The following is a 115,343-nucleotide window of genomic DNA, read 5'->3' on the forward strand; positions in this document are numbered from 1 at the left end:
TTTCGTGCAATCCGTTCGCAAAACGGTATGATTCAGCAGGGAATTCATACAGAACAATCATAAATTATCCGGGTGAGGCCGGAGGAACAAAATATCTTTAGAATTAATAAAAAAATTAAGGATTTAGGTGGTTGTATATCATAGAAATGGGTAATTACTTCTATATTGTGTTATAGGATTAAATCTATTTAGTATATTTAAACTAATTTGGACCGATTGAAGATGAATTGGAATTATTTATACAAGCCATTGGCAATTTTAGCTAAGGGTCCTCACGATTTAACATAAAAAAATCCCAGAAAACGACACACTTTTCATGTAAGATCTTGTATAATGTTATTGCGGAGAACGGTTTCATCGATTCTTTCAGATCCTTTCATGTAAAGGGTCCAGTAAAGGGTAAACCTGCCGAAAGACAGGGGCACAAAGTCTCGGATCTAAAGTAGAAATACTATGATGGCCGGACTGCCTGGGGACGCGAAAATTCTAGGAGGAGATTTCTTGGATAAGTCCAACCAGGGGAATGACGAACTGCAGGCAGTTGATCTGGATTTAGAATGGGTGCATTTGCTAATGTCTGCTAAGCAGGCTGGCATCCAGGCGGACGAGATTCGGCGTTTTTTTAGTGAAAAAGCACTCCAGGCGATGTAGGGCATTCAGCATTGTACGGATACATACAGAAGAGGGCACAGCGGTGTACACGCTGTGCCCTCTTCTGTTGGAATTTACATGTTGTTTCGGGGTCCCCGCAAAGTACCTGAGTAATCATCGAAGCTGCTGCCTCACTTTGTGGGGGTATTTCAGTTATCCTTCTGCTCCAGCCGCCATTTCTGATAATCAAGAAACTCCTTGAATTCACGTTTGCTTATACCAGAGGCCATCGCATCCTGTACCAGCCTGAACCATTCTCCATCAAGAACCGGTTCTGCAGTTTCTGCAACTCCGCCATACAGTAATACGTGAATGGATACTTGAAGTGCATCGGCGATTTTTTCGATAAATTGAATGGAGGGGTTGGATTGGATATTCCGCTCAACATTACTTAAGTATGATTTCGCCACGTCAGCCTTATCCGCAAGCTCGGATAAAGAATAACCCTTCTCCAGACGGAGCCTATGGATGCGGCTTCCCATGTTATCTGACACGATTACAACGCCCTCCGTACTTTTTGTTATCAGTATAACAAAAATTCGCAAAACCGACAAAAATCATTGTTCCTGACGGAAGCTGGCGGCAGTGGAGAGACAAAACGGCATATCCAGCCCGGATGAGGGAGGATATGCCGTTTTGTGTATATAGTTTAATAGCCTTATTTGGCTTCTCCCAAACCTTGCGTAGCATTGAATGTCCAGTTCAGCGCCAAGCCGTCACCCTGGAAGATATTCTGATCCTGTGTATTGTCAACGAATTCGAAAGCAATCTTGAAGGTTTTGGTTTGGGTAGCGGCGATGCCTCCCGGCAGTACACCCGCCGTTACGAGATCATAGCTGGATGTGTTCTTCAGATCCTTCAAGGAGATTTCGGACAGCACATGGCCGGTAAGCGGCCCGCTGGTGTAAGAACTGTCGAGAAGTTTGATTTTGAAGTGATCTCCAAGATCCTGGCCGGCATTATCTCCCTTCGCATCAGTTACGGTGTAGCTGGTAGCCAACGTGAGGAGCTTGATATCCAGAGTGCCGTCATTGGACAAGGTGAACGTGCGTACGGTGTAATCACCCGGTTTCAGATTGGTCAGGGCAACAGGTGTATTGAAGGAAGAGCCGAGCTTCAGCGTACCTGCCGCGAAGGTTGCCGTGCTGGTTGCTGTGGAGCTGAAGTAAGCGAAGGTGCCCCCTCCGATTAAAGACAATCCCAGTGCTGCCGATGCTACGCCAAGACCCAATGTTTTTTTGATACCCATAATTAATTTCCTCCTCGAGTATATTATGTTTTTTAAAGATCAGAGAACAGGAATGCGTGACAGGGCAGATTATTTGAGGGCGCCTTTTTCCTGATTGGCATCGAAGTTCAGGGTAAGGGCCAGCGTATCGCCTTGATAGTAGTTTTGCGGCTGGAAGGTTTCCTTGAAGGCAAACTGTACGCTCAGCTTATCTGAGGTGCCTGCCTTGATGCCCCCATTCTCTACACCAAAGATTCCGCCGAGAATTCCCTTAGCTACAAGATCCGGACTTTGCTGCTCAAGGTCGGCCAGTGAAATAACCAGGACAGGCGAAGTAACTTTATCCTTGTTAATAAGGAAGGTTACAATAATATCGTCTTTGAGATTATGGGAGCTGTTATCCCCCAGGGCATCTGTAATGACAGATGAGGTGCGCAGAACAACTTTGGGAATATTGAGGGTCCCGTCATTTTTCAATTTAAAGTCTCTTTTGATTGTATCTCCCGGCTTAAGATTGGTGAGATTGACAATAACGGAGGGGTCCGAATTCAGTAATAAAGTTCCGTTGTTAAAAGAAGCTGCAGTGGTGGAAGTGCTGCTGAAGTAAGCGAAGGTTCCTCCGCCGACCAGGGTTAATCCGAGTGCTGCCGATACAACGCCGAGACCTAATGTTTTTTTAACGTTCATTTGTTCATCCCTTTCTCATCGTTCTTTTATTGTCTTTGCCTGTCTTCCGGGAAAATTTATTGTTGCTCCGCGTTTCGTAAACGGGAGAGGACAATCAAGTTTATTGCACAATGTCTGGAAGGGTATCCGTTCCGCCGGTCACCGCTGTCCCTGCATTCTTCTTCTCCAGTGCCGCAACGGCTTTCCAGGAGGAATACAGTGCGTAGAGCAGCAGGAGCAGCCCGGGGATAATCATCAGCATTACACTTCCGGCTTTGGAGACTGCGAAATTCATGGCATATCCTACATAAGGGACGGTGACGCCGGTATATTGGCCTACCACATTTGTCGAGCTGACCGCTGAGGTATCGGCTGCATCGTTATTGTCCCCTTTGGTGGTATAGCTGGCCTCGCCTATGGCACTGTTTATTGAAGCATCGACCACACGGTGTGTAATCAGGAGGTTATCGGGATTCATGAATGTAATCACATCGCCTTTTTGAAAACGGGTCATATCCCCGCCCGGCTTAATCGCTACAATAGATCCGGTCTGGATGCCCGGCTCCATGGAACCGGATAACACCGTCTTGATCTGATAGCCAAAGAAGGAAGGTTCGCCTCCGGAAGCTTTAGAGATGACTACTGCTGTTACCAGCACCAGGAAAATCATAAATATCAGTGTGGACAATGTGGTGCTGATTATCTTTTTGATGCGCATATTATTCCCCGCCTTTGCTGATATCAGATTGTGGAGCAGGTGTAGCTGTAGGTATAGCTGTAGCTGTAGCTGTAGCTGTTGGCTGCGCGGTATCTGTACCGCTATCCGGGAGCTCCGCAGTTGGTTCTGCCGCTGGAGTCGCCTCCGGAAGAGGGGATTCCGGTGCCGGTGTGGCAGGCGGAGCAGTAACCTCTGCATCCGGTGAGGGTGCAGGAGCCGGCTTTTCACCCTCAGGAGCTTCTATAGCAGGTTCTTCGATGGTCTTATCTTCTCCAGGAATGCTGGTTGCGGGCGGATTATTCTTAGTGTCTTCCTGCTCCAGTTTCAGAGCTTCGGCTTCTTCCTGCTTTTGCTTCTCCAGCGCGAGCCGTTCCGCTTCTTCAGCCTTGGCTTTCTCCTCCAGCGCCGCCTTCGCTTCAGCAATGTGTACCTGCTGTTCCTGCAGCGTGGTGATTGTGGACGATAGGTTGTCTCTGGAGGCTGTTAATTCTGCACTTAACTGATCGTAGCTTGACTGTAAGGCGGATGATACATTGGGGTCTGCATTGTAGGCTCTGGCCATGAATGAGAAAATCGGTTCCTCGGCAGGGAAGCCGAAGCTTTCTTGCCGGAGAAGTACCCGGTCAGGATTACCGGTCGGCAGCGAGCCGCCTAAATCATGAATCGTATTCAGATAATGCACAATGCCCGTTAATGTATCCGTCAGGGATTCCGACAGCACCCCGCTTTGATGGAGACCTTCCTGTAGCTGTTCGAAGAACTGGGCGTCACGGATTTCCAGGCAATTAGGTTCGAGATTTACCATATATCCTCCGAGTTGATGCAGAATGGCTGCTGCACTGCCAATTTCCTGCAGAATTTGCTGCCAGATACCTGCATTGAAGCTCAGCTGTGTATCCAGTGCGTTAACTGTATCGCTTGCCAGCCGGATTTGTTCTGAGATCTCACTGGAGACCTGATCCAGTTCCTCCGCTGACAGTTCTTCAGAGATCGGGGGAGTGGTATAGTTTCCGCTCGGAATGTGGCTGCCAAGAGAGGATTTCAGTTCGATAATTGTTCGGACATGTCCGCTGAACTCTGACAGCAGCTGTTCAATCTGACCCGGGAATACGGAGCAGAGCCCGATAGAGGTGATCTGTTCCTGCGAAGTGTTGTACTCTCCGTAAGTACTGCCAATCTGATTGGATGTATACATTATAAGGACAGATACAGCCATACCGGATTGCAGGATCCGAAGACCGAGTTTCGTGTATTTCCGTTTACGCCGTTTGGCGGATCTGGGGTACAAAGGTAGGCCCCCCTCTCATGGCTTACTGATTAATATTCGTTATATTCGTTCTTTATTAAGAACGTTTTCGTAATGAAATCATACACTGCGGACCCATGAAAAGAAAAATGTCAATTTCAGCGAATTGTTCGCAATAAAGCACGAATACATCTAATTATCTTTAGTTTACTTGACTTATCGCTGTTTTTCACGAATGTTCTTTATTGAGAACGAAAAAAGGTTATGCTATCCGCATGACAAATACGGATGGCATAACCTTTCCATTTGTAGTGAAGTCCACTCCTTAAGGAAGCTTCTCTCCGCGTGAGCTGACGTACAGCTATAAGCTATAACTTTTAGAATCCGGTATGGTATTTTTTGTCACTGGAGGAGCGGTGTTTCGTGCCTTCCTTATCCTTCTCCTCCTGCTTCTCGAGGGTCAGATCCTCAACCGGAATCGGATCTACATTCTGTTCGCTTTCGTCAAGGTCGAATAAGCTTGGCTTGTCCGTGGGGTATTGCTCGGGATGGTCACGTTCGTCTCTTATCGGCTTCTTGTCGTCACTATGGCTCATCTTAAGTTCACTTCCCTTTCGGAATATTTGCAGGGCAAGGATGGGGAATGTGCTAGAGAATCCTCCTGAGCCTTGCCGGCAGTTTGCTCCCTAATAAACACAATACGGGCTTATTAAACACAGGGACTTGTAATAAACCGCAGGTTCCGGTGTGAACAGGCTTTGGAAATGAAAAGGAGGACTGCCCCGGCTGCCTGTAACGGCGGCGGAACAATCCTCCTGAAATTCTATATTTATTACGGAATGATCGGGCTGCCTTTGTCACTCAGCCTGCGGGCGGCCACATCCTCATAGAGCCGCTTCAGCCATTTCAGCTCTGTCAGGCTATGCTCATACCGGCCGTACATCAGATGCAGCGCCGAGCGGGGCACAACGGAGATATGCTCCTCGTATACCTGGTAGGCGAAGTTAACCTGGTGCTCCGCTTCGCGGATGCGTTCCTCCAGCAGCTTCTCTACCTTCTCCTGGTCAATATAGCGCGAGAGTGCCAAGGCCATGTACAGCGGATGATACAGGGGATCGTTCTTCTTGATCTGCTGCAGAATGAGCTGTTCCATTAATTCCTTGCCTTTATCCGTAATCCGGTAGATCGTTTTATCCGGCCGGTCTGCGCTGTGGATGACCTCTACAGCTTCAATATGCCCGCCCTCTGCCAGCTTGTCGACAGCATAATACAAGGAGCCCATCTGCAGCTTAATGATCTGGTCCATCGTGCGTTCCTTCATGACGAGTGTAATTTCATAAGGATGCATATCCCGTTCCAGCAGCAGCCCCAGAATCAGCAGCTTCATGGACATGATGCTTACCTCTGCCCGGAAGCTGGAGCAGGTTGGGATTCCTTAGGCTGAATGCTCAGGCGGTCTCTAGGCATCAGCAGAACAAAGACAACGGCAAGCACCGCTGGCACGATAGCCCACATGAAGGTATGTGCGATCGAGGTAGACAGTGAATTTGTGATCTTCTCCAGCACCGGTGCCGGAATCTGTGCACGGGCCTCAGGGGTCAGCGCAGAACGCGGATCTCCGAAGGAAGAGGCCTGGCCGCCGTCTCCGAAGGCCGTACTAAGCTCCGAAGTGAAGCTGTTGCGCTGGATAATACCGAAGATGGTAATCCCCAGCGTCATCCCGAGCGAGCGCAGGAAGGTGCTGGTGGAGGTAGCTGAGCCGCGCTGGCGCATATCGAAATGGTGAATGGATGACATGCTGAGTACGGAGAAGGAGAACCCTACCCCGAAGCCGGTCAGCGCCATGAACGCATTCAGCAGCAGACGGGAAGTATCCGGTGTCAATGTGCTGAGTGAGAAGATCCCGGCAACGAAACACACTGCGGACAGCAGCATGATGTTGCGGAAGCTCGTCTTGGTGGTGAGCAGACCGCCGGACTGGCTGCCGATTACCGTACCAATCATCATCGGCATCAGGATCAGTCCGGAGTTGGTGGCGGAGCCGCCGTATACCCCCTGGACATAGATCGGAATGTATACCGTAGCTACGATAAACGCCGAGCCGTAGAACAAGCCGAGCAGACTGCTGGTGGCAAACAGGCGCCCCCGGAACATGTTGAACGAGATGACCGGCTCTGCCGCATTCTGCTCAATGAAGATGAAGGCAATCAGGAATACGGTGAAGCCGGCGAACAGTCCGAGAATCGTTGCTGAATCCCAGGCATACTGGTTGCCGCCAAGCTCAAGCGCGAACATCAGGCAGATAATTCCTGCCACCAATGTGAAGGCGCCGCCCCAGTCAATCCGCTGTTTCGCATGGGAGACGGATTCCTTGTAGGACGTCATAATCAGGAAGAAGGAGACGATACCAATCGGCACATTAATATAGAAAATCCAGTTCCAGCCGACGTAATCAGTGATATAAGCGCCCAGCAGAGGGCCGATTACGCTCGAGATCCCGAAGACAGCACCGAATAATCCGGTGAGCTTGCCTCTTTTTTGCGGCGGGAAAATATCAAATACAATCGTGAAGGCGATCGGCATCAGCGCACCGCCGCCAATCCCTTGGATCGCCCGGTAGATACTGAGCTGTGTGATGCTGGCCGCCGTTCCGCACAGGGCGGAGCCGATCAGGAACACGATGAGTCCGAAGATGAAGAAGCGCTTGCGCCCGTACATATCGGACAATTTGCCGAAGATGGGGGTTCCGGCCATAACCATGACCATATAAGCAGAGGTTACCCAGACGATTTTATCAAGTCCCCCGAGATCGGAGACGATGGTGCCCATAGCTGAGGCCACAATCGTATTATCCATGGCAGACATCAGGATACCGAGCAGCAGGCCGGCAACGACGAGCTTAAGATTGCTTTCTTTAGTATGCATTTACAGACTCCTTTACGTTCATTATTCAATGGCAAATCTCATTATATTCAAATTTGAATAGGGTGGCAATCCTTTTTTCAAAATTTAGTAATGCTGTGGACGCAAATAAGCCGCCCTTGTACGACAAGAACGGCAGGACTTCTATCTATGGTGTTCCCTCACAGGCGGACTTTTACCCGCAGCGGGGCCGCAGGTTTCTTCCTACATGGCCTCATCGCTTGAACACAGCTCCCGGGCCTCAATATATCCGATGAACAGCTCAGTCAGCTCCGGGTCAAACTGGCTTCCCGCGCAGGCCCGCAGCTCCACAATAGCTTCCGCGAACGATTTGGTCGGCTGGTACGGACGCTCCGTGGTCATGGCATCGAACGAGTCGATAATGGTCAGCATCCGGCATAGCCGGGGAATCTCTTCTCCTTTGAAGCCGTACGGATACCCTTTGCCGTCATACCGTTCGTGATGCAACTCGATATAAGGGGCGAGATCCTTGTATTTATCGTTGGTAAGCGCCATCTCTTTGCCCCAGGTGACATGCTATTTGACCATCTCCCATTCCTCCGGAGCGAGCTTATCCTTCTTGTTAAGTATGCCCCAGGGAATCTCCAGCTTGCCGATATCGTGGATCAGTGCGCCGAGCGTGAACTGCCGTTTGGTAAGATTGTCCAGTTCCAGCAGCTCACTGATGTCCATGGCATAGCGGAATACGCGTTTGGAATGCTTGAAGGTCTCCAGATCCTTGTACATAAAAAGATTAAGCTGCTGTTCAATATCGCGCACATCCTGGCTGAAATCTATGTCACGCTCCAAGAGAGACTGGTTGCCGTAGACATGGACCATGTTCTTGCCTTGTTTTTTGGCATAGTACAGCGCCTGATCGGCATGATCGACCAGCTCTGACTTGAAGTGGACATCGGGCCGGTATCCGGCTACGCCTGCGGAGAAAGCTAGACAGCCTTGCGGGAAGATCTCGCTGCCTTCAAAGATAGAATTGTTGAGCGTTTTGCGCAGCTTTTCGATGAATTGCTTGGCCGTCACGGTATCGTAGCCCGGCATAAGCAGGGTGAATTCTTCACCGCCATATCTGGAGACAATAATATCGGTGGACCCGGTTTCCTTCTTCAGCAGTTCAGCCAGAAAAACAATCAGCCCGTCCCCCTTAAGATGGCCAAAGTGATCGTTGTATTTCTTGAAATCATCAATATCAATCATGGCCAGGGAGAGTGCGCTGCCGCCCGTCTGCGATCTGCGCATTTCTTCTTCAAGCGCCGCTTCAAAATAGCTGTGGTTAAACAGACCGGTACGCTGATCGCGGTTGGCCCGTTCTTCAATGTCACGGTACATGCTGAACAGCCGTTTGAAGGAATAGGAGATCAATACACTGAGGCCCAGGAATAAGGCCAGGCCGGTAATTCCGTTGTAAAAAAGCAGAACGGTCAGCACCAGGGAGAGCACCAGCGTGCACAGATAGGCCAGTATGGCGTCTGTCAGCATTGCTTTGAGTGTATTGTAGAGATTCTCATGGAAAATTATGTAGTAGAAGAAACCGACAAGCAGCAGGTTCAGGATGAAATAAACAGCCATGGCGCCGATGTATGCTGCCAGATGGCTGCTGAGAAGCGGCCCCTGCCGGCCCCCGAACCACGAGAAGATAAAGGCTGCGGAAGTGATCATGATACAGTACACGGCGAAATTATTGAGATGCTTCCAGAGTGGAGTGCTTCCCCATTCGATGAATAGCAGTACGATGGAGCTGAGCAGGAGAACCAGAAGGGCGGACGGGACGCCGAAGATAAAGATACAGGCCAGATAGATGGAAGAATCCAGTGACAGCCCGTTCCCCTGCGGAGGCAACTGGAAGGTGAAGACGGTAAGGAGGACGGCCGCGCCTGACATGGCGGTAACCCAGCCCCAATCGGATGTGGAGAGTTGAAGAATTTGCGGTCCCGTTTGAAAAATAAACAAGCCCAGCCCTGCGAGGCATATGATAAAGGAGTACAAATAGCTCCTGCGGCGATGCATCTGGCTGATGATTGATTTGAGCACTGCTCCTCCTCCATTCGCGTAGTTGTAAATGTTTTATTCTAGGAGATTCGCGTTTCTACCAAGAATCTCCTGCTAAATCATGACAAATCGGCATGGGTTACAGGACAAATGGGGAAAGCTGCGATGAAGCCTTGACATACCCGTGGGGGGTATATTATATTGGTACTTGAGGAGGCTGATTCCTGTGTCAACAAATGAGAAGGAGCATGCCGGGCATGACTGCGGCGAGGATTGCCATTCTTCTGCATCCGGTGTCCGCAAGAGCCATCATTCCCCGGAATTCAAGAGTGGACTGACCACCCGGCTTAACCGGATTGAGGGACAGATCCGCGGCGTCAAAGGTATGATTGAACGGGATACCTACTGTGATGATGTGCTTAATCAGCTGGCGGCGGTGCAGGCGGCACTGAACAGTGTCGGCAAGCTGCTGCTTGAAGGCCATATGAAGAGCTGCATTATCGAGCGGATCGAAGCCGGCGAGCATGAGGTTATCGATGAGCTGCTGATTACGGTGAATAAGCTGATGAAATAGAGATTGGGCCTGGGGAGTTTGAATGGAGAAGGCCTAATTATTGATGGAGGTCGTAACTGCGGTGAATGTTTGAACTTTCGGCCGCTGTTGTCCCCGGATTTCTTTGATTTAAACCGCTATTTGCGGTAGAAATCCGTGGACAAAGGCGGTCGCTGGCGCTCCTACAGTTTCAAAATTCCCCTCCGTTACTTTCATCTGGGATTATTTTTTCTCAAGATCAAACTCTGCAGGCAATGCGGGGAGCCGTCAAACCAAGCATTCGCTGGCAATTAAGCGGATGCTAACCAAATTAAGCATATGCTTTCGAGGCTGATCAGGAGGCGTATGCTATTTAAACCAATAGGAGGGTAATCAAATGTCGAACGTAACATTGAATGTAGAAGGAATGTCTTGTGGTCATTGTGTAAGTGCTGTAGAGAAAGCTGTGAGCGGCGTTGGGGCTGCGGCGAAGGTAGATCTTCCGGCAAAGACGGTAGCGGTTGAATTTGACGAGAACACAGTAAGCCTGGATGCAATCAAGGCAGCTATCGAGGATCAGGGCTACGACGTAGTTTAAGTGAAGGATTGTAATGTAAGGGCTTGGAGCCGGGAACCCTAGAGCAATAGGGCCGGGCGCCAATGCCTTTTCTTTTAAAGATAAATATACCCCTTGGGGGTATGAGGAGGTGCGTGAATCATGGAAAAGAGTGCAGAACCGGTGCAGCAGCAGGCTACGCTGCAGATTACCGGGATGACCTGCTCCGCTTGTGCGGCGCGGATCGAGAAGGGATTGTCCCGCATGGAGGGGGTATCCCGGGCGAATGTCAATCTGGCGCTGGAGCAGGCAACGGTGGGATTTGATCCTAAGGTCGCAGGCGTGCCGCAGATTGAGGAGAAGATCCGTTCGCTTGGCTATGATACGCTGAAGGAATCGGCGGATTTCGATATTACGGGCATGACCTGTGCGGCATGCTCGGCTAGAATTGAGAAGGTGCTGGGACGGATGCCCGGGATTGCCGCAGTGAATGTGAATCTGGCGCTGGAGACAGCACATGTGGAATATTCGCCGGGGAATATCAGTACAGCTGAGATTATGGATAAGGTGAGCAGCATCGGCTACAAGGCAGCGCTGAAGCAGGACCGCAAGGATATCGCCAGCCAGCGCGGAGAAGAAATCACGCACAAACGGAACAAGTGGATAATCTCTGCTATATTGTCACTGCCGCTGCTCTGGGCCATGGCGGGCCATTTCTCTTTCACTTCCTGGATCTGGACACCGGAGCTGCTGATGAATCCCTGGTTCCAGCTCGTGCTGGCGACTCCCGTGCAGTTCCTGATCGGCTGGCAGTTCTATGTCAGTGCCTACAAAGCGCTGAAGAACGGCAGTGCCAATATGGATGTGCTGGTGGTGCTGGGCACTTCGGCAGCCTATTTCTACAGCTTGTATCTGACGATTGATTCTCTGAAGATGAGCGGGATGAACCATACCGTGGATATGTATTACGAGACGAGCGCAATTCTGATTACGCTGATTCTTGTAGGCAAATGGTTCGAGGCATTGGCCAAGGGGCGTTCTTCAGACGCGATACGCAGCCTGATGGGGCTGCAGGCCAAGACCGCGCTGGTGCTGCGTGACGGGGTTGAGTTGAGCATTCCTGTGGAGGATGTCGTTATCGGAGATCTCGTGCTGGTGAAGCCGGGAACCAAGGTGCCTGTAGACGGTGAAGTGGTCGAGGGGCTGTCCTCCGTCGATGAATCCATGCTGACTGGCGAGAGTATGCCGGTGGAGAAGAAGCCGGGTGACTCGGTTATAGGAGCCACTCTGAACAAAAACGGCATGCTGCGGATCAAAGCCCGCAAGGTCGGCCGGGATACGGCGCTGGCGCAGATTATTCGAGTGGTAGAAGAGGCGCAGGGCTCGAAGGCACCGATTCAGCGGATCGCCGATGTGATTTCCGGGATCTTTGTACCGATTGTCGTCGGGATTGCTGCTGTAACCTTTGTAATCTGGTATATCTGGGGCGCACCCGGGCAGTTCGCCGATGCGCTGGAGAAAGCCATCGCGGTGCTCGTGATCGCCTGCCCGTGTGCACTGGGACTGGCGACACCGACTTCCATAATGGCGGGGTCCGGCCGGGCAGCCGAGTTCGGCATCCTGTTCAAGGGCGGGGAGCATCTGGAAGCTGCACAGGGCATTAAGGTTGTTGTAGTGGATAAGACCGGAACCGTGACCAACGGCAAGCCGGTGCTGACCGACATTGTAACCAGTACCGGCATTGTTGCACAGGGCAAGGTGCTTGCCGAGAACCGGCTGCTGTCGATTACAGCGGCAGCGGAGAAGCTCTCAGAGCATCCGCTGGCGGATGCCATTGTAGCGGGCGCGCAGAGCAGAAGCATTGAGCTTCCGCCTGCCGGGCAGTTCGAGGCTGTGCCGGGCCGCGGCGTATCTGCCGTAGTGGCCGGCCAGAAGGTAAGCGTGGGCACACGGCGGATGATGGAGGAGAGCGGCCTTGATATCGGGCCGTGGACAGCAATCATGACCCGGCTTGAGCATGAAGGCAAAACAGCGATGCTGGTAGCTGTTGACGGGGAGATTGCCGGTGTCGTAGCGGTGGCGGATACAATTAAGGAAACCTCGCGCGCGGCGGTATCCAGACTGCACGAGATGGGCATCGAGGTTGTTATGATCACAGGGGATAACAAGATTACGGCCCAGGCCATTGCTGAGCAGGCCGGTATTCGCACGGTGCTGGCAGAGGTGCTGCCGGAGGGCAAGGCAGCTGAGATCCGCAGGCTGCAGAGCGGCGGAGTCAAGGTTGCCATGGTTGGCGACGGCATCAACGATGCGCCGGCACTGGCAACGGCAGACACCGGTATGGCCATCGGCACCGGCACGGATGTGGCGATGGAGGCGGCGGATATTACGCTCATGCGCGGCGATCTGATGAGCATTCCCGATGCCATTCTGATGAGCCGCAAGACGATGCGCAATATCAAGCAGAATTTGTTCTGGGCGCTTGCCTACAATACGATCGGCATACCGATTGCCGCCCTGGGCTTCCTGGCTCCGTGGCTGGCCGGTGCAGCAATGGCCTTCAGCTCTGTATCCGTTGTGCTGAACGCGCTGCGGCTGCAGCGGGTCAAGCTGTAATGTTCACTGCTTCTGCTGCAGACGGAGCGATCCGGACTTGAGTGCCGATAACCGGCTGAGCGCCGATAACCAAAGAACCGCCGGAGCGTTAATGCCCGCGGTTCTTTGTGTCGCCGCCGAAAGCGGAACAAGGGAAGAAATGAGGGGCATTAGTGCCCTTGATTCCGCCGAAAATGTTCCAAAGGAGGAAATGAGGGGCATTAGTGCCCTTGATTACCGAAAATGTTCCAAAGGAGGAAATGAGGGGCATTAGTGCCCTTGATTCTACCTAAAATGTGCCAAATGAGGAAATGAGGGGCATTAGTGCCCTTGATTCCGCCGAAAATGTTCCAAAGGAGGAAATGAGGGGCATTAGTGCCCTTGATTCCGCCGCAAATGTTCCAAAGGAGGAAATGAGGGGCATTAGTGCCCTTGATTCTACCTAAAATGTGCCAAAGGAGGAAATGAGGGGCATTAGTGCCCTTAATTCCGCCGGAAATGTGCCAAAGGAGGAAATGAGGGGCATTAGCGGTGCGACCCCCTTATCCCGGAGTCCTCCGTATAAAATCGGTACTTGTCGTAGCCTTGCTCTTTATTTCGCTTTTTCTCTCGGCCAGAAGAAGCAGGACTGGTCTTCTAGGGTCAGCACCCACTCCGCAAAGGTAGCTGGCGGCATGTTGCGAAGACTCGTATGCATTCTGCGGTTATTGTAAAAGTCCATGTACCGGTCCACGGCTTCATAGGCCTCTTCGAACGTGTCGAAGGCCTCTTTGCGGAACAAATCCCGATCGATATTGCTGTGGAACGATTCAATAAAAGCATTTAAATCCGGCGTTCGAGGCGGAATGCGTTCATGGGTCATCTCCCAGCTTTCACACATGTCGCCAAACAGATGGCTGATGAACTGGGGGCCGTTGTCGGTGCGGATCACCGGACGTGCGCTGTCAGGGGCGCAGTGTTGCTCCATGGCGCGTCCCAGCGTCTGGCAGGCGTGCTTGGCCTCACACGACGATCCTCGGTGATACCCGACGATAACCCGGGTAAACACATCGATAATGCTCAGGACGAAGAAATGCCGGTCCCGGCCCGCCACATACCCGTATTTAATGTCCATCTGCCAGAGCTGGCCCGCTCCGGTAATGACTCGGTTCTCCGGCAGCTTCCGGGGATGCTTAAAGCGCTTCTGACGCTGGGGCTGCAGGATCTCCAGCGCCTGACACAGCCGGTAGCTTTTCTTGTGGTTGAGCCTCAGCCCGTGCTGGTTCCACAAGCACTTGGCCAGCAGTTTGTACCCGTACACGTGCTCTTCTCCAGCGACCAGTTCCAGGAGCATTTCCTGGATCTGCTCGTCGCTAATCTTCTCTCCCGACTCGGTCAGGGAGTAGCCGGGTAGGGGTCTTCCACGCCCCTGGGGGACGGCCTGTGCCTCCTGCTTCTTGCGTTTCTTACGGTCGTAGTACGTAGACTCTGCTAGCCCCACGAGACGGAGCACCAAGGCTGCGGTATTCCCCTGCTTAATGAACATATCGGCTACCTCGATTTTTTCGGATAAGCAGGGGTTGGCTTTTTTAGCAGTTCACGCAGAATCTCAATCTCTAACTCCTTTTCACCGAGCATCTTGACGGCCTTCTCATATTTCTGCTCGACGTCCAGCAGGCGCTTCCGTTCCTCCACCTGGTCCTGGGGATACGGATGATCTTGCTCCCCATGGGCTTCCCGGTAATCCCTCACCCACTGATTCACCGTTGATGGAGTCACCCCATACTTTCGGGCAACCACCGCCGCCTTAATGCCAGACAACACCTCTTGCGCTGCCTTCTCTCTTGTTCCTGTTAAGTGTCCCATTCCGTTCATCCTCCTCCTGTATCTAGTCTACATTTTTGTGGGGGAGGACTCCAACTTCTTTAGGGGGCTGTGGAGTTAGTGCCCTTGATTCTACCTAAAATGTGCCAAAGTAGGAAATGAGGGGCATTAGTGCCCTTGATTCCGCCGAAAATGTGCCAAGGGAGGAAATGAGGGGCATTAGTGCCCTTGATTCCGCCGAAAGTAAGCTAAAGGGTAATTGGACCCAATGTATGCGAAAAATCGAATACAATTTGCTTCCGCGAAGCTAACCGGGCCCAATGTATGCGAAAAATCGAACACAATCGAGCAATGTGCCTCCCCAGAAGTAGTCAGAATAGAGCAATGTGGAACAGCACACCACATGCTTACACAGACTCGCTCCGGCCGGCAACCTGCACGCCAGGCTTGCTCCGGCCCAGCCGGTTGGTGCCGATTACCCCGACTATGATCAGAAGCGATCCGATCCAGTGGTACACTGTAATCTCTTCCCCGAGGAAGAACGCTCCGGCTGCAATGGAGACGATGGTGGAGAGATTGGTGAACACGCTCATGAGCGAAGCTTCGATTTTGGACAAGATATAAGTTGAAGTCAGGGTAGTGACCAGTGAGGCTATGACTCCCAGATACACAGCAGACAGGATAAAGGTGCCGCTCCCCAGCGGACTTAGGAATTCGCTGAAGGTTCCGTTGGCTGCATGTCCGGTGAGTGAAATGATCAGGAAGGTTGCGAAGCCGATCCCCATCATGAGGTAGCTGAGTTCAGCGGGGCTGAAGTGCCTGGAGAGTGACCGGGCCAGCACGCTGTATCCGGCAAACGCGAGACAAGTCAGGAACAACAGCGCAATCCCGGTCATATTGGACAGCTGAATACTGCTTCCCTTCATGACGAAGATAAACACAACGCCAAATACGGACAGGAAAACACATAGTTTTTGCAGCAGAGTGGTCTTCTCCTTCAAGAAAATAGAGGCGATGATCATCGTCACGACCGGAGTGAACGAATAGAGAATTCCACCCTCGGCAGAGGTGGCATGCTGAAGTCCGAATACCTGAAGGGTGAAGAATCCCAGCGGATACATCGCAGCCAGCAGCAGTGCCCGGCCAACCGGCTTGCCGTGGTAGGAGATTTTGACCCAGCCGAAGGCGACCGGGACCGACATCACAACAAACGAAGCGGCGAAACGGTAGGTTAGTGTATCGAGCGGTCCGGCATGGCCGAGAGCCACCTTGGTGAACAGGAATGAGAATCCGATAATGACCGCATTGAGTACGGCAAAGCTATAGGCCAGCTTGAGTCCTTGCTGCTGCATAGGTACATCTCCTTTGTGTGAGTAAGACTGGATGCTGTAAACATCGTAAGTGTTACTTTAAAATTAAAGGGAATTCCGCAGCAGAACAATACCGGCTTTCGGCCACTGTACCGGTACAGTGCATTGTTTCCTGTATAAGGAGTGAAGGATAATAGAGGTATCATGAATAGCAGGCTGTGGAATGAAGGCGATGGGAGGCGGGGCAGCGTGAAAAAGTATCATTCGGTTGTATCGGAGATAGAGAAGCGGATGAAGGAAGGACAGTACCGTCCTGGGGAAAAGCTGCCTTCCGTGCGCAGTGCCGCAGCTTTCTACGGCTGCAGTGTCAGCACCATTCTGCGGGCCTACGGGGAGCTGGAGAGAACACATGCCATATATTCGATTCCGCAGAGCGGCTATTATATGGTGGAGAAGACGGAAGAACCCGGACCTGCCGGGGGCAGCGGAACAATCGACTTCGCTTCGGCATCGCCCGATCTGAACGTATTTCCGTATCTGGATTTCCAGCATTGCCTTAACAAGGCGATTGACCAGTACAAATATAACCTGTTTACTTACGGGGATGCGCAGGGACTGGATTCGCTGCGCCGCACGCTCGTGTCTCATCTAGCGGAGTATCAGGTTTTTGCCAAGGCAGAGCGGATTATCATTACTTCGGGAATCCAGCAGGCACTGGAGATTCTGGCCAGAATGCCGTTCCCCGGCGGCAGGATGGAGATCCTCGTTGAACAGCCGGGATATGATATTTATCTGCGGTATTTGGAGGCGGAGGGACTGCCTGTAAGCGGGATTGGCCGCTCCGCAGCCGGCATTAACCTGCGGGAGCTGGAGGAGCGGTTCGCAAGCGGCAAGTATAAATTATTCTATACCATGCCCAGGTATCATAATCCGCTCGGAACATCATACAGCACAGCGGAGCGGCAGGCGATTGCCAGACTGGCCGGCAAATACGATGTGTATATTGTTGAGGATGATTACATGGCAGATCTGGGTGCCGGACGGCAATTTGATCCTGTATACGCGTATGACCAGACTTCACATGTGATTTATTTGAAAAGCTTCTCCAAAATCATCTTCCCCGGCCTCAGGCTGGGGGCGGTTGTGCTGCCGGAGCCGCTTCTGGAGACGTTCCGCGCCTATAAAGGATACACGGATACCTCCCTGTTATCCCAGGCAGCACTTGAGGTATACATCAAGAACGGCATGTATGAGCACCACAGGCACAAAATAAAAGCGATGTACGCCAAAAGAATCCAGGCGGTGTATGAGGCGCTCCGGGAGCACAATACGGAAGGTCTGATTGAGGCCTCTGCGGACAGCTCCGGCATCTATATGCAATTCAAATTGCCGGTAACCGTGAATCTGGAACGGCTGGTCAAACGGCTGGGAGAGCGGAAGATCAGCGTCGTTCCCGGTAATGGATTCTATTTACCTTATTACCGGGACCGGGACAAGTTCATACGCATCAGTATTTCCCGCGCCGGGCTGGACCAGATTGATGAGGGAATCAAGGCCATAGTCCAGGAGGTGAAGCGGGGGAGCGGATGGTAGCGCGAAGGCCCTCATGTTGTCTGGATGCTAAATTGTGTTCATAATATTCCTATATAACTGTGAAGAGAGGCGGCCTACTATGAAATCTGTGAATGAAACTCTTGAGCTGTTGAACCGTCATACCTCCGTCCGCCAGTTTCAGGACAAGCCGGTCAGTGACGAGCTGCTCGCTGCCATTATCGGGGCGGGCCAGATGGCCTCGACCTCCAGCAATGTGCAGGCTTATAGCGTAATTGCCGTAACGGAGCCTGCACTTAAAGCGCAGCTGTCCGCCTTATCCGGCAATCAGGCGTATATCGAGCAGTGCCCGGTCTTCCTGGTCTGGTGCGCCGACCTGTACCGGCTGCGTGAGGCGGCGGCTCCCCATCTACAGGGGGCGCCATCCTATGAGGACAGTACCGAGAATCTGATCGTTGCCACCGTTGATGTTGCGCTCGCCGCGCAGAATGCTGCGGTTGCCGCAGAATCGCTCGGTCTGGGCATCGTGTATATCGGCGGCGTCCGTAATAATATTGCCGCGCTGTCGGAGCTGCTGGGCTTGCCGGAGCTGGTCTATCCGGTATTCGGCATGTGCCTAGGTTATCCCGCTGCTGTGAATGGAGTGCGGCCGCGTCTACCGCTGCAGGCTGTGCTGCATCATAATAGTTATGATGCCGAAGCCGCATTGCAGCAGGCCGGGGTGTATGACGGGATCTCACGCGATTATATGCGCGAGCGGACCGGCGGCCAGAGTGAGGCCTCGTGGTCGGAGATCATGGCGAAGCGCCAGGCCCAGCCGTCAAGAATGCATATGAAGGAATTCCTGCTGGGCAAAGGGTTCATGCAGAGATAACACGTTAAAGTGTGTAACTGAAGCTATATGGATAACAGCAAGAAGCCTTCCCCCTTAAAGAAAGGGCGAAGGCTTCTTGCTGTTTACAGGATTCAGCCCGCTCTAAGACGGATTGCCGTACCACTTATATGTCATCACTGACTTGGCGGGCACATTTATGATAAACGACTGGCTGCCCCATTGTATCTTGACGTTCTTGGCCGAGGTCTGCGGATTATAAGCGACAACTACCTTGGAGCCGTCAGGATTCTTGAACGCCACATTCTTCAGGTCATTGCTGGTATTGGTCTGGATGCGGTAAGCACCCGGAACGACAAATTTGCTGAAGTGGCCCAGCAGATAATATTGCTTGGTATAAGTGACATTGTTCTCCGGATTGCTGTTTGAATTGTCGGAGTTCTGAATGGTGACCATGCCCCGGTTGGTGTTGTAGGCGGACAGCAGAGCAGGACCGTCCTTCTGATCAAGTGCGGCGTTCCAGAGAATAACCGATTTGGACCAGTTACGTGTAATATTGATGAATTCAGTAATCATGTTGTCGAAGCCCTGGCTTGTGCCGTTCTGCGGATCATTCCAGGTGCCGAACCCGCCTTCTGTGAACCAGATGTCTTTATCGGGATGGGCAGTATGCATGGAGGTCATCTGCGAACCGTCGCCGCTGTCGTAGTGATGGAAGGCGCTGCCGGCGATATAGCTTGCTTTGCCGGAGTTTTTCAAGTTCTGAACGACCGTATTGGGGAAGCCCCAGTTCAGATAATTATGGTCAAAAGCAATGATCTTGGTATTGATCCCGGCATTCTGCAAGGTTGGGCCCAGATAGTCTCCGATGAAGCCGGTCTCATCCTGTTCATTCATGCCCATCGAGGGGTAAGCCCCGGTTTCATACATAGGCTCGTTCTGTACGGTGACAGCATAAATGGGAATCCCCTGGGCCTGGTAGGCCTGGATGTATTTTTTGAAATAATCGGCGTAGGTCTGATAGTACTCAGCTTTGAGCTTGCCGCCGTTCAGGGTGCCGGAATACTTCATCCAGGCCGGGGCGCTCCACGGTGAAGCAAATACCTTGATGCCGGGATTCTTGGCAATTGCCGCTTTGACCATTGGAACGATATAAGGCAGATCACGGCTAATCGTGAACTGGCCGAGTGAGGTGTCCCCAGCCGTGTCATCATACGTGTAAGCCGACCAGGTGAAGTCGGAGCTGCCCATCGGCTGCCGCAGCACGCTTAAGCCAATCCCTGTGTTACCAAACAGCTTCTCCATCACCTCCGCACGCTTAGCAGCATTCAGTTTGTAATTGAGCAGCCAGGCGGAGGAGTCGGTCAGGGAAACGCCGAATCCGTCCATTTGCTGATAGGTGGTGCCTTCGTTAACGGTAATTGTATAATCGCTGCTTCCGGTGCCTGAACTGAAGCTCTTATCCCCGATGCGGGTCAAGCGGGCACCAGTGCTTAATCCGACAGCCGGCTCCGTATTCGGATCTGAGGTCTATATCCATACCTCTGCCGTTTCCCCTGCAGCCGAAACCGGTTGCGGCGCAATGCCTCCGCTGCCCGCTAGCAGCGTGGCGATCAGCGCTGCCAGTCCAATTCTTTTGATCATACCTTAAACTCCTCTCGATTATGCAGAATTGTAATCGCTTACTTTTATGGCAGGATTATCTTAATCCAATCGTCCATAAAAATCAATAATTTCCTCAAAAAGTTATTTATCCGGGTGACAGTTGTCACCTTGAACGAATGACAGTCCATACTGATGTTCATTTTCGGCCTACTGTACTATAGAAATATAGCCATAGGGCATATGGATACGGAGGGATACAGAATGGATCATGTGATCGAAATGAAGAATGTCAGCAGAAGCTTCCAGGATAAAAAAGCGGTAGACAGCGTCAGCTTCACCATTAACAGAGGTTCTATTACAGCAGTGCTCGGGCCCAACGGAGCAGGCAAAACAACTACACTATCTATACTTCTAGGGCTGCTTGAGCCCGCGGAAGGAAGTGTGAAGGTATTCGGTCTTCCGCCCAAAGACGCCAGGGTCCGGGAGCGGACGGGAGCGATGCTGCAGGAGGTGAGTGTGATGGACCGGCTGAAGGTCCGGGAGATTCTGTCCCTGATCCGCAGCTATTATCCGCGGCCGATGGAGATGGAGGTGCTGCTTCAGGCCACGGGGCTTGCCCCGGCCGATCTGAACCGCTACGCCGAGAAGCTCTCCGGCGGGCAGAAGCGCAGTCTCAGCTTCGCGCTGGCGCTGGCGGGTAACCCTGATCTGCTGTTTTTTGACGAACCGACGGTAGGGCTCGATACTACCGCGCGGCGCCATTTCTGGGAGAAGGTCCGGGGACTGGCTGAGCAAGGCAAGACGATTCTGTTCACCACCCACTATCTGCAGGAGGCGGAGGACACCGCAGACCGGATTCTGCTGTTCAGCCGCGGCGCCCTTGTGGCAGATGGCAGCCCGGAGGAGATTAAGGCCAGGATCGTGAGTAAGTCAGTATCCTTCCTGCCGCTCGGCGATCCGGCGGTGCTGCGCGGACAGCTGCTGGAGCTGCCTGAGGTTGAAGCCTGCTACGAGAAGAACGGACGGCTGCATGTAACGACGGAGAATACGGATGAGGCGCTGCGGGCTATTTTTACAGGCGGACTGGCGGTGAAGGATGTTGTGATTGATCAAGGGAAGCTGGATGAAGCGTTCGAGCAGTTGACTATGAGCCAGGAGGCGGCGGTATGCTGATAAAACAAATGATGGCCCAGTGCAAAGCGGAGCTGCTGCGGATTATCCGCAATCCCTATTACGTGTTCTGGTCGCTGCTAATGCCGATTATGTTCTATTTCATCTTCACAAGAGTGGTCAATACAGGGACAGACGATACGCAGGAGTGGCAGGCGCATTACCTGATGTCGATGGCCGCCTTCAGCGTGATGGGCTCGGCGATCATGACCCTCGGCATCCGGCTGGTGCAGGAGCGGACCCAGGGCTGGAATACGTTCATCCGCATTACCCCGCTGCCGGGTACTGTTTATTTTCTGGGTAAAATGTTTGGTCAGATGGTGATGCATCTGTTCTCGGTGCTGTGTATTTTCGCTGCGGGATATCTGATCAACGGGGTGTCGCTGACTGCAGGACAATGGCTGCTTAGCGGCCTGTGGCTGCTCGCAGGCTCGCTGCCTTTTCTGGCGCTGGGGACAATTATTGGCTCAATGAAGCGGGTGGATACGGCGAGCGGGGTGAGCAATGTGCTCTATATGGCGCTGGCGGTGGCCGGAGGGATGTGGATGCCTCTGGATATTATGCCGGATGCAATGCAGCGGATCGGCCGCTGGCTGCCTTCCTATAATTACGGAGACGGTGCCTGGGAGATTGTGGGCGGAGGGGTTCCGCAGTGGAATTCCGTGCTGCTATTGCTCGGATACCTGGCAGTTTTTATGCTATTATCGGTCTATATCCGAAAAAAACAGGAAGCGGTGTAATGTACAATGGCTCTTAAGCAGTTCCGGTTATTTCCGCGCAGGTTTGGTTACTACCCTTTTATCTGGCTGATCTATCTGGTATTCCCGATCTTAAATCTTCAGGGCTATAGCGGATACAAATTACTGGGGGGATATGCGCTGGTGGTGATTTTCACGGTCACCTACCGTCAACTCTACTGGACAGAGGGCAAGACCTACTCGGCCTGGCTGGGACTGCAAATGCTGCTGATCGCAGTGTTATGTATAGTGTACAGCCCTTTCAATTTCTATATGGGCTTCTTCACAAGCAATTTTGTCGGCTGGTATACCGATCTGCGCAGGTTCAAACGGGCCTTTGCTGTGTTCACGATGATGGTTGTCGGTCTGGCACTGCTGTCTTTTAGCAAAATGTACGGTACAGAATGGCTATTCCTGTTTCCCTTTGTCATGATGATGCTGATTACTCCTTTTGGCATCCGCTCCATGAACCGCCGGCGGATGCTGGAGAAGGAGCTGGACCAGGCGAATGAGGTCATCAGGGAGATGGTCAAACGCGAGGAGCGGATGCGTATCGCCCGTGATCTGCACGACACGATGGGGCATACGTTGTCGCTGATTACGCTGAAAAGCCAGCTGGTCGAGAAGCTGGCCGTCAAGAATCCCGAACGGGCGCAGGCGGAAGCGCGGGAGATCCAGCGCACTTCACGTGCTGCGCTGCGGCAGGTGCGGGAGCTGGTCTCGGAGATGCGCGCAGTCTCTGTGGCCGAAGAACTGGCGGAGGCCGGGGAGATGCTGCGCAGCGCGGAGATTGGGCTTGAAGTGGACGGAGATGCAGCGCTCCCGGGCGTATCAGACCTGACGCAGAATATTCTCAGCCTCTGCATCAAGGAAGCCGTCACCAATATTGTGAAGCATAGCGGTGCAGACCTGTGCCGGATTGGCATTGAGATGACGGCTGGAGAGGTACGGATTACGGTGGAGGATAACGGAGTTGGAGTCGGGCTGCAGGACGGGCGAGCTGAGGGAGCAGCGCACCGCCGGGACGGCAACGGAATGAAAGGGATGGCCGAGCGGTTGGCCCTGATTGACGGTTCTCTGACCTTGGGCCCGGGAACGGGCAGTGGCATAGGAACAGGAACTGGGACAGGAACATTGTTAACTGTGGTGACGCCAAGAATAGTTAAGGATAGAAAGGACGGGGAAACGGCATGATCAGCATCGTAATTGCCGAGGATCAGCGGCTGCTGCGCGGAGCGATGGCTTCACTGCTCGATTTGGAGGATGATATCGAGGTTGCCGGGGAAGCCGGAGACGGGGCAGAGGCACTGGCCCTGATTGAACGCCTTCAGCCGGATGTATGTCTGATGGATATTGAGATGCCGCTGATGAGCGGTCTGGAGGTTGCGGAGATCCTGAAATCGCGGGGCTGTGCCACCAAAATCATCATCCTGACGACCTTCGCCCGCCCCGGTTATTTCGAGCGGGGCGTGAAGGCCGGGATTCAGGGCTACCTGCTGAAGGATGAGCCGGTGGACAAGCTGGCGGAGGCGATCCGCCGGGTGATGGGCGGGCACCGGGAGGTGTCCCCCGAGCTGGTCTTCGGCAGCCTGCGGGAAGAGAACCCGCTGTCGGACCGGGAGCGGGAGATTCTGAAGCTGGCCGGCGCGGGCCGGAGTGCCGGGGAGATCGCCTCGGCGCTGCATCTATCCTACGGCACCGTCCGCAATTACATCTCGGAGATTCTCGGCAAGCTGGAAGTGAAGAGCCGGATTGAGGCGGTGCGGCTGGCTGAGGAGAAGGGCTGGATGTAGGGCGGGTACTTGATGAATTGAGCTTCTTAAGCTCACATGGAATAGGCATTATGTTGTACGAAGTGCAACTCTGTTCACCGTTAATAGGGTGTTTGAGAGAATTGTTGTACGGAATACAGCAATTCTCCCGCTATGCCGCTTGGAGAAGGAGAAATGCTGCCTTTTGTACAACAATCTTGAATCAGGGGCCGGGATAAGGAGGGGAATGTTGTATTTAGTGCAGGATTTCTCCGGAATTCCGGAAAATGCGCCCCCCACCGCAAACGGCAGGTTCATCGTGAAATGTGAATAGCTAGGTTCAGCATATATGGGCCGAATAGCGGCGACTCCGTCAAAGGCTCTTGGCCTGCTCCTCGCGCATCCACACCGAGAGCTGGCGCTTAAGCTGCAGGAACTCTGGTGCATCGGTGATTTCATCGCGGCGCGGACGCGGGAACGGTACATCGACGGTGTGCAGGACGGAGCCGGGACGTCCGGAGAAGACATAGATGCGGCTGGAGAGCAGCAGCGCTTCTTCGATGTTGTGGGTGATGAACAGCACGGAGCGGCGGTTCTCTTCCCACAGCTCCAGCAGCCAGCGCTGCATCTGCTCGCGCGTCAGCGCATCGAGTGCGCTGAACGGCTCGTCCAGCAGCATCAGCTCCTGCGGAGCGAGCATGGCCCGCAGGAAGGCGGCCCGCTGCTGCATGCCGCCGGACAGCATATGCGGATAAGCGCGCTCGAATCCGCCCAGGCCGACCTTGGCCAGCCAGTGGCGCGCGGCTTCGCGGGCCTGCGGCTGAGGCGCGCCCTGCAGCTCGGCGCCGAGCAGGACGTTGTCCTCTATGCTCCGCCACGGGAACAGCGCGGGCTGCTGCGGCATATAGCTGATCTTGCCGCGCTGCCCGGTAACCGGGACGCCGTCCATGCTGACGGTTCCGGCATCCGGCAGCGTCAGGCCGCCGATAATATGGAACAGGGTGCTTTTGCCGCAGCCGGAAGGGCCGACAATGGAGACGAATTCCTGCGGCGCTACCGTCAGCGACACCTGATCCAGCACATGCGTCTCCCGGCGGCGGTGCGTGAACGACTTGGAGACGCTGCTGACTTCAAGCGCAGGCGGTGCGCTTTTGGCCTCGTCAAGGCTGCTGCCGGGGACGTCCTTCTTGAGCTGTACGGTATTCGTGAGTGGAGACACTTCGGTCAGCTCCTTCTGTATAGAAATCTTTGTACTTAAGCTTTATCTCTAACGTTCTCAGTATAGCGGTGTGTTGTTACCCTATGCGCGTTAAGCTTCCTTGCGCGGCTTCCAGCGCACGAGCCACCGCTCCAGCAGGGCAATCAGCGCGAACAGCACCAGACTCAGCAGCACAATAATGACAATGGCCACGAACATCCGGTCCGTGCGGTAAGAGGCCTTTTGCAGCAGCATATAATAGCCGATCCCTTTGTCCGCGCCGATCCACTCGGCAACCACTGCGCCCATGACAGCATAGGTCGCGGAGATTTTGAGCCCTGAGAACAGGGAGGGCAGGGAGCCGGGAAGCTCCAGCTTGGTGAAGATCTGCCAGTTGCTTGCGCCGGCCATTTTCATATAGTTCAACATTACCCGGTCGCTTTGCGCCAGCCCGCCCATGGCCGCTACAGCAACTGGGAAGAAGCAGACGAGGGTGATCAGGACGATTTTGGGCAGCAGGCCGAAGCCGAACCAGATAATCAGCAGCGGTCCAAGGGCAATGGAGGGCACATTCTGGCTGAGGATCAGCAGCGGATAGAGTGCTCTTTTGAGCCAGGGCAGCAGATGGAGCAGCAGGGCGACAATGAGGCCGATGCCGGTGCCGACCGGGAAGCCGATCAGGGTCAGGCGCAGCGTTGCGGCCGTATGCGCCCAGATCCCGGAGGCGTTGCCGCGTGATTCACGCGCGATATCGGACGGGCTCGGCAGCTGCCAGGCCGGGATATGGAACACCGATACCGCAATTTGCCATGCGCCCAGAAAAAAGATGACCGCCACAAGGGGCGGCCAGATTTGTCTCCAGGTGCTTCTCACGGCCGGTATTTCTCCGTCAGCTTGTCCATGCTAATACCGCTGGGATTATGGGCGATCTTGATCTGGGAGATCACGCTCGGGCTGCCGGAGGCAATCAGTGCCTCATGCATCTGACGTACAACTTCCAGCAGCTCCGTGAGCTCGCCTTCCATGGTAGTATCAAGCGGATTCACCTGGTGCTTGACCCCCGACTTCTGAATTACCTCAATCGCAGTGTCCACGTAAGGGATCGAATCCTCATTGTTTGGAGTCTTGGGAATTACCTGAATGCTAAGCAGTGTATTAGCCATTTATTATTCATTCCTCTCATGTAAGTTAGGGTCAGTATTATTCCACCCGGTGTTTACTGGCCTTCCGGCAAAAATTCATTCGTAAATGTACTTGCGGCATCCAGCGGTTTGTCCAGCAGCTTCAGGCCGTACATCCACTCTGCGTAATTCTGCCAGATTTCAAGCTTCTGCTCCCCCCAGCGGGCGGCATCGTCCTTGTATTTCGGGCTGAGCCATTTCTGGCTGGCCAGCACCAGCTCGGGATCAAGATCAGGCACTGCATCGGACAGGACTGTGGCCGCCTCTTCCGGATGATCGATCGCGTATTGATATCCTTTCGACGTAGCTTTGAGGAAAGCCTTCACCACTTCCGGATGCTCGGCAATTTCCTTCTCACTGGTGGTCAGCACCGGTGTGTAGTAATCCAGCTGCGGCGCATAATCCTTCAGGTACAGCATATCCAGCGGCTCGCCGCGCAGTTCGGCTTCGATCCCGGTCCAGGCGTAGAAGATCCAGGCAAAGTCGATATCGCGTTTCACCGCAGTGAAGAAGTCGGATTCACCAATGTTTACCAGCTTCACTTTTTTGACATCTCCGCCTTCCGGATCCATGATCGCTTTCATGGCCGCTTCTTCCGCAGGAGAGCCCCAGCCTCCGTAGGTTTTGCCTTCGAAGTCTTTCGGCGTCTTAATATTGCGGTCCTTCGGAGCGGCAAAGCCGGAGGTATTATGCTGAATGATAGCGGCGATAGATACGAGCGGCACATCCTGCAGGCGGGCCAGGGTGAGCGCCTCCTGTGCACTGATGCCAAACTGGGCTTCACCGGAAGTAACCATCGTGTCAGACCCGGCAGCGCCAGGCTGCACAATCTCTACATCCAGACCTTCCTCAGCGTAATACCCCAGCTCCTTGGCGGCATACAGGCCGGTGTGATTCGTGTTCGGCGTCCAGTCCAGCGCAATCTTAACCGGGGTAAGCTCTATAGGCGCGTCGGTGGTACTGGCGGCTGCGGTTGCTTCAGGTGTAGCGGTGCTGCTCCCGGCGGCAGGTGTGCTGCCTCCGGCATTTCCTGCGTTACTGTTTCCGCCCCCGCATCCGGCTATCGCAATAACCAGCATAGAGCTGAGCAGCAGCGGTAATACTTTTTTGACTCCCATTTCTCTTCTCTCTCCTTCCAGCAATCCCTAGTCTTCCAAAATTCAGAGTAACCCATACCAAAAAGCGCCCCGGAGACCGGGACGCCAGTTACTTGCGCAAGGTGAGCTCAACTTCAGGCCTATGAAGGGGCTCGGGGTTGAATGAAGATTCCTACGCTGGCATTATCCAGATCAGGTATAAGGGTCAGTATCTTGTGGGATACAATCTCAGCCGGCCAATTCCAGCACCCCTGGTTCTATGAAGTTCACGGGTATTGCTATGTTCTTACGGTGTATTATAGACGCCAGCTTCCTGGTTGTCCAGCCTCCCCCTCAATCCCTATCATAGAACCGCTTCTTACGGCGGCTGCGTATTCCGTTCCACACCTCTCTCAGCGTCAGGCCCAGACTGACTGCGATCCCGGAGAAGGTGAGGAACAGCGCCAGGTACTCAAACGCAGAGTACTCCAGCATTTTGCTCCAATCGATCGGTGCCTTCAAGTCCTCAATGACCTGATTCATCCCGTAAATCCCGCTTATTACCGTAAATACAGTCAGGACCATCAGCAGCGTATCCCGGCGTTTGGCCTGGAATTTATCCTGATACTGGAACAGGTCATTCAAGGTCATCTTCACTTCATCGAACAGGGCGTCGTTGCCGTAAACCTTGCGCAGCTGGAAGAAGATCTCCCGTCCCTGCGACTGCGAAATCAGCTCCAGAAAGTAGAACTTGGCCGAGAACTTATTAATCAGGAAGATCAGATTCTCGATCTCGTCATAATCGTGGTTGATGCGCAGCCGGGAATGCAGATTGGCCAGCTTCAGCAGCACGATTTTATGAAAAACACTCAGCAGAAGCCCATAATAATACTCCCCGTACATCTGGTTAATCAACGGGGTGGCGATGTCAGATTCGGCCCGGCTCAGGCAGCAGAAGGTCTGCTCATTGGTCATATAATAGGTGTCCGGCCCCCAGCGGCTGTAGCAATGTTCAGAGGTGTACTGCTCGATATATTCGGGATCGCTGGCACTGGTATAAGGCTTGCCCTCCATACTCAGCCCATCCAGCTGGGAGGCACGGTAGCGCAGCAGGGTACTGATCTCCTCCGATTCTTCTTCGCGGTTGAAGCCGTAGAAAGCCTGCACCAGCATCCGTTCGTCCACGAAAAAAGGCAAGGTCTCGAAATACGCGCCATCGATCTCCGCAGGGTCGAGAAACGGCTCCAGCCCGGCAATCAGATTCTTGAATACGAAATCCTCCACCTGGCCGAAAGACTTCTTATGACAATGGATAAAGGACTGCTTATCCTGGTAGGATACGTCCTCCAGTGTACGGAAGCGGTCGGCGAATTCCAGCGCAGTGCTGAAGGAGAGATGCTCTTCTTCAATAGCCGTTCTTATGGTCAGGAAGCCCAAATCAAACGGACAGAGGAACACATCCGTGGACAGCACGCGGAAATTTACGGATTGAAACGGCATTTCAAGCTGGCACTGCAGATTGTTCACCCGGGAAAAGCGGCGGAAGGAATCAGCATCCTTCTCACGCGGAAAGAGGACATGAGCGGCGAACGGCAGGTAGCTGCGCTCCATTCTCTCATGGGAGACGCAGTAGCCCTCCCCGTAATAGGCATGCTCAAGATCCTTGTTATCGAGAAAAAAACGCGTAAACCCGTCCTGCTGCAGACGCTGGGCCAGTTCTTGGTCCTGTCCGGCCTTGAGGGAGAAGGGGAAAATGAATTGCAGCAATGCAGTATGCAGCAGCGGTTCAGGTCTGTCGGAGTGCAGCTCAGCCATATAGGGATTCCGTCCTTATTCACAGGATATTGATCTCTTGCTATATTACCCGATTTTCCAGGCAGCCACGCTAAGCAGGAATAATACGGCGGCAAAAGCGGCCAGAAGCCCTGAGGTCTGGGCCACCTGCATATGGTCCATGGACCAGCCGGTCAGCAGCGGCAGCACCGCGCCGCCGATTCCGCCCGAGGCGATCATGATGCTTGGCGTGGATTCCTCCGCACCGGGCAGCAGCTTGCTTGCGAAGACTAGGGCGATGGAGAAGATGCCGGACATGAACAGCCCGAGCAGCAGAATGACGGCGAATGCGGCAATCCGGTGCTCGGCGAACGGGAAAATAACCAGCAGCAGCAAAGCGGCGAAGCAGCTGAGGAGCACGTAGATGCGGTAGGAAATCCGCTCGGCAACCACACCGGCGAACAGTCTGCCCGCCGACATAGCCAGCCAGAAGAAGGTAACCGTCAGCGCTGCCGCAGCTTCGCTCATGCCCAGCTTGGCGATGAAGATCGCCGGCATGAAATTGACCAGACTCATCTCGGTACCTACATAGAGAAAGAAGAAGACGATGAACAGTCCAAGGAGTACCCACTGTTTGCCCTTGTACGGCAGGCGTCCGGATTTACCGGCAACGGATACTGTTCCGGGTGCTGTTGCGTCTGCGAAGGCAGCGGCAGCGGCAGTGCGTAAAGGCCGCTCATCCAGCACACCCTGGAGCGGACCGAAGCTGCTCTTCGCCCAGAAGAGCAGTGAAACCAGAGAAAAGGCGGCAACGATCAGGAAAGCCAGCCTCCAGCTGCCGGCGGCAATCAGCGGACTTGCGGCCAGCGGCATGAGCAGCGCGCCTACACCGAACAGCACCTCCAGCCGGCTCATGGCAATTGCCGTCCCTTCGGTGATCGCGGCGATAATAATCGTGCCGATGACGGCTTCGATCATGCCGAAGCCGAAGCCTGCGGCAACCGCAATCACGTACATCCAGCCCCAGGGCGGGAGGAAGGCGTACGCCGTTTCGGCGCAGACCAGCAGCCCGGTGGCGATCAGGATGCCGCCGCGTTTGCCGAAGCGGCGGTTCAGCAGCGGCGAGACCAGCACACCGGCGAGGAAGCCGCCGAACTGGCTGAAGATCAGCTCGCCCCCGGCACTGTAGCTGCGGTCATAATGCTGAAGCAGCACAGGCAGAATAGAGCCCAGTACCACATGGGCAAGCCCGATGACGAAATAGGAGAGACAGCCGATCCAGATTAATTTTTTCAAGGGGAGAGACTCCTTCTGGGTGAATTTATGAACATAATCCGGATTCATTATGAACCGAACGGGTACACTATAATAAGCACAGTTTTTATAATAAATCCAAACTGCGGATGTGAATATATAAACTTATGTTCACATGAATTCGAAAGGAGCTTTCTCGTCAATGGATAACAAAGAGCTGGAGAAAACGATCATACAGGCGCTGGATGACAACAAGTTCGGGTCCTTCGGCACGATAGAAGCCGGCAACAAACCTAAGGTGCGTTATATGGCGGTATTTCATGACGGATTGAACATTTATCTGGCTACGAACCGCAAGACCCATAAGGTAGAGGAGCTTAAGGATAATCCGAATGCTTGCCTGCTGCTGGGTTACGAGCAGGGTGGCGGCAAGGATGTGCTGGAGATTGAAGCCACAGTAGCTGTCACCAAAGATGAGGGTTTGCGTTCGAAAGTATGGAACACATCCTTGGAGCAATGGTTCAAGGGACCGGATGATCCCGACTATGTAATCCTGGAGCTATCTCCGACACGGATTGAATATATGGGTAAAAATAAGGAACACGGTGTATGGCAGGGAGCAACTGCGGTATCCAAGTAAGTAAGCAACGGTACTGAAAGGACCCGGTCCATTATAATAATAGAGGCAATGTTTATGATCAGGCCTTTCCTGAGCCGTAGGGTTCGGGAAAGGCCTCGCCGTGTTGTGCAAATATAAGAAGTTACAGGTTTCACACGATAACTTATCCTTCTATTTCTCGCTGAAACGGATACCGTCCTTTAAAAAGGACGGTATCCGTTTCCACTTGTGCATCTCGCAAATAATAGATGGGACATGGGAAACCATGCTATACTTGCCTCAGTATTTTGACATCCTGAGGCGGAGGCGATTGCTATGAATTGTGTTGACTGCGCTGACATAGACCCGATTGAAGATGAAGGGGAGCTGAAGCTGCGCCCCTATTCTGTTCCGCTTGCCGCTGCGGTAAGGAATGCAGGATATGAAGTATTCGGGACAAGCAGGACCTGTATCATCCCCTACCGCTCCAAAGAAGATTTGCTGGATCTGTTAGGACGGCTGGAGGTATTCGAGGAGCAGCAGCAGATCTCCTTGTCTTTGTGTATTAAGGGCAGAGGAGCCCGCATTTCTCTGGAGCGCTGGCTGACTCTCGATCAGCTGAAGGTCCGCTTTTCCAGCGAGAATCTGGTTTCGATTATTATGAGCCATGATTTCTGCAGCCACATGCAGCCGATTGTGAATTTCTCCGAAGAGATTATTGGCTTTGAACTGCTGCTGCGGCCGCTGCCGCAAGGGAATCATTTTCAGCCGTATGAGCTGTTTGAGATTGCCCGGCGCACAGGATTCCATTCCTTTCTTGACCGCGCCGCCAGGATCTCAGCCATTGAGACGAGTGCAAGAATGCTGCCGAAGGGCATCAAGCGGTTCATTAACTTCCTGCCCTCCTCTATTTATAATCCTAAGTACTGTCTCACGCATACCTTTGAGACGATTCAGCGGCTGGATCAGAATCCCGAGGATTATGTATTTGAAGTGGTGGAAACGGAAAAAATAAACGATATGTCGCATCTCCGCGCCATTTTTGCCGAATACCGCCAGCAGGGGATGCTGGTTGCGCTGGATGATGTCGGTGCGGGGTATTCGACGGTAGAATTGATGTCCAGCCTGCAGCCGGATTATGTCAAAATCGACCGTGATTTGATCAGCTTCTGCGATCAGAATAAGGGCAAGCAGACCATTCTGCGGGATATTATCTCCCGGGCCAGGGATTTCGGTGCAAAGGTGCTCGCCGAGGGAATCGAGCGCCGTGAGGAGTTTCTCTTCTGCCGTGACCTCGGCATGGATCTGGGGCAGGGGTATCTCTTCGGGAAGCCGGAAGAGAAGCCGCCGGCACATTTCGGATTCAGTGCCTGAATTAGCAAGATCCATTCTCCCCGGAGCGCAGCCCTGAACACTGCCTGTTTCCGGGGATTTGTTATGTTACTTGAAGGAGAGAGGGGAGAAATTCTGCGTGGGTGTTACAGTACTATATGTAGAAGATGACCGTGAGATAGGCAACGCAGTATCAGCGGATCTGCGGGAACGGGAGTATGCTGTCCGCTGGCTGGAGAGCGGAGAAGGCGCGCTGGAAGCGGCTGAGGGCTGCCAACTGGTGATACTGGATGTGATGCTTCCGGGACTTGACGGGTTCACCGTTGGTCAACGGCTGAAGCGGGCCTATCCGGAGCTGCCGATCCTGATGCTCTCGGCTCGCACCTCTATTGACGATAAGCTACAGGGACTGGATTTCGCCGATGATTATCTGACCAAGCCGTTTCATCCCGATGAGCTGGCGGCCAGAATGGAGGTCCTCTTAAGAAGAAGCGGCACTGCTGCACCTGCTCCCATAATGCTTAAGCATCTGGTGGTCAGGCCGGGCAGCAGTGTAGTTATGGAAGCTGCGAGCGGGCGGGAGATTATGCTTACCGGCAAGCAGTTCCAGATCTTCTCTTACCTGCTGCGGCATCTTGGGCAGGTTCTGACTAAGGAGCAGATTTATGAAGCCGTCTGGGGCGAAAGCTATATTGAAGGCGACAAGACACTTATGGTACATATCCGTTATCTGCGCGAGAAGCTGGAGCTTGATCCGGCTGCGCCGGAGATTATTGAGACGGTCAGGGGTATCGGTTACCGGGTGAGAGGATGAAGGGGTTAAGGCGGTTCCAATCTCTGCGCCGTTCCCTGCTCTTCCGTTATCTGCTTATTATTCTGGCTGCGCTGTTGTTCATTCCTGTTATTGTTCCAATCACTATCACACTGTATAGCATCTTCGGTGGATTCACCCGTGAAGACACTCCTAAGGAGTATGCCCTGTATTCCAGTGTTGGCAAGCTGGAACTCATGTGGCATGACGAAGCGCGTAAGCTGCTCGGCCAGCCGCCGGAGGGTATCACTCAGCGGCTCCGGTCATTGAGCGAAACCTATCATCTGGCCAGAATATTCTGGGTAGATAACGAGGGTAGAACACAACTGATCACGGAGCCCTCAGGTCCCCCGCTGCTGCAGGGCGGATACTCCGTCAAGGAAGTACCCTCCTATTGGACAGCCGTAGAGGCGGTGTCCTTCATGAAGGACAGCACGGCGCTTAAACCGCTGGCGATTGTTGCTTTTGTAGGGGATCAGGCTGAAGCCGGAGAAGGCTTCATGGTCATGCAGATTCCCGAAGAAATCAAGAATGCAAAATATGCCGCAGGCCTGGACAAATGGTATTCGATTGCAATACTGGGGTTCTTAATAGCCTTCGTGGTTAGCTCTTGGCTCTTCTTCATTATGATCCGCAGAAGGCTGCTGCGGCTACAGACCGCCATGGTTTTTACCGGGCGTGAAGGCCTGCCCCAGTTGGTTCCTCCGGGCAAGCCTGATGAAATCGGGCGGCTTGAGGAGGCATTCAATACGATGGTGACAGAGCTTGCCGCCAGCCGCTCCAGAGAGACAGAAGAAGAGGGCCTGCGCAAGCGCCTGGTTGCCAACCTGTCACATGATCTGCGGACTCCGCTGACCGTGATCCGCAGCCATCTGCATGTGCTGGGCAAGGAGGATTTATCGGCGCGCGGCCAGGAATCCCTTGAGCTGATGGATCAGCGGATTGAGAGTCTCGGAGGGCTGATTGACAATCTGCTGGCCTATAATCTGCTGAACAGCGGGCGGATGACGCTCAAGCTGGAGCGGAAGGATGTGCTGAGACTGCTGCGGGAGACCGCTGCGGCCTGGTATCCGCTATGGGAGAAAGAGGGGTATCAGATTGAGATTGATCTGGAAGCAGCGCCGCTCTACTGGAATGTTGATGTCAGCTGGTTCCGCAGGGTGCTTGACAATTTGTTTCAGAATATTCTGCGTCATGCGCGCAGCGGTCTGTATGTAGGGATATTTACAGAGATCCGCGGCGGTAACCGTGTCCTTGTAATCTCGGACCATGGCGGCGGCCTGGACGGGAGTACCGATTCCAAAGGGGCGGGCCTTGGCCTGTCCATTGTTGATCTGCTGCTGAAGCGGATGGAGCTGGAATGGAGTATGGAGAGTACGGGGCAGGGCACCGAGATTACAATCTGGAAGCGGCTGCCGGACCGGATAATTTTAAACAAAATTTAAACTTGCTGCTTCCGCGCTTTTAACCTTGGGACGTTATGCTGAATACCGAGGTGAAGAGAATGAAGGATACAGTAATAGAAACAAGAGATCTGCTTAAGGAATACCGTGGCCGTGCGGCCGTGAAGGAGCTGAATCTGAATATCAGACAAGGGGAAATCTATGGATTCCTCGGTCCGAACGGCGCCGGCAAAACAACAACGATCCGTATGCTGCTGGGTCTGATTAAGCCGACCTCCGGCAGTATCGAAATTTTTGGCCGGGAGCTGCGCCGTAACAAACTGCAAATCCTGCGCAAAGTAGGCTCTCTGGTGGAGTCCCCTTCCTATTACGGGCATCTGAGTGCCCTGGATAACCTGGAGGCAATCCGCCGGATTCTGGATGTGCCGAAGGCGCGCATTGCCGAGGTGCTGGATATTGTCTCGCTTACCGGGGAAGAGAAACGGCCGGTCAAAGGTTACTCGCTGGGTATGAAGCAGCGTCTCGGGATTGCCGCTGCCCTGCTTGGCAGCCCGGAGCTGCTGATTCTGGATGAGCCGACTAACGGATTGGACCCGTCAGGGATTCAGGAAATCCGCTCCCTGATTAAGCGGATGCCGGAGGAACAGGGGATCACGGTCCTGGTATCCAGCCATCTGCTTAGCGAAATCGAGCAGATGGCCGGAACCGTTGGTATTATCCGTGAGGGGCAGATGGTCTATCAGGATACGATTGCCCATCTGCAGGAGCAGGCGGCAGGCAATCTAAGCCTGGCGGTATCGGAGCCGGAAGCTGCGCTGGTGACTGCACTGCGGCGCGGGTGCGGCGGTGAGCTGCAGGAAGGAAGGCTGATCCTGCCCCGGATGAGTGATGCCAGAGTATCGCTACTGGTCAAAGAGCTGGTCGAGGATGGCCATGCGGTCTACAGAGTGGAAGAGCACAGACAATCGCTGGAGGAATTCTTCCTGCAGGTGGTTGGGGGAGGGCAATCATGATGTGGCGTGCGTTGTCAGCGGACTGGCTCAAAATCCGCGGCAAAGGCTTATGGTTCCTGGTGTTCCTCGGACCGGTCGGCCTGATTGCCATGCAGGGATTGAATTTCGGGCTCCGCTATGATTATCTGCGGGAACAATACCAGGCGGATTTGTGGGGAGGCCTGCTTCGCAATGTGTCCGATTTCGTGCCCGTAGCCCTGTATCTCGGCGGGACACTGGTCTGCTCGCTGATTGCAAATATCGAGCATCAGACGAGTTCGTGGAAGCAACTGCTGGCGTTGCCTGTCTCGCGCACGGCTGTGTTCATGTCCAAGCTGCTGATCTGCCTGATGCTACTTGTGGTGTCATGTCTCCTGCTGTCGGCAGGAACTGTCTTCCTGGGTCTGCTGCTCGGATTCGGTACACAGCCCATTCCTTATGCCGATGTCCTGCGGATAGGATTTGCTTCTTACGCAGCGGCTCTGCCTGTCATTGTGCTGCAGCTGTGGCTGTCCTTGTCCAGCCGTAACCAGACGCTTCCCGTATCTCTGGGTATGACATTGTCACTGCTCAGCCTGTTCTCGTTATTCCTCTCCGAGTGGATTCCTCTCTCCTGGCCTACCCTGGCCTGGAGTGCCCAGCGCCCCTGGTTGTTCAGCGGAGCGGGTCTGCTCCTTGGAGTCATAGTGCTGCTGCCGGGAGCCCTGCATTTCGCCCGAAAGGATGTGGCCTGAAGATGAGACCATTCTTGCGAATTATGTCTGCGGAGCGGCTGAAGATGTCGGGGTCCTGGGTCTGGCTGCTGGTGCTGATCAGCCCGCTGATCGCCTTGGCCGTAGGGGCTGTCGCAGACCGGCAACCGGACGGGGTATTCACCTGGCAGGTGTTGCTCAGTGCCATGTCGGTTATTCACGCCATGTTATTCCTTCCGGTGCTCTCGGGCATCTTCGCGGCTCTGATCTGCCGGGGTGAGCATAGTGACGGCGGCTGGAAGCTGCTGCTTGCCTTGCCGGTTAGACGGACCTCGGTATACCTGGCCAAATATACAATGGTTATGGCGCTCCTGGCTGCTGTGCAGCTGTTGTTTCTTGCAGCTCTGCTAGGGATGGGATTGTACCGCGGTGCAGAAGGAGCGATTCCCTGGGAGCTGCTGCTGACCAGCCTGTTAGGCGGCTGGTTCGCCTGCCTGCCGTTGGCTGCGCTGCAGCTGGCCGTATCCCAGGGCTGGAGCAGCTTTGGCGCTCCTCTTGCGCTAAATGTATGCTTCACCATCCCCAATATCCTGATCGCGAACTCAGCAACATACGGGCCGTATTATCCATGGGTGCAGCCAATGCTTGCCATGTCGCCATTCGGGGAGGACCGGTTCGGCGCGTTCAACCTGCCAGTGGAGAGTCTTATGATTGTAGTGTCCGGCAGCCTGGCGTTATTCCTGGGAGCGGGGTTGTTCTTCTTTTGGCGTAAAGCGGTATAAAGGCTGGGTTATTGCGGAGTAGGATATAAAAATTTTTTTTGTGTGTATGTGTATGTGTATGTGTATGTGTATGTGTATGTGTATGTGTATGTGTATGTGTATGTGTATGTGTGAGTGTGAGTATGCGTGTGTATAAGGCAGTCTGATGCACTTGGCTATGCTCCTGATTATGCTGATATTCCTAATTATAGTTTGCTTCGCTAATACCAGTTATGTGCTGTCTCTCCAGTTCTACATTTCTCTCCATGGACATTGACCGTAGTTTTTTCTATAATTAATCGTAGAAGTAACTATTAACGGCCGGTGAAGCCGGATAAGTATATGGAGGAGGGCGAGAGCATGGAGCCAGCGGCACTTGATGAATGCGACAACACATGCAATGGTTCCGAGCTGGAACCGGAATCTATGGCATTGATCCTGCCTGACCGCGGGACTACAGACAAGATGGCGGAGATGTTCAAGGCACTCGGCGATCCGACAAGAGTACGGCTCATTTACGCCTTATCCCAACAAGAGTTATGTGTGCATGACTTGTCGTCGATCCTGGATATGGGACAGTCCGCTGTTTCCCACCAGCTCCGTTACTTGCGCAATCTGCGGATTGTGAAACGCCGCAAGGAAGGCAAGACTGTATTTTACTCGCTGAATGATGCACATGTGGAGCAGATCTTCCTGCAGACCCATGAGCATATCCGGCATGAATAGATAGTCCTGAACACGAACAAGGGAATGTCCCGGCAGCTGCGAATAGGCTGCCCAGGACATTCCCTTTTTGTATTACGGGGTGAATGAATTAACTGGTTCGAGCTAAAATCCTGTACGAAATACAACATTCCGCTCAGTAAAACAGCGTAAATTGAAAATTGTTGTACAAACTGCAGGATTCTTCCTCTTCCAGGCGCCTTAGCGGGAATATTCTTGTATTTCATACAACAATCATTCCCCACCCCCTGGTATCTATGAATCCAAGTTGCAATACGTACAACAATTATGCCCTGTCCGGCAAAAGCCTCGCAATTACACAGGAAGCTCCCTATGCTTCAAGGAAGAATTCTCAATCTGAAGGGTAGTGTGGTGAATGCCGAATTTGTCTTCCACAATCTTAAGCGCCTGCTGCAGCACCTGCTGGTGGTCAGTATAATCCCCGATCAGCAGATGGCCGCTGAGTGCATCCAGTCCGGAGGTAATCGTCCAGATATGCAGATCATGCACATCAATGACCCCTTCGATTCCCAGCAATGTTTCCTGCACATCACGAATATTCACCGTGAGCGGAGTACCTTCCATAAGAATATGAAAGGCCTGTCGGATAACTCCCCAGGCGCTGCGCAGGATGAGAAGGGCAACCAGCACACTGATGATAGGGTCTGCGACGTACCAGGAGAACAGATTCATGATAAGGCCGGCAATCAGGGCGCCGACGGAGCCGAGGGCATCGCCCATAATATGCAGATAAGCGCTCCGGATATTGATATTGTCTTTAGCTTCGCTCTTGCGCATCAGCGACCAGGCGCTGATGAGATTGGCCAGCAGTCCGACAGCGGCAATCAGCATCATGGTTCCGCTGGCAACAGCCGGAGGCGAGAAGAAGCGCTGGTAAGCCTCCCACATAATAAATGCGGCGATAACAAACAGCGTCACCCCGTTGAACAAGGCTGCCATAATCTCAAACCGGAAGAACCCGTAGGAGTTCTTCGATGACGGCGGCTTCGCGGCAATAATCATCGCTACCAGGCTCAGTGCCAGCGAGGCGGTATCGCTGAGCATATGCCCGGAGTCAGATAACAGGGCCAGACTGCCGGTGACAAGGCCGCCGAAGAATTCGAGAAACATAATGCCGCCGGTGATAATTAAGGCGATCAGCAGGCCTTTTTTATTATCCGGTGCATGGGAATGAGAATGCGAGTGCGAGTGTGAGTGTGAGTGCGAATGGGAATGATCCGCAGCCTGGTGCCCATTGAGTTGGTGTCCGCCGCTCCCATGCTCACTATGCTGATGCCCGCTGTGCTGGTCTCCGCCGTTCCCGTGCTCGCCATGCTGATGTTGCTCTGATTGATCTAAGTGGGTTGAATGCCCCGAATGCCCCGCATCCTTACCATCAGGTGCCCCATTCTGCGTTGTCGTGCCGGGATTTTTAGAATGTTTCATGGGTAAAACCTCTTTTCAATTAACATATGAATGATTGCTCATATGTTAATATTATGACGGCTGAAGGAAATTTACAAGGGTTGTAGCAAGTTTTTTTTTCATTTCAAAACTTAGTTGTCCCAAAATTCCCATTCGCTTCAATTACCTGTAAACGAAAGCAGTTCAAGCTATATAAGTTTTATTTAATAGCTATTTAACTGTTATTTTTCATGAAAAAGCCAAAAACTATGCGCGGAGTGCATTGACACTGCAAGATTCAGGGGAATATAATATGTGTAAGTTAACATATGAACAAATACTCATATATAGGTTTTACTAAGGGAGATGAGTCATTTGAATACGGTACAAGGTAATGTGAAGCGAAAATGGGTACTCGAGGGTTTGGACTGCGCGAATTGCGCCATGAAGATTGAGAATAAGGTCAAGAAGATCGAAGGGGTATCTTCCTGTTCCGTGAACTTTGCAATGAAGACCATGACGCTGGAGACCGCAGCTTCTGCTGCAGAAGAAGTAGCTGAACAGGCGCAGCATACTGTGACTGTACTTGAACCGCATGTGAAGCTGCGTGAAGTAACCGCTACGCGGGCGGTCAAGAAGCCGCTTCCTGCTGGCAGTCCAGGCGAGGTAAGCCGCATAGCTACTCAGGGTCATGACCATGCGGGTGGAGAGCCGCATAGTCATGACCATGCCCAAGGTGACGCACATAGTCATGCCCATGGTGACGCACACGGTCATGCCCATGCGGCTGCGGAGCATACCCATAGTCATACCGCTGCCGCTGAGCATGGTCATGACCACAGTCACGGCCACAGCCATGAGCACGGGGAAGGCGGTACGCGCAGAATCCTGCTGCGTTTGGCCGGCGGAGCTGTTCTGGCCGCTGCCGGGATGTTCCTCCCGGTCAATGGAATCGCAGAACTGTTACTCTTCCTGGCAGCGTATCTTATCGTCGGCGGTGAGGTAGTCTGGGCCGCCGCGCGGAATATTATCCGCGGTCAGGTGTTTGATGAGAATTTCCTGATGGCGCTGGCGACCATCGGGGCCTTTGCCATCGGAGAGTACCCGGAAGGCGTTGCGGTTATGCTCTTCTATCAGGTTGGTGAGCTGTTCCAGGGGATGGCGGTGAACCGATCACGCCGTTCGATTACAGCGCTGATGGATATCCGGCCGGAATTCGCTTACTTGAAGGAAGGCAGTAATCTGCGCAAGGTCTCGCCGGAAGAGGTAGCGGTCGGGGACAGCATCGTAGTTAAGCCGGGCGAGAAGGTGCCGCTGGATGGCATCATTCTGGAAGGCAGCGCGATGATGGATACCTCGGCACTGACCGGTGAATCCGTGCCCCGGTCTACCCAGCCGGGCAACCAGGTGCTGAGTGGCTTCATTAACCGCAACGGTGTGGTTACCATTGAGGTGACCAAGGATTTCGGCGAATCGGCGGTCTCGCAGATTCTGGAGCTGGTGCAGAATGCGACCAATAATAAAGCGAAGACAGAGAACTTCATCACGAAATTCGCCCGTGCCTATACACCGGTAGTAGTGATAACAGCCCTGCTGTTGGCGGTGGTTCCGCCGCTGGTACTCAGCGGAGCCACTTTCTCGGACTGGATCTACCGCGCACTTGTCTTTCTTGTTATTTCTTGTCCTTGTGCACTCGTCGTTTCGATTCCGCTCGGATTCTTCGGTGGCATCGGAGCCGCTTCGCGGAACGGGATTCTGATCAAGGGCAGCAATTTCCTGGAAGCCTTAAATGATGTGAAGGTTGTCGTATTTGATAAGACGGGAACCTTGACCAAAGGGCAATTCAGCGTGACTGGGAATTATCCGGCGGAAGGATTCACCCCGCATGAATTGCTGCGGATTGCCGCTTATGCCGAGAGCCATTCCAGTCATCCGATTGCCGAATCGATCCGCTCTGCTTACGGAGATGCCATCCCTGGAGAAGCCATCACGGACTATAATGAAATTTCCGGCCACGGCATTGCTGTCACAGTCGAAGGCAAGGCGGTGCTGGCCGGGAATGCAAGGTTGATGGAACGGGAGGGAATTGCAAGCCAGATCCCGCAGCAGAGCGGTACAGTGGTTCATCTGGCTGTCGATAAGCAGTATGCCGGTTATATCGTTATTGCTGATGAGGTGAAAGAGGATGCACAGCGGGCCATCCAGGAGCTGAACGCGCTGGGAATCCGCAAGACCGTCATGCTGACCGGTGATACTTCATCTGTAGCCGAATCCGTCGGCAGACAGCTGGGCATTCAGGAGATTCATGCGGAGCTGCTGCCCGGAGATAAGGTCGAAGCGATTGAACGATTGGAGCGGGAGAAGGGACCGAAGGAGAAGATTATTTTTGTCGGAGACGGGATTAATGATACTCCGGTGCTGGCTAGAGCGGATGTCGGGATCGCCATGGGCGGACTTGGTTCCGATGCAGCTATTGAAGCAGCAGACATTGTAATTATGACGGATGAACCCTCGAAGATTGCCGCCGCTATCGGTATCGCGGGGCGCACGCGGACCATTGTGTGGCAGAATATTATTTTTGCGCTGGGGGTCAAGGCCGTCTTCCTGCTGCTGGGAGCGTTCGGAATTGCTACCATGTGGGAGGCCGTATTCTCGGATGTCGGGGTAACCGTGCTTGCCGTGCTCAACAGTATGCGCGCATTGCAGCCTCCGAAATCAAGATAATACTCAGCTGCCATATTTATATATTATGAAATAATTATGAAAAAATAAGTCGTCATGATCCTAGATATTGGGTCTTGAGGCTTATTTTTTATTCAATGTATAATGTTTTTTGTCTATTTATGCCGATATATCATAATATATTTACAGCATATGGAAGATTACAACAGGTTTTCTGGGGGGACTTTCGGTGAAGAAGGCGAGCTTGTGGTCAAAAATGAAAGTGAATGAAAAGAATGTAAAATCTGTATCTCTGCAGAAAAAGTGGTCGCTTGTCATTTTGGCGGTTGCCATTATCCCTCTGCTGGGAGCGACCCTCTTTTTCATGCAATACTTTGGAGGCGTAACCCGGGCGGACAGCGAGGAGCTGGCAGAGAGTATCCTGGAGATGAATACTACACGGATCGATGAATGGATAAACTCCAAAACGTCTGCGGTGCAGGAACTGATGGCCATGCATCCTGAATTCGACACCGCACAGCCGGGCACTATATTCCCGGTAGTCAAGGTGCTGGAAGACAGCGACAGGCAGTCCGAAGGCTACAGTGTCATTAATAAGGAAGGGATATTGTCAAATTCCCTTAATCTTACCGCCGATGTCAGCGGAGAAGCGTATTTCCAGGAAGCCAAGACGAGCCATGCACCGGCTGTAGCCGATATGTCTTTTTTGGAGCAGTTGAATAAAAATATCATTCCCGTCTTCGTTCCGGCAGTGGACAAAGACAATCAATTCGCCGGAGGCATCGCCTTCTCGGTAACACCTGATATTCTGACGGAGATGAGCAAGAACATCCATGTAGCCGAAACCGGTTATGGATATGTGATTTCAGGACAAGGTAATTATTATACCTCTTCGGATCCGGAGCGGATCGGGAAGAACATTGCGGACTATGCCGGAACGCCGGAAATGAAGGAAGCCTACAAGAATATACTGGCAAACGACAAGGGTTCGGAGATCTATAAGGGCGAAGACGGGAAGCAGGTCATCACCTATTTCCGTACGATCCCCAGCACAGACTGGAAGCTGCTGATCAGCGTTCCAAAGAGTGAGATTACAGCCAAAGTAACTTCTGCCCAGACTATCTCCTTGATATTCGTTGTGATAGTTATGCTGGTTGTTATCGGAATCTCCCTGTACCTTACCCGCTTGATTGTTAAGCCAATTGTAGCGATCTCCGATGTAATGAGACGGGTGGCAGAGGGTCATCTGAGTGAACGGGTGGCAGTGCGTTCCGGAGATGAGATTGGCCAGATGAGCCAGAGCATCAATGATATGATCGCAGGCCTGGCCGGAATTGTCGGCAAAATCGATGCTACAGTCGCTCAGGTAGCTGTCTCTGCAGAGAGTGTGCTGAACTACGCCAGTCAGACTTCCAATACTTCGGCGGAGATCGAGACCGTTGTCCAAGAAGTGGCGCGGGGGATGGAAGATCAGTTCAGAGGTTCGGAGCAGTCGGCCAGAGCCACAGAGGAGATGGCCATCGGACTGCAAAGAATCGCCGAATCCTCCGTCAGTGTGTCGGATCAGGCGGAAACGGTCAGTACAGAGGTAGAGAGCGGATATCTGGAGATTCAGGCTACGCTTGAGCAGATGACAGTAATCAGTACTACCGCAGGTAAGACTTCAGAGCTGATCAACAACCTGACCGGTCAATCAGAGCAGATTGGACAGATCGTGGATGTGATCTCGGAAATCTCCAATCAGACGGGGCTGCTATCACTCAATGCTTCTATTGAGGCTGCCAGAGCAGGCGAGCACGGGCGCGGCTTCGGAGTTGTAGCGAACGAAGTGAAGAAGCTGGCTGAGCGCACCAACGGCGCCATCGTGAACATTGTTGAACTGATCCGCCAGATTCAAGAATCGACGAAGAATGCTGCGGTCTCTATGGAGAAGAGCGTAGTTGAAATCGGTGACGGTATGGGGAAAATGAAAAATGTGGGCGAATCGTTCAACCATATCCGTTCTTCCATCCGCGAGGTTTCCTTGCAGATTCAGGATGTATCTGCCATCAACGAGCAAATGTCGGCCGGGACGGAAGAGATTACGGCTTCCATCTCTGATATGCTGACCATTGCCAGGGATTCTGCAGAAAGTGCCGAGATGGTTGCAGAGGCTTCAACCGAGCAGCGGAATCTGATGGGTAAGGTTGTAACCTCAGCCGAATCCCTGAATGGGCTGATGTCCGAATTGCGGAGCGAGATTGAGAAGTTCCATTAAAGGCAGGCAGAAATAAAATAACACCCCTCTGCCGCACGGATTACCGTGTGTGAAGCAGAGGGGTGTTTGCTGTGTAATGAAACAATCCGCAGACGCAAGGTCAGGCTTACAGCTTTTCTTCCAGCTGCAGACTCTCAATTCCGCCGCGGATGACACTGCATGAGGCTTCGAATTTCGCCATCTCCGCATCGCTGAGGTTCAGCTCCAGAAGTTCCTGGATTCCGCCGCTGCCAATAATGGCCGGTGCACCTGCGCAGACGCCGCTTTGCCCGTACTCGCCGTCCAGAATCGCCGAAACGGCGATGATTTTGTGCTCATCATTCAGAATGGAACGGGTGATGTAAGCCAGTGCACTGCCGATTCCGAAATGCGTGGAGCCTTTGCGGGTGAAGATCTCCCAGCCGGCATCCTTCGTCTTGCGGGCGATATCCTCAAGGTCCAGACTGCTGAAACGCTCGCGGTGCTGTTCCATAATCTGCAGGATCGGCTTGCCGCCGATCGTTACATGGGACCAGGCCACGAACTGGGATTCCCCGTGCTCGCCGAGTGCGTAACCGTTGACGCTGCGCGGGTCGATGGTGAATACCTCGGACAGCAGCGTCTTCAGGCGGGAAGAATCAATCGAGGTGCCGGTGCCGATGATCCGGTGCCGCGGCAGGCCTGATATTTTCCATACCATATAGGTAACAATATCAACGGGGTTCGCGGCTACGACAAAGATACCGTCGAAACCTCCGGCCATAATTTCGGTAACAATCTCCCTGGTAATGACAGCGGCGGCATCCAGCACATCCAGCCGGGTCTGCCCCGGTTTGGGATTGGCGCCTGCCGTCAGAATGACGACATCCATCCCGGCGCAATCGCTGGAGGTGCCTGCATACACCTTAGTGCGTGTTCCGGTGAAATCCATACAGTGCGAGAGGTCAAGCGCTTGTGCCATGGCACGGTCGTAGGTGCGGTCGATCATCATGATCTCATCGCAGATGGCCTGATTAACCATGGAGTAGGCGCAGCTGGAACCTACCATGCCAGAGCCGACGATTGCCACTTTTCTCGATTTACTTTTCAATTGCCTTGTCCCCACTCTCTAAAAGTATGCTTTTATTCTAACTGATCTTATCGGAAGTTACCTGACATCGAGTTGAAAAAGACATGCGTAGCCTGCCCGTTTTTCGTCACAATTGACATCGTAGGTTAGAAATATGCCGGCCTAGCCTTATACTGCTTCACTGCTATAATTATTATGTGATCCGGGCTGTTAAGAACCATGCAGAAAGCCCGGCGCCTATTAAATATGAAAGGGGATGTCCCAAGCAGTCATGACCATGGCTGTTTGGGACATCCCCTGTTTGTGAATATAAGGAAGTATAAGTGTCATTCCACGAATTATCCTTATACTTCCCGCTGAAACGTGACCGCTCTTTGAACAAGACGGCAAAGCCGTTTCCACCCTGCTGTCCAGGATGTATGTATCCTGCTTATCCTCTGGGCTGTGGTATTCGGGCCTCTGCAGGCAGCATCCGGGTGTAATGCTTATACATGAATACTCTCCAGTGGAGAATCATGCCAAAGGCCAGAATAAAGAATAATCCGCCGGATTGCGGGACAGATACATATTGGTTGATAAACTCATGGAGAAGGGTTCGGATCAACAGCAGTCCAAGCAGAATGAAGGCGAAGCTCTTGGAGCGCTGGGCATAAATCTGTCCTTCCCGTTCCTCGAACCGTGTGCTGCGTATTAGCGGATAGGCGAAGATAAACCAGCCGACCAGGAAAGCTGCAACAGCCCACCACCAGGGAAATCTGACCTCCGGGACTACAAACATGGCGAATCCGGTGGACATGCCAAGCGGCGGAATCCATATTTTGCGGACGGTTACCGGACGGGCACTAGCCTTCAGGCGGATAAAAATAACCATCAGCGCCATGAACACGGCTCCCAGCGTGGAGCCCACATGCAGAAGTGAGGGGTTGATATTGCCCATAATTCACTTTCCTCTCTGTGATTTAGGTCACTTATTTCTTCATTATAGCAGAAAAAAGATCCAATTCAGAATGGATCACAGGCCGTGGTGAAGGCGGCCCTTGGAGGGTCCACACAGCAAACCCGCCAGGGTTAACCCTGGCGGGTTTGCTTGATAAGTGTATTTCAGCAGCTTCAGCTATGAATGCTGCCATAGGGTTTAAGAACGGCTACGTCCGCCAACCGAACGCAGGATCAGGCTGACGATGAAGATCAGAACTACGGCACCAATCAATGACGGGAAGACATAGTAGTCACTGATCTTAGGTCCCCAGCTTCCCAGCAGCATGCCGCCGAGCCATGAACCTAGAATACCGGCGATAATGTTGCCGATAATACCACCCGGAATATCTCTGCCCATAATCAGGCCAGCCAACCAACCAATCACGCCACCAACAATCAACATCCATAATAAAGTCATTATTCTTCAGCTCCTTTGTGTTTGTTATCTTCGATGGTTACTATTAACCTTCTGCAAGACGTTTAAACCAAGTGTCAAATATTGCTTGCACACTTAGAATTAGTATTCTATTGTATCCATATTTATGCTGTTTAAGCCTGGTAATGTCTTGGGTACATAAACATGTTATAGTAAATTTTGCGGAGATCAGCTGAGTGAAAACACCGCTGTGCAGGTTATATATTTGTACACTATACAATAAAGGAGCCGTTGCCATGCACCAGCCTAATGAAGTGTTGTTCTATATCGGAACCTATAGTAATGAGAAGGAAGAAGCCATCCTGGTGGGGGCGCTGGATAAGGAAACGGGCGAAATGAGAGTTATGGGCGGCACCCGGGGAATTGAGAATCCCTCCTATCTGGCTGTAAATGCAGCAGGAACTGTATTATATGCGGTAAGTGAACAGGATGAAGGCCAGGTGTATGCCTACGCCATTGAACCCGGCAGCAAAGCGCTGCGCCCGCTGGGCAGCAGAGCTACCGGAGGCGGTGCGCCTTGTTATGTTTCCGTGGCTCCGCAAGGAGATTACATATTTGTATCTAATTATACGGGAGGGAATGTGAATGTATTTCCGCTGAACAGTGACGGTTCGCTGCAGGACATGTCCTCCCAGGTTAAGCATGAAGGTTCAGGAATCCGTGCAGACCGTCAGGATGCGCCCCATCCGCATTCCGTTATTCCCGATAAAACCGGGGATCATGTGCTGGTCTGCGATCTCGGACTGGATCAGATTGTGTTCTACCGCGTGGAGGAGGGCAAGCTGGTCACACACCGCGAAGTGGATTTGCCGCCGGGCTCCGGACCGCGCCATCTGGCTGTACATCCTTCACGACAATGGATCTATCTGGTGAATGAATTGAATAACACGGTTACCGTATTTGCGGATGACGAGCAGCAGGGAAACCTCAAGATCCTGCAGAATGTCAGCTCGCTTCCTGAGCATTACACGGCCGGAAGTGATGATACAGCGGCGGATATTCACGTCTCCCCATGCGGAAGATACCTGTACGTATCGAACCGGGGACATGACAGCATCGCCCTGTTCCACATTGATAATGCGACAGGTCTGCTGGAAGCAGAGGATTGGGTCATCTCCGGCGGCCGGACACCGCGTAATTTCGCCATTATCAGCGGCATGCTGCTTGCCGCTAACCAGAACAGCGGCAACATCGTATCCTTCCGGATCGACAGCGAGAGCGGCCGGCTGATTCCTACGGGTAATGAACTGGAGGTTCCGTCTCCGGTCTGTGTAGTGGCTGTTTGATAGAGCGGATTATCCTATTATGATTTGAAATCCTGTACGAAATGCATCATTTCCCTTCCCATAAGCAGATTAACATAACAATTCTTGTATTTCCTGCAACATTCGCCCGATAACGCCGCCATCTGTGGATCCAAGTTGTAATTCATGCAACATTTAAGCCTGTAGAGATGCCTATAGAGTGTGGGCTTAAGAATAAGGATTTCCCTTTTCCGGGTTCACGCCAAAAGAACGTCCCTCTGCCCGCTGGCAGTCTGGGACGTTCTTTGTTTGGGCTCATTATATACCCTTGTGGCACAAGGGACACGGAACAGTAATTTTATCGTCTGAGCATGCTGTTTACTGCATCCCCCGCAGCTGGTCATCCCGCTCATAGAATCCGATGTCATCCAGCATAATCTTGTCATCTTCGCCTTGCAGGTAGAAGGTGATTTCGGTCAGCTTGTCCGGATCAAGCGCTGGCTCTTCTTCAAGAAACAGCTCAAAGGGCAGCTCGTAGGTCTGGAAGACGGCTTCCGAGCGGTCGCCGAACTTGCCGTCGCTGATCCGCTCCTCCAGCCAGGGGCTGATCGTGAATTCGGTCTGCGGCAAGGGCAGAATCTCCATTACCTCATCCAGGGGCAGCCGTGCTGTGACTTCATTACTGTCGGTCAGCTCCACCTCCACATCGGGAGAGACGGCAGCCCGAGACGGTTCAGCTGCATCGTCATCAGCATCTGAATTACGGTTAGCCAAGGAGAAGGCTAAGCCCTCTGCAGCGGAATCGGCAAGATTACGGGTGAGTGCTTCACTAAGCTTGATACTGTAGGATGCCTCAACCGAATCCGCATCACCAGCTCCAGTCTGGTTCTCAGCGGTGCTGCCGCGCTCCAGCAGAATACCGTAAGAGGGTTTGTTCTTGGACTCGCGGTCCTTGGCCGCTTCTTCGCTCCAGGTGAGGCCTTCAGCTGTGGCAGTGCCGCCCTTCACCGTATTTCTTTTGCGGTCTTCCTCATAGTTCGCTACCGTAATGTAAGTCCCGCTCTGGAACCGGTTATAATAGGCGGTATCCGGCAGCCACGGTGCGCCGCTGCGGTAATCACGGAACAATTGCTGATATTCCGCCTTCCCGTGCAGCGTAGTCTCCAGGAATGCAGAGACATAGACCTTGGCAATCTGCCGCTGCTCATCTCCATCCATAATATCTGTACGTTTCAGGAACAGCCCCGTCGGCAGCGTCTGGTCAAACAGCCCCCAGTCTGTATTGAACTGGCTGTGATTGGCATCCGCAATATAGAGCGAGCTTTTGAAAGCCGGAGTGCTGCCGGTGTAGGAAGCGCGCATATACTGCCGGTCCCCGTAGAAGTCATGCACATCACCGTCACGGGCGCCCTGCAGCGTCAGATAATTCACATCCACCAGACTGGCCTGTTTGCTGTCAATGGCTTTATCCGTAGGAGCCAGCGCAATAACAGAAGTGATATTGAACCGCTTCGTTGCCGCCAGTGCCGGATCACCAGTGAACCAGCGCGAAGCATCCGCAGCCATGGCTACAGCCTGACCGCCGCGGCTATGGCCCAGCAATGCAGTATGGTCATAATCGACCTTCTGATAGAAAGGTGTACCGGATTGCTCCGCGAAGCTTGCAATCTGCTGCAGATGCTTCAGAATCATCCAGGTCCGCACCTCGAAGTCCTTATCCGGGATGCCGGACCAAGCAGAATAATTCAGGAAGTTCTCATCCAGCGAGACGGCGATAAATCCCCGGCTGGCCAGCAGTTCCCCGAGATAGGCGTATCCGCCCTCGGAATAATCCTCCATCATATGGTTGCCATGCACCATAAGCACGAGCGGATAAGGCCCGTCTCCGTCAGGCATCCAGACCCGGGCATTCAGAGGAAGCGCACCGGGATCGAATCCCCAGAATAGGGTGCGCAGCGCAGGCCATGATTTGATGTACTCCGTAGCATCCACAGAAGCCGAGAGGAGCGCGGCATCTCCGCCATACTCTGTACGGTGCAGGTCCTGGCCGCTCCCATAGGTGAAGCTGTGGAACGTATAGTCCCCCGGCTGTCCGGGATCGGCAGCAGCCGCAGGAAGAACCCCACCGTCTGCAGCCAATGTCTTAACCGATGGGGAAGGAGCAGGGCTGCTTCCCGTCCCATAGGCCAGAGCCAAGGGGGTCAGGACAAGAACCGCTGCCAGAAGCCCGCCGGTGAGGGTTCTCCTAGTCCGCAGCAGACCGGCTGCAAGACCTCCCAGTCCCCCGGCCAAGGCTGTGATACCAGCGATGGCTGCTGCAGCCTCAAGCTCCAGATCAGCGTAATACAGAATAAGCAGCACGGCGCTCAGTGCACTGAGCCAAGAGCCCGTGAACAGCCGCGGAATGCGCAGTCCGGTTAAGGAGAGCAGCACAGCCAGCAGGTTGCCGGCCAGCGCCATTACAAGGGTTCCCGCGCCGGCAGCCAGTATAAGATCTGCTGCACTCCCAAGCCCTGTAGGGATGCCCATAACGGCTATAGTAAAAGCCAGAATACATAGAATCCAAGGACCGCAGAGCGCGATCCTCCATAAGGCTGTATCATACCGGTACGTTTCTAAGATGCGTCTTCCCATTTCATTGAGTATGCGCCTGTGCAGGCGTGGTCCCTGCGGTGCGGGTACATACTCCAAATCCATTCCCATGTTAGTTTCCCCCGACAATTTGTGGCAATAGAGGCTGCAGAAATCCGGCAGAACTCATCTCTAGTAATTCAACTTATATCTAGTAATTCGACCTATAAGATGTAGCAATAATATTACTTTAAGGCATCAATAACAAGTGGGTCTTACAGGAACGGCCGCCACTTGCTGCCGCCGGGCAGAATAGAGCCGTCTTTCATCCAAATTGAAAAAATGGTTTGACAGCGCGCAGAGCATTCAGTAATATATCTGTATAACCTACTAAATGGGTAGGAATAATCAAATAAGTTCTTACCGTACAGACGGAGGAACGCCTGCTTCAGGCTCGCAGATACGCGTCCATAGGACCGGTTTGACCAGCCGCAAGTGGGCTTTCCTGCGTCTTTTTTTGACGGAAATCAACCAACAGGAAATTCACAATGATAATGCAATTACATGAACATTATGGGGGAGTGGTTTGTAATGAAAAAAGGGATCAAAAAGGGGCTTATCGCCGGGTTCACACTATTATTGACGGCAGGGCTTACTGCTTGCGGCAGCAACAATGGAGGGAAAAGTGCGGGCGCGGCAACAGAGGCTCCGGCAGCAACAGAGGCGGCTGGGAATACGGCGGCTGCACCGGAGGCAACGAAAGCTCCAGCCAAAGATCCGGTCGAACTGCTGAATGTGTCCTACGACCCTACACGTGAACTATATGAGAATTATAACAAGGCATTCGCCGCTTACTGGGAGCAGGAGACAGGCCAGAAGGTTACGATCAAACAATCGCATGGCGGATCAGGCAAGCAGAGCCGCGCTGTACTCGACGGTCTGGAAGCAGATGTAGTTACGCTGGCGCTCGGATATGACATTGATGCTCTTCAGGAAACGGGTCTTATCAGCGCGGACTGGCAGAGTAAATATGAGCATAACAGCTCCCCGTATACTTCCACCATCGTATTCCTTGTGCGTAAAGGCAACCCGAAAGGCATCAAGGACTGGCCGGATCTGCTGAAGGATGATGTGGAGGTAATCACTCCGAACCCTAAGACTTCCGGTGGTGCGCGCTGGAACTACCTGGCAGCCTGGGGGTATGCGCTTGACCGGAATAATAATGATGAAGCCAAAGCCCAGGAGTTCGTACAGAAGCTGTTCAAAAATGTACCCGTACTGGACACCGGGGCGCGAGGCTCTACAACTACCTTCGTTGAACGCGGAATCGGTGACGTGCTGATCGCCTGGGAGAATGAAGCCTACCTGTCCATCAAGGAGCTGGGTCCGGATAAATTCGAGATTGTAAATCCGTCGGAGAGCATTCTGGCCGAGCCGCCGGTAGCCGTGGTGGATAAGATTGTTGACAAGAGAGGCACCCGTGAGGTCGCAGCAGCTTATCTGAAATACCTTTACACCGAAGAAGGCCAGAAAATCGCCGCCGAGAACTATTACCGTCCGACCCTGGACAGCGTGAAGGAACAGTACAAGGATCAATTCCCTGAGATCAAACTGTTCACACTGGCAGACAAATTCGGAACCTGGAAGGAAACCCAGGAGAAGCACTTTAATGATGGCGGAATCTTCGACAAAATCTACGTGCCGGGCAGCTGATAGCAAGCTACGGGATGGAGCTAAGCAGAACAAATAAGGCGAATTTTGCAGGCGGGGTCCCGCCCGGTTGCTGATCGGCCAACGAGCCGAAGGCAGGAAAGGATGAATGGGCAAATGAATGTCACCACAAAAGCTGCTGCGGGGGCTGTGTCACGGCGCAGACTTCTGCCGGGTTTCGGAATTACGATGGGGTTCAGCGTATTGTATCTGAGTCTTGTCGTTCTGCTGCCGCTGTCAGCGCTGCTCTTCAATTCGACGGGACTCAGCTGGGCGAAGTTCTGGGATGTGGCTACGGATACCCGTGTCCTGGCCTCTTTTCGGGTCAGTCTGAGTACAGCGGCAGCTGCGGCCCTGATCGATGCTGTTCTGGGGCTGCTGCTGGCCTGGGTGCTGGTACGCTATGAATTTCCGGGCAAAAGGCTATTCGACGCCCTGATCGATCTGCCGTTCGCGCTCCCTACAGCTGTGGCCGGTGTGTCATTGACCGCACTTTATGCCCAGAACGGCTGGATCGGCTCCCTGCTGGAGCCGCTGGGCTTCCGGGTAGCCTTCACGCCGCTGGGCATTACGCTGGCGCTGATGTTTATCGGCATTCCCTTTGTAGTCCGCACGGTTCAGCCCGTGCTGGAGGATCTGGACAGGGATATGGAAGAGGCATCGGCCACACTGGGAGCGGGACGCTGGCGGACCTTCGTGCGGATTGTGATGCCGGAGCTGCTCCCGCCGCTGCTTACGGGCTTTGCACTGGCTTTTGCCCGGGGCATCGGCGAATACGGCTCCGTTGTATTTATCTCCGGCAATATGCCGATGCGTACAGAGATTGCTCCGCTGCTCATCATGTCCAAGCTGGAGCAGTTCGATTACGCCGGAGCGACAGCCGTGGCGCTGCTGCTTCTGCTGATCTCCTTCCTGATGCTGCTGGTCATCAACAGCCTTCAGCACTGGGCGCGGAAGAGCTAACGTTAAGGATTCAGGAAATCTGGGACAACGGCGGCCATTCAAGATGGCCTAGGCTCCATAGAACTTAAGTGAATGCTTCCGAAGCGAGTTTTATTGCGATGTTTATCGAGGAGCGGAGGCTCCATAAAACTTTTAGGAGGAATAAAAATGGCCGGTATGGTTCCCTTACAAGTCCCCGCGCCGCGTAAAAGCTTGTCGTCACCCCGGACGACTGAATCCAAAGCGGTGAAATGGGTGCTCATTTCCCTTGCCGGACTTGTATTGCTATGGCTGATTGCCCTGCCGCTGATTATCGTGCTGGTGGAGTCGCTGAAGCGGGGACTGGATGTCTACTGGGCCGCGCTGACCGACCCGGATGCCGCCTCGGCGCTGAAGCTGACCCTGCTGGTCGCGGCCATTACGGTTCCGCTGAATACGATCTTTGGTGTAGCGGCGGCGTGGGCAGTGACTAAGTTCCGTTTTCGCGGCAAGGGCTTTCTGATTACGCTGATCGATCTGCCGTTTGCTGTATCGCCGGTGATTGGCGGATTGATCTTTATTCTGGTGTTCGGCTCGCATGGCTGGTTCGGTCCTTGGCTGAGCAATCACGAGATCAAGATAGTTTTCGCTTTGCCGGGTATTGTGCTGGCTACGCTGTTTATCACCTTCCCTTTTGTGGCGCGTGAGCTGATTCCGCTGATGGAGCAGCAGGGCACACAGGAGGAGGAAGCGGCGATTACGCTCGGTGCGCACGGCTGGCTGATCTTCTGGCGCGTGACGCTGCCCAATATCAAGTGGGGTCTGCTGTACGGTATTATTCTCTGTAATGCACGGGCGATGGGGGAGTTCGGGGCGGTATCCGTGGTATCCGGGCATATCCGGGGAGAGACGAATACCCTGCCGCTTCATGTCGAGATTCTGTATAACGAATATCAATTCTCGGCATCCTTCGCCGTTGCCTCCCTGTTGCTCCTGCTGGCCCTGGTGACGATGATCGTCAAGAGCCTGATTTTACGTAAAAGTGCTCATTGACAGTCCTTGAGGTCCGTGCTAAGTTAATTCATAGTATACAAGGTGGTAATAACGGAATAACGGGATTTAGGCGGAGATACTCCCCTGTCCGGGGAAAGGGAGGCTGGAGAATGGCTAAACCACTGAAAGTGGATGAGGTATGGCTTGCGCGGATAACGGAACTTCTCGACGATATGGAGTTCGGCTCATTGCATATTGTGGTGCATGAAGGTCAAATCGTACAGATGGAGCGCACAGAGCGCAAACGTTTCGAGAACAGCACAGCAAATGCACGTTATAGTGGAGAGACCGGAAGCCGGCGGACCGATTCCCGTTCTGCGGGACGAGGATAGCAATCTGTAGTGCACTGATAAATGATCATACATTTCCGTGAACGGAAAAAAGGGGTATCTCACAAGCCTGGAAATGGCTGAATGAGGTACCCCTTTATTGTGCCAGAGCCTTATTCTAGCGTCGCCTTAGTAGCGTGTGTTGCGCCGTGATCCGCTGATTCCCTCCACCAGCAGGATGAGGGCAGTGATGGCATGCATAATCCAGCCGACAAAAGGAATCAAACCGACCACCGAGGTGACGATACCCACCGCGTTACCGATGATAGATCCGCGTTCTCTCAGCAGAATAATTACAGCTACGGCATGGAGCAGAAAAGCAACCCCCAGCGGTACCCAGGCATTGGCTACGACAAATGCCCCGCCGATGAACGGCAGTGCCAGAAAAGCCTCATAAGCGAAAGTTCCCCATTTGAATAATTTCCCTATCGGAGACATAATAACTCCACCAGCCTTCCAAGTAGTCTTATAAAGATCCTATTCCACAGTTTACCCAAGGATACGGGCTAAGAATAACCCTGTGCCGGCAACAGATGCAGAACCGTTTGTATTTCTGAGTAATTGTACGCCGGGGGAGGCGGGACGTTTCATTTTTCCGGATACGATAGGCGCTGCCTTGCCTCGAAACCTTAGAGTCATATATATTGGTAACAGTATGGCAGGCACATCTAAGTGCAGGCGGTTAATCGGGATAGGGGGATAACGTATGGAAAAGGCATTACAGCCGGATATCCGGCATGAACTGCCCTCAGTGGAGCAATATCTGGCCCTGCGGCTGGAGGCCGGGCTTAGTCCCATGAGTGTGGAGGGCGCCGGAATCGGGCTGCCCCGTTCTGCTTTTGCAGTAACCTTGTATGAAGAAGATATATTGGTTGGAATGGGACGGGTAATCGGGGACGGCGGATGCTTTTTTCAGGTGACCGATATTGCCGTGAAGCCTTCCTTCCAGGGGCAGGGTCTGGGGAAAATAATTATGGGGGAAATCCGCCAGTTTCTGGATACCGTGCCGGACAAGGCGTATATTAGTCTCATTGCTGACGGGGAAGCCTCCAAGCTGTATGCCCAATATGGATTCGCACCGGTCCTGCCGGATTCTCAGGGGATGTTCCTGCGGCGTTAATGATGAATGGATGAACAGTGCTGCAAACAAATACGAAAGTGAGGCAACAAGAGAATGGATATCGTAGTATTTGGTGCATCGGGTAAGATCGGAAGTGCGATTGTAGAAGAAGCGTTAAAAAGAAAACATGAGGTTACCGCTGCCGTCCGCAAACCGGAGGTCTTCAGTATTCAGCATGATCGGCTTAAGGTTGTTGCAGCCGACCTGCTGGACCCGGCCACGGTAACGGCAGCACTGCACGGACATGAAGAGGTAATCAGTGCATTCGGCCCGGCGCCAGGGCATGAGAATGATCTGCTGCAGGCTGCGGATTCCCTGTTGACAGGGATGCGTGCCGCCGGGCTCCAGCGCCTTATCGTTATTGGCGGGGCAGGCAGCCTGAAGACAGAAACCGGGGAGTGGCTGATGGACACGGCTGATTTCCCGGAGAACTTCCGTCCGCTTGCGTCGGCTCACGCCAATGCCTATGAAATCTACAGTGGATCAGAGCTGGATTATACGTACCTGAGTCCGCCTGCTGCCATTATCGCCGGACGCCGTACCGGCCAGTTCCGGATTGGTCTGGACCGGCTGATTGTGGACGAGAACGGACGGAGCAGCATCAGCATCCAGGATTTCGCGGTAGCGGTTATCGATGAGCTGGAGGAAGGCAATTTCAGCAAGGCCCGGTTTACTGTGGGATATTAATAGATACAGATTAAGCTTGTCAGGAAATAAAGCGGCCTAGAATGCGCAGGCTTCGTAAGCTTAAAGCCCGTCCTCTTGAACGCTCAGGAGGGCTTTTTGCTGTCATTCCGGGCGCCTTAGCCGGATGGCGATGTGTCAAAGTCTGCAATTTGCTTGATTCTATAGTACTGGGTACAATCGAAGCAACTTAAGGAGGGCTTGGCTATGGATGTAGTAACTGCGGAGGAGATGCGTGCATTCGACCGCGAGACGATTGAGCGGCTGGGAATTCCGGCAATTGCGCTGATGGAGAACGCCGGACGGGCGATTGCCGAGGAGGTCATCGCATTGTGCCGGCGGCGCGGGGCAGGCGCGGCCGGCGGCATAGGGAGCGCTGACGCTGAGGAGCGAAGCTTCGGGGCAGGTGCCGTGGGCGGCGCGGGCGGAGGAAGCGGAGGAACGCTGAGCTATGGAGCGGGCGCGGTGGGCGGCGGAAGCGGAGGCGAAGGAACGCAGAGCTATGCGCCCGGCGGGCCGGCGATCCAGCCGCCGGGCTTCTCGGTCAGCGCCGACCCGGCGCTGACGCTTACCGCTGCCGGCGGCGAGCACTGGCTCGTCCTCGCCGGCAAAGGCAACAACGGCGGCGACGGGCTCGCCGCCGCCAGGCACCTGCGTGAGGCCGGCATCGCCGTCACGCTGGTGTACGCGGCCGCGCCGGAGTCGCTGGCCGGCGAAGCCGCGCTGCAGCGGGATGCCGCTGCAGCCATGGGCATCCCTGCCGTAGTCTACGGCAGGGATGCGGTGGACCTTGCCGCATGCAGCGGCATCGTAGATGCGCTGCTCGGCACAGGCAGCGCGGGAGCCCCGCGCGGTGCCTATGCGGAGCTGATTGCCGCTGCGAACGCCAGCGGCAGGCTTATTGTGTCCGCGGACATCCCCAGCGGGCTGGACGCGGACACGGGCGAGACGCATGAGCCCTGCATTCATGCGGCGGTGACCGTCTGCCTCGCGTTCCTCAAACGCGGGCTGCTGCAGTATCCCGGCGCCGGAGCAGCCGGGCAGGTGGTGGTCCGCTCCATCGGCATCCCCGCTGCCCTGGCGCGTGAGAGCGGCGTCCGGGTCAGCCTGCTGACGCCGGAAGTGCTGCGGACACGTCTGCAGGTCGACGTGTCGCGCCGCCGTTCGCCCGAAGGCCACAAGGGCACTTACGGGCATGTCCTGCTGGCAGCAGGAAGCCTGCGCATGAGCGGCGCCGGCCTGCTGTGCGCCCGCGCTGCGCTGCGCGCCGGCTGCGGGCTGGTAACGTGGGCGCTGCCGGATAAGCTGCTGCCCTATGTGATCGGCTGCACACCTGAGCTGATGCTGGCTCCGGTATCCGGCGGCGACGGGGAATGGAATGCCGGTACGGCGGCTGAAGTGCTGCAGCTAAGCGAGAGCCGCGATTGTATAGCTGTCGGCCCCGGTCTTGGCCGGTTCACTGAAGATACGGATTGGCTCCGCAGACTTTGGGAGGAGACGGATTCCCCCCTGATTCTCGATGCGGATGCGCTGAATATACTGGCGGATGCCGATTACGGGTCCTGGACCCGCCGCCATCCGGTAATTCTGACCCCGCATCCCGGGGAGATGGCCCGGCTGGCAGGGACTTCTACAGTCCAGGTGCAGCGTGACCGGATCGGATTGGCGCTGTCTTATGCCGCAGCGCACGGTGTCATCCTGGTGCTTAAGGGAGCCCATACAGTAATAGCAACCCCCGGAGGACAGGCTTATGTTAACATCACGGGTCATCCGGGTATGGGAACCGGCGGTGCGGGGGATGTGCTGACCGGAATCATCTCCGGTCTGCTGGCCCAGGGCCTGGATGCTGCACAAGCGGCAGCCTTTGGGGTCTATCTCCACGGGCTGGCCGGAGAACGGGCCGCCCGGAAGCGGGCCAACCCGGCGGCCTTGATCGCCGGGGATATTATTGAGGCGCTGTGAACCGTAACTCCGGAGCTGCTGCGGCTCATTATCTATAGACCTTACCCGTGTGATCCTGACGCTTCTGCTGCGCCCGTAAGAGCTACCGGTAGAACTGTTCTGCCCTGAATGGTTTAATATTACGGCTCTGCCAGCGGCGGCACTGTATCAGAATAAGACCAGGCAGAGCAGTGGAATAAACAAGGCGAAGAAGGGAAGCAGGAGCGGGTAGCGTTCACCGGCAATCTGGGCGAACCGGAACAACAACAGCACTACAAGTCCGGCAAGACCGCTGGTCATTGCATCGCCGCCCTGCTCAGAGGCCAGCCACAGGCCGGCTCCAAAGCCGGCTACGGCGTATAACACCAGGGCCGGACTGAGCGAAGTGGACCGGAACATGCGCAGCAGGGCGTCGGCAAGTATCGCTGCCGGTAATCCGTAAGCGTAAATGGCATAAGGCACCGATACCGGCCAGCCTTCCGGCACTCCGCCTTCGTATCCATGGATGAGCATAAACAGGGAAACGAGAATAAAGGTCAGTCCGGCGGCCGACAGCTTGGTCAGTGCGTACATGCCCGCAGTCAGGCGGACAGAAGGCAGATCATAATCCTTATGTGTGGTCATCGCTTAACATCCTTTCGGGGTGGGTGAAGAGCACGGCCGGGATGACCGGACGAATCCGGCGCATGAATCAGCTTGTAACCATGTCCCCTCCGTTAACATGAATACAGGTGCCTGTTACATAGGAAGCATCAGGGCTGGCCAGATAGACATAGGCTCCTGCCAGCTCATAAGGCTGTGCCGCCCGCTTGAATGGGGTGTCTGTGCCGAATACACTGACCTCTTCAGCGGAATAGCTGGAAGGAATCAGCGGTGTCCATACCGGACCGGGAGCCACACTGTTGACACGGATGCCGCTGTCCGCCAGTGATAGAGCCAGAGAGCGGGTGAAGGAGACAACGGCGCCTTTGGTGGATGAATAGTCAATGAGCTCCTTGTTGCCCTGATAAGCGGTAATGGAGGCGGTGTTAATAATGCAGCTTCCTTTGTGCAGATGCGGGAGTGCGGCCTGGGTCAGGAAGAAGAAAGGAAAGATATTGGTACGGTAGGTCTGGTACAGCTGCTCCTCCGTGATATCCAGAATGCTCTTCTGCGGATATTGAACGGCGTGGTTATTCACCAGAATGTCGAGCTTGCCGAAGGTCCGCACGGTGTGCTCCACCGCTTCGAAGCAGCACTCTTTATAGCGCAGATCCGTCTCAATCCGCAGGCAGCGGCGTCCAAGCTCTTCTATCCGGTGCTGCGTAGCTGCGGCATCAGAAGCTTCGTCCAAGTAAGCGATGGCAATATCTGCCCCTTCTTTGGCAAAAGCGATGGCGGTTGCTCTTCCAATGCCGCTGTCTCCGCCGGTAATCAGGGCAACCTTTCCTTGGAGCCTGCCGCTGCTGCTCTCGGGGTTCTCGCTGAGCGGACGCGGATTCATCAGACTCTCCAGACCCGGCTGGCGGTCCTGATGCTGTGGGGGGAAGGCGATAGGCTGCACGCGGCATACCGTTTTTTCTCCGTAATAGGGGTAAACGGGATTCATCGGGTGATACTCCTCCTTGCCTGTTGGCTCTCCGTATATTGGTATGCATCCGCCCAGAAAAGCGTGCGCCGCAGTCCTTTTCTGGGAGATTCATCAGACGGCCTTATCTTTACATACTAAAAACTCAGAAATGGAGAGAATAACTAATGCTATACAGACCAATGACAGCCGATGATTACGAGGCAGCTTATCAATTATGGGAGAATACAGACGGGATGGGGCTTAGTGAAGCGGACTCGCGCGGGGAAATTATCCGTTATCTGGAGCGTAATCCGGGAATCAGCCAGGTGTGTGTGGATGAGGACGGTACACTTGCGGGTACTGCGGTGTGCGGACATGACGGGCGCAGAGGATATATGTATCATGTGGCTGTCAGCCGCAGCAGCCGGGGTAAGGGGGCCGGGCGTGAGATGGTCACACGCTGCCTGGAGAGACTGCGGGAGGAAGGCATCAGTAAATGCCATCTGATGGTCATCGGGCATAACGCTCTGGGCCGCAGCTTCTGGTCAGGCACCGGCTGGCAGGAGCGGGATGGCCTTGTACTGTTCTCGCGGAACAGCTGATAGGTCACAAACAATGTAATAGTGTAGCTTTTGTCCGGACGCAGTATAATATATACGAGCTTTACAAATGACTTGCACTATTCTATGTGCAATGTCGAATTTTGATAGCGGGAGACCTGAGCGATGCGGTTTAAAGATGTATTCTCAATTATCGGTCCGGCCATGGTCGGACCTTCCAGTTCGCATACAGCGGGGGCGGCGCGGATCGGCAGAGCGGCACGCCAGGTGCTCGGTGAATTGCCGCGTACGGCAGAAGTCACGTTCTTCGGTTCTTTTGCGGCCACGTATCAGGGACATGGAACAGACCGGGCTATTGCCGGAGGTCTGCTGGACTTTACGACCGATGACCACCGGCTGCCGGATTCCATAGAGCTTGCGGCCGAAGCCGGAATGGAGATTTCCTTCGGCCAGGGAACGGGCCTATTCCCCCATCCCAATACGGTCCGCTTGCGGCTTACCGGCAGCGAGAGCGGCACAGAGCTGATGCTTACCGGGATTTCGATCGGCGGCGGAAATATCGAAATTGTTGATATTGACGGGTTCGGCGTGAAGCTTACCGGCATGTATCCAACCGTGCTGATTAATCATATGGACTATCTGGGCGTACTGGCCAGCGTTACGGATGTAATGCGGCAGGGCCAGTGCAATATTGGACATATGTCGCTGGACCGCAAGAACCGCAGCGGAGCAGCCTTGACGGTGCTGGAGCTGGATGAAGCCGCTACACCGGAGCTGCTGCGGAATCTGCGGGCGCTGCCGGCTGTGAAGTCCGTGAAAGTCGTCGATTTGAATGAACAGGCACATGAGCAGAAAGGAAAGGATATTACATCATGAATTTTCAAACACTCAGCCAGCTGGCTGTATTATGTGAAGAGCGGGGTCTGGGAATCGGCGCTCTGATGCTTGAGGAGCAGAGCGCGGAGTCTGGACGTTCCAAGGAGCAGGAGTTCGCTACCATGAGCCAGTATTACGGCGTAATGAAGGAAGCGGTACACCGCGGCATGCATGAAGACACCACCTCACGCAGCGGTCTGACAGGACTTGACGCCCAGCGTGTGGCTGCTTACAATGCAGCGGATGAACCTTGCCTTGGCGGTCCTGCCGGCCAGGCCATGGCGTATGCTCTTGCGGTTTCGGAAGTGAATGCTTCCATGGGACGGATTATCGCTACGCCGACCGCAGGCTCCTGCGGAATCATCCCCGGGGTGTTCCTGAGCTGTCAGGAGCGCTTCGGCTGGGATGATGACTATATGGTAACCGGCCTGTTCGCGGCTGGAGCCATCGGGTATGTTATCGCCAACAATTCATTTGTATCGGGAGCAGAAGGCGGCTGCCAGGCTGAGGTCGGTTCGGCCATCGGGATGGCAGCGGGGGCTTTGACTGAAATGCGCGGCGGCACACCGGCGCAAGCCGTGCATGCCGTAGGGCTGGCACTGAAGAATACACTGGGGCTGATCTGTGATCCGGTGGGCGGACTTGTGGAGATTCCATGTATTGTCCGTAACGGCTTCGGTGCCGTCACGGCACTTGCTGCGGCCGATATGGCACTGGCCGGTGTCCGCAGTGTGATACCGTCCGATGAAGTGATCAAGGTCATGCTGGAGGTGGGCTCCGCCATGCCCGAGAAGCACCGCGAGACGGCGGGGGGCGGACTGGCACAGACGCCAACCGGCCGCCGGATTATGAAGGATTTACGGAACAAGAAATAAGCTGCGGCAGTTCTCGGACGGCGGCCATTTGCGGGGCTATAGCATACGAAACCGTTCAAGCTGATCCCACAGCCCCTCACGCCGGAGGATTTCCTCCTGCTTCGGTCCCATCAGGTCGAAGTGGGGAAAAGGCTGGCGGTTATGAATATATTGCGGCGGAAGACCGTTCTTCCTGCACCACTCCCTCAGGCGGGGGAGATCACTGCACCCGACCTTGGTCACAGTGGTGATGTCAGGAAAACGCTTGTCTAGCCAGTAATGCGTAAGGAACGCGATTTCACCAGCGGAGACTGCTTGCTTCCAGCGGGCTAGTTCTGCTCTGTTAATGCCAAAGGCCATAGCTGTCATCATCCTTATTGATCATAGTGAATTGATTATATACAAGAATATAAGATATTTCCGGAAAGGGGAGAAGAACATGAACGGGCAAGTTAGAGCAGATATCCGCCCCGGACTTCAGGTTGATATTGTACTGAAGCAGGATCAGGCGACCGGCAAACTCACACATGGTGCGGTTAAAGACATTCTGACCAATTCGCCCCGCCATCCGCACGGAATCAAAGTGCGGCTGACTGACGGACAGGTAGGACGGGTCAAGAACATTACAGGCTAAGCAGTATACAGAAGAATGAAGAAGCGCCGCGAGCCGGGGCGGCTGTGTCCCTTGGGCAGCCGCCAGGGTAAGAGGCGCTTTTTGATTTGCGTACAGGATCATGAGCCCTGCTTAGCGGCCCATGAATTCCTCTACATACTGGTCTGCCTTGGTCTGATTACATAAATTGCAGGCGCAGACACAGTTGTCCGGTGTAGTGTGCCCGCCCTTGGCACGGGGCAGCAGATGGTCAATGGTATCCCCGTATAAGCCGCAGAAATAGCAGATATACTGGTCCCGGGTCAGAATATAGGCGCGGAAATCCTTATTGCTGTATAAGCGGCGGATCGTACGGCGGTTCACGACAACTGCGGCATGCTCCCGGACAAGCGTTACCGCAAGCGCAAGATCGATCTCCTGATGCCAGCGCCGGCCTTTGTCGCTGTGCCCGCGCATCAGAATCATACCCTTGCCTGAAGGGATGAGCGCAGAGGCATCCTGGGGATCGGGCTTCGGTCCGCGCTGCTGGGGGATCGTGCGTCCCGTTTCTGCACTGCGCGGACGGGCCTTGCCCTTGAGGCCGGAGGTACCCGGGCTGCTGCGGCCTTCCTTGGCACGTTCTGGCAAGGAAGGCTGCCGGACCGGGGCAGCAGGCGGTTTGACAGCTCCGGAGCCCGCTGCAGAGATCGAGACCAGTGTCTTATCCCGCTTGGCAGTCCCCGTACCGGGCGGACGCTCCGGCAGTGCGGGTGCCGCACTTGCACGCAGCGGCGCAGCCGCAGGCCCCGCTTCGCGTAGCTTGCGGCATTCCCGGCAGGCTCCGCGACGGGAGATTCCCTTGGAGCGCTTGCCTGTGCGTCTGCGGAATTCGGAGAGCGGCTTAAGCTGATGGCAATAGGCACATTGTTTGGATGGAGGAAGAATAGTTTCAGTCATAAGTATACTTGGCAGGACGGCACTCAGCCGCAACTGTCCAATCCCTTCTGTATTTTGAAATAGCAACTTATTTACGGTAGACCGCCATGTGATTTCATTGATTTGATAATAGTATAGCGTAAAGCACAGGTATTCACACAGCAGGCGCCAAAAGGCGCTAATCTCCCGGGCTGTGACATCCTTCTTCGCAGTCTTGAGGAAAAACCCGTAAACTCGCAAAGTAAGGCTGTAAAGCGATGATGTGGCTTGTACAGGAATACAATAATTATGAACCAGAGAGGAGGAAGCTGAATGACCGTTAGTGAAAAAAAGCCCGGGGCCGTAAGACTGCTGTTTGTGCTTCAGGCATTCTTAGGCCTTGGAGCTGTCGCCGGAGGGCTGCTCCTGCTCGCCGATCCCAGTGGTGAGATGATTGGAATGCCGGCTTCCATACTGGAAAGATCGCCGTTTGACAGTTATGCAATTCCCGGCATTCTGCTGCTGGTCATTTTTGGGCTGCTGCCGCTAATGGTGCTCTATGGTCTTTTTAAGCAGCCTGAGTGGTCTTGGGGCTATGCGCTGACCCCGTTTAAGGCGCTGCATGCAGCATGGAGCTTCTCGCTTTATGTCGGCTTTGGGCAGATTATCTGGATTATGGTGCAGACGTATATGATGGATACAGTCAGTATTGTTCATGTTTTCTACATGTCTCTGGGCATGCTGGTTCAGATCGTTACGCTGCTGCCTGCGGTACAGAGATATTTTATGCTGGACGGCCGTTCTGAAAGAAGTTAGAATGACAGTGAACATAAAAGGGCTTTCATTTGGGCCGCGGGAGTGAACCGGAAGTGACTACCATATATGATATTGCCAAAAGAACCGGCTATTCACCAACCACGGTATCCAAGGCGTTCAATAACTACTCTGACGTGCGGGAGAAGACGCGGCAGGAAATACTGCGTACCGCGCAGGAAATGGGATATCTTCCCAATGCGCATGCGCGTACACTGACGACCAAGAAATCCTGGACGATCGGTGTGCTGTTTGTGGAGAACACGGGAGCGGGAATCCGCCATCCTTTCTTCAGTGCAGTTATTGAGAGCTTCAAGCAGGTTGCCGTAGCCAAGGGTTACGCCCTCATGTTTATCTCGAAGGATGTCGGCGGCAAGCAGAGCGGATATCTGGAGAACTGCCGGATTCGCGGAGTCGATGGGGTTGTGGTGTTCCTTTCCGATTATGAGGATCCTTATTTCCGGGAGCTTCTGGAGAGTGATATTCCTACAGTGGTTCTCGATTTCGAAACGGCGTTGTCGCATACGGTCTGCTCGGATAATATGACTGGTGCACTGCAGGCAGTGGAATATCTGGTGTCGCTCGGACACCGCAGAATTGCCCATATTTCGGGAGGCGGGAATACGTATCCGGGACAACAGCGGGAGCTGGGGTATAGAACGGCGATGGAGCAGCAGGGTCTTGAGGTGCCGGACGAATATGTTGCCGAGGGAGCATTCTACTCTCTGGAGAACGGCTACGGCGCAATGAAGTCTTTGCTTGAGCTGCCGGAACGGCCGACGGCTGTTTTTGCTTCAGGTGACTTGCTTGCACTGGGTGCCGTGATGGCTGCCAAGGATCAGGGCCTGTCTGTACCGGAGGATATTTCAGTCATGGGTTATGATGATATTGAGCTTGCCGGATATGTTACACCTGCGCTGACCACTGTCCGCCAGAACACGGAGCTGCTGGGTACCCGGGCGGCGGAGCTTTTACTGGCTTCGGTGAACGGCCCGCGTACAAATCAGGAGGCGCTAGTTCTGCCTGTAGAGATCATCGTCAGAGATTCCTGTGCACCGCCGGGCAAGAGATAAAAATGCGTTCAACCGGGAATGCATTTTTTTTCGGCAAAATCGAAACCGGTTTCGATTTCTTTCGTTTTTATTCCGTTTTTAAATTATGAAGGAGTGAACCACATGCTAACCGTCCAAACCGTAGTAACCGCCAAAGATACAGCAGATCGTCTGAGCTCCAGGCAAGGTATTCAGTTCAAGGCAGGAATCCCCGGTACAACAGCAGATATACTGCTGCAGCCGGAGCAGGAGTTTCAAACAATTATTGGTTTTGGCGGCGCTTTCACTGAAGCGGCTGCGTATACCTTGTCCCGGATGAGTCCGGAGAAACGGGCGGAGGTCATCCGGCGTTATTTTCACCCTGTGGACGGGCTGAATTACAGTATGGGCCGCGTGCATATTCACAGCTGTGACTTCGCGCTCGGCAACTATACCTATGTGCAGGATGAGGATACGGAGCTTGCGACCTTCGATATTTCGCATGATCACCAGTGGGTCCTGCCGCTCATTAAGGATGCTATGGAGGTCAAAGGCGGGCCCTTCACGATGCTGGCTTCGCCTTGGAGCCCGCCGGCCTGGATGAAAACGAACGGGGAGATGAATAACGGCGGTTCGCTGAAGCCGGAATATGCTGCAGTCTGGGCGCGCTATTATACCAAATTCATCGAGGCTTACCGCAAAGAGGGCGTTCCGGTCTGGGCGGTATCGGTGCAGAATGAGCCGGCGGCAGTGCAGACCTGGGACTCCTGTGTATACACTGCTGAAGAAGAACGCGATTTCGTCAAAAACCACCTCGGCCCTGTAATGCGTGAGGCCGGAATGGAGGATGTGAACATCATCATCTGGGATCACAACCGCGATATTATGATTGAGCGTGTGACTCCGATTCTGTCCGATCCGGAAGCAGCGCAGTATGTATGGGGGACCGGAATCCACTGGTACGGCGGCGAGGAGTTCGACAAAGTGGAGAAGGTGCATGAGCTTTTCCCGGATAAGCATGTGCTCTTCACCGAAGGCTGCCAGGAAGGCGGAGTGCGTCTGGGGGAATGGTTCACGGGTGAGCGCTACGGCCGGAATATGATCGGCGATCTGAATGCCTGGACAGAGGGGTATCTGGACTGGAATCTGGTGCTGGATGAGACGGGCGGACCGAACCACGTGGGGAATCTCTGTGATGCTCCGGTGATTGCGGATACGACTACGGACGAGGTTCACTATAACAGCTCGTATTATTACATCGGGCATTTCAGCAAATTTATTGCTCCGGGTGCTGTGCGGATCGGACTGCAGTCGGCTGCCGAAGGCGTGCTGTCAGCGGCGTTCCGCAATCCGGATGGCAGTATCGCTGTTGTACTGATGAATGAAGGCGAAGCAGAACGCTCCCTGACGCTTGGCTTCGGCGGTGAAATCGCTGAGTGCACATTGCCGGCACATTCCATTGCCACACATCTGATTTCGCAAGGTTAAGCCAGCTGGAAGCAGACCTTGAGAAGATGAACAGAAACGAAGCGGATGGATTCAAAACAGAGTACGAAAGCGTTTATCAACATACTTTTAGGAGGACTTAAGCATGAGCCATTATTATTTCGATTCAGGTAAATTTGTCATAGAGCAGTTCCACGAAGGCAAACCGTTCGCCAGCTTCCTGCCCGGACTTGCCGGATTGAAGGGGATCCCGATGTGGACGTTCTACGTGAACCGGGGTCAAGCAATCAGCAGCTTCGGAGTACGGGACAAAAATTCGCCGATTATGGAGTTCTCTCCAGCCAATATTTCGTATAAGAATGTAGCCTCCACCGGATTCCGCACCTTCATCAAGTTGAAGGGTACAGCAGAAATCTATGAGCCGTTCCAGTCGGCACGCCCTGACCCGGCGGCCAAGCGGATCATGACGATCCTGCCGAATGGACTGACCATTGAGGAGTCACATGCAGGACATGGGCTGAAGACGACGGTGCACTACTTCAACCTGCCGGGTGATGATTATGCCGCGCTGATCCGGCAGGTGGAGATCGAGAATATCAGCGGGATAGCGCTGGAGCTGGAGCTGCTGGACGGTCTTCCGGAGGTTCTTCCCTTCGGCGTAGCGAACGGGGGCTACAAAGAGATGGGCAACCTGCTGCGCAGCTGGATGGATGTGTATAACCTGGAGAACGGAATTCCGTTCTACAAGCTGCGCTCCAGCACGAATGACGATGCGGAAATGAGCCTGATTGAGAGCGGGCACTTCTATCTCTCCTCCACAACGGAAGGAGAACAGCTGTATCCGGTCGTAGATTATGAAGTAATCTTCGGCGGGAATACTTCGCTGACGTATCCGGACCGCTTCGCGGAGCTTCCGCTCGCGGAGCTGCTTGCACAGGCCCAATATCCGGCCAACAAGGTGCCGTGCGGCTTCAGCGGCGCATCCAGAACACTTGCACCGGGAGCTTCGCTGAAGCTGAATACGATCATTGGACATGTAAATGATATTGCCAGAATTAATCATCGGGCGGCTGAACTCTGCCGGGAAGATTATTTTACCGCCAAGGCACAGGAAGCGGCCAGTTTGACCGAGGATTTAACGGCGGATATTGCTACACATACCTCCTCGCCGCTGTTCGATGCTTATTGCCGCCAGTCTTATCTCGACAACTTCCTGCGCGGGGGCTATCCGTTTATTTTTGATAACGGCGGTGAAGGCTTCGTTGTACATCTATACTCGCGCAAGCATGGCGATATGGAACGGGATTATAACTTCTTCTCGCTGGCGCCTGAATACTATTCGCAGGGCAACGGCAATTTCCGTGATATGAACCAGAACCGGCGCAGCGATGTGTTCTTCCACCCGAAGGTGGGCAGCTTCAACATCAAGATGTTCTATAGTCTGATTCAGGCTGACGGCTATAATCCGCTAAGCGTGCAGGGTACCAGCTTTGAAATTCTGCCGGGTGAGGGAGAGAAGCTTACAGCATGGGTTGCCGGGGCGCTTGCGGAGCATCATGCCGGATTTGAGCGGCTGCTGGCCGGACGCTTCACACCAGGGAGCCTGATTAACTACATTGCGGATCACAATATTGCTTTGAACATTAGTGAGCAGGAATTCCTCAGCGGTGTGCTTGCCCTGTCACAGCAGAACATTGAAGCCGCCTTCGGAGAAGGCTTCTGGTCCGATCACTGGACCTACAATCTTGATCTGGTGGAAGGTTACCTGGATATTTATCCGGAACGGCAGGAGGCGCTGCTGTTCGGGGACGAGACTTATACGTTCTATGACAGCCCGGCTTATGTGCTGCCGCGCAGCGAGAAATATGTAATCAGCGGCGGGCGGGTGCGGCAATTCGGGGCACTGCTGGAGGATGAAGAGAAGCTGCACAAGCTGAAGCGCAAGGCCAGCGATACCCAGTGGCTGCGCACACAAGGCGGCCACGGGGAGATCTACCGGACCAGCCTGTTTGTGAAGATGCTGTCGCTTGCCATGAACAAATTTGCCACGCTTGATCCTTACGGCATGGGTGTAGAGATGGAGGGCAACAAGCCGGGCTGGAATGATGCCATGAACGGGCTGCCGGGACTGGTCGGGTCCGGAATGAGCGAGACCTTTGAACTCAAGCGGATGCTTGTGTTCATGCTGGAAGCGCTGGAGAACGGCGCGGATCTTCCTTCAGCAGTAGCGCTTCCGTTAGAGATGGCTTCGCTGCTTGAGCAGGTGAACCGTGCTGTAACTGAAGTGCTTGACGGCTCACTGGCCCAATTCCCGTATTGGGACCGCGTAGCTTCGGCGCGCGAGGCTTACCGGGCAGAGATCCGCTTCGGAATTGCAGGCGAGACTGCGGAAATCTCCCTTGGGGTCATCCGTGAGGCAATGGGCAAATGGCTGCGTAAGGTGGATGAGGGGATTGAGCGTGCGGTAGGGATTGGCGGCGGACTGGTTCCGACCTATTTCCGCTTTGAGGCAACACGGTTCCAGCCTGTAACGGATGAAGCCGGAGAGCCGGTCATCAGCGGCTACGGGCTGCCGAAGGCTCTGGTCGAAGAGTTCGAAGCTGCTGCTCTGCCGTATTTCCTGGAAGGCCCTGCCCGCTGGCTCAAAACGCTGGACAGCAAGGAAACCGCCAAGGGAATCTACAGCAAAGTGAAACAGAGCGGGCTCTTTGATCCGGTTACATCGATGTACCGGACTTCAGTGTCGCTGGAAGAGGAATCGCATGAGATCGGGCGCATCCGGGCCTTCACACCGGGCTGGCAGGAACGGGAGTCCAACTTCCTGCACATGTCGTACAAATATTTGCTTGAGCTGCTGAAAGCGGGGCTGTACGACGAATTCTACAGCGAGCTGAAGACCTCGCTGATTCCGTTCCTTGACCCTGAGGTCTACGGTCGCAGTACACTGGAGAATTCCTCGTTCATCTCAACAGGCGGCAATCCGGATCCTGCAACGCATGGCAGGGGTTTTGTTGCCCGTCTGAGCGGCTCTACGGCGGAGTTTCTGAGCATGTGGAGAACGATGATGGCCGGCAGCCGTCTGTTCTCTGTGGAAGACGGCGAGTTAACACTGCAGTTGAATCCGGCCCTTCCCGGCTGGCTGTTTGATGAGCAGGGCAACCTGTCCTTCACCCTGCTGGGCGGTACGGAAGTGACGTATTATAATCCGCGTCATGCTGATACCTTCGGCGGCAGCAAGGCGGTCATTCAGAATCTGGCGCTGCAATTCCGCAGCGGTGAGGAACGCCTGATTGCCGGCGGTCTGCTGCGCGGAGGGGATGCCGAGGCATTGCGGCGCGGAGAGATTGCCGCAATCCGTGCGGTAATGGAATAATTAGAGTCTATATAGATTGAACTTAAAAATTATACGGATAGGGAAAGGTGGCGGAGGAGAATTTTGGAACTGAAGGAGCGACAGCGTCCGCCTTTGTCTGCGGATTTCCACCGCGAAACAGCGGGTTAAATTCAAGAAATTTGTAGACAACAGCGGCCGGAGGGACAAATATTCTTTGGAGTCACGGCAATCCCATAATAGCAAAAATACAAGTTCAATCTATATATTCATTCAAGTTAATAAAGGTACAGCAAGGAGGCCCGGCTGGGCCTCCTTTTGATTGCCCGGGGTTAGGTGGATTAGAGTTAGTGCCCCTGAATCCGCCAGAAGTGGGCGATATGGGGGAATGAGGGGCAGAAGTGCCCCTGAATCCGCCGGAAGTGGGCGATAGGGAGGAATGAGGGGCAGAAGTGCCCCTGAATCCGCCGGAAGTGGGCGATAGAGTGAAATGAGGGGCAGAAGTGCCCCTGAATCCGCCAGAAGTGGGCGATATGGGGGAATGAGGGGCAGAAGTGCCCCTGAATCCTCCGGAAGTGGGCGATAGGGAGGAATGAGGGGCAAAAGTGCCCCTGAATCCGCCGGAAGTGGGCGATATGGAGGAATGAGGGGCAGAAGTGCCCCTGAATCCGCCAGAAGTGGGCGATATGCTGGAATGAGGGGCAGAAGTGCCCCTGAATCCGCCGGAAGTGGGCGATATGGAGGAATGAGGGGCAGAAGTGCCCCTGAATCCGCCGGACGTGGGCGGAATGAGCACCCCCGAGGGATAAGTAGCTTTGGATTTGTTCCAAACGGGCAGAGTAGCACTCACCCATGCATGCGCGGAAGGGGTTTGGAAAGGGAAGAGAGAATAGCTGCCGGAAGTTCAGGGCTTCCGGCAGCCATCACCGATGGCGGTTGAGTTATCGAGCCAAGCCGAAAAATGAGACCCCAAATACGAAATCTGGGACCTTACGCCCAAATACTAAAACGCATACAATAAGTACATAGAGATGAAAACGCTTCACACATTAAAGTTGGGGATTTTGGAGGTCCATACGATGGAGAACAAACAAAGCACCAAACCAAATCCGGTAATGGGGCCGCTCATTCCGGCGTCAATCGAAACCGGTTCAGTTCGCAAAAATACGCTCTGGAGGAAATTTGTAGCCCAGCGTCATCTGCAGACCATGGCGCTGCTTGGTGTAGTATGGATGATCATATTCAACTACATCCCGATCTACGGCTTGATTATTTCTTTCAAGGAATATAATATCGTCAAGTCGATTGCCGAAGCCCCTTGGGTGGGTCTGGAGCATTTCAGGGAATTGTTCGCAGATGAGGAGCTGCCGAATGTTATCCGCAACACGCTCGGGATCAGCTTGATCAAGCTGCTTATCGGGTTCCCGCTGCCGATCATATTCGCCCTGTTCCTCAATGAGGTCCGTTCCATCAGATTCAAGAAGACAATTCAGACGATCTCCTATCTGCCGCATTTTCTCTCCTGGGTTGTGCTTGGCGGCATTCTGGCCACCTGGCTCGCGGATATAGGGATTATCAATAATATTCTGCTTGCCCTCAATCTGATTGACAAGCCGATCACTTACCTGGCTGAACCGAGTTACTTCTGGACGATAATCATCACCTCCGACATTTGGAAGGATCTAGGCTGGTCAGCGATTATCTACCTCGCGGCGATTGCCGGTGTGTCTCCGGAAATGTATGAAGCAGCAACGATTGACGGCGCAGGACGTTTCCAGAAAATGTGGTTTGTTACTCTGCCGGCCATCCGGGCCACGATCAGCATCCTGTTCGTTCTGGCAGTCAGCGGCGTACTGAACTCGAACTTCGACCAGATTCTGGTGCTGCGGAATTCGCTTAACGACAGTACTTCCAATGTAATTGATTACTATATCTATCAGACAGGTATTGTCTCCAACCGCTTCTCCTATTCTGCGGCGGTCACCCTGGTCAAAGCAGTCATTGCACTGATTCTGCTGCTGATTGCCAATCAGGTATCCAAAAAAATCAACGACACGTCGCTGTTCTAGGACAAGGAGGACCTATATATGTTTGCTCTTAAACGTAAAACCAAAGGCGAAGCGATTTTTGATATCGTAAACAATCTGGTTATGCTCTGCGTCTGCTTCCTGACGCTGTATCCGATCTGGTATGTGCTCGTCAACGCTTTCAATGACGGCAATGACGCCATGCTGGGCGGGATTTACTGGTGGCCGCGGATGTTCACGCTGAAGAACTTCGATGCAGTATTTGCAAGTCCGGGGATTATGCTGGCGATGGGGGTTACCGTACTCAAGACAGTCCTTGGTGTGGCTCTGCATGTATTCTTTACAGCGATGGTAGCTTATGCCTTGTCCCGTAAGGATCTGGTTGGCGGCAAGCTCTACATTCTGATCGGCACCATTACATTGTTCTTTAACGGCGGCCTGATCCCAACCTTCCTGCTGATGCGTGATCTGCATTTACTCGATAACTTCATGGTCTTCATCATTCCTGTCATGTTCAGCTTCTTCGATCTTATTATCTTCATGACCTTCTTCCGGGAGATCCCTGACGGTCTGGAAGAAGCGGCGCGGATTGACGGAGCCAATGACTGGTCCATCTTACTGCGGATCGTGCTTCCGGTCTCCATGCCGGTTATTGCCACCATCGCGCTGTTCCACGGCGTGTATCAATGGAATGATTATTTTGCCGGCATCATCTATGTGAACAATGTGGACCTTCAGCCGATTCAGACCTATCTGTTCCGGGTCGTGGCCCAGTCCAGCTCCAATACGATGATGGTTGCTGTCCAGGGCAGCGCGGCCACAAGGTCGGTAACCTCCCAGTCCATCAAGCTGGCAACCATGGTTGTCACAACGCTGCCAATCGTGTTCGTCTATCCGTTCCTGCAGCGATATTTCGTGAAAGGCATGATGATCGGCTCCATCAAAGGCTGAGCATCTGCGAACCACAGGGTAACTCCTCCGGAGCCCATTGTCTTGCGGGCAGCGGGGTTGAGCTTATAATTACTATTTTCTAGAAAAGGGGTAAACAAGCATGGGCATGAAACATAAGCCAAAGAAAATGGTCCTGCTGCTCTTGGGACTAATGCTGACATTCTCTGCAGCGGGTTGTTCAAGCAATAATAATGCCGCAAACGGAAATACAGCAACGGAGAAGCCGGCTACGGAAGCTACAGAGGCACCGGCAACCAATGCAACAGAAACGACAGCTCCTGCAGCAACAGGCGATGAGCCAGGCTGGATGAGCGACACTTCACCAATCACCTTCGACTGGTATCTGAACTTTGCCTGGTTTGCCAACAAATGGGGCGTAGATCCAACTTCGCAATATGTTACGAAAAAGACCGGCGTTAACGTTAACTTTATCGTGCCTGCAGGGAATGAGAATGAGAAGCTGAACACGCTGATTGCTTCCGGCAAGCTGCCTGACTTCATCACCCTCGGTTACTGGGAAGATGCCATCAAAAAAATGGTAGAAGGCGAATTGGTGCTTCCGCTGAACAAGCTGGCTGATGAATACGACCCTTACTTCTACAAAGTTTCCGATAAAGATAAGCTTGGCTGGTACACTCAGCCGGACGGCAATGTATACGGCTATCCTAACTCTTCCTCTTCTCCAGCCGACTATGAAAAATATGGCGATACCTATGTATCGAACCAGACGTTCGCAGTCCGCAAGGATATTTATGAAGCCATCGGCAGTCCGGATATGCGTACCCCTGAAGGCTTCCTCGCTGCGCTGAAGACAGCACAGGAGAAATTCCCTGAAGTCAACGGCCAGCCGCTGATTCCACTGGGTCTGCATGAGTTCACTGAGAACGGCAATGACTCGCTGGAAGGCTACATTCAGAACTTCCTGGCGATTCCTTGGGAAAAAGACGGCAAGGTATATGACCGTGAAACCGATCCTGAATATGTACGCTGGATGAAGACACTCCGCCAGGCTAACCAGGACGGACTCTTGGCAAAAGATATCTTCATTGACAAACGGGCACAAATGGAAGAAAAGATCGTACAGGGACGCTACTTCGCAATGCTGTATCAACGTACAGACTTTGCTTCCCAGCAAGGAACTATTTTCCAGAAGAATCCTGAGATGGTCTACATTGCTGTAGATGGACCAGCCAATACCAAAATGGATCAGCCAACACTGAATGGACCTGGGATCTCCGGCTGGACGGTTACCCTGATCTCCAAGGATGTTAAGGATAAAGCACGCGCAATTAAATTCCTCAGCTACCTGAACAGTGAAGAAGGCCAAAAGGATCTTTTCCTGGGCGAAAAAGGGGTCAGCTATGATACAATTGAGGGCAAGGACCAGTTCCTCCCTGAAGCCCTTAAGCTGATGAACTCGGACCGTGCAGCATTTGATAAGCAATACGGCTCTTCGTTCACCTTCTGGATGATGCAGAATACGAATATTACCGACCAGTGGGCACCAAAATCCGTTGAGCCGTTCAAACAACTGGAAGACTGGACCCGCGGAAAATCTATTAATACTTCGGAATTCCAGCTGATTGATCCTAGCGGTAACTCGCCGGAAGGCATCATCGCCACCAAGCTGAAACAGCTGCGCGGCAAAACCATGCCGAAGCTGCTGATGGCTGAATCCGATGCGGAATTCGATAAGATCTGGTCTGAATATCTCACTAAAAAAGAGAAGGAAGGTCAAGCGACCTTCGATGCATACCGCCAGACTAAATATGAAGAGAACAAGAAAAAACTCGGAATGTAGTCTTCAATATAAGACCCAATTGCCCGCTAACCGCGGGCTTTTGGGTTATTTTCTAGTAACGGGATCTAAAAGGCTCCAGCCATTAACGGAGAGGTGAATATGCGCAAACGAACAGGAGCATTATGGAATTCCTTCCGTTATTGGCTCGGACGGAGATCACTGCAAAGCCGGCTGGTTGTGGCTTATATCTTCATTATTCTGGGACCCAGTCTGCTGGTGTCCTTCTATTCGTACAAGGCCATTAACAATACGTATATGCAGGATGCGATCGAGAAGAACGACTATCTGCTGCAGATGGAGAAGCTGCATGTACTCAATCAGATTGAGGCGATGGAGCGGGCGCTCCAGATGGCGTATAGTGATAAAATTACCCGGGAGTATCTGATCAGCGAAAGTGATCCTACACTCGGCGAGCTGATTGATTACAACACAACCAGCTTTATGAACCTCAGCCAGATCCAGTTCAATAATCCGAATATTGAGCATTTGTACCTGTATTCCAGCAGTAAAAATGTATATGAGATGTGGCCGGTTATTTTCCGTGAGTCCCGGGTCTCCATGGAGCCCTGGTTTCAGAAGGCATTGGAGCTGGAGGGATTGCGGAATCTGTGGTCCTTTCAGAACTCAGATATTGACCTGATGAAGCGCTTCTCGGGCGAAGCAGAGCAGGGACAACCGAAGGTATCGGTGCTGCGGGAGATCAGCATTCCGGCCGGTAATCACATCGGGATGGTTCAGGTAGATATGCTGCTGAGTAAATTCACACCCAAGACGTATACCTCCGTGCAGGATAATGAATCCCAGATGATTCTTGCAGATGATGAGCTGAACCTGTTCACCCGGACAGACCACTCTTTTCTGGAGAATAATAAGGGGCTAACTGCGGCAATCAAAGACCGGCTGGCAGAGTTCGGGAAGACCGGTAAATGGGTGATGGATTATAAGGAGAACGGGAACTCCTTCATGCTAATTCAGGCGCCGCTGGAGCAGATCAATGCTTCTCTGGTCACTGTGGTCTCGATGAAAGGTGTGATGATGGATATTTCGCGTACCCGTAATCTGATTATCGGGGTTAATATCGGCTTCATCTTCCTGGTTACTGCCATTGCTTACGTGCTGAATGCATTCATCCTGAAGAATCTCCGCCGGCTGACTGAAACGATGAAGAGAGTCCGACGGGGGGAGCCATATGGAAGTATCCGCGTCAGCGGAGGCGGCGAGGTCGGCGAGCTTGCCCATCACTTCTCCAAGCTGATGAACACAATTAATACGCTGGTGGCTCAGGCTGTCCATAAACAGGCGCTGTCGAAGGAAGCTGAGCTGCGGACGCTGCATAATCAGATTGATGCCCACTTCCTCTACAATACACTGGAGAATATCAAAATGCTGGCGGAGATTGAGAATCAGCGGACGATCTCGGATGCGCTTACCCGGCTTGGCGGCATGATGCGCTATAATTTCAAATGGACAGGTGAATATGTGAAGCTGAAGGATGAGATCCGCCATATCCAGAACTATATAGAGGTTATGAATATAAGATTCGAGCATACCATTGGGCTGGAGCTTAATATTGACAGCGCTTATCTGGAAGTGGAGGTGCTCAAAATGTCGCTGCAGCCGATTGTTGAGAACAGTGTTAAGCATGCCTGGAATGCGGACGGGATAGAGCTCACGGACCGTGTTGTGCGGATCGATATTACGGAGGCCGAAGGGGATATCTTCATCTCGCTGCGCGATAATGGCCTCGGGCTGACGCCGCAGCAGCTGACCCATCTGCATGAGGCGATTTATGCCAAGGAGGAACCGGGGGCTGACCCTTCGGGAACCAGCAACGGCGGGTATAAGTCGGGAGGCGTCGGACTGCGCAATGTGCATCAGCGTCTGCAGCTGTTCTACGGTGAAGCTTACGGGCTGGAAGTGCAGAGTGAAGCAGGGAAATGGACAACTGTGTTCATGTCACTGCCCAAAGTTCTATTGACGGGGGATAACTAGCTATGACCAATCTGCTGATCGTGGATGATGAAAAAATGATCCGTCAAGGTCTGAAGGCGATGATCGAACGGGAATATCCGTCTGTCTACAGCATCACGATGGCGGGCAACGGTGCGGAAGCGCTGGAGCTGTACAAGCAGGAGCGGAAGGATATCATTATTACGGATATCCGGATGCCGATTATGGACGGGATCACGCTGCTGGAACGGTTGTCGGTGGAAGCAGGCAAGGAGGAGCCGCCTGCTGTCATTATCTTAAGCGGCCATGATGATTTCGAATATGCCAAAAGCGCGATCCGCTACCGCGTGAAGGATTATCTGCTGAAGCCGATCCGCCGCGAAGAGCTGTTCGAGATTCTCGAACGGATCGGCAAGGAGGGAATGGACCGCCAGTCGAGCAGCCTGCGGCAGAAGCAGGAGGCGGAAGGCTACCGCCGTGAGCTGCGGGTTGCCCGCCTGCGGGGGTTTTTGATGCAGCGGGAGATTGAAGCATCGGCGGCACAGCTGGAGGAGCTGTTGACGCTGCAGATTCCTTTTACAGTAGGCGTAGTCAATTATTATCACCGGGACGGCGCGCGGATGAATCACGGAGAGGTCCAGGGCGTGCTGGAGCGGCTGATCGGACCGCTGGAGCATAAATTCACGGAAATTCTGACCGATTGGGACGGGAAGCTTGTACTTGTGGGGAATGTGGAGAGCTTCCTGGAGCTGTCTGGTAAGGCTGATGCCAAAGAGCTTAAGCGGCTGCTCATCGGTATAAGCAGTGAGAGCCGGAGTCCGGAGCAGTTCCGTGCTTGTTACATGGAGGCGTACCGGGCGCTGCAGTATACTTTTTTGTCCCCGCAGGCCAGCTTTGTCGACTATAAGGATATCCGCGCCGGGCGCCTGAGCTTCCCTTCCCCGGAGGAGGAGCTGCGCAAGCTGCTTAATATGCTGGGAACCGAGCGGGAGAAGGAGATCAAGACGCTGCTTGGTGTTATTTTTCAGACGGATCATTTGCTGCATCTGGATTTGGATTACCTGGAGAATGTAGGGCGGAGTATTAATGAACGGGTGCTGGATGAGGTGTTCCGTGTGCATGGAGAGGCTTCGGTGGAAGTGCTGAAGCTGTACCGCGCGGTCGGCAACTTGTATAATTTCAGCAATTTCCACGACTATTACCGGGCACTGGAGCATTTGCTCCTTAGTGTGAACGATTATATTATAGGAATAAGATCTGCGCATACCGAGCATGCGGACATGGAAGAAGCGCTGGCGTATATCGAAGCGAATTATGCCCGTCCGCTGAATATGGCTATGGTCAGCAATTATGTCTCGCTCAATTATTCATATTTCAGTGAAGCCTTCAAGGCGTACACCGGGGAGAACTTTGTGCTGTATCTCAAAAAAGTCCGCATCCGCCACGCCAAGGAGCTGCTGGCCGATAATTCCGTCAAGCTGGCCGGGGTCTCTGAGGCTGTGGGTTTTGAGAACAGCAAGCAATTCGCGCGTGTCTTTAAGGAACTGGAGGGTATCTCTCCCGGTGAGTATCGGACGAAGCAGCTGATGGAGCGTTATTCAGGCCAGACGGAGGATAAGGATTCTTAGCGTGCTTACGAGTCTATGGGCTAGGACAGCGGATTAACGGTATGAATATGAACATGGGATGATCAGAATACTGGAGGCAACGGAATGGAAGAAGTACAAGGAGCATTGATTACTGTAGATACACTTGCCGCCGACTTCCGTAAGCTGGGCGTGCGTGAAGGGATGACATTGCTGCTGCATTCGTCCTTTAAATCTCTGGGACAATGGGTTGCCGGCGGTCCGGTTGCCGTTATTCTGGCGCTGGAGACGGTGCTGGGTGATGAAGGAACGCTCGTTATGCCGACGCATTCCTCGGATCTGACCGATCCGTCAGGCTGGAGCAAACCTCCGGTGCCGGAGGCCTGGTGGCCGGGCATCCGGGAGCATATGCCTGCTTATGATCCGGACTTGACCCCTCTTAGAGGGATGGGGGTTATTCCCGACTGCTTCCGCAAGCAGCAGGGGGTGCGGCGCAGCAGCCACCCGATTGATTCTTTTGCGGCATGGGGGAAGCACCGGGATGTCATAATTGACGGGCATAGTTTGGAGTATGCCTTCGGCGAGTACTCTCCGCTGGCCCGGATGTATGAGCTGGGAGGAAGCGTACTGCTGCTTGGTGTGGACAGTCTCAATAACACCTCACTGCATCTGGCGGAATACCGGGCAGACTATGCCGGGAAACAGGAAGTCATGGCTGCAGCGCCGGTGATGGTGGACGGAGTCAGACAATGGGTGGAATTTAGTGATTACAACTGGAATTCGGATGATTTTGCGGAGCTGGGCGTGGACTTTGGCCGGGAGACTGGACGTATTGCCAGCGGACAGGTTGCCGCATCTGCAGCACAGCTGATTCCGCAACGGGAGATTGTAGATTACGCGGTGAAGTGGCTGGAACGCAAGCGCACGTAAGAGGTGCGGAGGCGTAATTGATTATGGATAGAGCAAGAGAGCTATCGTCTTGAGGGGAGCAGGGCTTCATGACTACTACAACGGTGTACATTACCCGGCACGGGCAGACGGAATGGAACGTACAGAAGCGGATGCAGGGTCATCAGGATTCAGAGCTTACGCCGCTGGGCGTCCAGCAGGCAGAATGGCTAAGCCGGAGCATGCAGCAGGTGGAGCTGGACGCGGTGTACGCGAGCTCTAGTCCCCGGGCGCTGCGGACGGCGGAGATTATCATGGGAGAGCGGGACTTGCCGCTTACGGCCTGCGATGAATTCAAGGAGATCGGCATGGGAGTCTGGGAAGGCCGTGATTCCGCAGAGCTGCAGCTTCAGTATCCGGAGCAGCATCAGTTCTTCTGGGGCGACCCGGAGCAGTTCAGTGTAGCGGGCAGCGAGACCTTCACAGCGGTACAGGAGCGTGCGCTGGGCAAGCTGCGTGAGATCGTAGATCTTCAAGCAGGCGGTACAGTGCTCATTGTGACGCATACGGTAGTAATTAAGGTGCTTATGGCATATTACGAAGGCCGGGCGATGAACAAGCTCTGGGATCTGCCTTACATCTATCCTACCTGTCTGTGCAGAATTGATATCACGGACGGTGTGGCCGAGATTGTGCTTCACGGCGATACCAGCCATTATGAGACCAGTGAGGGCGGGATGGAATCCTGATCACTGGCAAGCCAAGCCGTAATATTCATAAGAGAGACAGGGCGATGTGCATGACGGCATCGCCTGTTTGACGTGTTGCGCCGCCCGCTTCCTGCGGCTTCGCAGGGGAAGCCGCAGCTGCTTGCGCTGCGCTGCCCGTAGCTCCGTCCAGACTGATGAATTGCTGTACAAATTACAACAATTTGCTTCTGGTCAGCAGCTATTCTGCAAAATCTTGCAGAAAGTGCAACAACCTAGCTCTGACGGGCACCAAACCGGCAGAAATCCTGCAAAAAGTGCAACAATGCGCTTCGGAAGGCCCCTTCTGCGCTAAAATTATGCAGAAAGTGCAACATTTTACTTCTAGCCTACACGAAATTAAAGTGCCCGCCCGCCGGGAGTCCAAGCATTTCACACAGTTTCGATCGCGGCCCAGCCCGTGATTATAAAAAACAGAGTTCAATCTACACAGGCACATTGCCCGTTAGGGTAACTTCACTCTTCGGACGCGTGCTCTGTTCAATCACGGATAGGTCGCCGTCCAGTGCCTTCAGTCCGGGTAAGCGCAGCGCCACACCTGCATACAACGCCGGAAGAATTCCAGCAGCGAACAAAAGAACTTGCACCCCATAGAGCTCGGCGACCGCTCCTCCTGCTAAGGCACCAAGCGGCGACAGGCTCCCGCCAATCAGGAACCGGACCGAATTCACCCGTCCCTGCAGATGGCCGGGAACCAGCCGTCCATGCAGGGAGGAGCTTAAGGAACCGAAGAAAGGTCCCAGCAGTCCAGCGGCGAATACCGCAAATAGGGCAAAGGGATAGCTGGGGATGAACCCCCACACTATAGTGACGATACCCGATAAGCCCAGGCTGCCGAGCATCACGATGCGCCGTTTCGTGATCTCGCCCATCAGGGAGATCACGCCCAGCCCGGCTAAGTATCCGAGCGCAGAGGCCGTGGACAGTGAACCTACTGCAGCCGCATCCCGGTGCAGCACCTCGCGGACATACGGGACCATCATGGTCCATACGGCAATGGAGCTCAGATTGCTGACGGCGGCCATCATCATAATCGTCAGCATGGCGGGGAACTGCCGGTAGAACGAGAAGCCTTCCGCTACCTCCCGCAGATAGAGGGCTATCGAGAAGCTGCCGGCAGGGGCTGCTGCCGGCTTACCCATGCGGGGCAAGAGCAGTAGAGTGGCTATCGCTGCCGTATAACAAACGGCATTGATGCCGAGCGCCGGCAAGGCCCCGCTGGCTGCGGTCAAAACGCCTGCGAGAGCCGGGCCCAGGAGTGCGGCGGCACCCTTGCAGCCGTCGATGATTGCAAAGGCGCGCATCAGCTTGCTAGTGCTTGTGATGCCGGGAATCACGGCCATTGCGGTTGGCATGAACAAGGCGGAGCAGGCTCCGCTGAGACTGGCGGCAGCGAACAAATGCCACAGCTGCAGATGGCCGGCCAGCCCCATGCCCAGCGGCAGCAGGAGGGCCAGCAAGCGCAGAGAGGCGAGGCAGGCCATGAACCGGACGCGGGGCAGCCGGTCAGACAAGGGTGAGCCGAGCAGGCGGAGTGCCTGTTCCGGAATCATGGAGCTGAGGGCAAGTGCACCCATAGCCAGCTTGGAGCCAGTCAGCTCATAGACAAGCCATTCCATTGCCAGCAGTCCAAAGGCATCGCCGAAGGCACTCAAGGAAATCGTGGATAATAACCCGTAATAGCTGCGTTTCTGCATAGAACTCACCCCTCCAGATATTCCCCGATTCGTCCGGGCAGGCCGTTCAAAGCCTCAAGGCGCAGGCTGTAGGACGTGCTTTTGCTGGTAGTATGAACAATGACCAGACCCGCCGCCCGCAGTGCGATCAGATGGTAGTGGATCGTGCTTTTGGACAGGCCAACCTCCTTCACAATCTCAGTGAAATTCAGCTGTCTGCCTGTCAGCAGGCGGAGAATATAGAGCCGCGTCTCATCCGACAGCGCCCGGGTAAGCCGCAGCAGTGCCGGCGCAGGCCGGCCTTTTTCCGGAGGAAGAATATCACAGGAATAGCTGGTGAACATAAATTCATCAAAAAGTGTGGAGGTTACGAGAGGCCGGGCATGATATTGCGGGGTAATAATGACCTGCTTCAGGGTTTCTGAAGGGTATAGCCGCATGCCTGCTGTGGCCGTCTCGTACACCTCCATATCATTCGTGCCGTTCAGCAGCGCCGCCCTTGCCGCAGCCTCCTGCTGCAGCCCTTCCATAATGGCCGGATCAATGCTGCTGAAATACCCTGTATCCCAAGCTCTGATGACCTCAGCGGCAGAGCCTCGCAGCTCGGCCAGGTTAGAGGGGACGGTCTGCCCGAAGCGGCCGGCAATCTCATACAGCTCACCCGGGGAGAGAGCTTCGAACCAGTCCAGGAACCTCTTGACTGTGCGTTCTTCCTCCGGACAGCTCCATATGTAAGGAGACAGACTGAAGTTATCGGTGAGCTTCAGTACTGCTTTCATTTTCTGGAGCATTACAGGGGCGAACCGGGTCTGCACCTCGCGAATCCAGGAGATTCCAGCGTCCATAGCATTGTGATTCTGCTTCCCGATAAAAGCATTCAAGCTGGAGATGCACTCATAGACTGGCGCGAAATCGACCGTTACTTTGTAATCCATAGGGGGTACCTGCTTTCTGGAGAAGTGATATTACGGCAGCGGTATAATGAACAGGTAATAACTATTTTCGATTTAGTTCTATGAATATAGAACAAACTTATTGTTTTATAATAAACGAACATATTTGTGTTTGCAAGGGCTGACTTCACGAGCCTCCAGGATTTTTTAGAGCGCGTGTCACAAAATCAGGATTTTGACAGTTATACAGGCAGAGAGGAGGGGGAGCTGTGGATGAAACGGAAATCTGCCGGACGAATAGAGATGCAGAGCAGGAGCAGGCGGCAGAACTGACCGTGGAGCAAAGGGTTGAGAAGGTTCAGCTGGGAGATATACAGGCCTTCACTTGGATCATCAGACATTTTCAGCGGCCGATCTACCTGTACTGCTATTACCTGCTGGGTAACCGGGAAGAGGCGGAGGATGCGGCTCAGGAGATTTTTATAAGAGCCTTGGAGCGGGTGGGGCAGTACTCGGCAAAGGTCTCTTTCTCCGCCTGGCTGTACACCATTGCACGCAACCATTGCCTGGACCGGATTAAACAGAGGAACAAGGGCTTCAGGCTGCTCTCCATCTACAGGAGCCACCAACAGCAGGTGGAGTGTGCCGAAGGTTCACGATATACGGAGGTTGTTCATGAACTGCTGGAGAAGCTGAGTATGGAAGAACGGCAAATTCTGCTGCTGAGGGCACTGGAGGAGCATAGCTTTGAGGAAATCGGAACGATTATGGACTTGAACCCCGGGGCGGTCCGCAAAAAATATGAACGGCTGCGCAAAAAACTCGGACGCCGTCAAAACAGTGGAGGGATGATCGCTCATGAACCACGCTAACAGGGAGGAAGAAGAACTGGAGCAGATCAGACGGATGGTCCGTGATACACCGGTCCAGGTAGATCTGGAGGAACGCATAATGAACCGGTACAAGAACGGGCAGCAGCGGGGAACGGGGACAGAATCAGTCGGAGTGAGCAGAAGACGAGGCAGTGTACTTCGAAGAGGTACAGCCATAGTAGCTGCGGTGCTGCTGCTGTTTCTGCTGCCCACGGGGACAGAATTTATCTCCCCGACGCTGGCCGCGTCCATTAAGCAGATTCCGGGGATGGAGTCGATCTTCAGGCTGGCCGGGGATCTGGGGCTGCGGAATGCGGACCAGCAGGGGTTGGCGGCAGTACCGGAGCTGAGCGATACCCACGATGGACTAACGCTTACTGTACCTGAAGTGCTGTACGATGGAATTCGCGTATCGCTTGGGATCGAGCGCCAAACAGATGTGTTGGAGTTCCGGCAGGGGGATGTTAGTGATCTCATGACAGATATTAAGCTGTCGGTCAACGGTGAGGATATCAATACCTATGGTCCGCTTGGCAGCAGCGGCGGGGGTTCGTTTGGCCCGTATATCCTTCTTGGGAAGGATGCGGATTCAAGGATCATCCAATTCACGGATTTGCAGAATCAGGGGGGGCGGGCTTTCCCGGATGATTTTGAGCTTACGCTTACCGTAGATGTACAGGGGATACAGGAGCCTTTTGTAATTAAGCTGCCGGTGCAAAAGAAGACCTACCACAGCATCATTGCGGAGCCGTTAAACCGCCGGAGCTCCGGTATGATTTTCACGCTGGACACCGTTGAGCTTACTCCGATTACAACGAGGATCACCACCCGTCTTGAACGGCCTGCAGGTCAGCCTGTCAATCATAAGGATTTCTTGGGCTATGATCTTGTGGATGATCAGGGCCATGTATTGCGGGAGATCAACGGGTCTACTGGCTGGAATGCCACAGGAGGCAATGTGCTGATCGCTGCTGCACTATTCGAACCGCTCCAGAATAAGACGGACCATATCACGGTAAAGCCCTTCCGGATATTGTCCATAGACCCGGAGGGTAACCAGGAGAAGGAGTATATCCCTGAATTTGAGGTGGAGGTACAGGTGCCGGTATCAGCGCCGGTGCCATCGCTGGCGAAGTAATCATACCTGTATAGAAAAAGGCGGTACCCGCAGCGCATCATGCACCGCGGGTACCGCCTTTTCACTGTATAACTTTGAGTCTGGTCAGTTAATGAATTGAAGTGATTTCAAAGTCTTCTCCAGCATCGTAGCGGCTTCCGCACGGGTAGCCAGCTTCGCCGGAGCGAACGTGCCGTCAGGTGTCCCCTGAATGATGCCTGCGGCAGCTATTTCTGCTACTGCTGCTCTGGACCAGTCCGGGATGCCTGCGGCATCACTGAATTTAGCCAGCACTGCCGGATCGGAAGTCAGGGATTTGCCGGTGTACTTGATGGCTTTGGACAGGACCGCAGCCATTTCCTGGCGGCTGATTGGATTGCCCGGCTTGAAGCTGCCGTCCGTATATCCGGTAATCAGACCTGCTGCGGCTGCTGTCTGTACGGCATCAGCATACCATGCGCCTGTGCTGACATCACTGAAGGTGGCTCCTCCGCTTGCGGATGCGAGTCCGAGAGAGCGGGTAATCAGTGCCGCGAATTCTGCCCGCGTGATAGACAGCGATGGCGAGAAGGCGGTACTGCTGGTGCCGGTAATAATCAGCTTGGAAGCCAGCAGCTCAATGGATGATTGCGCCCAGTGCCCTGTAGTATCACCGAAGGTCTTGGTGGACTTCACAACCGTATAGTAGCTGTTGCTGTTGCGTTTGATCGTCACTTCAGTATTTCCGCCTGAGATGCCGGCGAAGATCGAAGGTACGAAGGACAGCTTGCCGGTAGCCGGGTCATAGGATACGGCTGTTGCCCCTTGAGAACTCAACGCTCCCGTTGCAGTAATAGTCCGCTTCACGTAGGTGCTGCCGAAGCTGTTCAGCGGCACACTTGTATTGCCGGCTTCAGCGGTAACCGTGAATTCAATGACCGGTGCGGCTAGGGTAACGGAGCCAGCCAGTGCCGCGATAGCCTTATTCAGACTGCCGAGTGTGGCGGTATCCGCCTGGAGCAGAGAGACTGTAACCGTAAAGTCACTGGTACCAAGCTGGGCAGCCAGTGCCGTTCCGTTAATAAGGCTCAGCGGCAGCGAATAGGATGCTCCGCCAGTAGAGGTGAAAGTCAGCACTGTATTTGGTTTAGCAGCAGCCTGCTGAACCAGCACACTGCCCGGCAGCACAACTTGAGCACCGCCTGCTGAAGCCGTAAGCGGGATGATCAGCTCACTGGTGCCGGCAGGCAGGGCTGCGAGCTGTGCAGTCAGGTCAGCTGCGGTAATCGTTGTTACCTGCGGCGGCACTGCTGCTGTGGCAGTAGCTGTTGGACTAGGTGATGGTGTTGCAGTTGGGACCGTTGTTCCCGGACCTCCACCTGAACCTGCAGTCGGTGCCGGTGTTGGTGTAGGAGTCGGTGCCGCACCTTTCAGGTCTGTGATGCGTCCTTCAATGCTGGAAGTCACCGGATTATGACTCTTCAGGTAGGCTAACAGAACTTCAAAGTCTGGTAGACCCAGCTCATAATACCGTCCGTCTGCCTTAGCTGAAGCCAGCGCACGGTAGAAGTCGCCGCCTCCTGCCATGAATGAGTTCGTGGACAGGATGTAGTAGGCTGCCGGATCAACAGGCAAGTAGGAACCGTCCGCCTGCTTGATATCAACGGAAACAATTCTTTCGCCAGCCTGAGTTACTTTGTTGGTTAATGAATCTACAATCTCCGGCTTTTTGGTCGAATCATAGGTGTATCTCATACCGGAGACGTGTGCGAACCGGCCCTGGTCGGAGCTGATACCGCTGACTGCATTCTCCAGTGAGGAGATGATTTCGGCACCTGTCACTTTAAGTGCGGCAAGACCGTTACCGAAAGGCAGTGTAGTCAGCACTTCGCCCATTGTAATGTCACCAACATTGATAGCCTCACGTATGCCGCCGCCGTTCTGGATAGCAACAACACCCTTGATGGAGGCGCGATCGCTGGGAGATACGAAGCTCGGCAGGAGTTCTGTGACTTTCTCCGCGATGCTGTCGGCAATCATATTCCCGATGGGTGTTTCTTCACTGCGTACAACACGTGTCGATTTGCCATTGATCATGCGGTACGTATAGAGATCGACATTGGTGTAGCCTACAACCGTACTCCGGACAGTCGCCAATTCGGCATCGTATGGAGCAAGGAGGTTTTTGGCTGCAGGATCCTCGCCGAACAGGTTAACGTCCAGCAATTTGCCTTTGTAAGTCTTGATTTCACCGTCTTTGTCGAAGGTGACGTCAAGCTCACCGAGGAACTGACTGTACTCACCGGTCTGCACAATCAGTACATTCTTGCCGGTGCCTACATTGACGATTGGTGTTGGAGGATTATCCACCTTCGTATGCGAGTGTCCGCCGACGATGATATCAATACCCGGAACGGCCTTGGCCAGTTCCTGATCAACGGTGTAACCCAGATGGGTAACCGCGATAATCTTGTTGATTCCTTGCGCCTCCAGGGCCTCAACTGTCTTCTTTGCACTTTCTATATGATTCTTGAAAATGATTTTATCACCTGGCGAAGATAATCCGACCGTGTCCTCGGTAGTCAGGCCGAAGATACCAATCTTTTCGCCGTAAACATCCTTGATGACCGAAGGATAGATGTTTCCGTCCTTGGCCGTACTCTGGGCCTCATCAGTTTCAAGTATTCCGGTCATCTCATGATAGAGATCCGCAAGCTCACTGTTATTCGTGGTGAAGTCGATATTGGAGCTGGCAAACGGGAACTGGGCGGCCGTTACGAAATTCTTCAGCACTTCCGGTTGTTCCTTGTTCATATCGAATTCATGGTTACCGAAGGTCATCACATCATAGCCGATGTTATTCATGAACTTGATATCTGCCTGGCCCTTGAACTGATTGAAATATAAGGTTCCGGAGAAGACGTCTCCTGCATCCAGCAGTACGGTGTTGCCTGTCCGTTCGCTGCTGGTAGCTGAAGTGCGCTTCGCCACATTCTCTAAATGACCGTGAGTATCATTGGTATGCAGTACCCGCAGATTGAAATCTGTAGTACCGAAGTCAATTTGTGCGAGCAGCGGATCATGATCGCTGACCCGGATATCGGCCGGGAATTCAGTGCCTGGAGGATAATCTCCTGGATCGGCAAAGTCCGAGTTGATATGCACGATGTCGAGTGTAGTGTCCGATGACAGTCTATTGTTGACGAGGATATGATCCAGCGTCTGTGAATTGCCTTGGAATACGTAGGAATACCGTTCGTTCAGCGGCAGGGTATTTACGAGATTCGTAAGGGCGCTGCCTTTGAGAATATTCAGCGTATTGGAGAACTGGAAGTCATTCAAATCGCCGAGTACGACGATATTGGCATCCGCATTCTCTTGGAGCACATCCTCAACGAAACCGTTGACGACCTTGGCGATCTTGGCCCGCTGGACTTCCGTTGTGAAGACTGGCGGCTGAACAGAGCCGAAGAGGTAATTGTCGCTGCTCTTGGAATTGAAATGGTTGGCGATCACGATCACATCGTTGCCTTCGAATGTAAACTCGGCAGCCACCGGCTTGCGCGAGTCAATGAAGGCATCGTTCGTCGGATCGATGCGTCCGGGATTTACACTAAGACCGGAGGCTGAACTGTAGGTGACGGATTCAGTGGCAGAACCGGGTGTGCCTGATTTCAGTGCAACGCGGTTCGTATTGTACAGGAAGCCTGAACGGATATTGCCTTCCGGAACGCCGCCGTCCTGATTGTTAACCGGAGCGATGTCGGTGTAGGCATAAGCGGATGCACCGCCGTCGATGGCTTTAATGGCAGCAATCAGTGCTTCGAAGCTCTCATTAGCCTCGGTAATACCCTTACCCGTACCGTTATTATCCTGCACTTCGGTCAGGCCGATAATGTCCGGCGTTTTGAGATTGTTTACGATATCCTTGGCTACATTTTCGATCTTCTTGGGATCGTTAAGTTTAGAGAAGTTCTCAATATTAAAGGAAGCGATGTTCAGCTTGTGCTCTTCCCCGGATGAGAGAGAAGTCACTTCCCTTTGCAGTTTGCTAGGTGAGACATCCGGCAGTGTACCCGTTTCCGTGGAAATCAGGAATTTGCCGTAATCATAGTTCATAATACCGGTAATATTGCTTGTGAACTGCTGGCCTGTGGTGAGCACCGGTGCAGATTTCACGGAGAGGATTAGGCGCTGCGGATTGAAGTCAGCACCAGTCAGCACCAAGCCGCCCGCGGCAGAGGTGACTTCAGTCGTGTTGGCTGTTCCGTTAACTGTAACCACAGGGATTTCGAACGTGCGGCTGGAAGCATAATAGACAGCAGGACCCACAGTGGTTGGTTTAGTAAGCTCCAGACGCATGCCTTCCAGACTTTCGTAGAAGTCGATGGCATCCGTGTCCGGATCAAATTTGACGAACTTATCATCATCGATAACCTTAGCCGGTACCACACGTCCACCTGTACCCAGCAGAGCTGCTGCCGGAAGCGGATTGCCGTTGCTGAGAACCGTTGTTTTGCTGGCGGCGATCTCCGTAGTCGTCAGTTGTCCGGAGAATCCATACTCCTTGACAGTTCCGTCTACGGTAATAGCATCTCCCACTTTAACGGCACTGCTACCGCCTTTTTGGTAGATAAGAATGGCTTCAGAAGTTTTGATATCGTTATCCATATCAGCGGTTGCGGATTGGATATAGAAATTGTTCGCATCCTTGATGTAAGTGACAATACCTTTGACGTTGGTAACCAGGCTGTCAAGGTATGGAGATGTATGCGAAGCACCTTGAATCTGGCTGATCTTCAGATTGTCCAGTACAGCAGATACAGTGTATTTAAAAGTTGCTGTTGGACCTTTCTCCAAATCGGGTAATAAAGAATAAGCTTTTATGGTAAGGGTGGTATAGTTTGAACCGACAACAATAGGGGATTCATACCATACGTTTTCTGCTTCTGCAGTAGGGCTGTCGTTAGTGTAAACGCTGTAATACACGCTTGCTGTTACTGAAGTGCTTAAGGTAATGGTGGAACCTATGCCTACTTTGGAACTTGAGGCGGGGGATGCTGTGACTGAGGGGGCTTGGGTGATGCCGACATCAAACGGTACTGCTTCTGCTGAAGCCGTGCTGACCCCGGATGAGAATCCCGGGAATATCCCGGTTAAGAGCAAGGCAACCGCCAGGAATAGACTAAGCGGCCTCCTGCATTGTGAAGAAAGTTTCATGTAAGTATACCTCCCCATAAAAATATCATTTCCACTTAAATATAATAGAGATAATAGGTTTCCAAAGCAATTTTTCGTCAAAATTTGTTAATAGTGCATAAATTAATAGGAGAAATCCCTAAAATGTTTTAATATTTAAGGAAAAATATGAGGAATACAGCTGAATTTCCTGAAAACTATGTAAACTTAATGTTACTAGAATGTAAAGTATACGAATAACAAAAACGGCCTCGCTGCCCATTGAAGGACGGCTTGGCCGTAAACGATACCGTCCTTATTAAGGACGGTAAAGCCGTTTCCGCTTGTTTCTATAACAGTAGAGTATCCTTGCCGCCCATATAAGGCCGCAGTGCCTGCGGAATATAGACCGATCCATCTTCCTGCTGGTGATTCTCGAGCAATGGAATCAGAATGCGCGGCGTGGCTACTGCCGTGTTGTTCAGGGTATGGCAGTACTGCAGCCGCCCTTCTTCATCGCGGTAGCGGATACCTGAGCGGCGGGCCTGGAAGTCGAGCAGATTCGAGGCCGAGTGGGTCTCGCCGAAGTCTTCCCTGCTGGGCATCCAGGTCTCAATGTCATATTGCTTATGTGTCTTCATCGCCATGTCGCCGCTGCACACGGCCACTACCCGATAAGGCAGCTCCAGCAGCTGGAGAATATGCTCGGCATTGCCGAGAATCTCCTGCAGCATCTGCTCCGACTCTCCGGGATCGTTCCGGCACATCACCACCTGTTCGATCTTCGAGAACTGGTGCACACGGTACAGCCCGCGAACATCGCGGCCTGCCGAGCCTACCTCGCGGCGGAAGCAGGCCGACATTCCGGCCAGCCGCAGCGGCTGTTCAAGCTCCAGGGTCTCATCGCTGAACAGCGAGACGAGCGACACCTCTGAGGTACCGGCGAGCCAGCGCTTTTCTCCCGTCAGCTCATAGGTCTGATCCATGCCGCCCGGGAAGAACCCGGTCCGCTCCAATGCTTCCGGCCGGACGATTACCGGCACATCCATCACGGTGAAGCCGCGCTGCATCAGCACATCCAGCGCCAGCCGCTGTACGGCCAGATGCAGGAGCAGTCCGGCCCCCTTCAGCACATAGCTGCGGGGTCCGCCGGCTTTGACACCACGCGGAATGTCGAGGATGCCGTGCAGCTCTCCGAGCTCGACATGGTCCCGCGCGCTGAAGCCGAACACCGGCGGCGCGCCATGCCGCCGCAGCTCCACATTCGCGCTGTCATCCGGCCCGATCGGCGTATCCGCCGATATGGGGTTCGGCGCGAGCAGCAGCAGCTCGCCGCAGCGGCGCTCTGCAAGGGCCAGCTCCGCCTCCAGCTCCGTCAGCTGGGCGTTGATTGCCCGCACCTGCTCCTTGGCTTGTTCTCCGCCTGCAGCGTCGCCCTGGCGCAGCAGGCGCTCAACCTCTTTGGTCAGCGCGTTCCGGTCCGCCCGGCGCTGCTCGGTTTCTCGGCGGGCAACCCGCCGCCGGTCATCCCATTCCAGCAGCTCCGTAAGCGGGAACGCTAGTCTTTTCCAATCTGCCGTCTTCCGTACAATGTCCTCATTCTCCCTGATCCAGTTCATGTCCAGCATGCCGCTATCGCTCCTTTTGTGTTAAAAAAATGCAAAAAACGCCCTCATCCATGGGACGAGGAGCGTCAGCTCGCGGTGCCACCCAGGTTGACCCCATTCCGGTAAAACAGCTGTAAAGCGCGGAATAAGGCCCTCTTTGGTCTTCGCGGTAACGGGCGAAACCCGGTAAACTTAGGGAACAGGAAGCTGCTCCGGTCGCAGACGCCTCGCGGTTGGATGCCGGTCATTGGCCTGGTCGGGATATAGGTTTGCCGTTTATTATAACCAGAGAAGGGCCGGGTTGCAAGTGCAAAGGAGGTTTGACAATATTCCTCGTACTCTGCTAGGATTATTAATAATTTAAAGTATTTGTGTCCGGCACAACAGCCCGGCATATCTTATAAAAGCGGACGGAAGAGGTGCGGAAGTGGCCAAAATTGTGGTAATTAACGGAACGCCATCCCTGGTCTCCCGAATCAATGCGGTGATCGAATACGCGGAGGGGGATCTGCGGGAACGCGGGTTTGAAGTGGAACGGATTAATGTAGCGGAGCTTCCGGCGGAGGATCTGATTCACACCAGGTTTGAGAGCGAAGCCATCGTCAAAGCGAATGGACTGGTGGCCGAAGCGGATGCGGTAATCGTCGTCAGTCCAGTGTACAAAGCTTCTTATACGGGAGTGCTGAAGACCTTCCTGGACCTGGTTCCGCAAAAAGGGCTGGCCGGCAAAATCGTGCTGCCGCTCTTCATGGGCGGCAGCCTCGCCCATCTGCTCGCGATCGACTATGCACTGAAGCCGGTGCTGTCTGTGCTGGGCGCCCGGCATATTCTTGGCGGAGTCTATGCGGTAGACTCGCAGGCTGTGCGCAACGACCAGGGTGTCGTTGAACTGGCCGAGGAGCTGAAGCTGCGGCTGAACAGCGTACTGGAAGAGCTGGCGGATGAGACAGCGCATAAGGCAGCGCGTAAAGCGGAGCTCTAGGCGGCTATGTCATTGTCAGGGCAGCGTCAAGTATATAATCTGCTTAGAAATATAAAAGGGTACTAAACCACCGGAATGCGGTAGTTTAGTACCCTTTTTAAATATACTAAGGTATTTGTCCTGGGGGAGCTTATCCCCTTTGAAAGCTTAGCGCAGGCTCCCAAAGTATAACCGTATCTCCGGCAAGACTTGCCGGGATATCTATAATCCGCTGGTTGCTGCTTCCCCGGTAAGGGAGAGTAGTGTCTTTGAGTTCCTCTACAAACCGTCCGTCAATAACCACCTGGCACAGGGCCAGCAGATTCCATTCCGGCGAGCCGGGGGAAGCTGTCAGCTCCTCGTACGTATAACCGGTATAGATCCAGACCGGGAAACCCGGCAGCTCGGCGCGGAGCTCATGGATGAAGTCCGCCGCACCCTCTGCCGAGAAAAAAGGGTCCCCGCCTGCCAGAGTCAAGCCGTCCAACAGCGGATTATCTGCTATCTCGGTGATAATCTCGCGCCTGCGCTCCGGAGTAAAGACCTCTCCGTAATTGAAGTTCCAGGTCTTCGGGTTGAAGCATCCGGGGCAGCGGTGGCGGCATCCGCTGAAGAAGAGAACCGCCCGCAATCCCTCGCCTTCATTGATCGACTCCGGATAATATCCGCAGATGTTCATAGATGCTTAACGCGGTCCCGTACTTCGGCTTGCTTGGCGGCATTGAAGCGGGTCTGATAGTCGCCGGTCAGATATCCGGTTACCCGGCGCAGCCGGCGGATATGTGTTGTATCTTCATGAGCGCCGCAGGACGGGCAGTTCGTGCCGATCACACCTTCGTGGCCGCAGCCGGAGCAGCGGTCAATCGGGTGGTTGATGCTGAAATAGCTGATGTCCTGCTCCAGCGCGTATTTGATGATTTTGACGAATGCTGCAGGGTTGCTGCGGGCATTGCCGTTCAGCTCTACATAAGAGATCGCTCCGGCGTTGCAATATTCATGGAAAGGAGCTTCCAGGCTAATCTTCTTGGCTGCGCTCAGGTCGTAATAGACCGGAATGTGGAATGAATTCGTATAGTATTCCCGGTCCGTTACACCCGGGATGGAACCGAGAACCTTGCGGTCTATCTTGGTGAATTTGCCGGAGAGACCTTCGGCAGGCGTGGCGAATAGAGTAATGTTCAGATTCAGCTGCTCGCTCTTGCGGTCGCAGTATTCGCGCATGTGGCGGACAATAGCCACTGCCTTGGCGTGGACTTCCATATCTTCGCCATGGTGTTTGCCGTACATAGCCTTCATGCACTCGGCCATACCGATGAACCCAAGGGACAGGCTACCGTGCTTCAGCAGTTCACCTACGCTGTCTTCCGGTGCAAGCTGTTCGCCGCCTTCCCAGACGCCTTCACGCATCATGAAATCGGAGGCTTTGGCTTTCTGGGAAGCCTGAATGCGGAACCGGTGCAGCAGGCCATCCAGCGCAACGTCCATATAATGATTAAGATCTTCGAAGAAGCCTTCCTCGTCAGCGGCAAGGCGACGGCCGGTTACTGTGCCGTAGGCTAGTCCCAAACGTACGAGGTTAAGCGTGTTGAATGAAAGATTGCCCTTGCCGGAGCAGTGGTTGCGTCCGAAGCGGTCACCCAGAACACGTGTCCGGCAGCCCATGGTGGCAAATTCAGTATCCGGATTGGCTGGATCGTAGTACTGCATATTCAGCGGAGCATCCAGATTGGCGAAGTTCGGATACAGTCGGCGTGCAGAGCACTCTGCTGCTTTCACGAACAGCTCATAGTTAGGATCACCAGGCTGCTGGTTGACACCCTGTTTGCATTTGAAGATCTGAATCGGGAACACCGGTGTTTCTCCGCTGCCAAGCCCGTTCATTGTAGCAGTTAACAGGGAGCTGATCACCAGCTGGCCTTCCGGAGAGGTGCAGGTTCCGTAGTTGATGCTGGTAAAAGGAATCTGGCCGCCGGAGCGGCTGGACATGGTATTCAGGTTATGTACCATACTCTCCGCGGCTTGAAGCGTTTCAATTTCTGTCTCTTTCAGGGCGAAACGGAAGGCACGCGGATACTTCTCTTCCAGATCGCTGCGGGTCATAGTAACCTCGCCGAGCGCTTCTCCGGCGGTACCTTCCTCGAAATATTCCATTCCTTTGCGGAACAGCTTGGCGAAGGATTTAGTGACATAAGGCGCGAGATCGTAATCCAGCTTGTTGGCGGATACGCCGCCGTACTGGGCATTTTGCTGGGACTGGAAAATAATCGCCACCAGCGACATAGCCGTCATAATCGAATTCGGAGGGCGGACGCTTCCGTTGCCGGTATTGAAGCCTTCGCGGAGCAGACGTTCAAACGGGATGAAGATGCAGTTGGTTGTTCCGATGGCATATTGATCCAGGTCGTGTACATATACAACATTATCTTCAATAGCCTGCACGAGCTGTGGCGGCATCGTGAAATTGCGTGCGTACCACTTGGAATATTCACTACCGAATTTGCTCATCTTGCCGGAGAAGCTCTCCCCGTTCAAGTTGGCATTCTCGCGCAGCAGATCCAAATCCCGGCTGTCGATAATATCCCGTCCCAAATGAATAACTTCTTCCAAAAGAACCTCCTGTACAGCTTGTCCTTCGTTATATCGTTTCTCCAGCAGCGTCATTGTATAGCTCTCTCCTCTCGGTATCATAAGCGTGAAGCATGTGCTCCAAGACATCAGTAAAAAGACATCTCCAGCCGGGAAGGCGGGAAATGCCCGAATGCGTAATGCAAATATCCGGAAGCGGAAATTTGCCGGTGGTCTTTGTGAAATATACGTAAAGGGGTATAGGGCTTGTTGTCTATGCTTATGTATAACCCGTTCTTGTACATTCCGCAGAAGCCGATACCTGAGAACGATACTCTATCGTCCTCAGGTATCGGCAGCCTCTGGCCCGATTAACGGAAAGGCTAACTCTGCTCGTGCAGGCCGCATGCGGGCACCTCGCCTGTTCCTCGCAGGAGTCTGAATGGTGCCACAGAAACAGGCAGGTCTCCTGGCTTCCGGTATGCCCTCCGGCGCCTTCCCGAGGGGCCTCGCAGCCCCTTAGTGGCTTGTTGCCGGTGGATGCTGCTCCAGCGGCATCTGGCGGCTGGAACATCCGGTTACAGTGGCGGGACCGCAGCGGTTTTGCACCGCGTTTCCCTATTAAGTCTCCTCTCGATTGAGAGAGTGAAACACCTGTTTCTACTATATTTTGTTGTTGTTTAATAAACGTAACTCAATATATTGTGTTTGTAAATGTTTTTTTACAATCCCGCGCGGGGAGCGGGTTCCGCAGGTTTACTCACAGATGATCCACAGTTAGTCCACAGGTAATCCACAACTTTCCTGTGGATATGGCCTTAAATGAGTCATAAATTGTCCCAAAAGATGCCACAAAGACTCCATAAATAGAGTGCGTCTAATCCTGGTAATTTTACGGGGGAGATAGTAATAGAGAGGGGGGTCTGTGGTTATTTGTGGGAGGGGCGCTGAAGGGTTACAATTAAGGAGTAAGGAAAGAGGAGACTCATCAAACTTGCAGGAGGGATTTCATAATGGCGATTGGTGAAGTGACCGTTATTCCGATTGGCACTGGCAGTACCAGTCTCAGCAGCTATGTGGCCGATATGCAGCGTGTGCTGCAGACCGTGGAGGGGATTACCTATGAGCTTACTTCGATGGGGACTATTATTGAAGGACCGGTTGCACGGATTCTGTCTGCAGTAGAAGCGCTGCATGAGTCGCCTTTTACTTCAGGAGCACAGAGAGTATCTACCTCGCTTAAAATTGATGACCGTCGTGACAAGTCTTCTACGAGCCGCAGCAAGCTGGAATCCGTGGAACGTAAGCTGCAAGGAGAGTAAGGAGTACCTGTAGTTGTAATCAGATTCAACCTATAAGGAGCGGATCTTTCATGGCAAAGGCCTCACAGCAAATCGGAATTCAAATGTACACACTGCGTGACCAGACAGAGCGCGATTTCCTGGGTACACTGGGCAAAGTGGCGGAGATGGGATACCAGGCGGTAGAATTCGCCGGTTATTTCGGCGTGTCTGCAGGAGAACTGCGCCGTACATTGGACCGGTTGGGTCTTGCTGCGCCTTCGGCGCATGTGGGCCTGGATTTCAGCAGTCTGGATAACATGGAACGGGCGTTAGCCAAAGAAATTGAATATGCGAAGGAACTTGGACTACAATATATGATCACCCCTTCGGCACCGCTTCCGCAGAACCCCTCGATGGAAGATGTGACGGCGGTGATTCCCTTCTTGGAGAAGGCCTCCGCGATGGTCCGTGCAGCAGGCCTGCAGTACGGGTATCACAACCATGATTATGAATTTGCGGAGGTAGACGGCAAAGCAGTCATCGATATATGGCTGGGGCAGATTCCTGCTGAGCATATGTTTGCCGAGTTTGATCTGGGGTGGGTATACAGGGGCGGGGCCCGGCCGATTGACTATGTCTCGCGTTATGCCGGGCGTGTTCCGCTGGTCCACATTAAGGATTTCGGGGCAAATAATGAAGAGACTGACCTCGGGAAAGGGCAGGTTGATTTCGCTAGCGTCTTCGACAAGGCAGAGGAAAGCGGAATTCTGTATTATATAGTAGAGCAAGAGGCTTATGCCGTGTCGTCGCTGGAGAGTGCTAAGCAGGCGCTGGAATATTTCCGCGGGTTGGGGCTTATGCAGGGATAGGAAGAGGTAATAGTCAAAAAGGGTTGCGTTTTCTGCTGAAAGAGTTATAATATTTTTTGTTTGGCAGGGGCAATCCTTTTAAGCTGGTGTAGCTCAGGGGTAGAGCAACGCACTCGTAATGCGTAGGCCGGGGGTTCAATTCCCTTCACCAGCATCCGTAAGAACTCAATAGTGGCGCGGCTTTCCGGGGTTTTGGGGGTCGCGTTTTTTTATTTATTCATCCGATCGTCTACCGGCCCGATGCTTGCTTATGCTTAATACAGAATGCAGGACTAAAATGAAATCAATCTTATTAAACGATTTATATGTTATTCCTAGAGCCTATTTTGTTTATGAGAGGAGGCACTTGTATGAAGTGTCTGACGATTCGCCAGCCTTGGGCAACCTTAATTGAGCTGGGTGAAAAACAGATCGAGACCCGTTCCTGGCCGACGGCTTACCGGGGAGAATTAGCCATCCATGCCGGTATGCAGGTAGATAAGGCCATATGCAGGACAGAGCCGTATCAATCGGTGCTTGCCCGGCACGGCTACACGGCGGATAATCTGCCCTCCGGGGTAATCCTTGCGACCAGCCGGCTGGCTGGTTGCTGCGGGGTTACGCCTCAGCAAGCACAGCAGAACTGGCCGGGCGGGAATGAATATGTGTTCGGCGATTATGCAGAAGGCCGGTATGCCTGGAAGCTGGAGGAAGTCGTTGCGCTGGCTCATCCTATACCTGCCAAAGGGCGCTTAGGTTTCTGGGAATATCCCGTTCTTGAGCAGGAGTGGTGAATCCATTTGTGGCCAAATAAATAAAAATTTCATGCTTATCAGCTGTCAGCGGGTATCATAGGGATATTCAGCGGGTAATCTTCTTATATATATGGAAAGCGGACTCTGCGGTGGTATGCTGCAGGAGCCAGGGCAGAAATGCCGGGAAGGAGCGTATGCATAAGAGATGGGCAGCCTTCTTATCGCATGGCTTTGTATGCTTTGTTTGTTTATTGTGTTTAAGGATCAGGTAAGCCGGAAGATCCTGTATCCCGTAGCGGCTGTGGTTATCTGCGGTACGCTTGGGTATTGGACGATTTTAATGTAATCTTTATCTGGGTATCAGCTTATTTTCAGGTAAGGGATGTAATAGGGTACCCTGAGGTCTTGCCAATCATGGCGGGCCTCTTTTTTATGGGGGAAGTAACGCCGAGAATTAACATAGCCAGAGTTGCTGTTCATCTCAAGGCGGTTGAGTCCGGAGTGCCAAGACCCAAATATCTGCGCATGCGGATAGTAGACTGGGCGGTAATGACATCATCCAGCAGCAGCATCCGTTCATGATAACCCCTGCAGACAAATTTGGCTTCAATGCCAACTTCCAGCTGCTGCTGTGCATAGACCTTCAGACCACGGGCTCTCATCTCGGTGCGGACATCCCGCAGGTCGGCTATGGCTGCACCCGCCGCTGTCCGGAGAACCTCAAGGTAAGGATCGGGTGTGCGCAGCTCTGCGGATAGGATGGAAGCATCGCGTTCAAAGGCGGATAAAATGAGCGGCAGCAAGATATACGATTTCACCAGCATATTGTCCTGGCTCTCTGCTCTGTGCATCAATCTCATCTCCTCCAACGAGAACGTATATTCGTAATTTAACCCGAAGTTCAAAAAAAATCAATGGTATTTAAAAAAAAGAGGGCTGTTAATGTGACATAATTCACAATAAAATCGGGAAAATTATTTTATATTAAAATTGAAATAATAAAGTTGTAAATAAATCTGATTAAAAGGAGAATGGCAATGAGTCATGAAGGAAATCTCCGCCGCGGTTTATTGTTTGGGTTATTCCTTAGCGTTCCGCTTTGGGTATCAATGATTGGCTGGATTCAGCTGCTCTAAAAATGGATTTCTGCGTGTGCAGATTTCCAGCCCTCTACACAAACTCCCTAGATATGTCGATTAAAGACTGCTGTGAAAACAGATGAATCTCATAAGGCTTTTACTATATAAGAGCTCTCTTGTATGTCCGGAAACGGGTGGTGTCCTTAAGGAGGATGGCACCCGTTTCTTCAGGTTCACCATGTGAGGTTTGTTTAAGCGAAGATGGGGGGGGCGGGGAGAAAAAGTAGGACTAAAATACTAAATTTTGATATTTGAAATTTAAGGATAATAACTCTGTGAAAAGGAAAAAGTACTGCGGCGAATTAGTGGGATTATCGACCTTTTTCGTCAGGAAGGTATGTTTATAAATTGTATAAAGCCTTATGAATAAAGCGTTTTTTATTTTTTTCATCACAAAAATAGCTGTGAAATGAATTGGAAATATATTGACAATATGCCAAGTGGCATCTAAACTAAAGTTAGTTCTAAAGTAACAAATGTCACAGATTTCTGTTGGGTATTACATAAGCTTTTCCAATTTCATATCAATCATGTACAAACGCAAACCGTTTCGAAAGAGCGGGACGCAAAGTCAGGAATCTGATGCCCCTTAAGTCCGGGCTATGGTCGTCCGGCCGCCGTGAAGCTAACCCTTCGTGGCGGTCTTTTTTTTGTTATAGTTTTGCGACGATTTCATAGAATAGTTGAATAGGAGGTGTAGATTATTGAGAAAAAAATTGCGAAAAGCGGCCGCCTGTATTCTGGCGGGCGTACTGACCGTAAGTAGCGCCTTCACTTGGGGGACGGAGGTAAGGGCAACAGCTGGTGTACCTTACAATCCAACGCCGGTCTTGGGGATTGCCGGGAATTTTAATGCTTTTATCTTTGACGATTTCACGCAAGACAATGATCAAATTGAAGGCCGTCTTGCAGCGGGAGGGAATATTACTCTCTCTGGAGGTTACGGGGTAGCCAGGGCCTACAGGAATTCTTCAGCCACAGACGTACTCGTTGCCGGTAAGAAGTTTAAACATTCGGGTAGCGGAGAAATCTACGGAAACGTTGTGTATGGGGACACCATTGAAGCCAATGAGCCTATTGTGAATATTATAGGCGCGAAGAAGCAGGGAAGCCCGATTGATTTCCCGGCTGAGAAGCAGTATCTGATCTCGCGTTCTGCAGCATACGGGGCATTGTCCGCTACGAAAGAAATTGGCAATAATAATTATGGAACACTTACAATAAGTGCGCCGGATCTTTTCAACGTAGTTCACCTGGATGCGGCAACGCTGGCGAATACAAACAATATTCAATTCAACATTGCCCAGAATGCCACGTTAATTATTAACATAAGTGGAGCTACGGTCAATGTACCAAGTTTCGCAATGAATAACGGCAAAGCAGGTCAAGTGTTGTTCAACTTCTACGAAGCGACCAAGGTGAATATTGCGTATACCACCTTTTTGGGGACGATACTGGCGCCTAAGGCGGATGTCAATTATTCCGGTGCAGAGCTATACGGAACGCTAATTGCCAAGTCTTTTGCCGGCGGAGTAGAAATGCACCTAGGAACATACCAGGGAGATGGACCGCCGCCAAGTCCGACGCCGACCGCAACACCAACCCCCAGCCCATCGCCAACACCAACCGTAACACCAAGCCCTACACCAACAGTGAAACCGACTGCAACGCCGACGGTGAAGCCAACTCCCACACCAACAGTGAAACCGACACCGACGGTAAAACCGACACCAACAGTGACGCCAACGCCGACAGTGAAACCGACACCAACAGTGATGCCAACGCCGACAGTGAAACCAACACCGACAGTGAAACCGACGCCGACACCTAAGTGTACTCCGTCGCCAACACCGACAGTGAAACCAACGCCGACAGTGAAGCCGACACCGACAGTGAAGCCGACACCAACAGTGACGCCAACGCCGACAGTGAAACCAACACCGACAGTGAAACCGACACCAACAGTGAAGCCGACGCCGACACCTAAGTGTACTCCGTCGCCAACACCGACAGTGAAACCAACGCCGACAGTGAAGCCGACACCGACAGTGAAGCCGACACCGACAGTGAAACCGACACCAACTGTGACGCCAACGCCGACAGTGAAACCGACACCAACGGTGACGCCAACGCCGACAGTGAAACCGACACCAACGGTGAAACCAACGCCGACAGTGAAGCCAACACCGACAGTGAAGCCGACACCGACAGTGAAGCCGACACCGACAGTGAAACCGACACCAACTGTGACGCCAACGCCGACAGTGAAACCGACACCAACGGTGACGCCAACGCCGACAGTGAAACCGACACCAACGGTGAAACCAACGCCGACAGTGAAGCCAACACCGACAGTGAAACCAACACCGACAGTGAAACCGACACCGACAGTGAAACCAACACCGACAGTGAAACCAACACCGACACCAACGGTGACGCCAACGCCGACACCAACAGCAGCACCAACACCAACGCCAACGGCGGCACCAACGCCGACACCAACAGCAGCACCGACACCAACGCCAACAGCTGCACCGACACCAACGCCAACGGCTGCACCGACACCAACGCCAACAGCTGCACCGACACCAACGCCAACAGCAGCACCAACACCAACGCCAACGGCAGCACCAACGCCAACGCCAACAGCTGCACCAACATCAACGCCAACGGCGGCACCAACGCCTACACCAACAGCAGCACCGACACCAACGCCAACAGCAGCACCAACGCCAACGGCAGCACCGACACCAACGCCAACAGCGGCACCGACACCAACGCCAACAGCGGCACCAACGCCAACGGCAGCACCTACACCAACGCCAACAGCAGCACCGACACCAACGCCAACAGCAGCACCGACACCGACGCCAACGGCAGAGCCAACACCGACACCAACGGCAGCACCAACACCAACGCCAACGGCGGCACCAACACCGACAGTAGAACCAACGCCAACATCAACAGCAGCACCGACACCAACGCCAACAGCAGCACCGACACCAACGCCAACAGCAGCACCGACACCGACGCCAACGGCAGAGCCAACACCGACACCAACGGCAGAGCCAACACCAACGCCAACGGCGGCACCGACACCAACGCCAACAACGGCACCGACACCAACGCCAACAGCGCCACCGACACCAACGCCAACGGCGGCACCAACGCCGACACCAACAGCAGCACCGACACCAACGCCAACAGCAGCACCGACACCGACGCCAACGGCAGAGCCAACACCGACACCAACGGCAGCACCAACACCAACGCCAACGGCGGCACCAACACCGACAGTAGAACCAACGCCAACATCAACAGCAGCACCGACACCAACGCCAACGGCAGCACCGACACCAACGCCAACAGCAGCACCGACACCAACGCCAACAGCAGCACCGACACCGACGCCAACGGCAGAGCCAACACCGACACCAACGGCAGAGCCAACACCAACGCCAACGGCGGCACCGACACCGACGCCAACGGCAGAGCCAACACCGACACCAACACCAACACCAACACCAACGCCAACGGCGGCACCAACACCAACGCCAACAGCAGCACCGACACCGACGCCAACGGCAGAGCCAACACCAACGGCAGCACCAACACCAACGCCAACGGCGGCACCAACACCGACAGTAGAACCAACGCCAACGCCGACACCAACAGCAGCACCAACACCAACGCCAACGCCAACGGCGGCACCAACACCGACAGTAGAACCAACACCAACACCAACACCAACACCAACACCAACACCAACACCAACACCAACACCAACACCAACACCAACACCAACACCAACGCCAACGGCAGCGCCAACGCCGACACCAGAACCAACACCAACACCGACGCCGACACCAACACCAACACCGACATTACCACCGGCACCAGTACCATCGTCTGCACCGCCCGTCTTTATTAATGTAGTGCCAACGCCGACTCCAATAATCGGCTATATTGTAAATCCAGATACAATAATCATTGATGATCCGCTGCCTTTGGGCCCTGTGACAACAGTAACACCTCGGCCGTTAGTGGTGACACCAAGTCCAACCCTAACGCCAAGCCCAAGCGCAACACCAAGTCCAACGCCAATTGTGACAATCATTGATGAAGAGATTCCGTTAGGCAATGTACCTGCGGATGCATCGCTCCCGAAGACTGGTGAGTCCAGTCCGGCTCCCTATTACTTGGTCGGTCTAGCCCTTGCAGGATTGGGAATATTCCTCGGCAGAAGATCCAGAACAGATAAACGTAAATAAATGCAATTCGTAAGATCCTTTCCGACAGGCTGGCGATATCACCGCTAAATCGGGAAAAGGCTGCTTTGGGAGAAGACGTTCTCCACAAAGCAGCCTTTTTTATATGGGATATACATTTGATATTATATTTCCTCGTAAAATCAAATGTGCTAAGGAGAAAGAGTTGCGTCTTTACGATCATGGGACCTTGAGTATATATTAAAATTTCAAAATTAAAATTAGTTCTTTATACATAGTTTGAAAATATCCTTATCGGTGCCATCGAGAGCGATGAGAGGATCAGGATTCAGCTGGGAAAGCTATGTTTTCAATTAAAAAAACCTTTTGTAACAGTGCTTTGGAGTGAATCGGTAGATATAATCTATTACCAGATGTTTCAAAGGATTTCATTGACAATCAGCCTTGATAGCGGATAAACTAAAATTAGTTCCAAAGTAATGAATATCATAGACATTAGTATAAAAGTTTGATTTAGTACATAATTTCACAACCTAATCTTTCACTGACGTATAAACGCAAACCGTTCGAAAGGACGGGACGCAAAGTCCAGGAGTCTAAAGCGCGATGGAGCGCAACGATCGTCCGACTGCCGTAAAGAGAGCAACCTCTTTCCGGCGGTCTTTTTTTGTTATATAAATGTGGCCTATATCTATATTAACTGTGAGGTGAGCTTGTATGTTCCAATTAAAAAAATTCAAACGTCTTACGGTGTTCGGACTTATAGCAGTTCTGATTGTGGGAAGCGGCCGAATTATTTCACTGGGGAGCACCTCAGTTAAAGCCGAGGGCAACTCTTTGCCGGGCAATGCATCCAAGTATAATGTGTTCATCTTGGGAGATGTTGATGTTAAGCATAGTGATATTGAAGGCAGATTAGCTGCTGGCGGAAACGTGGATTTAAATGTTAATTACTCTGTGGGACATAGTCTTACTAGTGAAGAAACGAAGGAAGGATACTCTCTCATCGCTGGTGGTAATCTGTATTATTCCCAGGGAGAAACCGTGGGTGATGTAGTCTACGGGGGGAGTTATAGCGGCAGCGGCGGCCCGCGCGGGGGGACAGGAAGCTTACAACAAAAAATAAATGTTGTAGATTTTTCAGCCGAGTTTAGTTTACTTCGTGAGAAATCTCAGCAGCTTGCTTCTCAGCCTGTTAATGGGGTTACCACTGCCAACTCCGGTAATTTCTTTTTGGAAGGTACAAATTCGGATGTTAACATATTTACTGTAGAGGGCAGCAAGCTGTCTAGTGCAAATGAGTTGAGAATTAAGATTCCAGATGGCTCAACAGCTATAGTAAATATCTCCGGCACTTCAGTAACTATGAAGAATATGGGGACGGGAATTAATGGTAACGGAAATAAGGATAACGCTATGAACAGTAAAGTGTTATATAACTTCAGTCAAGCGACCAGTCTTCAAATCGAAGGTATCGGAGTTTTGGGATCTGTGCTGGCTCCATATGCCTCTATTCAATTTAATAATGGTCAAATCAACGGGAACCTGATCGGAGCTTCGCTCTCAGGATCGGGAGAATCCCACCATATTCCGTATAAAGGCCAAGATCCGCCGACACCGACTTCGACGCCTTCAGTGACGCCGACGCCAACAGCAACACCGGCAGTGACGCCGACGCCAACAGCAACACCTGCAGTGACGCCGACGCCAACGGCAACACCGGCAGTGACGCCGACGCCAACAGCAACACCTGCAGTGACGCCGACGCCAACAGCAACACCGGCAGTGACGCCGACGCCAACGGCAACACCTGCAGTGACGCCGACGCCAACGGCAACACCGGCAGCGACGCCTACGCCAACGGCAACGCCGACAACAGCGCCAACGGCAACACCGACGGCAACGCCGACAACAGCGCCAACGGCAACACCGACTGCAACACCGACAACAGCGCCAACGGCAACGCCGACTGCAACACCGACAACAGCGCCAACGGCAACGCCGACTGCAACACCGACAACAGCGCCAACGGCAACACCGACAGCAACGCCGACAACAGCGCCAACGGCAACACCGACAGCAACGCCGACAACAGCGCCAACGGCAACACCGACAGCAACGCCGACAACAGCGCCAACGGCAACACCGACAGCAACGCCGACAACAGCGCCAACGGCAACACCGACAGCAGCGCCAACGGCAACACCGACAGCAACGCCGACAATAGCGCCAACAGCAACACCGACAGCAACGCCGACCGCGGTACCAACAGCAACCAGCACGAGTGTTTTTGTCCCAAGCTTCGTATTTCCGACATCAACCGCTCCGACAGTGATTGGGACTATTGTGACTGATACCGACACTACTATTAATGATGACCCGGTTCCTCTCGGGCCGGCAGCATCACCGGTTGTGACGATGCTGACAACAACAGCGCCACAGCCAGTTGTGGAGGTTCCTGCACCTGCACCTTCACCGGTAGCAGGACCGGCACCTGAAGAAATCATTACGGATGACGAGATTCCTCTGGGCAGTGTGACTGCAGAGCAAACCCTGCCGCAGACGGGTGAATCAAGTCCTGCGCCGTACTATATTGCGGGTGTTGCTCTTGCCGGTCTGGGCCTGCTTCTTAGAAGAACCGCCAGAGTGAACAAGCGCAAATAATTATTGTTAAGCCACTGTGTTTGGATGAGGGCTGCTGCCGGAGAGAGATTCTCCGGGAAGCAGCCTTTTTGTATACGGGGGCGCATTCTAATCGCAGCTTACCACTTGGGCGAAGCAGGCAGCGCCGGACTGACGGCGGTGTTTTTAGTTGGACGGATACCATGCTATACTAGGCTCAAATTATTCATAAGCAAGAATACACATTTCCTCAAAGAAATGGTTATTACTGAAAGGGTGAACGTTATGTGGAGTATATACCTGCTAGTGGTGCTGGTTGTTGTCGCGGGGATTTTGGCTTATGCCGGATTGTACTTTTATGGAGTGGCTATTAAGCGGGCACCCAAAGAATTCCTGGGCAAGACGCCGGATCTGAAGGTGGACCCGCCGGTAGCCGGGGCTTCGTGGGGGGAAGGGGCGGAATGGGTAGCACGGCAGAACTTTCGGGAAGTGGAGCTGGTCTCGGATGATGGACTGAAGCTGCGAGGCTACTATCTGGCTTCAGAGCGTGCTGCGGGCCGTACCGTAATTATTGCCCACGGTTATTCCGGCAAGGCTAAGGATATGGGGGCAACCGCCAAAAACTATTATGACAACCTGGGATATAATGTACTGCTGCCCGACGCCAGAGGTCACGGGAAAAGCGAAGGGGACTACATTGGCTTCGGTTGGCCGGAGCGCCGTGATTATCAGCAGTGGATCGGATTTATTCTGCAGGAGACCGGGCCAGAGGCGCAAATTGTGCTGCATGGCGTATCTATGGGCGGATCGACAGTGCTAATGACCGCCGGTGAACAGCTTCCTCCGCAGGTCAAAGCCGTTGTCGCTGATTGCGGCTACACCTCAGTCAAAGCGCAACTGACTTACCAGCTGTGGCGGATGTATCATCTGCCGGGCTTCCCCTTTGTGCAGATTGCCAGCCTGGTAACGCGGATGAAGGCAGGCTATTATTTCGGTGAAGCGTCAGCGCTGGAACAGGTGCGTAAAGCCCGGGTGCCGATTCTGTTTATCCATGGAGATGCGGATAAGTTTGTGCCTTTTGCGATGATGGATGAGCTGTATGGTGCCTGCAAGAGTCCTAAGGAGAAGTTGGTGGTGCATGGAGCGGGGCATGGTCTTGCCTATGATACGGATAAAAGGGAGTATATCCGCACGGTAGGCGATTTCGTGGAACGTTATGTACACAGCCCGGCAGCGGCTGATTGGGTCTAAAAAAGTCCCCGGAACGTAGACGCGCCCGATATCCGCAAATAGCGGGTATCGGGCGCTTATTATGTTCCACACATGGGGCCTTTCCCTGCGTCAGGGAAGCAGCACAGCCATGTCTTATCGGTATATGAATCCCCCGCCGTTTGTGAGCGAAACGGGTGTCGTTGTTCCTTGTTATTTCCAGCAGCCGTGTGGCGAGAGAAATCCTTCCAATACGACAAAAGCCCTACCTCTCTTTTGTCCTTGCGGCTCCGTGGCCGCGCCAGTGCGAATCGGAATGCTATGTTCGAATTTAATCTCATAAAAAGGAAAAGTACTGCAAGAAAACGTAAGATTTTGTGTCCAAACTGCCGATAATAAAGACAAGTAATTTATCGGCCTGACATCTTCTTGATGGGGATAATCATACACGAAAACAAATATTATATTACTATAACATGTGATATATAGAAATGCAAGCCGATATTGGGCTGAGGCCGGGACGGATGATGGGACAGATGGGATTATACAGAAGATTTTTGGGGAATCAGATCCGGAATTACATATTCGGCTCAGCAGTAGCGGTGCTGGCGGTAGGGAGTTTGATTCTGCTCTCCTCGCTGAAGATTAGCAGCATTGAATACTTCAGGCTCTTGCTTGTGCTGGCCCTGTCATTCGTGATTATGGTAGTCCTGGAGATCGGTGTTTTTATCAATCAGATCAGACCGATACGCACTGCGCTGTATGAAGAGAACCTTAATTTGTCTATGCTGGAAGAGGCGTATCTGCATACACATCAATTGCCGAAGCGCGCGGTTCAGCGGATTATGGGGCCTCACCTTCTGGGCTTGTCCCTCCCGGCTGTCCTGATGACCTTCTGGATGATCTACAACGGCTGGATCACTATCCCGTATTTTTATCTGATTCTGGCTATGTGCGGCGCTGTTCTTGTGTCGTGTATGCATGCGCTGATTGAATTTTTTCTGACCTGTACGGCCATTATTCCGCTGATCAAAGAATTCAGGAACCGGGCGCTGGAGCAGTACGGTGTCGACTTTTCTCTGGAAGGTCATGTATTCGTACCTATCCGTCCCAAATTTCTGGTGAGCTGCATGCTGATCGGCACCTTTCCGCTGTTCCTGTTCATCATGGCTACCCATATTCGCCTGAATGGTCAGGAGGGTCCTGTAGTTGTGGTGGGGCTTCAAAGTTACTGGGCTTGGGCAAGTATGGTGCTGCTGATCGGCACCCTCTTCTCCTCCATTGCAGCATGGCTGCTGACCAACAGTGTGCAGCATCCTATTAATGAGTTGTATCAGGCGATGAATCAGGTGAAGGACGGCTACCTGGTGCAGATGCAGGATGAGTACTCTGATGAATTCTCCAAGCTTGTAGCAGGATTTAACATGATGGTCCGGGGACTGCAGGCCCGGGAGCAACAGAACCGGCAGTTGCTCGACAGCTACTTCACTACACTCGCAGTGGCGCTGGATGCCCGTGATCCTTACACAGCAGGGCATTCCCTGCGTGTCGCGGAATATTCTGTGATTATCGGCCAGCTGGCTGGACTAACCGGGCAGCAGTTGGACGATCTGCGTAAGACGGCCTTGCTGCATGATATTGGTAAGATTGGGGTGAGAGACAGCATCCTGTTTAAGGAAGAAGCCCTGACCGATGAGGAGTTCGACCAGATTAAGAGCCATCCTGTGCTTGGAGAGAATATTCTGCGGCAGATTGAACCGGTCGAAAAGATGGTACCCTATCTGGGCGGCGTCCGTTCCCATCATGAACGTTATGACGGTAAAGGATATCCGGATGGACTTGCCGGTACGAATATTCCTTTACATGGCCGGATTATCGCTGTGGCGGATGCCTATGATGCTATGACTTCTAACCGCCCTTACCGTAAAGGGATGGATCACGACCGGGCGCTGGCTATTCTAGAGCAGGGAAGGGGTACTCAATGGGACCCGGAATTCGCCGGCTTGTTTCTGTCTTACTTTGGGCGGAAGCCGGAACCTCTTCAAACAGGCTATACCGTCAAAACAGGATAAGGATGCAGCGTTCTTCCGGTTATCCTTATATTTCTTGCAGAAGCGGATGCCATCCAGTTTATGGAGGGTTCCGCTTCTGCTTTGCGTGCCTATTTTGTGAACTGCCATTGAAATGCGACAATTAACGACTACATTCATTGAAGGATTGCGGGCGGACCGTTATAATTATTAAGTCTGGATTTTAATTAAAAAATAAGGGAGATTTCTATGAAACGCGCAGATGTGCTGCTGATTTCTATCGTTTTGATTGCTGCGCTCGCTTTTCTTGTGCCGAGATGGCTTTCAAATGATGCTGATAAAGGTGGGCCGGGCAAGGAACTTACGGCCAATATAACGGTAGACGGCAAGCTGTTCAAAACAGTAACGCTTACCAAAGAAGAGCAAACCATTGATATTCGCACAGATCGGGGCTATAACATTTTGAAGGTGCATGATTACGGGATTGAGATGTACGATGCGGATTGTCCCGATCAGGTATGTCTCGGCTTTGGATTTATCACGCTGCCCAAGCAGACCATAGTATGCCTTCCGCACCGGGTATTAGTTGAAATTGCAAGCGGGTCGGGGGAGGATGAAGTAGATGCCTATGTCCAGTAGTGAATCGGCTACAGCGCTGAAACGGACGGTCATTATTGCGATTTTCGCGGCCGTTGCCGTAGTGCTGAGTATTGTCGAGGCTCAGATTCCGCTTGCGGGAATGGGGCTGATGCCCGGAGCCAAGCTGGGGTTCGCCAATATTATGATTTTGACCTGTATTTACTTTTTGCGTGGACGAGATGTGTTCGTGCTCGTCATTCTGAAGACGCTGCTGACTGCATTTCTGCTTGGCACACTGTCCAGTCTGCTCTTCAGCCTGTTCGGCTCGTTGTTCAGTTTTGTGGTCATGTTCGCGCTGGTCAAGCTGGGGGGCAAGAGGTTCAGTGTCATCGGAATCAGTATTGCAGGGGGCCTGGCTCATAATACAGGCCAGTTGCTTGCGGCCTCGTTTGTATTCAATTCAACGAGTATTTTCTACTACTTGCCGATTCTGCTGATTACCGGGATTGTGACGGGGATTGCTGTCGGCTTCGCCGTGCGGTATGTCGTAGACTCGCTATCCAAAATATCCTTGTTTGAAGAGTTCCTGAACGGACCGGGCCACTAGCTGCGGAAGGATGACTAACATGAATCAATCGTACAAAGATACAGAGGCCGGTGAGGAACCGGCCGTTATTACGCTTGCGGGAGTCTCGTTCGGATATGATCCGGAGCATCCGATTCTCCATGACATAAACGTGTCTATCCCGCAGGGCCAATGGGTAAGCATTGTAGGACCCAACGGCTGCGGGAAATCTACGCTCGTCAAGCTTCTGAATGCACTGCTGCCCAAGAGTGCCGGGGAGATTACTGTCTGCGGACATACGCTGCAGGAAGAGACGATTGGAGACATCCGGCGATGCATCGGGATGGTGTTCCAGAATCCGGATAACCAGTTCATCGGACAGACGGTAGAGGAAGATATCCTCTTCGGCCTGGAAGGCCTGTGTCTGCCCTACGAAGAGATGAAGCAGCGGCTTGATCTCTATACCGAGAAGCTGAGCATTGATCATCTGCTGTCCAAGCATCCCGGAGAGCTGTCGGGCGGACAGAAGCAGCGTGTCGCGCTTGCTTCGATTCTCGCCATGAAGCCAGGCATCGTCATCCTCGACGAGGCCTCTTCTATGTTGGATGAAGGCAGCCGTGATGAGCTTATGGGCATTCTGCGGGACATGCAGGCAGAAGGGGCGTACACGATACTGCTGATTACACATGATCCGGATGAGATCCTGGCTTCGGACCGAGTGCTTGCGCTGCATGGCGGAAGCATAGCGGCGGATGTGCCGCCTGCGGAGCTGTTCCGCAATGAAGACCTGCTGGAGAAATGCCATTTGCGGGAACCCTACCCTTGGCGTCTTGCCCGTGAGCTGCAGAGCCGGGGGATTAAGGTGGATGTACCCGCCAGCGAAAAGGAGCTTATAGACACACTATGGTCATACAACTTCAGCAAGTAAGCTACACGTATGCTGACCGCAGTATGTGGAAGCAGACGGCGCTGCATGGGATTAATCTGAATATTGCCCAGGGGTCACTGACCGGGATTGCCGGGGCAACGGGCTCCGGTAAGTCTACACTGCTCCAGCTGTTCAACGGGATTCTGAAACCGACAAATGGTACGGTGCAGGTGCTTGATGTGACCATCACTGCAGGAGAGAAGTCGCCGAAGCTGCTTCCGCTGCGCCGGCGGGTCGGACTGGTCTTTCAATTCCCGGAGCAGCAGATGTTCGAAGATACGGTGGAGAAGGACCTCTGCTTCGGGCCGCTCAACTTCGGCGTGAGTCTGGAGGAGGCCAAGGAGCGGGCACGCAAAGCGATGACGGACATGGGCCTGGACCTTGCCCTGCTGGAGCGCAATCCGTTCCGCCTGAGCGGCGGACAGATGCGCAAAGCCGCCATCGCCTCGGTGCTGGCGATGGACCCGGACATTGTCGTGCTGGATGAGCCGACAGCGACGCTGGACCCGGTAAGCCGCGCTGAGCTGATCGCGCTGCTGGAGCGGCTGTGCCGCGAGCAGGGCCGGACGATCATTATCGTGACGCACCGGATGGATGAGCTGCTGCCGTATGCCGACAGCTGGGCCCTGCTTAAGGACGGCGGGCTCGCCTTCCAGGGCAGCGGCCAGGAGCTGGCCGCTGATCCGGCGATTCTGGAGCGCTGCGGACTGACGGTTCCGCAGTCGCTCCGGTACTGGCAGGCCGTCGCTGAACGCTTCGGCCTGGCCGGCGAGAAGCCGCTCCTTACGGCAGAGGCCCTCGCGGAACGGATCGCCGCCCTGCTCGAAGAGCACAAGAACACCGGCGGTATGGTGGAAAAGGGGAATGGCCATGAATGAACGCCTTCTGCTGGGACGCAGCATTGATACGGGCTCATGGGTGCATAAGCTGGATGCCCGGTCCAAAATTACGGGCATGCTGCTCTACGTAGTGATTATCCTGCTGTCCAATTCGTGGATGGAGATCGGGCTCATAGCTGTGTTCTCCATCATTGTTATGGCAACCACCCGCATCCCGCTTAAATATTTCATTAAGGCTGCGAAGCCTTTGCGTTATCTGATGGTATTCATCTTCATTGTGCAGTCCCTGTCCGTGAAGGAAGGGGATGTCCTGTGGTCGCTCGGCTCCTTCTCGCTGCATGAGGGAGGCCTGCGGCTGGGGGCATTCTCGGTCATCCGCATGCTCTTCCTGCTGACCTTCACGGCACTGCTGACCTTTACGACAACGCCCGGCAAGCTGAACCAGGGCCTTGAAGGTGTGCTTGCTCCGTTTAAGAAGCTCGGTCTGTCACCGGACCGGATTACGCTGATGATCAGCATCGCGCTGCGTTTTATCCCGACGATCCTGGATGAAGCGCAGATTATTCTGAAGGCGCAGGCCTCGCGCGGTGCGGATCTGAAGGAGCTCCCTTTGAAAGAGAAGGCGCGGATGCTCGTCTCCCTTCTGGTTCCGGTCATCGCCAGTGCTTTCCGGCGTGCCCAGGACCTGGTGTATTCCATGGAAGCCCGGGGCTTCCGTATGGATGCGCCGCGCAGCCGGTATCACCGCCTCAGGTGGGGCGCTGCTGATACGCTGTTTGTTGCTATGTTCGTTGTCTTGGGAATTGCAGTAGCATTATTGTAGGAAGTTTAGGAGGAAACAAGAATGGCACGTTATTTTAATGGTAAAGAGATTGAATTATTGGCACCTGCCGGAACGTTTGAGATCTTCAAGGCTGTGATTGTATCGAAGTGTGATGCCGTGTACTTCGGCGGTCCGGTGCTGAATATGAGAATGATGCGCAAGGGCTACAACTTAAGTCACGAGGAAATAATTGAAGCGGTGTCGATCGCCCACAAGCTGGATAAAAAAGTATACGTCACTGTAAACAATCTGTTCAGCGAAGAAGATGTGGAAGAAGCCCGAGAGTACCTGCGGTTTCTTGACGGAGCCCGTCCGGATGCGCTGATCGTTCAGGATATGGCTGTGCTGGAGCTGATCCGTGAGATGGAGCTTACCGTTCCGGTTCACGCTTCGGTCATGATGAATGTGCATAATCTGGAGATGATTCACGCACTGAAAGAGCTAGGCGTCAGCCGGGTCGTTACCTCCCGTGAGATGGATCTGCAGACAGCGAAGCTGCTGGGAAGCAGAAGCGGTGTAGAGCTGGAATATTTCATCCATGGCGATATGTGTTCCGTGCATGGAGCGAACTGCTATTTCAGTTCCCAGGTGTTCGGGATGAGCAGCAACCGGGGCAAATGCATGAAGCCTTGCCGCTGGGATTACCGGATCAAACGTGACGGCTATGTCTTCCCTGCGGAATACCCGCTGGCCGTGAAGGATATGTTCATGTATGAGCATCTTCCGGAGCTGATTGAGTCCGGCATTACTTCCTTCAAAATTGAAGGCCGCATGCGCGACCAGGAATTTATGGTGAACCTGGCGAACAGCTACGGTGATGCAATTGACCGCTATATCGATGATCCGCTGGGCTTTGACCGTACGGTGGATTCCAAAGAGCTGTATAAGAACCGCAAACGTGACTTCTCGACCGCCTATGCTTTTGGCAAACCGGGACTTGCGAATATCAACCGCCGTTATGAAGGTACAGGCAAGTTCTACAGCACTGGCAAAGTGTTCAGTACACCGACTGCAGAACGTGAGCTGTCCGAAGCGCGGGTAATGCAGCTGCGCGAACGGCTGGCCGAAGACAAACGCAGTAGGCAGACGAAGCCGGAGCTGGCTGTGCGGGTGAACAATATGGAACAGGCACGTCTCGTGCTGGAGATGGGTGTAGAGAGCTTATATATACCGGGTGATGTGTTTGAGCCGGACCGTCCGTTCACGAAGCAGGATATTAAGGAGCTTGGAGCCATCAAAGGCCGGACCAAGCTGTACCTCGGAATGCCGCGGATGATGACGGAGCTGCATTTTGATCAATATGACCACTTGCTGAACGGGGAGAAGCTGCCGATTGACGGCTTGATGATTACGAACCTCGGAGCGATCCGCCGCTATCGCGGGACCGGATACCCGATGATTGGCGATGCCAACCTGAATGTTTACAACCACCTGTCTGCCGGACTGTATACCGGACTCGGCCTTACGAAGCTTACAGTTTCACCGGAAATGACATTGGAGCACTTTGCCTCCTTCGTCTCCCGCAGCGATTTGCCGCTGGAGGTTGTGGTTCACGGAACGCCGGCGCTGATGTATATGGAGCATGATCTGTTCGAGAATACAGAAGTGATGGAGCCGATTGGTGAGGAAGACAACCAGTTTGTCAGCAATGCTGTGCTGGTGCTCAAAACCGATAAGGGTGAGAACCCGGTCTACCGCGACCAATATGGCCGCTGCCACCTGCTGTTCGCCAAAGAGCTGTGTTATCTGCCGATGCTGGATGAGATGAACGGACTTGGAATTGCGAGCTTCCGGATCGAAGGGGCTACTTACAGCACGGATGAACTCCGCACGATTATTGCTGCTTACCAGGCTGCGATGAATGGAGCAAAGCTGGGCGATGATCTGCTGGGCGGACTGAAGCCAGTATATGCGGGCTACACACTAGGCTCACTGCAATTTAATTAATAATAATTCAATTTTAAAATAACACAATGGCGAGTATAATAACGGTAGCGGCGCATTCATAAGTAATTTTTTTCACAATATAGTAAGCCTGAATCATATTTTCTTATCCACATCATGGACATCATCTTGGATCATCAGCAGCTGAAAGTGAGGGAACCTTCATGGAACAGAGCAACATCATTGGAAGAAATGCGGTAGCCGCCAAAAGAAAGCAATACTTCTACCCGTGCACCGCACATTTTTACCGGGATGCACCGCAACTGGTACGCGGAAGCATGCAGTACGTGTATGATGAGAACGGCAAAGAATATACGGATTTCTTCGCCGGGGTGTCAGTTGTCGCCTGCGGCCACTGCAATCCGGCGATTACCTCCCGCACAATAGCACAGCTGCAGCAGCTGCAGCATACCTCGACCGTCTATCTGACTCAGCCGAATGTAGACTTGGCCGAGCGTCTGGAGGGTCTGCTGCCGGGCGCTCTGCGCCGGACCTTCTTCGTTAACAGCGGCTCGGAAGCGAATGAAGGGGCGCTGCTTCTGGCCCGGATGCATACCGGACGCAAAGGCTTCATTGCCCTGGAAGCCGGCCTGCATGGCCGGACCAATCTTACAATGAGCGTGACCGGCCTGCAAATGTGGCGGACAGACGCTTACCTGGATGAAGATGTGACGTTCATTGAGCGGCCGTATCATCCGGAGATGACGCTGAAAGAG

The 115,343-nt window shown here is 53.4% G+C and carries 95 protein-coding genes, 1 tRNA gene, 1 pseudogene and 5 riboswitches (1 of these 102 cut by a window edge); of the genes and pseudogenes, 61 read left to right on the top strand and 36 right to left on the bottom strand.

Going from position 1 to position 115,343, the window contains the following annotated elements; translation table 11 throughout:
• The first annotated feature begins 388 nt into the window (after positions 1-388).
• Positions 389-473, top strand: a riboswitch (cyclic di-GMP riboswitch).
• 28 nt (positions 474-501) lie between these two features.
• A complete protein-coding gene (locus R50912_RS33985) occupies positions 502-651 on the top strand; it encodes an anti-repressor SinI family protein (protein ID WP_081956347.1) in 150 nt (49 codons plus the stop codon).
• Positions 652-800: 149 nt separating this feature from the next.
• On the opposite strand, the gene R50912_RS02005 is transcribed toward R50912_RS33985, so the two are convergent.
• The 9 genes and pseudogenes from R50912_RS02005 to R50912_RS02045 all read right to left on the bottom strand — a co-directional run bounded on the left by R50912_RS02005 (position 801) and on the right by R50912_RS02045 (position 9,453).
• Entirely contained in the window at positions 801-1,133 is a 333-nt protein-coding gene (locus tag R50912_RS02005) for a helix-turn-helix domain-containing protein (protein ID WP_042241375.1), read from the bottom strand.
• Positions 1,134-1,309: 176 nt separating this feature from the next.
• On the bottom strand, positions 1,310-1,900 hold the full coding sequence (locus R50912_RS02010) for a TasA family protein (protein ID WP_042232010.1): 591 nt from the start codon (positions 1,898-1,900) through the stop codon (positions 1,310-1,312).
• 69 nt (positions 1,901-1,969) lie between these two features.
• Entirely contained in the window at positions 1,970-2,566 is a 597-nt protein-coding gene (locus R50912_RS02015) for a TasA family protein (RefSeq protein ID WP_042232011.1), read from the bottom strand.
• A 100-nt stretch (positions 2,567-2,666) separates the two neighbouring features.
• Positions 2,667-3,263 (bottom strand): signal peptidase I SipW, encoded by a 597-nt coding sequence (gene sipW, locus R50912_RS02020; protein WP_042232014.1) that lies wholly within the window; start codon positions 3,261-3,263, stop codon positions 2,667-2,669.
• A 1-nt stretch (position 3,264) separates the two neighbouring features.
• On the bottom strand, positions 3,265-4,551 hold the full coding sequence (locus R50912_RS02025; protein WP_042232017.1) for a hypothetical protein: 1,287 nt from the start codon (positions 4,549-4,551) through the stop codon (positions 3,265-3,267).
• Positions 4,552-4,886: 335 nt separating this feature from the next.
• Complete coding sequence (locus tag R50912_RS02030; protein ID WP_039299476.1) at positions 4,887-5,105, bottom strand: hypothetical protein; 219 nt, start codon at positions 5,103-5,105, stop codon at positions 4,887-4,889.
• 236 nt (positions 5,106-5,341) lie between these two features.
• Entirely contained in the window at positions 5,342-5,902 is a 561-nt protein-coding gene (locus R50912_RS02035; protein ID WP_042232020.1) for a PadR family transcriptional regulator, read from the bottom strand.
• 5 nt (positions 5,903-5,907) lie between these two features.
• Complete coding sequence (locus R50912_RS02040; protein WP_042232022.1) at positions 5,908-7,434, bottom strand: MDR family MFS transporter; 1,527 nt, start codon at positions 7,432-7,434, stop codon at positions 5,908-5,910.
• Between the two features lie 201 nt (positions 7,435-7,635).
• Positions 7,636-9,453, bottom strand: a pseudogene (locus R50912_RS02045) (bifunctional diguanylate cyclase/phosphohydrolase).
• Positions 9,454-9,661: 208 nt separating this feature from the next.
• Between R50912_RS02045 and R50912_RS02050 the strand changes: the two are divergent.
• The 3 genes from R50912_RS02050 (at position 9,662) to R50912_RS02060 (ending at position 13,139) form a co-directional block, all read left to right on the top strand.
• On the top strand, positions 9,662-10,009 hold the full coding sequence (locus tag R50912_RS02050) for a metal-sensitive transcriptional regulator (RefSeq protein ID WP_144026055.1): 348 nt from the start codon (positions 9,662-9,664) through the stop codon (positions 10,007-10,009).
• A 355-nt stretch (positions 10,010-10,364) separates the two neighbouring features.
• Entirely contained in the window at positions 10,365-10,565 is a 201-nt protein-coding gene (locus tag R50912_RS02055) for a copper ion binding protein (protein WP_039299488.1), read from the top strand.
• Positions 10,566-10,685: 120 nt separating this feature from the next.
• A complete protein-coding gene (locus R50912_RS02060; protein ID WP_042232024.1) occupies positions 10,686-13,139 on the top strand; it encodes a heavy metal translocating P-type ATPase in 2,454 nt (817 codons plus the stop codon).
• 571 nt (positions 13,140-13,710) lie between these two features.
• Here the strand turns inward: R50912_RS02060 and R50912_RS02070 are convergent.
• The 3 genes from R50912_RS02070 to R50912_RS02080 all read right to left on the bottom strand — a co-directional run bounded on the left by R50912_RS02070 (position 13,711) and on the right by R50912_RS02080 (position 16,273).
• Entirely contained in the window at positions 13,711-14,643 is a 933-nt protein-coding gene (locus R50912_RS02070) for an IS3 family transposase (RefSeq protein WP_081956348.1), read from the bottom strand.
• 5 nt (positions 14,644-14,648) lie between these two features.
• The gene (locus R50912_RS02075; protein WP_052415919.1) at positions 14,649-14,963 is read right to left on the bottom strand and encodes a helix-turn-helix domain-containing protein; all 315 of its coding nucleotides are present in this window, start codon (positions 14,961-14,963) and stop codon (positions 14,649-14,651) included.
• A 365-nt stretch (positions 14,964-15,328) separates the two neighbouring features.
• Positions 15,329-16,273, bottom strand: coding sequence for a DMT family transporter (locus R50912_RS02080; protein ID WP_042232030.1), 945 nt, complete (start codon positions 16,271-16,273; stop codon positions 15,329-15,331).
• Positions 16,274-16,480: 207 nt separating this feature from the next.
• Between R50912_RS02080 and R50912_RS02085 the strand changes: the two genes are divergently transcribed.
• Both R50912_RS02085 and nfsA read left to right on the top strand, forming a co-directional pair.
• A complete protein-coding gene (locus tag R50912_RS02085; RefSeq protein WP_042232032.1) occupies positions 16,481-17,824 on the top strand; it encodes an aminotransferase-like domain-containing protein in 1,344 nt (447 codons plus the stop codon).
• 88 nt (positions 17,825-17,912) lie between these two features.
• Complete coding sequence (gene nfsA / locus R50912_RS02090; RefSeq protein WP_042241382.1) at positions 17,913-18,656, top strand: oxygen-insensitive NADPH nitroreductase; 744 nt, start codon at positions 17,913-17,915, stop codon at positions 18,654-18,656.
• Positions 18,657-18,758: 102 nt separating this feature from the next.
• Here the strand turns inward: nfsA and R50912_RS02095 are convergent, their stop codons facing one another.
• The gene (locus tag R50912_RS02095) at positions 18,759-20,093 is read right to left on the bottom strand and encodes a glycoside hydrolase family 30 protein (RefSeq protein WP_052415932.1); all 1,335 of its coding nucleotides are present in this window, start codon (positions 20,091-20,093) and stop codon (positions 18,759-18,761) included.
• A 387-nt stretch (positions 20,094-20,480) separates the two neighbouring features.
• On the opposite strand from R50912_RS02095, the gene R50912_RS02100 reads away from it, so the two are divergent.
• Genes R50912_RS02100 through R50912_RS02115 form a run of 4 tightly spaced genes read left to right on the top strand, consistent with a single transcriptional unit; the run spans position 20,481 to position 23,919 of the window.
• On the top strand, positions 20,481-21,392 hold the full coding sequence (locus R50912_RS02100; RefSeq protein WP_042232035.1) for an ABC transporter ATP-binding protein: 912 nt from the start codon (positions 20,481-20,483) through the stop codon (positions 21,390-21,392).
• Positions 21,386-22,129 (top strand): ABC transporter permease, encoded by a 744-nt coding sequence (locus R50912_RS02105; protein WP_042232036.1) that lies wholly within the window; start codon positions 21,386-21,388, stop codon positions 22,127-22,129. The genes R50912_RS02100 and R50912_RS02105 overlap by 7 nt, the downstream gene beginning before the upstream one ends.
• Before the next feature lie 6 nt (positions 22,130-22,135).
• The gene (locus R50912_RS02110) at positions 22,136-23,320 is read left to right on the top strand and encodes a sensor histidine kinase (RefSeq protein WP_042232038.1); all 1,185 of its coding nucleotides are present in this window, start codon (positions 22,136-22,138) and stop codon (positions 23,318-23,320) included.
• Positions 23,317-23,919 (top strand): response regulator transcription factor, encoded by a 603-nt coding sequence (locus tag R50912_RS02115; protein ID WP_042232040.1) that lies wholly within the window; start codon positions 23,317-23,319, stop codon positions 23,917-23,919. The genes R50912_RS02110 and R50912_RS02115 overlap by 4 nt, the downstream gene beginning before the upstream one ends.
• A 331-nt stretch (positions 23,920-24,250) precedes the next feature.
• On the opposite strand, the gene R50912_RS02120 is transcribed toward R50912_RS02115, so the two are convergent.
• The 6 genes from R50912_RS02120 to R50912_RS02145 form a co-directional block, all read right to left on the bottom strand.
• Entirely contained in the window at positions 24,251-25,096 is an 846-nt protein-coding gene (locus R50912_RS02120) for an ABC transporter ATP-binding protein (RefSeq protein WP_042232042.1), read from the bottom strand.
• A 90-nt stretch (positions 25,097-25,186) separates the two neighbouring features.
• Positions 25,187-25,948 (bottom strand): ABC transporter permease, encoded by a 762-nt coding sequence (locus tag R50912_RS02125; RefSeq protein ID WP_042232045.1) that lies wholly within the window; start codon positions 25,946-25,948, stop codon positions 25,187-25,189.
• Positions 25,945-26,238, bottom strand: a complete 294-nt coding sequence (locus R50912_RS02130) for a thiamine-binding protein (protein WP_039299512.1) — start codon at positions 26,236-26,238, stop codon at positions 25,945-25,947. The genes R50912_RS02125 and R50912_RS02130 overlap by 4 nt, the downstream gene beginning before the upstream one ends.
• A gap of 53 nt (positions 26,239-26,291) precedes the next feature.
• Positions 26,292-27,374, bottom strand: coding sequence for an ABC transporter substrate-binding protein (locus R50912_RS02135; RefSeq protein WP_042232048.1), 1,083 nt, complete (start codon positions 27,372-27,374; stop codon positions 26,292-26,294).
• A 131-nt stretch (positions 27,375-27,505) separates the two neighbouring features.
• Positions 27,506-27,616, bottom strand: a riboswitch (TPP riboswitch).
• 70 nt (positions 27,617-27,686) lie between these two features.
• A complete protein-coding gene (locus R50912_RS02140) occupies positions 27,687-29,147 on the bottom strand; it encodes a hypothetical protein (RefSeq protein ID WP_042232051.1) in 1,461 nt (486 codons plus the stop codon).
• Positions 29,148-29,192: 45 nt separating this feature from the next.
• Complete coding sequence (locus tag R50912_RS02145) at positions 29,193-30,401, bottom strand: MFS transporter (protein WP_042232053.1); 1,209 nt, start codon at positions 30,399-30,401, stop codon at positions 29,193-29,195.
• A 160-nt stretch (positions 30,402-30,561) separates the two neighbouring features.
• Between R50912_RS02145 and R50912_RS02150 the strand changes: the two genes are divergently transcribed.
• The 8 genes from R50912_RS02150 (at position 30,562) to R50912_RS02185 (ending at position 37,674) form a co-directional block, all read left to right on the top strand.
• The gene (locus tag R50912_RS02150) at positions 30,562-30,999 is read left to right on the top strand and encodes a pyridoxamine 5'-phosphate oxidase family protein (protein WP_042232054.1); all 438 of its coding nucleotides are present in this window, start codon (positions 30,562-30,564) and stop codon (positions 30,997-30,999) included.
• A 294-nt stretch (positions 31,000-31,293) separates the two neighbouring features.
• Entirely contained in the window at positions 31,294-32,331 is a 1,038-nt protein-coding gene (locus R50912_RS02155; RefSeq protein ID WP_042232056.1) for an EAL domain-containing protein, read from the top strand.
• Between the two features lie 97 nt (positions 32,332-32,428).
• Entirely contained in the window at positions 32,429-33,103 is a 675-nt protein-coding gene (locus tag R50912_RS02160; RefSeq protein WP_042232058.1) for a response regulator transcription factor, read from the top strand.
• Complete coding sequence (locus R50912_RS02165; RefSeq protein ID WP_042232060.1) at positions 33,100-34,545, top strand: sensor histidine kinase; 1,446 nt, start codon at positions 33,100-33,102, stop codon at positions 34,543-34,545. The genes R50912_RS02160 and R50912_RS02165 overlap by 4 nt, the downstream gene beginning before the upstream one ends.
• Before the next feature lie 59 nt (positions 34,546-34,604).
• On the top strand, positions 34,605-35,516 hold the full coding sequence (locus R50912_RS02170) for an ABC transporter ATP-binding protein (protein WP_042232062.1): 912 nt from the start codon (positions 34,605-34,607) through the stop codon (positions 35,514-35,516).
• Positions 35,513-36,229 (top strand): ABC transporter permease, encoded by a 717-nt coding sequence (locus R50912_RS02175; RefSeq protein WP_042232063.1) that lies wholly within the window; start codon positions 35,513-35,515, stop codon positions 36,227-36,229. Before R50912_RS02170 ends, R50912_RS02175 begins: the two co-directional genes overlap by 4 nt.
• Before the next feature lie 2 nt (positions 36,230-36,231).
• Positions 36,232-36,969: an ABC transporter permease gene (locus tag R50912_RS02180; RefSeq protein WP_042232066.1), complete on the top strand. Its 738-nt coding sequence runs from the start codon at positions 36,232-36,234 to the stop codon at positions 36,967-36,969.
• A 339-nt stretch (positions 36,970-37,308) separates the two neighbouring features.
• A complete protein-coding gene (locus R50912_RS02185) occupies positions 37,309-37,674 on the top strand; it encodes an ArsR/SmtB family transcription factor (RefSeq protein ID WP_042232068.1) in 366 nt (121 codons plus the stop codon).
• A gap of 312 nt (positions 37,675-37,986) precedes the next feature.
• On the opposite strand, the gene R50912_RS02190 is transcribed toward R50912_RS02185, so the two are convergent.
• Positions 37,987-39,117: a cation diffusion facilitator family transporter gene (locus R50912_RS02190; RefSeq protein ID WP_081956351.1), complete on the bottom strand. Its 1,131-nt coding sequence runs from the start codon at positions 39,115-39,117 to the stop codon at positions 37,987-37,989.
• 333 nt (positions 39,118-39,450) lie between these two features.
• On the opposite strand from R50912_RS02190, the gene R50912_RS02195 reads away from it, so the two are divergent.
• Complete coding sequence (locus R50912_RS02195; protein ID WP_042232071.1) at positions 39,451-41,799, top strand: heavy metal translocating P-type ATPase; 2,349 nt, start codon at positions 39,451-39,453, stop codon at positions 41,797-41,799.
• A 187-nt stretch (positions 41,800-41,986) separates the two neighbouring features.
• Positions 41,987-44,014: a methyl-accepting chemotaxis protein gene (locus R50912_RS02200; protein ID WP_231637761.1), complete on the top strand. Its 2,028-nt coding sequence runs from the start codon at positions 41,987-41,989 to the stop codon at positions 44,012-44,014.
• 106 nt (positions 44,015-44,120) lie between these two features.
• Here R50912_RS02200 and R50912_RS02205 read toward each other — a convergent pair whose 3' ends face one another.
• From R50912_RS02205 to R50912_RS02215, 3 genes are all read right to left on the bottom strand, one after another.
• Positions 44,121-45,083: an L-lactate dehydrogenase gene (locus R50912_RS02205; protein WP_042232076.1), complete on the bottom strand. Its 963-nt coding sequence runs from the start codon at positions 45,081-45,083 to the stop codon at positions 44,121-44,123.
• Between the two features lie 409 nt (positions 45,084-45,492).
• Complete coding sequence (locus R50912_RS02210) at positions 45,493-45,999, bottom strand: CcdC family protein (RefSeq protein ID WP_042232081.1); 507 nt, start codon at positions 45,997-45,999, stop codon at positions 45,493-45,495.
• A 198-nt stretch (positions 46,000-46,197) separates the two neighbouring features.
• Positions 46,198-46,458 (bottom strand): GlsB/YeaQ/YmgE family stress response membrane protein, encoded by a 261-nt coding sequence (locus tag R50912_RS02215; protein WP_042232082.1) that lies wholly within the window; start codon positions 46,456-46,458, stop codon positions 46,198-46,200.
• A 254-nt stretch (positions 46,459-46,712) separates the two neighbouring features.
• On the opposite strand from R50912_RS02215, the gene R50912_RS02220 reads away from it, so the two are divergent.
• A complete protein-coding gene (locus R50912_RS02220) occupies positions 46,713-47,762 on the top strand; it encodes a lactonase family protein (protein WP_042232085.1) in 1,050 nt (349 codons plus the stop codon).
• 336 nt (positions 47,763-48,098) lie between these two features.
• On the opposite strand, the gene R50912_RS02225 is transcribed toward R50912_RS02220, so the two are convergent.
• Positions 48,099-50,423 carry an alpha/beta hydrolase family protein gene (locus tag R50912_RS02225; RefSeq protein ID WP_042232089.1) on the bottom strand — a complete coding sequence of 775 codons (2,325 nt, stop codon included), beginning with the start codon at positions 50,421-50,423 and terminating at the stop codon, positions 48,099-48,101.
• Positions 50,424-50,882: 459 nt separating this feature from the next.
• Here R50912_RS02225 and R50912_RS02230 point away from each other — a divergent pair, with 459 nt between their 5' ends.
• The 4 genes from R50912_RS02230 (at position 50,883) to R50912_RS02245 (ending at position 54,307) form a co-directional block, all read left to right on the top strand.
• On the top strand, positions 50,883-52,004 hold the full coding sequence (locus R50912_RS02230) for a sulfate ABC transporter substrate-binding protein (RefSeq protein WP_042232092.1): 1,122 nt from the start codon (positions 50,883-50,885) through the stop codon (positions 52,002-52,004).
• Positions 52,005-52,118: 114 nt separating this feature from the next.
• Complete coding sequence (gene cysT, locus R50912_RS02235; RefSeq protein WP_042232097.1) at positions 52,119-52,964, top strand: sulfate ABC transporter permease subunit CysT; 846 nt, start codon at positions 52,119-52,121, stop codon at positions 52,962-52,964.
• 147 nt (positions 52,965-53,111) lie between these two features.
• Positions 53,112-53,975, top strand: coding sequence for a sulfate ABC transporter permease subunit CysW (gene cysW / locus R50912_RS02240; protein WP_042232100.1), 864 nt, complete (start codon positions 53,112-53,114; stop codon positions 53,973-53,975).
• Positions 53,976-54,085: 110 nt separating this feature from the next.
• Complete coding sequence (locus R50912_RS02245; RefSeq protein WP_039299580.1) at positions 54,086-54,307, top strand: YezD family protein; 222 nt, start codon at positions 54,086-54,088, stop codon at positions 54,305-54,307.
• 126 nt (positions 54,308-54,433) lie between these two features.
• On the opposite strand, the gene R50912_RS02250 is transcribed toward R50912_RS02245, so the two are convergent.
• Positions 54,434-54,742, bottom strand: coding sequence for a hypothetical protein (locus tag R50912_RS02250; RefSeq protein WP_042232103.1), 309 nt, complete (start codon positions 54,740-54,742; stop codon positions 54,434-54,436).
• A gap of 268 nt (positions 54,743-55,010) precedes the next feature.
• Here R50912_RS02250 and R50912_RS02255 point away from each other — a divergent pair, with 268 nt between their 5' ends.
• The 3 genes from R50912_RS02255 (at position 55,011) to R50912_RS02265 (ending at position 58,070) form a co-directional block, all read left to right on the top strand.
• Entirely contained in the window at positions 55,011-55,424 is a 414-nt protein-coding gene (locus tag R50912_RS02255) for a GNAT family N-acetyltransferase (RefSeq protein WP_042232105.1), read from the top strand.
• A gap of 54 nt (positions 55,425-55,478) precedes the next feature.
• Positions 55,479-56,111 (top strand): NAD(P)-dependent oxidoreductase, encoded by a 633-nt coding sequence (locus R50912_RS02260; RefSeq protein ID WP_042232106.1) that lies wholly within the window; start codon positions 55,479-55,481, stop codon positions 56,109-56,111.
• 204 nt (positions 56,112-56,315) lie between these two features.
• Positions 56,316-58,070: a bifunctional ADP-dependent NAD(P)H-hydrate dehydratase/NAD(P)H-hydrate epimerase gene (locus R50912_RS02265; RefSeq protein ID WP_042232107.1), complete on the top strand. Its 1,755-nt coding sequence runs from the start codon at positions 56,316-56,318 to the stop codon at positions 58,068-58,070.
• Positions 58,071-58,217: 147 nt separating this feature from the next.
• Here R50912_RS02265 and R50912_RS02270 read toward each other — a convergent pair whose 3' ends face one another.
• Both R50912_RS02270 and R50912_RS02275 read right to left on the bottom strand, forming a co-directional pair.
• Positions 58,218-58,673 carry a hypothetical protein gene (locus R50912_RS02270; protein WP_042232109.1) on the bottom strand — a complete coding sequence of 152 codons (456 nt, stop codon included), beginning with the start codon at positions 58,671-58,673 and terminating at the stop codon, positions 58,218-58,220.
• Between the two features lie 67 nt (positions 58,674-58,740).
• Positions 58,741-59,637: an SDR family oxidoreductase gene (locus R50912_RS02275; protein WP_042232112.1), complete on the bottom strand. Its 897-nt coding sequence runs from the start codon at positions 59,635-59,637 to the stop codon at positions 58,741-58,743.
• Positions 59,638-59,783: 146 nt separating this feature from the next.
• On the opposite strand from R50912_RS02275, the gene R50912_RS02280 reads away from it, so the two are divergent.
• The 3 genes from R50912_RS02280 to sdaAA all read left to right on the top strand — a co-directional run bounded on the left by R50912_RS02280 (position 59,784) and on the right by sdaAA (position 61,909).
• A complete protein-coding gene (locus tag R50912_RS02280; RefSeq protein ID WP_042232114.1) occupies positions 59,784-60,200 on the top strand; it encodes a GNAT family N-acetyltransferase in 417 nt (138 codons plus the stop codon).
• Positions 60,201-60,323: 123 nt separating this feature from the next.
• Positions 60,324-61,034, top strand: coding sequence for an L-serine ammonia-lyase, iron-sulfur-dependent subunit beta (gene sdaAB, locus R50912_RS02285; protein WP_042232115.1), 711 nt, complete (start codon positions 60,324-60,326; stop codon positions 61,032-61,034).
• Positions 61,031-61,909, top strand: a complete 879-nt coding sequence (gene sdaAA, locus R50912_RS02290; protein WP_042133107.1) for an L-serine ammonia-lyase, iron-sulfur-dependent, subunit alpha — start codon at positions 61,031-61,033, stop codon at positions 61,907-61,909. The genes sdaAB and sdaAA overlap by 4 nt, the downstream gene beginning before the upstream one ends.
• Before the next feature lie 36 nt (positions 61,910-61,945).
• Here the strand turns inward: sdaAA and R50912_RS02295 are convergent, their stop codons facing one another.
• Positions 61,946-62,248: a hypothetical protein gene (locus R50912_RS02295; RefSeq protein WP_039310552.1), complete on the bottom strand. Its 303-nt coding sequence runs from the start codon at positions 62,246-62,248 to the stop codon at positions 61,946-61,948.
• A 79-nt stretch (positions 62,249-62,327) separates the two neighbouring features.
• Between R50912_RS02295 and R50912_RS02300 the strand changes: the two genes are divergently transcribed.
• Positions 62,328-62,522 carry a YwbE family protein gene (locus R50912_RS02300; RefSeq protein ID WP_042133109.1) on the top strand — a complete coding sequence of 65 codons (195 nt, stop codon included), beginning with the start codon at positions 62,328-62,330 and terminating at the stop codon, positions 62,520-62,522.
• 111 nt (positions 62,523-62,633) lie between these two features.
• On the opposite strand, the gene R50912_RS02305 is transcribed toward R50912_RS02300, so the two are convergent.
• Positions 62,634-63,470: an HNH endonuclease gene (locus tag R50912_RS02305; RefSeq protein WP_231637762.1), complete on the bottom strand. Its 837-nt coding sequence runs from the start codon at positions 63,468-63,470 to the stop codon at positions 62,634-62,636.
• Positions 63,471-63,728: 258 nt separating this feature from the next.
• On the opposite strand from R50912_RS02305, the gene R50912_RS02310 reads away from it, so the two are divergent.
• The 11 genes from R50912_RS02310 (at position 63,729) to R50912_RS02360 (ending at position 79,968) form a co-directional block, all read left to right on the top strand.
• Positions 63,729-64,211: a hypothetical protein gene (locus tag R50912_RS02310; protein ID WP_042232118.1), complete on the top strand. Its 483-nt coding sequence runs from the start codon at positions 63,729-63,731 to the stop codon at positions 64,209-64,211.
• Between the two features lie 53 nt (positions 64,212-64,264).
• A complete protein-coding gene (locus R50912_RS02315) occupies positions 64,265-65,281 on the top strand; it encodes a LacI family DNA-binding transcriptional regulator (RefSeq protein ID WP_042241392.1) in 1,017 nt (338 codons plus the stop codon).
• Positions 65,282-65,383: 102 nt separating this feature from the next.
• Positions 65,384-66,727, top strand: a complete 1,344-nt coding sequence (locus R50912_RS02320) for a glycoside hydrolase family 30 protein (RefSeq protein ID WP_042232119.1) — start codon at positions 65,384-65,386, stop codon at positions 66,725-66,727.
• 103 nt (positions 66,728-66,830) lie between these two features.
• On the top strand, positions 66,831-70,058 hold the full coding sequence (locus R50912_RS02325; RefSeq protein ID WP_042232123.1) for a hypothetical protein: 3,228 nt from the start codon (positions 66,831-66,833) through the stop codon (positions 70,056-70,058).
• A 1,037-nt stretch (positions 70,059-71,095) separates the two neighbouring features.
• Complete coding sequence (locus R50912_RS02330; protein ID WP_042232124.1) at positions 71,096-72,085, top strand: ABC transporter permease; 990 nt, start codon at positions 71,096-71,098, stop codon at positions 72,083-72,085.
• Positions 72,086-72,103: 18 nt separating this feature from the next.
• Entirely contained in the window at positions 72,104-72,994 is an 891-nt protein-coding gene (locus R50912_RS02335) for a carbohydrate ABC transporter permease (protein WP_039309712.1), read from the top strand.
• A 100-nt stretch (positions 72,995-73,094) separates the two neighbouring features.
• Positions 73,095-74,795: a type 2 periplasmic-binding domain-containing protein gene (locus R50912_RS02340; RefSeq protein WP_042232126.1), complete on the top strand. Its 1,701-nt coding sequence runs from the start codon at positions 73,095-73,097 to the stop codon at positions 74,793-74,795.
• A 99-nt stretch (positions 74,796-74,894) separates the two neighbouring features.
• Entirely contained in the window at positions 74,895-76,787 is a 1,893-nt protein-coding gene (locus R50912_RS02345) for a cache domain-containing sensor histidine kinase (RefSeq protein ID WP_042232128.1), read from the top strand.
• Between the two features lie 2 nt (positions 76,788-76,789).
• Positions 76,790-78,373 carry a response regulator gene (locus R50912_RS02350; RefSeq protein ID WP_042232130.1) on the top strand — a complete coding sequence of 528 codons (1,584 nt, stop codon included), beginning with the start codon at positions 76,790-76,792 and terminating at the stop codon, positions 78,371-78,373.
• A gap of 84 nt (positions 78,374-78,457) precedes the next feature.
• The gene (locus R50912_RS02355) at positions 78,458-79,261 is read left to right on the top strand and encodes an AAC(3) family N-acetyltransferase (protein WP_042232133.1); all 804 of its coding nucleotides are present in this window, start codon (positions 78,458-78,460) and stop codon (positions 79,259-79,261) included.
• A gap of 68 nt (positions 79,262-79,329) precedes the next feature.
• A complete protein-coding gene (locus tag R50912_RS02360; protein WP_042232134.1) occupies positions 79,330-79,968 on the top strand; it encodes a histidine phosphatase family protein in 639 nt (212 codons plus the stop codon).
• A 443-nt stretch (positions 79,969-80,411) separates the two neighbouring features.
• Here the strand turns inward: R50912_RS02360 and R50912_RS02365 are convergent, their stop codons facing one another.
• Complete coding sequence (locus R50912_RS02365) at positions 80,412-81,683, bottom strand: MFS transporter (RefSeq protein ID WP_042232137.1); 1,272 nt, start codon at positions 81,681-81,683, stop codon at positions 80,412-80,414.
• 5 nt (positions 81,684-81,688) lie between these two features.
• The gene (locus R50912_RS02370; RefSeq protein WP_042232138.1) at positions 81,689-82,597 is read right to left on the bottom strand and encodes an ArsR/SmtB family transcription factor; all 909 of its coding nucleotides are present in this window, start codon (positions 82,595-82,597) and stop codon (positions 81,689-81,691) included.
• 227 nt (positions 82,598-82,824) lie between these two features.
• Between R50912_RS02370 and R50912_RS02375 the strand changes: the two genes are divergently transcribed.
• Together R50912_RS02375 and R50912_RS02380 are read left to right on the top strand one after the other, a co-directional pair.
• The gene (locus R50912_RS02375; protein WP_442950498.1) at positions 82,825-83,427 is read left to right on the top strand and encodes an RNA polymerase sigma factor; all 603 of its coding nucleotides are present in this window, start codon (positions 82,825-82,827) and stop codon (positions 83,425-83,427) included.
• Entirely contained in the window at positions 83,414-84,565 is a 1,152-nt protein-coding gene (locus tag R50912_RS02380; protein ID WP_042232140.1) for a DUF4179 domain-containing protein, read from the top strand. Before R50912_RS02375 ends, R50912_RS02380 begins: the two co-directional genes overlap by 14 nt.
• 84 nt (positions 84,566-84,649) lie before the next feature.
• On the opposite strand, the gene R50912_RS02385 is transcribed toward R50912_RS02380, so the two are convergent.
• Positions 84,650-89,743, bottom strand: a complete 5,094-nt coding sequence (locus R50912_RS02385) for an S-layer homology domain-containing protein (protein ID WP_197073024.1) — start codon at positions 89,741-89,743, stop codon at positions 84,650-84,652.
• Positions 89,744-90,051: 308 nt separating this feature from the next.
• A complete protein-coding gene (gene serS / locus R50912_RS02390) occupies positions 90,052-91,329 on the bottom strand; it encodes a serine--tRNA ligase (RefSeq protein ID WP_042232141.1) in 1,278 nt (425 codons plus the stop codon).
• 406 nt (positions 91,330-91,735) lie between these two features.
• Between serS and ssuE the strand changes: the two genes are divergently transcribed.
• Positions 91,736-92,290, top strand: a complete 555-nt coding sequence (gene ssuE / locus R50912_RS02395; RefSeq protein ID WP_039307619.1) for an NADPH-dependent FMN reductase — start codon at positions 91,736-91,738, stop codon at positions 92,288-92,290.
• A gap of 130 nt (positions 92,291-92,420) precedes the next feature.
• Here ssuE and nrdG read toward each other — a convergent pair whose 3' ends face one another.
• Together nrdG and R50912_RS02405 are read right to left on the bottom strand one after the other, a co-directional pair.
• Positions 92,421-92,948, bottom strand: coding sequence for an anaerobic ribonucleoside-triphosphate reductase activating protein (nrdG, locus tag R50912_RS02400; RefSeq protein ID WP_042232144.1), 528 nt, complete (start codon positions 92,946-92,948; stop codon positions 92,421-92,423).
• A complete protein-coding gene (locus tag R50912_RS02405) occupies positions 92,945-94,930 on the bottom strand; it encodes an anaerobic ribonucleoside triphosphate reductase (RefSeq protein ID WP_042232145.1) in 1,986 nt (661 codons plus the stop codon). The genes nrdG and R50912_RS02405 overlap by 4 nt, the downstream gene beginning before the upstream one ends.
• A 346-nt stretch (positions 94,931-95,276) precedes the next feature.
• Positions 95,277-95,507: riboswitch (cobalamin riboswitch) on the bottom strand.
• Between the two features lie 340 nt (positions 95,508-95,847).
• On the opposite strand from R50912_RS02405, the gene R50912_RS02410 reads away from it, so the two are divergent.
• From R50912_RS02410 to R50912_RS02425, 4 genes are all read left to right on the top strand, one after another.
• The gene (locus R50912_RS02410) at positions 95,848-96,156 is read left to right on the top strand and encodes an MTH1187 family thiamine-binding protein (RefSeq protein ID WP_042232147.1); all 309 of its coding nucleotides are present in this window, start codon (positions 95,848-95,850) and stop codon (positions 96,154-96,156) included.
• Positions 96,157-96,206: 50 nt separating this feature from the next.
• On the top strand, positions 96,207-96,986 hold the full coding sequence (locus R50912_RS02415; protein ID WP_042232149.1) for a sugar phosphate isomerase/epimerase family protein: 780 nt from the start codon (positions 96,207-96,209) through the stop codon (positions 96,984-96,986).
• An 82-nt stretch (positions 96,987-97,068) separates the two neighbouring features.
• Positions 97,069-97,140: transfer RNA gene (locus tag R50912_RS02420), tRNA-Thr, on the top strand.
• A gap of 196 nt (positions 97,141-97,336) precedes the next feature.
• Complete coding sequence (locus tag R50912_RS02425) at positions 97,337-97,759, top strand: ASCH domain-containing protein (protein WP_042232151.1); 423 nt, start codon at positions 97,337-97,339, stop codon at positions 97,757-97,759.
• Between the two features lie 437 nt (positions 97,760-98,196).
• Here R50912_RS02425 and R50912_RS02430 read toward each other — a convergent pair whose 3' ends face one another.
• Positions 98,197-98,574: a YhjD family protein gene (locus R50912_RS02430; RefSeq protein WP_156122905.1), complete on the bottom strand. Its 378-nt coding sequence runs from the start codon at positions 98,572-98,574 to the stop codon at positions 98,197-98,199.
• Positions 98,575-99,388: 814 nt separating this feature from the next.
• Positions 99,389-99,481, top strand: a riboswitch (cyclic di-GMP riboswitch).
• Between the two features lie 82 nt (positions 99,482-99,563).
• On the opposite strand from R50912_RS02430, the gene R50912_RS34675 reads away from it, so the two are divergent.
• From R50912_RS34675 to R50912_RS02495, 11 genes are all read left to right on the top strand, one after another.
• A complete protein-coding gene (locus R50912_RS34675) occupies positions 99,564-103,130 on the top strand; it encodes a choice-of-anchor A family protein (RefSeq protein ID WP_197073025.1) in 3,567 nt (1,188 codons plus the stop codon).
• A gap of 504 nt (positions 103,131-103,634) precedes the next feature.
• Positions 103,635-103,724, top strand: a riboswitch (cyclic di-GMP riboswitch).
• A gap of 81 nt (positions 103,725-103,805) precedes the next feature.
• Complete coding sequence (locus R50912_RS34680; RefSeq protein ID WP_156122908.1) at positions 103,806-105,752, top strand: choice-of-anchor A family protein; 1,947 nt, start codon at positions 103,806-103,808, stop codon at positions 105,750-105,752.
• Between the two features lie 243 nt (positions 105,753-105,995).
• Positions 105,996-106,961 (top strand): alpha/beta hydrolase, encoded by a 966-nt coding sequence (locus tag R50912_RS02455; RefSeq protein WP_042232157.1) that lies wholly within the window; start codon positions 105,996-105,998, stop codon positions 106,959-106,961.
• Positions 106,962-107,455: 494 nt separating this feature from the next.
• Positions 107,456-108,991 carry an HD domain-containing phosphohydrolase gene (locus R50912_RS02460; RefSeq protein ID WP_042241406.1) on the top strand — a complete coding sequence of 512 codons (1,536 nt, stop codon included), beginning with the start codon at positions 107,456-107,458 and terminating at the stop codon, positions 108,989-108,991.
• A 207-nt stretch (positions 108,992-109,198) separates the two neighbouring features.
• Positions 109,199-109,588, top strand: a complete 390-nt coding sequence (locus R50912_RS02465) for a NusG domain II-containing protein (RefSeq protein ID WP_039309813.1) — start codon at positions 109,199-109,201, stop codon at positions 109,586-109,588.
• A complete protein-coding gene (locus R50912_RS02470) occupies positions 109,572-110,135 on the top strand; it encodes a Gx transporter family protein (RefSeq protein ID WP_039309812.1) in 564 nt (187 codons plus the stop codon). The genes R50912_RS02465 and R50912_RS02470 overlap by 17 nt, the downstream gene beginning before the upstream one ends.
• 19 nt (positions 110,136-110,154) lie before the next feature.
• Complete coding sequence (locus R50912_RS02475; protein WP_052415939.1) at positions 110,155-111,021, top strand: ATP-binding cassette domain-containing protein; 867 nt, start codon at positions 110,155-110,157, stop codon at positions 111,019-111,021.
• On the top strand, positions 110,997-111,899 hold the full coding sequence (locus R50912_RS02480; RefSeq protein ID WP_042232159.1) for an energy-coupling factor transporter ATPase: 903 nt from the start codon (positions 110,997-110,999) through the stop codon (positions 111,897-111,899). Before R50912_RS02475 ends, R50912_RS02480 begins: the two co-directional genes overlap by 25 nt.
• Positions 111,892-112,683 carry an energy-coupling factor transporter transmembrane component T family protein gene (locus R50912_RS02485; RefSeq protein ID WP_042232161.1) on the top strand — a complete coding sequence of 264 codons (792 nt, stop codon included), beginning with the start codon at positions 111,892-111,894 and terminating at the stop codon, positions 112,681-112,683. The genes R50912_RS02480 and R50912_RS02485 overlap by 8 nt, the downstream gene beginning before the upstream one ends.
• Before the next feature lie 21 nt (positions 112,684-112,704).
• A complete protein-coding gene (locus R50912_RS02490; protein ID WP_042232163.1) occupies positions 112,705-114,630 on the top strand; it encodes a peptidase U32 family protein in 1,926 nt (641 codons plus the stop codon).
• A gap of 161 nt (positions 114,631-114,791) precedes the next feature.
• Positions 114,792-115,343 carry the 5' end (the start) of an aspartate aminotransferase family protein gene (locus R50912_RS02495; RefSeq protein WP_042232165.1) on the top strand. The gene runs 744 nt beyond the window's last position, so only the first 552 of its 1,296 coding nucleotides appear in the window; its start codon is at positions 114,792-114,794; its stop codon lies beyond the right edge, outside the window.

This window comes from Paenibacillus sp. FSL R5-0912 (genome assembly GCF_000758605.1).
Lineage (GTDB): Bacteria > Bacillota > Bacilli > Paenibacillales > Paenibacillaceae > Paenibacillus_AQ.

Bases quoted from the DNA above. Each gene is read 5' to 3' on its own strand.
- R50912_RS02380 (WP_042232140.1), top strand. From the start codon at position 83,414: ATGAACCACGCTAACAGGGAGGAAGAAGAACTGGAGCAGATCAGACGG.
- R50912_RS02175 (WP_042232063.1), top strand. From the start codon at position 35,513: ATGATGTGGCGTGCGTTGTCAGCGGACTGGCTCAAAATCCGCGGCAAA.
- R50912_RS02270 (WP_042232109.1), bottom strand. From the start codon at position 58,673: ATGACCACACATAAGGATTATGATCTGCCTTCTGTCCGCCTGACTGCG.
- sdaAB (WP_042232115.1), top strand. From the start codon at position 60,324: ATGCGGTTTAAAGATGTATTCTCAATTATCGGTCCGGCCATGGTCGGA.
- R50912_RS02035 (WP_042232020.1), bottom strand. From the start codon at position 5,902: ATGTCCATGAAGCTGCTGATTCTGGGGCTGCTGCTGGAACGGGATATG.
- R50912_RS02015 (WP_042232011.1), bottom strand. From the start codon at position 2,566: ATGAACGTTAAAAAAACATTAGGTCTCGGCGTTGTATCGGCAGCACTC.
- R50912_RS02455 (WP_042232157.1), top strand. From the start codon at position 105,996: ATGTGGAGTATATACCTGCTAGTGGTGCTGGTTGTTGTCGCGGGGATT.
- R50912_RS02030 (WP_039299476.1), bottom strand. From the start codon at position 5,105: ATGAGCCATAGTGACGACAAGAAGCCGATAAGAGACGAACGTGACCAT.
- R50912_RS02265 (WP_042232107.1), top strand. From the start codon at position 56,316: ATGGATGTAGTAACTGCGGAGGAGATGCGTGCATTCGACCGCGAGACG.
- R50912_RS02345 (WP_042232128.1), top strand. From the start codon at position 74,895: ATGCGCAAACGAACAGGAGCATTATGGAATTCCTTCCGTTATTGGCTC.
- R50912_RS02215 (WP_042232082.1), bottom strand. From the start codon at position 46,458: ATGACTTTATTATGGATGTTGATTGTTGGTGGCGTGATTGGTTGGTTG.
- R50912_RS02335 (WP_039309712.1), top strand. From the start codon at position 72,104: ATGTTTGCTCTTAAACGTAAAACCAAAGGCGAAGCGATTTTTGATATC.
- R50912_RS02360 (WP_042232134.1), top strand. From the start codon at position 79,330: ATGACTACTACAACGGTGTACATTACCCGGCACGGGCAGACGGAATGG.
- sdaAA (WP_042133107.1), top strand. From the start codon at position 61,031: ATGAATTTTCAAACACTCAGCCAGCTGGCTGTATTATGTGAAGAGCGG.
- R50912_RS02140 (WP_042232051.1), bottom strand. From the start codon at position 29,147: ATGGCTGAGCTGCACTCCGACAGACCTGAACCGCTGCTGCATACTGCA.
- R50912_RS02340 (WP_042232126.1), top strand. From the start codon at position 73,095: ATGGGCATGAAACATAAGCCAAAGAAAATGGTCCTGCTGCTCTTGGGA.
- R50912_RS02460 (WP_042241406.1), top strand. From the start codon at position 107,456: ATGGGATTATACAGAAGATTTTTGGGGAATCAGATCCGGAATTACATA.
- R50912_RS02105 (WP_042232036.1), top strand. From the start codon at position 21,386: ATGCTGATAAAACAAATGATGGCCCAGTGCAAAGCGGAGCTGCTGCGG.
- R50912_RS02470 (WP_039309812.1), top strand. From the start codon at position 109,572: ATGCCTATGTCCAGTAGTGAATCGGCTACAGCGCTGAAACGGACGGTC.
- R50912_RS02080 (WP_042232030.1), bottom strand. From the start codon at position 16,273: ATGCAGCAGCAAGGACTCAAGCTGGCCTATAGCTTTGCCGTACTCAAT.
- cysT (WP_042232097.1), top strand. From the start codon at position 52,119: ATGAATGTCACCACAAAAGCTGCTGCGGGGGCTGTGTCACGGCGCAGA.
- R50912_RS02055 (WP_039299488.1), top strand. From the start codon at position 10,365: ATGTCGAACGTAACATTGAATGTAGAAGGAATGTCTTGTGGTCATTGT.
- R50912_RS02060 (WP_042232024.1), top strand. From the start codon at position 10,686: ATGGAAAAGAGTGCAGAACCGGTGCAGCAGCAGGCTACGCTGCAGATT.
- R50912_RS02465 (WP_039309813.1), top strand. From the start codon at position 109,199: ATGAAACGCGCAGATGTGCTGCTGATTTCTATCGTTTTGATTGCTGCG.
- R50912_RS02260 (WP_042232106.1), top strand. From the start codon at position 55,479: ATGGATATCGTAGTATTTGGTGCATCGGGTAAGATCGGAAGTGCGATT.
- R50912_RS02405 (WP_042232145.1), bottom strand. From the start codon at position 94,930: ATGACGCTGCTGGAGAAACGATATAACGAAGGACAAGCTGTACAGGAG.
- R50912_RS02415 (WP_042232149.1), top strand. From the start codon at position 96,207: ATGGCAAAGGCCTCACAGCAAATCGGAATTCAAATGTACACACTGCGT.
- R50912_RS02295 (WP_039310552.1), bottom strand. From the start codon at position 62,248: ATGGCCTTTGGCATTAACAGAGCAGAACTAGCCCGCTGGAAGCAAGCA.
- R50912_RS02325 (WP_042232123.1), top strand. From the start codon at position 66,831: ATGAGCCATTATTATTTCGATTCAGGTAAATTTGTCATAGAGCAGTTC.
- R50912_RS02010 (WP_042232010.1), bottom strand. From the start codon at position 1,900: ATGGGTATCAAAAAAACATTGGGTCTTGGCGTAGCATCGGCAGCACTG.
- R50912_RS02135 (WP_042232048.1), bottom strand. From the start codon at position 27,374: ATGGGAGTCAAAAAAGTATTACCGCTGCTGCTCAGCTCTATGCTGGTT.
- R50912_RS02005 (WP_042241375.1), bottom strand. From the start codon at position 1,133: ATGGGAAGCCGCATCCATAGGCTCCGTCTGGAGAAGGGTTATTCTTTA.
- R50912_RS02250 (WP_042232103.1), bottom strand. From the start codon at position 54,742: ATGTCTCCGATAGGGAAATTATTCAAATGGGGAACTTTCGCTTATGAG.
- R50912_RS02210 (WP_042232081.1), bottom strand. From the start codon at position 45,999: ATGGGCAATATCAACCCCTCACTTCTGCATGTGGGCTCCACGCTGGGA.
- sipW (WP_042232014.1), bottom strand. From the start codon at position 3,263: ATGCGCATCAAAAAGATAATCAGCACCACATTGTCCACACTGATATTT.
- R50912_RS02230 (WP_042232092.1), top strand. From the start codon at position 50,883: ATGAAAAAAGGGATCAAAAAGGGGCTTATCGCCGGGTTCACACTATTA.
- R50912_RS02280 (WP_042232114.1), top strand. From the start codon at position 59,784: ATGCTATACAGACCAATGACAGCCGATGATTACGAGGCAGCTTATCAA.
- R50912_RS02115 (WP_042232040.1), top strand. From the start codon at position 23,317: ATGATCAGCATCGTAATTGCCGAGGATCAGCGGCTGCTGCGCGGAGCG.
- R50912_RS02155 (WP_042232056.1), top strand. From the start codon at position 31,294: ATGAATTGTGTTGACTGCGCTGACATAGACCCGATTGAAGATGAAGGG.
- R50912_RS02075 (WP_052415919.1), bottom strand. From the start codon at position 14,963: ATGGGACACTTAACAGGAACAAGAGAGAAGGCAGCGCAAGAGGTGTTG.
- serS (WP_042232141.1), bottom strand. From the start codon at position 91,329: ATGCTGGACATGAACTGGATCAGGGAGAATGAGGACATTGTACGGAAG.
- R50912_RS02485 (WP_042232161.1), top strand. From the start codon at position 111,892: ATGAATGAACGCCTTCTGCTGGGACGCAGCATTGATACGGGCTCATGG.
- R50912_RS02480 (WP_042232159.1), top strand. From the start codon at position 110,997: ATGGTCATACAACTTCAGCAAGTAAGCTACACGTATGCTGACCGCAGT.
- R50912_RS02130 (WP_039299512.1), bottom strand. From the start codon at position 26,238: ATGGCTAATACACTGCTTAGCATTCAGGTAATTCCCAAGACTCCAAAC.
- R50912_RS02475 (WP_052415939.1), top strand. From the start codon at position 110,155: ATGAATCAATCGTACAAAGATACAGAGGCCGGTGAGGAACCGGCCGTT.
- R50912_RS02300 (WP_042133109.1), top strand. From the start codon at position 62,328: ATGAACGGGCAAGTTAGAGCAGATATCCGCCCCGGACTTCAGGTTGAT.
- R50912_RS02225 (WP_042232089.1), bottom strand. From the start codon at position 50,423: ATGGGAATGGATTTGGAGTATGTACCCGCACCGCAGGGACCACGCCTG.
- R50912_RS02150 (WP_042232054.1), top strand. From the start codon at position 30,562: ATGGATAACAAAGAGCTGGAGAAAACGATCATACAGGCGCTGGATGAC.
- R50912_RS02320 (WP_042232119.1), top strand. From the start codon at position 65,384: ATGCTAACCGTCCAAACCGTAGTAACCGCCAAAGATACAGCAGATCGT.
- R50912_RS02425 (WP_042232151.1), top strand. From the start codon at position 97,337: ATGAAGTGTCTGACGATTCGCCAGCCTTGGGCAACCTTAATTGAGCTG.
- R50912_RS02070 (WP_081956348.1), bottom strand. From the start codon at position 14,643: ATGTTCATTAAGCAGGGGAATACCGCAGCCTTGGTGCTCCGTCTCGTG.
- R50912_RS02255 (WP_042232105.1), top strand. From the start codon at position 55,011: ATGGAAAAGGCATTACAGCCGGATATCCGGCATGAACTGCCCTCAGTG.
- R50912_RS02275 (WP_042232112.1), bottom strand. From the start codon at position 59,637: ATGAATCCCGTTTACCCCTATTACGGAGAAAAAACGGTATGCCGCGTG.
- R50912_RS02040 (WP_042232022.1), bottom strand. From the start codon at position 7,434: ATGCATACTAAAGAAAGCAATCTTAAGCTCGTCGTTGCCGGCCTGCTG.
- R50912_RS02100 (WP_042232035.1), top strand. From the start codon at position 20,481: ATGGATCATGTGATCGAAATGAAGAATGTCAGCAGAAGCTTCCAGGAT.
- R50912_RS02165 (WP_042232060.1), top strand. From the start codon at position 33,100: ATGAAGGGGTTAAGGCGGTTCCAATCTCTGCGCCGTTCCCTGCTCTTC.
- R50912_RS02350 (WP_042232130.1), top strand. From the start codon at position 76,790: ATGACCAATCTGCTGATCGTGGATGATGAAAAAATGATCCGTCAAGGT.
- nrdG (WP_042232144.1), bottom strand. From the start codon at position 92,948: ATGAACATCTGCGGATATTATCCGGAGTCGATCAATGAAGGCGAGGGA.
- R50912_RS02180 (WP_042232066.1), top strand. From the start codon at position 36,232: ATGAGACCATTCTTGCGAATTATGTCTGCGGAGCGGCTGAAGATGTCG.
- R50912_RS02190 (WP_081956351.1), bottom strand. From the start codon at position 39,117: ATGAAACATTCTAAAAATCCCGGCACGACAACGCAGAATGGGGCACCT.
- R50912_RS02410 (WP_042232147.1), top strand. From the start codon at position 95,848: ATGGCGATTGGTGAAGTGACCGTTATTCCGATTGGCACTGGCAGTACC.
- R50912_RS02110 (WP_042232038.1), top strand. From the start codon at position 22,136: ATGGCTCTTAAGCAGTTCCGGTTATTTCCGCGCAGGTTTGGTTACTAC.
- R50912_RS02490 (WP_042232163.1), top strand. From the start codon at position 112,705: ATGGCACGTTATTTTAATGGTAAAGAGATTGAATTATTGGCACCTGCC.
- R50912_RS02170 (WP_042232062.1), top strand. From the start codon at position 34,605: ATGAAGGATACAGTAATAGAAACAAGAGATCTGCTTAAGGAATACCGT.
- R50912_RS02330 (WP_042232124.1), top strand. From the start codon at position 71,096: ATGGAGAACAAACAAAGCACCAAACCAAATCCGGTAATGGGGCCGCTC.
- R50912_RS02220 (WP_042232085.1), top strand. From the start codon at position 46,713: ATGCACCAGCCTAATGAAGTGTTGTTCTATATCGGAACCTATAGTAAT.
- R50912_RS02385 (WP_197073024.1), bottom strand. From the start codon at position 89,743: ATGAAACTTTCTTCACAATGCAGGAGGCCGCTTAGTCTATTCCTGGCG.
- R50912_RS02370 (WP_042232138.1), bottom strand. From the start codon at position 82,597: ATGGATTACAAAGTAACGGTCGATTTCGCGCCAGTCTATGAGTGCATC.
- R50912_RS02310 (WP_042232118.1), top strand. From the start codon at position 63,729: ATGACCGTTAGTGAAAAAAAGCCCGGGGCCGTAAGACTGCTGTTTGTG.
- R50912_RS34680 (WP_156122908.1), top strand. From the start codon at position 103,806: ATGTTCCAATTAAAAAAATTCAAACGTCTTACGGTGTTCGGACTTATA.
- R50912_RS02365 (WP_042232137.1), bottom strand. From the start codon at position 81,683: ATGCAGAAACGCAGCTATTACGGGTTATTATCCACGATTTCCTTGAGT.
- R50912_RS02355 (WP_042232133.1), top strand. From the start codon at position 78,458: ATGGAAGAAGTACAAGGAGCATTGATTACTGTAGATACACTTGCCGCC.
- R50912_RS02245 (WP_039299580.1), top strand. From the start codon at position 54,086: ATGGCTAAACCACTGAAAGTGGATGAGGTATGGCTTGCGCGGATAACG.
- R50912_RS02185 (WP_042232068.1), top strand. From the start codon at position 37,309: ATGGAGCCAGCGGCACTTGATGAATGCGACAACACATGCAATGGTTCC.
- cysW (WP_042232100.1), top strand. From the start codon at position 53,112: ATGGCCGGTATGGTTCCCTTACAAGTCCCCGCGCCGCGTAAAAGCTTG.